This is a genomic window from Pseudoalteromonas marina (assembly GCF_000238335.3).
Classification (GTDB): domain Bacteria; phylum Pseudomonadota; class Gammaproteobacteria; order Enterobacterales; family Alteromonadaceae; genus Pseudoalteromonas; species Pseudoalteromonas marina.
Window position 1 is genome coordinate 1 of record NZ_AHCB03000005.1, and the last position, 115343, is coordinate 115343.

Sequence of the window (115343 nt, forward strand, 5' to 3'; positions counted from 1 at the left end):
CGATGATAGTGTAGCATTTGCTATGTGAAAGTAGGACATTACCAGGCTTCAAATTGTAGAAAGCCCGACTAGCAATAGTCGGGCTTTTTTACGTCTGCAGAAAAGTGATATTCAGCATTTCATTCTCTAAAGCGTAGCGTCTCCTAAGCGAAGCGCCTCTTTGTGAACAGTGTTTTAGTTATTCAATACACTGGCCTATGATAGGCAACATATCACTGTGACTCTCTACCGCTGAGGGCACCATGACATTCTACTGCGTAGCCACCGACTTCAAATACGAGAAAGCTGCTTCAGAAATGAAGCGGCTTTTTTACTGTCTGGGGTTTAGTAAACTCACTATCCCTATACTTGAACAACTATTTTTCATGGCTACCTGATAAACAATATAATTAGATATACAGTATTACTCTAGTTAACCTCATTTTACCCAGTATTCTTAATACACGGAGGGAATAACCTAGATGGTATTCAGAAATACAGCCCCTGTTTTAGATAGCATAATTTAGATTTCAGCAAGTTCCCTATATATCTCATCGACTCTTAGCAGTTATTGATCTAAGCTAATTAAAAAATAATCTTGCGTACTATATTTCAAGAGTATGTTTGATATAAAAATAACAAAGGCTTTTATATGGATAATTATCCTCAGGGTATTTTTTGTTGGTCAGAGCTTTGCACACATAATTGGAAAGAAGGTAAAGCTTTTTATACCTCTCTATTTGATTGGGGTTATGATGATCAGCCAATTGGCGATGGTATTTTTTACACTATGCTCCAGAAAGAGGGTGACGACATTGCCGCTATGTACGAAATGCCAAAAGAGCAAATTCAGGAGAGTGTTCCAAGCAGTTGGTTAACTTACATTGCTGTAGATGATGTAGATCATTGTGCAATTAAAGCGAAAGAGCTTGGGGCTAAAATAATTGCGGGTCCGCACAATGTTATGGATGCAGGTCGTATGCTTATGTTTACTGATCCGGGGGGAGCAACCGTTGCATTATGGCAAGGAAAAGATCATAAAGGATGTAAACGTTTATCAGAGCTATCAACGCCTTATTGGCATGAGTTAGCGACGCGAAATAGCAAAGTAAGTAATGAGTTTTACTGTGCTTTACTAGGTTGGAAGAGCGAAGTGAAACCTATGGACAACATGGAATATACTTTATTTATGGTAGACGGTAAGCCGATTGCTGGAATGCTGGAAATGAGTAGCGAATGGCCTGATGATGTCCCACCTCATTGGATGATTTACTTTGCAGTTGACGACTGTGATTCTGCCCTTAATAAGGCGAAAAAGCTGGGAGCCCAAGTATGTGTACCTTCTACTACAGTACCAGACGTTGGCCGATTTGGTGTTCTTTGTGATCCTCAAGGTGCTGTTTTTTCGGTGATCCAAACGAAGGATTAAAGCGTTTACAATATGCTGATAAGTACATGAGAGAGTTGTCTTGCACTTTGCTACTTTGGTTATTGGCATTAACGTTTAATTTTTTGTTATTTTGTTATAATGCCAGTTATATAAATTATGCATGTTGAGTAGACAATGGAATTTGAACAAGATAGCAATTTAATGCTGCCGTTATTTTTATTAAACGAGTCCTTAAGTGAAAGGGATGTAGAGCAGCCTGATTTTGAAATATCAGTAGCGCTCGATGATGAGTTACTTGCTCAAATTTGCCAAAATCCCTCAGAGGACAGCAGCATAGCTATTACAATAACAAGTTATGAGCTGTTAATAGCCGATCCTTCTTACAAATATATGTTAGAACAATCACACCACGCGCAAATAACTTTAAATCATGGTCCTGTATTGAGTGTTGTACTAAATACTGAGGATCAAGATGTATTTATATCTCCGCAGATGGATATGATGCCGACCTTTGATTTAGGTGATGAAGGCGAATGAATAAACTCATAGGCATCGTTACATTAGTTATTTTAAGTGGTTGTGCATACTTAGGTAATGCTCACTACAATGAGCTATTTGGCACTGAGCAGGCCCAGCAGCGTATCGTATCTCATACTACTGGCGAAGGGGCTAATTTTTTACAGAATGTGAAACCGGTGCTCGATACTCGGTGTGTTGTGTGTCATGGTTGTTACGATGCACCTTGTCAGTTAAAGCTATCATCCCCTGAAGGAATAGATAGAGGGGTAAGCAAAGACCTTGTTTACGACGGAACTCGTTTACTTGCTACAACGCCGAGTAGATTGTTATTTGATGCTACAACCACAGAGCAATGGCGAGAAAAGAACTTTACTCCTGTTTTAAATGAGCGAGTACAAACTGAGGAAGCTAACTTAGCTGGTAGCGTCTTGTTTAATAGTTTAGTACTGAAACAAAGCCATGAATTGCCTGCAAATGAAATATTAAATAATGAATTTGATTTTTCGCTGAGCCGCTCTCAAACCTGTGCCACTATGGGAGAATTTGATCAATTAGCGGGTGAGCAACCTCATGCTGGTATGCCTTATGGATTACCGGGCGTATCCCGTGATGAATTTAATCATTTGCAGAAGTGGCTCAAAGCAGGCGGTAAAATGGCGCATATTGACCCGCCAACAGAGTTTGAACTTGAGCAGGTAAAGCGTTGGGAAGCATTTTTAAACCAAGATGATTTGAAGTATCAGTTATCGGCTCGCTATATATACGAGCATTGGTTTTTAGCTCACATATATTTTGATCAAAAGACCCCTGATAACTTTTTTAAGCTCGTCCGTTCGAGCACACCTCCAGGCGAAAAAATAAAATTAATAAGCACACGTCGACCTTATGACGACCCTAAAGTTAACCGTGTTTACTACCGATTTTTGCATGATCGCAGCACTGTTTTATCTAAAACTCACTTACCTCTTAAGCTAAATGATGAAAAGTTGACGCGCTTGTACCAACAGTTCATTGCACCAGAGTATACGGTTAAAAGTATGCCTAGCTATAAGGCAGAGTCTGCATCTAATCCGTTTAAAACGTTTGAAGTGATCCCAATTGATTCTAAATATCAGTTTATGCTTGATGAAGCTGAGTTGATTATTATGGGCTTTATTAAAGGGCCTGTCTGTCGTGGTCAGATAGCGTTAAATGTGATTAACGACCACTTTTGGGTTGCTTTTGCTGATCCAAATAAAGTGGCCACCCCAGCGGTTGGACAAATGATAATGCAGCATGAAGACGCACTTGAATTACCAGCTGCAGAAGAAAGTAATGCGTTCCCTATTGCTAATTGGGTTAAATACTCAGCTCTGGAGCAAAAGTATTTGAAAGCAAAGGTCAATTTAGCAAATGAGATGTTTAAAGGCGGTGAGCATTTAACAACAGATTTATTGTGGAAAGGAGATGGCCATAATAAAAATGCAGCACTGACTATTTTTCGTCATTTTGACAGTGCCACTGTGGTGAAAGGTTTTATTGGCCAAGAGCCAAAAACAACTTGGATTTTAGATTATGCCTTATTCGAGCGTATACATTATTTACTGGTTGCTGGTTTTGATGTTTACGGCAATATTGGGCACCAGTTAGTCACGCGTTTATATATGGATTTTTTACGCCTAGAAGGAGAACAAAACTTCTTAGCATTATTACCAGAAAACAAACGAGATAAAATCAAAGGCCAGTGGTATCGCAAATCACCACCAAGTCTTGCTGAGTTTTTTAAAAATAACCGTGAGTTTAGTCAGCCAAGCGGAATAACTTATAAAACAAACACCCCTCAAAAAGAATTGTATGCATTAATGAAAGAGGCGCTAAGTCCAGTGCTAAGTGAGCACTACGATTATAAGCAAGTACCTAAATCGTTAAGTGCCATTAATACTATGCCGGCAAAAGCAGTAAATTTATTACCGCAGTTATCGTTTGTATTAGTAAAGCAAGATGACGATAGCCATAACGCTTATACAATTATTCATCACAATGCGCATTACAATATTTCGAGCTTGTTAAATGAAGACGGTCAACGAGCTTTTGAAGAAGACACGGCAACAATCGTCCCTGGTTTTATAGGTGACTACCCAGCCTCTATTTGGTATTTAAATAATGAACAACAGGTTGAGGCTTTTGCTGAACAGTTACCTATGATGCAAGTAGAAGCTGATTACGCAGCCTTAAAAACTAAATTTGGAATTAGACGTTCTCATCCACAGTTTTGGCAATACAGCGATATTTTACACGCAACAGCAAAAAAATACCGTGGTGTTGAATATGGCTTGTTCGATTACAACCGTTTAGAAAACAGATAGTAAGCCCTCTTATATAGCCCAGCTCTGAGTTGGGCTTTTTTATATTTATAGGTTAAGCATAGATATTGATGTAATTGGACTACACTTAAACCAAAAAGTTAGGCTAACTATGTTTGAAGTTGTCGCAAATATTCGCCTACGTAATCGGTGGGCATTAATCGCTATTGCGCTATTAATTAGTGTTTCTGTATCACTAATGCAGTACTTTTTTTCAGTACAGAAAAATGATGCAAACATTATTAACATTGCTGGTAAACAGCGAATGCTGTCGCAAAAAATTGCATGGCATGGTGATAAGTTATTAACCTCGCAAGTTCCTAGTACTAGTCATCAGCAGTCTTTAGATGCATCGCTCAGCCTATTTAAAGCAAACCATCAATATTTATTGTTAAAAAACGATAATGGTCAATATAAATACCTCAGCCCTGAGCTTATAAAGTTATATATACAACCACCTGTTGAGCTAGATTTGCGCGTGCAAAAATTTATCCAACAGGTAGAAGGGCTGCTGTATAAACAGGAAAAAATAAACCCCGATGTGTTTTCTGTTAAGCGCATGGAAGAGTTACTAAAGTATTTAGATCAAGCTGTTGGCTTATTTGAAAAAGCGTCCGTTAAAAAAGTGGCGTGGGTGTCTTCAGCCGAGCTGTTTTTTTGGTTGCTAACTATGTTATTGCTTATTGGTGTATTACGTTTTGTGTTCATACCGATGGAAAAGCAGATCACTAAGGCGTTATCAAAGTATCAACAGCAAAAAGATTTTGCGCAGCAAGTGAGTAAAAATAAAGAACACTTTATAGCTCGAGCAAGTCATGAGTTTAGAACGCCCCTACAAGGTTTTGTTACCTCGATTGATTCGTTAGAGGTCAGTAATAGCCAAAAATCGATTAAAACACAGGCCTCTTATTGCGCATCAAGAATAATAGCAATGCTTGACGAACTTCAAGATTTACAGGCGCTTAGTTTGGGCCGTTGGGCATTAAAACCGTCAAATGAAAACTTACTTCAGTCATTCAATAAAGTGCTTTTAGGGTATGAATTTGGTTACAACCAAAAAGGCATTGCCTTAGTTAGAGCACTTGATTCGACACTTGACCAAGCTATAAAACTAGATCATCAACGCTTTCAGCAAGTGTTAGCTGAGTTAGTTGGCAACGCATTAAAGTTTACAGAAGAGGGGGCTGTTACTGTTAAGGCTTGTGTTAGCAATAAGCAATTAACAGTAACAATAACGGATACAGGTTCAGGGTTAACCAAGCCAGTCAGCAGGTCAACCTTTGATTCATCTAATCAAAATAATCACTTTCAAGGGTTAAGAACAGGCCTTGCAAGGGTGCAGTACATTGTTGATGCTTTTGACGGAAATATTGTGTTTGAAAATACATCGCCAAATGGGGTGTGCGTTACGCTGAAAATGCCCGTTGTGATTGATGAAAGTCCACCTTCGTTAAGTGCACTGTTACCTAAAAATATGCATTGTTTAGTTGTTGAAGATAACCCGTTAAACATGCACATTTTAACCCGTATTCTTTCACAGCTTAACTACAGCTATGAATGTGCAAAAAACGGAAAGGTCGCATGCGAGATGGCAACTAAAAACGAATACCAAGTCATTTTTATGGATTTAAATATGCCAATAATGGATGGCTTTGAGGCTATTAAAAAAATACGCATTTTTGACGCTAATACGCCTATTATTGTGGTTACCGCTAATACATCAGAAAGTGATATTGCAATTACCACTCAATTAGGTGCAAATGGGCATGTTTTTAAACCTATCAGCACGCAAGCGTTAGCTGAAGTGTTAATAGGTAGCTTAAACCCTAAATAATAAATTGATTATATAGCGTTATTTTCAGCGTTAATTTAGTAAAAATTATTTGCAATAGGCAACCTAAAACGCTCAATTGGTCTTTTTCAAAGAGAGGTTCTATTTGAGAAAATTACATGTATTTTTTCTGTATGTGGGATACCACTTAATCACCTTGTGGGGCTAAACGTGTCGCCTTCTGCGCTATAAAACGCCTATTTAGAAAAATTGAACAACGAAAATTCAACTTGTTATCAACAGTGTTTTTTAAATCAAAATCGGTTTCTTAATTAGTATTTGTTGAACTTAGCGCATTGATTTACGTTTTTTAATAGAGCTTAAACTAATAATATTAGCAACCCTTAGGGCAATTAATATCGCCCTAGGTATAACAATGAGGTTAGAGTCGAGTAACACTGAAACCTTTATCTTTTAACTGCTTTATTAAACCATGCTGCTCTGGTAAGTGCAGCGCGCCTACTGCAATAAATAGCTTTTCGTTATTTAAGCGAGGAACAAGTTGCTCTACCCATTTGTTATTACGGTTTATTAGCATGACTTGCTCGCTTATTTCACCATAATTACTCTCGTCAAAACTCATGTTGTAGTACTCGGTAAGCGTATCCATATCGCCATTTTTCCACGCGTTTACTAGCTTAATAAAGTATGTATTAATATCGCTAAGCTGCTCGAAGGTTTCTTCAATCATTTCGTTACTTAATAGCGCCATACCATCAAACATTTGTAACTGCTGCTCTAGGGTTTCTAGTTCACCAATTTTTATGTTGTGCTCTTTAGCGTAAGCAAGTACTTGCTTGTCTATACCTGTTTGATCAGAAAAGCCTGCATTTTGAAACTCAATTTGCATCATAGTCACCATTACAGCCCAAGGTTTGAAGTTGCTAAACATAGCAATATCAATCGATTTTTTTGCAAAGTAATTTTTAAGCTTATTGTAGTTTTGTTTTGATAGTTCTGTTTGTAATGTTTTGCCATTTTTAAGCATCATTAACGGCATGGAGCGCTGTTGCATCTCAAATGGAGTCAGTTTACTAATATCCACTTCTACAATAACGTGTTCGCTCTCATCAATCGCTTTGGTAACGTTTGCTGGTAAGCCTTTCATGCTGGCGTCACCTACATGTACGGTGCCAAACAAATACGAGCTAGTGCCATTTTTTTCTACTTTATATAAAGCCGGTGCCGCAACGTTATTAAAACTAAGTACTGTAAATAGCACCATAATAAAAAAATGACTAATACGAGGTATCGCTTTCATGGTTTGTCCTTCAAATCCTGTTGTTGAGTTACACAAATACTAACCTAAATTTGCCTATACAGCAGTGCTAAATTTAGTATTTATCAATCGTCTTTTGTGAGGTTATTGGTACTAATATGTGCGCTCAGTGGAGTATTTGTTCTATTTACGTTTTTTGATTTAGTACAGTCGCAAACCATGATTATTAAAACTATTCGGAAGGTCTAAACACTATTTGTATAAAAAATTAATTTAATTTTTACTAAAACTCAAAAATTAATCAAACCATAAATGGGGAATATAAGAATAGTGAATTTCTATACTTTAAATTAAAACATAAAAATTCCGTTATGGTTGTATTTAGTGAATTTTAAAACCACTTAATTTGGTTTTTCGTGCTTTTTTTGAATTGAGTTTGGTGTTGACTTAAGCCACTCAGCGCGGTACTAATACATAACAGAGCGAAAGATGAACTTTCGCAACAGATTATTTAAATTTGGTGTTAATTACATGCTTACAACTGCACTTAAACTAGTCCTGATTATTATCGTGGTGATTATTCCCGCGAGGGCTTTGTAGTGCTATAAACTTGAGCATTAAAAAGCCCTCCGCACTTAACAGTTCGGAGGGCTTTTTAGTTTTAAGGGTAAAAATTAATTAGGTTGTCACTGAAGAATGAGGATTTATTAATGACAGGCGCAGAACTCACAATCGACTTATTAGCCAAAAACGGCGTTAAAGAGGTATTTGGCTACCCTGGTGGGGCCATTATGCCAATTTATGATGCGCTGTATGGTGCGCCAGTCAAGCATTACCTCACTCGACACGAACAAGGTGCTGGCTTTGCCGCTGTAGGTTATGCCCGCAGCACAGGTAAATTAGGTGTATGTTTAGCAACATCAGGCCCTGGGGCTACTAACTTAATAACAGCACTTGCCGATGCGATGATGGACTCAGTGCCATTGTTAGCTATTACCGGCCAAGTACCTACTGCAGCCATTGGCTCTGATGCATTTCAAGAAGTAGATGTACTAGGTATGTCGCTTTCGTGTACTAAACACAGTTACATGGTAGAGCGTCCAGAAGATTTAGCCGAAATACTACAAGAGGCCATACACTTAGCCCAAAGTGGTCGCCCAGGTCCTGTACTTGTTGATATTCCAAAAGATATTCAAATGTCGCAAGTGCCTTTTAAACTTTGGTTAGCCGCTGATGAATACTTACCGCAACTTGATTTAAACCAAGTTGCCATTGCCAATCAGTTATTAAGTGAAGCTAAGCAACCTGTGGCGTATGTAGGTGGCGGTGTACAAGCCGCTGATGCGCAAAATGAGTTAATGCAGTTTTTAAATAAAACGCAGATGCCTGCGGTATCAACACTTAAAGCGTTAGGTAGCGTATTACCAGATTACGAACACTACCTAGGCATGCTAGGCATGCACGGTACACAAGCCGCTAATATAGCGGTGCAAGAGTGTGATGTTTTAGTGTGTATAGGCGCTCGCTTTGATGACCGCGTAACTGGGAATTTAGCTAAATTTGCCGCTAAAGCAAAAGTAATTCATTTAGACATAGACGCTGCTGAAGTAGGTAAACGCAAACCAGCTAAAGCCTCATTAATTGCTGATTTAAAAACCTCATTACCGGCACTTGAGTGCTTTGTAACCTCTAAACCATGGTGCGATATAAATAAGCAGTTAAGCGTAAAACATGCGTGGCGATACGACTACCCAGGCGAAAAAGTATTTGCCCCGTATTTATTGAACCAATTAAGCCAACGTATGCCAAAAACAGGCGTAGTGTGCTGTGATGTGGGTCAGCATCAAATGTGGGTAGCGCAACACATGAAGTTTAGCCACCCGAGCAACCATTTAAGTAGTGGTGGCGCAGGCACTATGGGCTTTGGTTTACCAGCGGCTATTGGCGCACAAGTAGCACGCCCAGACGATTTTGTAATAACGGTGTCGGGTGATGGCTCAATCATGATGAACATTCAAGAGCTTGCGACTATTCGCCGTAACAATTTACCAGTAAAAATACTAATATTAGATAACCAACGCTTAGGTATGGTTCGCCAATGGCAGGAGCTATTTTTTGAAGGACGTTACTCTGAAACAAACCTTTCAGATAACCCTGATTTTGTTCAGTTAGCCGCTGTATTTGGTATTCCTGGGCAAACAATTACCCATGCCAATCAAGTTGATGATGCAATAACAGCATTAGTTAACAGCAAAGGGCCGTACATAGTACATGCCTGCATAGACGATAAAGAAAACGTATGGCCACTTGTACCACCAGGGGCTGCAAATGACGAAATGATTACGGAGAAAGCACAATGAAACACAGCCTAACTATTGCATTAAAGAGCCAAAGTATAGCGGTCGAGCGTTTTTTACGTGTAGTGCGTCACCGTGGTTTTGATCTTACGCATTTTCAGCTCAATATGGATGATGGCCACTACAATGTTGCAATGACGGTAGACAGCGATAAACCAATCCATCTTTTAACAAGCCAGTTAAATAAGCTGGTGGACGTTAAAGAAATCACTTTACAAAATTTACAGCAACAAGCTGTGTAATTGCTAACAACACAAATTTACGAGTAATTGAATAACTGTTACTCACCAATTTTTAGAATGAGGAATGCCCGCTTACACAGCGGCAAAACAGAGGTAACTATGGCTAAATTAAGAAGTGCAACAACAACTGAAGGACGTAAACGCGCAGGCGCACGTGCATTATGGCGCGCAACAGGCATGACCGACACCGACTTTGGTAAACCAATTATTGCTGTAGTTAACTCGTTTACGCAATTTGTGCCAGGGCACGTACACCTTAATCAGCTAAGTGAGTTAATGGCTGAAACAATCACGCAAGCGGGTGGTGTACCAAAAGAATTTAATACTATTGCAATTGATGACGGTATCGCAATGGGCCACGGGGGCATGCTTTACTCACTCCCTTCGCGCGATCTCATTGCCGACTCGGTTGAGTACATGGTTAACGGCCACTGCGCCGATGCGATGATCTGTATTTCTAACTGTGACAAAATTACCCCAGGGATGATGCTTGCAGCGCTACGCTTAAACATACCGGTTATTTTTGTATCGGGCGGACCAATGGAAGCGGGTAAAACGAAACTTGCTAACATCGATATTAAATTAGATTTAGTCGATGCCATGGTAAAAGGCGCTGATGAAACAGTAAGTGATGCAGATTCAGAGCAAGTAGAGCGCTCCGCATGTCCTACCTGCGGGTCGTGTTCAGGTATGTTTACTGCAAACTCAATGAACTGTTTATTAGAAGCTATTGGCCTTGCACTACCGGGTAACGGTACAACGCTTGCAACCCATAAAGATCGTAAGCAGCTATATGTAGAAGCGGGTGCTCGCATTGTTGATTTATGCCGTGAGTACTACCAAAAAGATAACCAAGACGTATTGCCACGCGCTATTGCTAACAAAACAGCCTTTATGAACTCTATGGTTGTTGATATTGCCATGGGTGGTTCATCTAACACCGTACTGCATTTACTAGCAGCCGCACAAGAAGCTGGCGTAGATTTTGACATGTCGCACATTGACGAGCTATCTCGTAAAACCCCATTTTTATGTAAAGTAGCTCCAGCAACAGCACAGTACCACATTGAAGATGTTCACCGCGCTGGTGGCATGATGGCAATTGTGCGTGAGCTAGGCAAAGCCGGTTTAGTTGATTTATCGGTAAACCACGTTGCAGGTATGACTATGGGTGAGCTTGTTAAAAAATGGGATGCGACAGATCCTAAAAACGAAGCGGCACAAAAGTTTTACCGCGCGGGACCAGCTGGCATTCGTACTACAAAAGCAATGAGCCAAGAGTGTCGTTGGGATGAAGGCGATAACGACCGCGAACATGGTTGTATTCGAAGTGTTGAACACGCATTTAGACAAGATGGTGGCTTAGCTGTACTTTCAGGTAACTTAGCGGTTGATGGTTGTATAGTTAAAAGCGCAGGCGTAGTTGACGAAATGCTGCATTTTGAAGGCACTGCAGTGGTATACGAATCACAAGATGATTCAGTAGAAGGCATTTTAAACGACGAAGTAAAAGCCGGTGATGTTGTGGTTATTCGTTACGAAGGCCCTAAAGGCGGCCCTGGTATGCAAGAAATGCTTTACCCAACGAGCTACTTAAAATCAAAAGGTTTAGCTGAAAAGTGTGCGCTGATCACAGATGGACGCTTTTCGGGCGGCACGTCTGGTTTATCTATTGGCCACGTATCGCCAGAGGCTGCAAGCGGTGGTGCTATTGCGTACGTTGAAAATGGCGACAAAATTATTATTGATATTGCAACGCGTGAGATCACGCTTGCACTAAGCGAGGAAGAGCTTGAAGCGCGTAAGCAAAAGCAATTAGCACGTGGCAAACAGGCGTATAAGCCCCTTGACCGTGAGCGTTATGTTTCGTCGGCATTAAAAGCCTATGCACTACTTGCAACAAGTGCAGATAAGGGCGCAGTGCGTGACTTAGAGAAACTGGAGGAGCTGAGCTAATTATGGTTTCTCAAGAGCTCGATTATTTTCGTGCAATTATTCAAGCAAATATGGAGCCCTTGGCTAAAGTTACTGAGGTCAGTGAAATGCCTGACCTTAGCGCTAAACTTGGCAACCATGTATGGCTTAAACGTGAAGATCAACAGCCCGTGTATTCGTTTAAATTACGCGGCGCATACAATAAATTAAATAAGTTGCCAAAAGGGTCTGTTGTAATTACTGCATCGGCTGGTAACCATGCTCAGGGTGTTGCATTAAGCGCTTCGCATTTAGGGCATAAGGCAACGATTGTAATGCCTGTTACAACGCCAGAGATAAAAGTTAACGCCGTACGCGCTTTAGGCGGTGAGGTTGTATTGCATGGACATCAGTTTGACGTAGCTAAAGCGCACGCGCTTGAGCTCACAGAGCAGCGTAATGGCATTTTTGTCCCACCATTTGACGATCCTGACGTTATTGTTGGGCAAGGTACTGTAGCGCGAGAACTCATGCAGCAGCTCAATGAGCTTGATGCGGTATTTATTCCCGTTGGAGGCGGTGGCTTACTGGCAGGCATGGCTGTTTATATAAAGTCACTTCGTCCTGATATCAAAGTCATTGGCGTAGAAGCTGATGAGAGCGCCTGTTTACAAGCTGCACTTGAAGCGGGTGAACCGGTAGAGCTTGACCGAGTAGGTAGTTTTGCCGATGGTGTAGCGGTTAAAATTATTGGCAAAGAAACATTTCGCTTGGCACAAAAGTTTTGCGATGAAGTAATCACCGTCACTAGCGATGAAATTTGCGCCGCCATGCAAGATATTTTTGTGTCTACTCGTGCAATTGCAGAGCCTTCTGGCGCTCTTGCAACGGCAGGGCTTAAAAAGTGGAGCCAACAATCGGGCTTAAAAGGGTTGCATTTAGCAGCTGTTCTTTCGGGTGCTAATTTAAACTTTGATCGCTTACGTTATGTCGCTGAGCGCACTGCGCTAGGTGAAAAAAACGAAGCGTTATTAGCCGTTACCATTAAAGAAGAAAAAGGCAGCTTTAAACAGTTTTGTGCATCTTTAGGTGGCCGTGCTATTACTGAGTTTAACTACCGTTACGCAGGGCCTGGTGAAGCGCAAATATTTGTAGGTATTGCGCTGCGCCAAGGAGAGCAGGAGCTCAATGAGCTCAAGCTGGACCTAACTAAAAACGATTACGCATTTTGCGACTTATCAGATAATGAACTTGCTAAATTGCACATACGTTATATGGTTGGCGGTAAAGCACCCGAAAAACTGCATGAACGTTTGTTACGTTTTGAGTTTCCAGAATACCCCGGCGCACTAGCGCGCTTTTTAGATACGCTAGGCAACGATTGGAATATCACGTTATTTCATTATCGGAGTCAAGGCGGCTCAATGGGCTATGTATTAGCCGGTTTTGCCATTGAACCTGAGCAATTTGAGACTTTTAACGAGCATCTAAATGACTTAGGCTATAGCGTGCAAGATGAAACGCATAATCCGTGTTTTACACAGTTTTTAACGACGCAACCTCTTTCAGAAAAAACCGCAAAGCTCGCTTCAGTTTAACAATCATTAAAGAGCAAGTACCTTACAAGGGTGCTTGCTTTATCATTTGTTTTACATATAGTTACTGATACCGTCATTAACTTGAGGAAACTTGGTTGTTACTTAAAGGATTAATACTTGGATTGTGTTGTTTTTGTGGCCAAATTGCGGCGCAAGAATCGGTCACTTTACAATTAAAATGGACGCATCAGTTTCAGTTTGCTGGTTACTACATGGCCAAAGAAAAAGGGTTTTATAAAGATGTGGGTCTTGATGTAACCATAAACCCAGCAGATCTAACAATGCCCGATGCGTTTAGTGCTGTGGCTAATGGCGACGCCGAGTTTGGTGTAGGTCATTCGGGTATTTTACAGGAACGTATAAACGGCCAATCTTTTGTAGCAATGGCGCCTATCCTGCAATATTCACCTTATTGTTGGATGGTCAAAGACACCTCTGATATTTTTCATCCTCGTGATTTTGTAAATAAGCGAATTAGTAAAGTGAGTCACAATGATAGCAATGAGTTAATGGCTATGCTGACACGCAGCGGAGTTAATACGCGTTTGCTTAGTGTATACAACGGTGACAACCCAAGCCAAGCCTGGATTGAAAACAGGCTCGATGCGATGCAAGTTTATTTATCTACAGAGCCCTACAATATGACTCAAAGAGGTATATCACATCGCCTAATATGTCCTCAGCGTTACGGCATAGATGTTTATGCAGATATCTTATATACCACTGGGGAAATGTTAAGCACATCCCCAGAAACCGTTGAAAAATTTTACCAAGCCAGCCTGAAGGGGTGGCGCTACGCAATGATGAATATGGATGAGGCCATTGCGGTTACCCAAATACTTTACGCACCTAACAAAAGTTTCCACGAATTAGCATACGAGGCTGAAGTATTAAAAGAGTACATTATGCCAGCAACAACTAGCCTGGGGCATATGTCTATTCCAAAATGGCGCCTAATTGCAGACTTATACGGTATTCACCAAACTGAGTTTGATAAGGTTAAAGCCAGTTTTATTTATAAATATCAACGACCAGAAAAAATGGAATTATCGTGGATGTTAATTGCAGCGATGATTGTGAGTGTTATCTCTATACCGTTGTATTTGCGCTTAATGTTTAGTAAAAAAATAACCGTTTAATGGCTGTTAATGTTACTGATACAATTGGCTTCCTTTCAATAAATTAAGCTGTTATGACATTAGCCGAGCAATTTACTTCACTTGACTCTATTTTAAAGCGTACTCGCATCTATTGGCAGTGCACCGCTTTTGACTTTGATGCGATCCCTTGGCCCGAACTGCGAGGCATATTAAATAGCTTAACAGATGAGCAAGTAGCAACGCTTGATACCAAGCAGAATGAATTAATAGACTTCTTTAATCCACACATTAATTTACTTGATGAATTACAGCTATTATGTGAATTACCTCAGGCAAATACCCTCCGATATAATTACCCTTTTTGGATTAGTAACGGCATAAAAGGGCGTAAGTTCGAACAACTCCAAGACTTTGTATCTGCCTTGCCAAACACAAAATTACCGGTATTAGAATGGTGTGCGGGTAAAGGGCACTTAGGCCGTATGCTCGCATTTAACGGTGCCACGCAGGTCAGCAGTGTTGAGTTGCAATCAACATTATGCGAACAAGGCCAAAAAGCAGCACTGCAACAAGGCTTGGCAATGCAATTTAGCCAAGTTGATGTATTAAAAGATGATACTACATCACTTTTTAATACACAGATGCATGCTGTGGCGCTTCATGCATGCGGCGCTTTACATCAGGCTATGATGCGCAAAGCAATAGCTGCAAACGTGCAGCAAATTAGCTTTTCACCTTGTTGCTATCATTTATTTACACCTAACGATTACTTACCAATGAGCGAGCTTGCCAAGCAAAGTCAGCTTAGGTTAACTCACCGTGATTTAAAACTAGCCTTGCAAGAAACAGTAACCGCGCCAACTCGTGTTAATAAAATACGAAAAACAGAACTTGAGTGGCGATTGGGCTTTGATGCACTCAGGAGGTCAATTACTAATGAATTACACTATGTTAGTGTTCCCTCTGTTAATAAGGCCGTGTTCTCAGGTTCATTTAAATCATTTTGTGAGTGGGCGGGCGATAAAAAAGCTTTAAAAATACCGCAAGATATTGATTATGAGTATTTTTTATCTGTGGGTGTGGCTCGAAAAAAGGTCACTGACAGAGTTGAACTGGTTCGACATGTGTTCAGAAGAGCAATTGAGGTTTGGCTTGTGCTCGATCGTGCTTTATATTTGCAACAGCATGGCTATCAAGTAAGTATTAAAACCTTTTGTGAAAAGCAGTTAACGCCTCGGAATATTTTAATTCTTGCCAATACTAACCCTTCAATCAACAACTAGTCGTTTTGGCTTAATAAGAGATGCAATGAGAAAATTAAAAAATTTGTTCGATAATAATAAAAACTGGGCTGCGCGAACAAGCGAAGCGAATCCAGAGTTTTTTAAAATTTTATCTATGCAGCAAAACCCTGAGTACTTATGGATTGGTTGTTCAGACTCTCGTGTACCCGCAAACCAAATAGTTGATTTATTACCCGGAGAATTATTTGTACACCGTAATGTAGCAAATGTCGTTGTACATACCGATCATAACTGTTTATCTGTTATGCAGTATGCGGTAGAAGTACTAAAAGTTAAACACATAATGGTTGTTGGCCATTATGGGTGCGGTGGCGTTCAAGCTGTACTAAGTGATGCAAAGTTTGGTTTTATTGATAACTGGCTTCGACATGTTGGCGATGTAAAAGAAAAGCACATAGATCAACTCAACAGCATTGACGAAGAGCAGCGCTTGAGTCGCCTTATTGAGCTTAATGTAATAGAACAAGTACGCAATGTATGCCGTACCAATATTGTGCAAGATGCATGGGAGCGCGGCCAAGATTTAACAATACATGGTTGGGTTTATGGTTTAGAAAACGGCCACTTACATGATTTAGAAGCCGTTGTAACGTGCGCGGAAGAAGAGTCGGACAGTTATAAACGTGCAATACAACATGTTTTTAAAAAAGCAGGTTGTGAGTAAATAAATGACAAAAACGGCGGTTGTTATTGGCGCTACAGGTTTAGTTGGGTCTGAGCTTTTGACGGCATTACTCAGTTGCGCTGAGTATAGTCAGGTTGTAGCCATAACACGCCGAGCGTTACCACTTTCCCATCCTCAGTTAACTAATCACGTTATTGATTTTGAAAAGTTGACTCAATACAGCGATTTATTTAAAGGTGATGTGTTTTTTTCGTGCTTAGGGACAACGCTTAAGCAAGCGGGCTCTGTAGATGCGCAGCGTAAAGTGGATTTTGACTATCAATTCATCGCCGCACAACTTGCAGCATGCAATGGCATAAGCCATTATTGTTTAGTGTCATCAAGTGGTGCTAACGCAAACAGCAATAGCGCGTATTTAAAAATGAAGGGGCAGCTAGAGCAACAGGTTGTGCCATTAGCATTTAATAAAATAAGTATTTTTCAACCGTCGTTGTTAATAGGTGAGCGAGATCACTTTAGATTAGCTGAAAAAATAGGCAGTGTGATTTTACCATTGCTTACAAAAATTGGTTTCCTAAAGCGTTATAAACCTATAACAGGAAAGCAAGTTGCTTTAAAAGTGTTAGCGGTGAGCTTAGAGCAAAAAGAGGCGCAAAAATATTATGTGCTTGATGAGCTATTTATCTAGATTTTTGTTACACATAAAAAGCAGCTCAGGCTGCTTTTTTATGCGTTGAATTAATTATTCTGCGTTTGTATTTTCGTTTAGTTGCTGTTCAAGAATAGCGACTTTAGCTTCTAACTCAGTTAGTTTTTCGCGTGTACGGATAAGTACTTGGCTTTGAATATCAAATTCTTCTCGGCTAACAAAGTCCATCTCAGCAAGTTTGTTTTGTAAAACTTGCTTTGTTTTACCTTCTAGCGTGTCTGCTAAATTTTTTACACCTTGTGGCATATTACTCGTAATTTGCTTAGCAATTTCTTCTAGTTTTGCTGGGTTGATCATAATTGTCCCTTTGGCCTTGCCTAAAATGAATATAACTAATATTACCTTATACCCACTTCATTTAACACATGATCATGTTTAGGTAATTAATTATGGCAATTGCTATGCCTGTAGTAATGGTTACGTTAAAATTGCGCGTCTTTTAAATCTTTCTGGTCGTTATGAAACTTAATCCAAAACAAGATGAAGCAGTAAAATACATTAGTGGTCCATGTCTAGTACTTGCTGGTGCCGGTTCTGGAAAAACCCGCGTTATTACAAACAAAATTGCTTACTTAGTGCAAAAATGTGAATACAAAGCACGTAATATTGCAGCGGTTACTTTTACTAATAAAGCGGCTAAAGAGATGCGTGAGCGTGTATTACAAACGCTTGGCAAGCAAGAAGCAAAAGGGTTATGGGTATCAACGTTTCATACACTGGGTTTAGAAATAATAAAAAAAGAAATAAGTACACTTGGCTTTAAACCTGGTTTTTCGTTGTTTGACGATCAAGATACCAACCAGCTGTTGTCGGAGCTCACTGAAGATGAATTAAAAAAAGACAAAGATTTACTCAAGCTACTTAAAATGGAAATTGGTAGCTGGAAAAACGAATTAGTATTGCCAGAGCAAGCAATACGTGAAGCGCGTGACGCGCAAAAGGCGTTATTCGCGCAGCTATACGCGCGCTATCAAACACAATTACGTGCTTATAATGCATTAGATTTTGACGATCTAATAATGATCCCTACGTTACTACTTACTAGCAATGCAACATCTCGTGAGCGTTGGCAGCAACGCTTTAAGTATTTGCTGGTGGATGAATACCAAGATACCAACACCAGCCAGTATCAGCTTGTAAAGCTACTCGTAGGTGAGAGAGCACGCTTTACTGTAGTGGGCGACGATGACCAATCGATTTACTCATGGCGTGGTGCACGTCCGCAAAACCTTGTTCTTTTGAGTAAAGATTATCCCGGACTTAGGCTTATAAAGCTTGAGCAAAATTATCGAAGCGCGCAGCGCATACTTAAATCTGCCAATATACTCATTGCTAACAACCCGCACGATATAGAAAAAAAACTATTTAGTGAGTTAGGGTACGGTGAGCCGATAAAAGTTATTGGGTGTCGTGATGAAGAGCATGAGTCGGAGCGTGTAGTTGCTGAAATTATTTCGCATAAATTTATGAAGCGCACCAGCTACAAAGACTACGCTATATTGTATCGTGGTAATCACCAAGCACGTGGCTTTGAAAAGTCATTAATGAGCAACCGCATTCCCTATAAAATTAGTGGCGGTATGTCGTTTTTTGCGCGTTCAGAAATTAAAGACATCATGGCGTATTTACGTTTGCTCGTAAACCAAGACGACGATAACGCATTTTTACGTATAGTAAACACGCCTAGACGAGAAATAGGCACGGTAACACTTGAAAAACTGGGCACTTTAGCCAACGAAAAACATCAAAGTTTGTTTGCTACTTGTTTTGATAACGACCTGAGTTACAGGCTAAAAGGGCGTGGTTTTAACGCTTTAGCTGGGTTTGCTCGATGGATTGTCGAATTGTCAGATAACGCGGTACGCAGTGATACGTTAGAGGCAGTGAAAGACTTAGTGCGTAATATTAATTACGAAGCCTACCTATACGAATCATCGCCCAGTGCTAAAGCGGCTGAAATGAGAATGAAAAACGTCTCTGAATTATATCGTTGGATCACAGACATGCTAACCGGAGACGCTGACAATGAACCGATGACGCTTGCCGAGGTGGTTAGTAAACTTACACTGCGCGATATGCTTGAGCGTAACGAGGAAGAAGATGAGTCCGATGCAGTTCAGCTACTTACATTGCATGCTTCTAAAGGCTTAGAATATCCGTATGTGTTTATGGTTGGCATGGAAGAAGGGTTATTACCTCATCAGGTAAGTATTGATGAAGACAATGTAGATGAAGAGCGCCGACTCGCTTACGTTGGTATTACGCGTGCTCAGCAAGAGTTAACACTAACTTATGCAAAAATTCGCCGTCAATTTGGTGAAACTTCTGAAACAGAGTTAAGTCGATTTGTGCAAGAGTTACCGCAAGATGATTTAGCATTTGAAAACAAAAAGGCGCCTAGTTCGCAGGCAGAGCGAATGGAAAAAGGGCAAGCCAGGGTAGCAAATTTACGGGCTATGTTTAAAAAACCTGAGTGAAATCAGGCGTTTTTATAACCAAAGCTGGGCTTAAACTGATTGACTGACGTGTTCTGGCTGTGACTCAGGGCAAGCTAAAGTGTGCTGTTTGCCAACAAAATATGACAAGCCATGTTTCTCCAATAAGGCTCTAAAATTAAGAATAGAGGGTCCTTTTGCAATGACCTTCATTTTTTTGAGCTTAGTGATAGGAAGCACACCTTGTAGTTGCAGGTCGTAACTATCTTGTTGCAATATTCGCTTGCTAAAGGTGGAGCTAAGCAATAGATAGTCAAAATTTACATCGGTTAATAGGTTAAGTTCACATCTGTCTTTAGCAAAATTATTTAAGCCAATTGAGTAGCCTAACAAAGATAATTGCTTAAGATTTTCTAGCTGAGTAGCACATGCATGGCGAATTTCTTGCTCATCAAAAAGTAAACAAAGTTGGCTTGGGCCACGTTGTTTATTTAACACATCAACAAATAAAGTAAATTCGTGTTTTTCAAGTAATAAGCAAGAGCACGGTACTAATGCCATTGCCACATTTGCATTTATGGCCTGCGTGTAAGCACACGCTAGCAGTTGCAACTCTACTTTTAAGTGTTGCTCTTTGTCGGTAGCAAATTTTTTCAAAACCTCAAAACTGGTAAACCCTAAAATAGGATGCTCACCGAACGCTTCAAAAAGCGATTCAGATTGCTGTTGCTCGTTTAGTGTAATAATTTCTGAGCTTCTAAAGCTCATTGGCATAACATCAAGATGATGCAGTGCTTTTTGCCCTACATCAGCTATTGATTGAGTGAGCAACGGATGAAACAGCTCGTAACGATTTTTTCCAGAATTCTTTGCATGATACATCGCGGCATCAGCATCACGAATAATTTCGTCGGTATGCTTATAGCTTTGTTTTGAGTAGTTTATCCCAATGCTAGCACCGCTTTGCAGCAAAGTGCCTTTAATATTAAAAGGCTTTTTCATTAAATCGATAATACGATTAGCCACATCTTCGGCCTGTTGTGGTTCGGTTAAATGCGTTAGTAAAATAACGAATTCATCTCCACCTAAACGGGCTAATAAATCATGTTCACGAATACATTGTGAAAACAGCTCACTCACATTAATTAAGAATTGATCGCCAGCTTGGTGACCTAGTTGGTCGTTAATATCTTTAAACTTATCTAAATCAATAAACAGAACAGCAAATTGACGCTCTGGAAAACGCTGAAAATGTTGAAGTGTTTTTTCTAATTGGGTTAAAAATAAACTGCGGTTTGGCAAGCTTGTTAACGAATCGTGATGGGCGTCATGATAAAGCTGCTGCTCTATTTTTTTTCGTTCTTCAATTTGCATTTGCAAATGCAAATTAGTTTGTTGCAGTTCTTTTGTTTTTTCGTTTACTCTAAATTCAAGCTCTTGGTGACTTTTAGCTATAGCCTGATTTGCAAGCTTAGTTTGTAAAACAGCCGCTATTTGGTGCGATACAAAGGTAATTAATTCGTTATCGTCTTGACTAAAAATATGTTTATTGTTGTATGCTTGGCACACAATAAGGCCAATAACACCCTGCGATGTTTTTAAAGGTGCGCCTAGCCAGCTCGTCGCTTTTTGTTTGTTAGGAACGGGGGCTGAACGTTGTACCACGCCACTATTTAATAATGCTTGTGCTTTTTCTGGGTTAATAAGCTGTGTTTCTTCGGTGCTTATTACTAATTCGCTGTAGCCTTTGGCAAACTGGCGGGGCTGAGTATTTTCCTTATATTCATCAACACAGTAAGGGAATGTTATCCAGCCTGAGTCTTTGTCATAAAGTGCAATATAAAGATTTTCTGCGTAGGTAATTGTTTTTATTATGCCATGTATTTTAACGTAAGCATCATCAAGATTTTTAGCTTGAGTGGCGATTTCAGATACTTTAAATAAAATTTGTTGACGTTGCAGCGCGCGTTTACGATTAGCTACTTCAAGATTAAGTGCATCGTTACTTTGAGTCAGTGCTCGAGTGCGAATTTTTACTTCTGACTCTAAATACTCACGTTTTTTTACACGTTCTATCGCCGTCGCTAAATATAGCGACATCACTTCAAGAAGTTGTATTTGCTGGGAGTTATAACTTTGATTTATGTCATAGCTTTGAGCGGCTAACACACCAATAATATTTTTTTCTTGGTACACAGGTACACCTACCCAATGTTCAGCGGGTGTGCCTAGCGCTTTGAATAAGCCATTAGCGGCTGCCTCTTGCATTTGCTGTTTTGTAAAGTATGTGGTTTTACCTTCTTTAAATACGTAACCGGTAGCACCTTCATCAAAACTATTAGAGTGATTTAGTGGTACTGCAATGCCATCTTTTTCATCTGAAAAATAAGAAAGCTCTAATGTTTGGCACTGCTGGTTTTGTAAAACAACGTAAAAGCTTTTACTGGGGACATACTTTTGTAAAATATCGTGTATAGCGGGATAAAGTAGTGTTAACTCCGCAACCGTACTCGCGCGCTCAGAAAGTTGGATAAGCGCATTTTGCAAATGGTGTGATTGCTTGTACTTTTCGAGTAGGGTTTTGAGGCGTTTATTTTGATACGCTAATCTACGCGATGAAGGGAGTTTATCTTCCAATGATGTAACCGATATTATTATTGTATAGTTATTAGACTTATACTTTCACTTTTAGTGCTTAGCGTCAAGCTGATATTCTAATAAAAATAATGGTTAACGCGGTATTTTGAGCATAAAAAAAGGCTTAACAAGTTAAGCCTTTTTTTATGTATAACTGAGCGTTATTCTGCTGTCATGAAGTCGATTGCTGCGCTTATTTCATCGTCAGAACAATCCATGCATGTGCCTCTAGCTGGCATTGCATTAAAGCCGTTAATTGCATGCTCAAGTAGCGTATCTTTGCCTTTGGCAATACGCGGTGCCCAATCGTCTGCAGATTTAGGTGCACCTAATGCGCCTGTACCATGACATGCAAAGCACGCAGCCTGGTAAACTTGCTCACCAGAGCGAGGCCCTGTTGGCGCGGCAGCTACTGCAGCTTTATCACCTTCAAGGTACACAGCACCAACAGGTGCTAAACGCTTTTTAATTGCATCTTCAGTCATAGAGTTATCATATGGCTGTGCGTATGCTGTAGTTGCTAACACTAATAATGCTAATGCTGTTAATTTTTTCATTTTGCCTTGCTCACTTCGATTTGAACGTGATCAATCACGATATAGATGACGGAAATTACGCCGATTATAACTCTCTGAGGCAATTTATAAAATGCTAAGAGGTATTTTTATTACTAAAAACTGGCTACTTTTTGCGTTAGCTCAACAAAAATAAGTGCCTTGGCGTATTTATTTAGCCAATATACCTGGTCATCTAATAAATAACCTTTGTTACAATCAATTTAATGCTAATACGGATTTAACAAGTTTTTCGATCCCCGCATCTGCTTCAACAATCGATTGCGCTAGCATGTAAGCAGGTGTAGTCACAATTTTATTGTGTTGATCAATTACAACGTCATCAACGTCACAATTTAAGTGTGTTGCGCCAAGCTTAGTGAGTGCGACTGCTGTGTCTTTATCGTTGCCAATAGTGATTTTTGCATCGTCGTAAATAAATGGAGTTAACGCAGGCGCGATACACATAAAGCCGGCTGGTTTATTGGCATTAGCGAATTTTTTACAGGCGTTTAATACGTCGTTGTTAATGGTTGCTTGTGCGCCTTTGACCGCAAAGTCACATAAGTTTTTCGCAGCACCAAAACCACCTGGAACTATTAATGCGTCAAATTGATCGCTATTAAGGTGGTTAAGCGCTTTTATATCACCTCGGGCAATACGTGCAGCTTCTACTAGTACATTACGCTTTTCACTCATTTCCTCACCCGTTAGATGATTAATAGTGTGAAGTTGCTCTATGTCTGGTGCAAAACACTGGTAGGTTGCACCATTTTTAGCTATGTGTAAAAGAGTCAAAATGGCTTCATTAATTTCGGCACCATCGTATACACCATTTCCAGCTAATAACACGGCTACTTTTTTCATGCTTTTGTGCTCCTTGATTTAATTTATTCAGTCTATAGTTTGAAGTTTAACACGGACGAAATTGCCTATTTAAATTAATTTTTGTGTGAAAATTATCCGCTAAGTAAGTTGCAATGCGGCATATGCCATTTCACAATTAGCACCAATAAAAAAAAGTATAAAGGATCGCTATGATCTTCGATCCATTATGCTAGAATACTCCTCCGGTTATTTAATTGGACACGAATAACCAAAGTAGATGATGGCACTAGTAGCCATACAAAACCTTTTTCCACATTGGTTTAAAAATAATAAAAAAAGAACTTCGTATTATCTTTTTTAAGTTAAAACATATAGTTAATCATTTTTCTAGGCTTTTAAATAGGCCTTGGAAGAATTATTTGTGCCTGTTATCTACATACTTATCCACAGCTTGCTCTTATTTTAATAAAATACCGAATATCAATTGATAGTCGTTTTATTTTAACCCTTATGGCATGCTTACAATTATCATAATTTTTAGCATTTAGGATCCAAATTCACCATGGCTCAGATCCCCGAAAATCCACTTATTTTAGTTGATGGTTCGTCGTATTTATTTCGTGCTTATCATTCTCCTCCACATCTAACTAATTCTAAGGGTGAGGCTACGGGCGCTATTTATGGCGTTATTAATATGCTGAAAAGCTTGATCAGACAGTATGATCCCTCGCATATGGTGGTTGTATTTGACGCCAAAGGTAAAACATTCCGTAACGACATGTACAGCGAATACAAAGCTAATCGCCCACCTATGCCTGACGACTTACGCACCCAAATAGCACCTATCCACAGTATTATTAAAGCAATGGGGTTTCCGCTTATTAGTATTGAAGGGGTTGAAGCAGACGATGTCATTGGAACCTTTGCGCGAATTGCCTCTGAGCAAAAACGCCATGTATTGGTTTCGACCGGCGATAAAGATATGGCCCAGCTTGTGAATGAGCATGTGACACTCATTAATACGATGACCGACACTATTTCAGATCCTGACACTGTTGTTGAAAAGTTTGGTGTGGGCCCAGATCTTATAATTGATTACCTAGCACTGATGGGCGATAAGGTTGATAACATTCCTGGCGTAGAAGGCTGTGGCCCTAAAACAGCTGTAAAATGGTTACAAAAATATGGATCTCTGCAAGGTGTAATGGATAACGCAGGCGAAATTAAAGGTAAAATTGGTGAAAAATTAGCAAATGCATTAGATCATTTACCTTTAAGCTATGAGTTGGCGACCATTAAGTGTGACGTTGAGGTTGAGTCAGATCTTGATACGTTTAAATTGCAGGAGCCAAATAAAGACGAGCTAATTGCTTTATATGGTGAATGCGAATTTCGTCGTTGGTTAGCTGAGCTACTAGATAACCCAAGTGATGCACAAACTCACTTAGCAGTTCCATCGCAAGAAACAGAATTACCAAAAGTTGAAGAGGCTCATTACGAGACTATTTTAACCGAGGCGCAGTTTGATACGTTAATAGAGCAACTTAATGGCGCTGATCTTTTTGCTTTTGATACAGAAACAACTAGCCTCGATTATATGCAAGCGCAATTAGTAGGCATGAGTTTTAGCGTTAAAGCAGGAGAAGCTGCATATTTACCTGTTGCGCACGATTACCCCGATGCACCAGATCAACTAAGCCTTGAATTTGTGATGCAAAAGCTTGGGCCAATTTTAGCTGACGCTAATAAAGCGAAAGTAGGGCAGAATCTTAAATACGACAAAAGCGTATTAGCTAATGCTGGCTATGAACTCAATGGTATTAAATTTGACACTATGCTTGAGTCTTACGTATTTAACAGCGTAGGTACGCGCCACGATATGGATTCGTTGGCATTAAAGTATTTAGGTCATAAAAATATTAGTTTTGAAGATATTGCAGGCAAGGGTAAAAAGCAGCTGACGTTTAATCAAATTGAACTCGACAAAGCAGCGCCTTATGCAGCAGAAGACGCGGACATAACACTTCGCTTACACGAAGTACTGTGGCCTAAAATTGAGGCAGATGAAAAGCTTAAATCAGTATTTGAAGAGATTGAAATGCCATTGGTAAGCGTCATTTCAGATATTGAGCGCACAGGGGTTGCGATTGATAGCAACATGCTTGGCGCGCATAGCCAACGTTTAGGTGAGCGCTTAATTGAACTTGAAAAAGAGGCGTTTGAAATTGCAGGTGAACCTTTTAATTTAAGTTCACCAAAACAGTTACAAGTATTATTGTTTGAAAAGCTAGAGCTGCCAATAATTAAAAAAACGCCTAAAGGTGCACCTTCAACCGCAGAAGAGGTACTTCAAGAGCTTGCTCATGATTACCCGTTACCTAAGGTTATTATTGAACACCGTGGTTTATCAAAACTTAAATCAACATATACCGATAAACTACCGCTTATGGTTAATGAAAAAACACAGCGTGTACATACGTCATATCATCAAGCTGTAACAGCGACAGGGCGTTTAAGTTCTACCGATCCTAACCTGCAAAATATTCCTATTCGCTCAGAAGAGGGTCGTCGTATTCGAGAGGCCTTCATTGCTGCCGATGGTTATAAAATAGTGGCAGCCGATTACAGCCAAATTGAATTACGCATAATGGCGCATCTTTCACAAGATAAAGGTTTGCTTAATGCTTTTGCAAACGGTTTAGATGTTCATAGTGCGACCGCGGCTGAGGTGTTTGGTGTTGATTTAGATGACGTAACAACAGACATGCGCCGAAAAGCAAAAGCCGTAAACTTTGGTCTTATTTATGGTATGTCGGCTTTTGGTTTAGCCCGCCAGTTAGATGTACCACGCCATGAAGCTCAACATTATATTGATAAATATTTTGAACGTTTTCCAGGCGTATTAGAGTACATGGAAACAACACGCGAAAAAGCAGCAGAAAATGGTTATGTTGAAACAATATTTGGACGCAGATTGCATTTACCTGAAATAAATGCCCGTAACGGAGCTCGTCGTAAGGGCGCGGAGCGTGCTGCTATAAATGCGCCCATGCAAGGCACTGCTGCTGATATAATTAAAAAGGCTATGTTAAGTGTTAATCAGTGGGTGTACGAACAAGCTCCAAATACCGTGAAGCTGCTTATGCAAGTGCACGATGAATTAGTATTTGAGATTAAAACTGATTGTGCAGAGGCTTACACAAAACAAATTTGCGAGTTAATGTCACAAGCTGCTTCGCTCGATGTACCGCTAATAGTAGAGGCTGACGAAGGTGAAAACTGGGAACAAGCCCACTAAACTTTATAAATAATAAAAGCGCCAATAGGCGCTTTTTTTATGTGTATTAAAAATAGTAGTACCTTAACGGTCAATTTTATATAAACAGAATTTAGTTAATAATTGGTTAAAATAGGTAATTATTTATGCCAAATGGTTACATGTTCGTCAATTCTAACTATTAATGCAGAATATGATTGTATTTTTATGCGCGCTTTTGTTAAAGTCCCGCCCGTCCTACTCTGTAGGACATCCTGTTGATGATGCGTCTGTAAAGATGCAACAAATTGTTAGCGACTCCCCAGTTTGCTATATCGGCCTAATAACCTTTTATTAGGCCGTTTTTTATTCCGCACTTTTCAGTATTCTCGACCTAATTATTACTGCTATTGTGATCACCTTTACGTTTAAATCCCGTAATTATAGCGAGTATTAGTTACGATATTACAATCTCATATTTTAGTATGGTTTAAGCTATTTCTAAATGATAGTATTCAATGAGGTTTTACCTTGATCTATGTATTTAAAGGAGTGCGTTATGTTTAAAGCGTTAGTGATTACAGGCCTTTCGTTATCAAGTTTATTTATGTCTAATTTTGCCTTTGCTAATTGGCTGCTAGACAACGATAAAAGCCAAGTAAGTTTTGTTTCTATAAAGAAAGACACGATTGCTGAAGCCCATCATTTCACTGCAATCGAAGGTAAGCTTAACGATAAAGGTGAGTTTAATGTTTATATAGATTTAGCATCAGTAGAAACGTATATACCTATTCGTAATCAAAGGCTTACAAGCCTGTTATTTGAAGTAAATACATTCCCAAAAGCCGTGCTAACCGCTAATTTGAAGCCGTCGTTAGCAATAATTAAAAAACCGGGTAGTTACGTATTAAAAGGTATTAGCGCAGAGCTTGATTTTCATGGTAACAAAAAATCACTTTCAATTGATGTGCTGGTAAATAGCAATAAAAGTGGTGATTTGACGCTTGCTTCATTCACGCCAGTCATCATAAATAGTGGCGACTTTGGTGTGACAGAGGGAGTTAAACAGTTACAAGAGCTTGCTAGTTTGCCTTCGATTGCAACGGCTATCCCAGTTTCATTTGCATTAACGCTTAATAAACAGTGATTTCGCTTAATGAGCTCAGTAAACAGTTAAGTGAGCCGAGTAAGCCCTTTGATAGTTGGCAACCCTCTCATTGTGGTGAGTTGCCAATCGTTATTAACGACCAAGGGGAATGGTTTTATGAGGGTAGTAAAATAACAAGACAACCTATGGTCAAATTGTTTGCTTCTGTATTGTGCAAAGAGGGGGCACATTTTTATTTAAAAACACCTATCGAAAAAGTAACGATTACAGTAGAAGATGCGCCGTTTATTATTGTTGATTGGTTTTTAAAGCAAACTAATGAAGGCGAGGCTTTGTGTTGTATTGATAATTTAGCCAGGCAGTGGATTGTTTGCCAGCAGCAGCCCTTACGGGTAAAAAATTATAAGGGCGCTAAAGTACCTTATTTAATATTACCTTTTGGTTGTAGTGCACGTATATCAAGAAGTGTGTTTTATCAGTGGGCAGAAAAAGCCGAGTCTGATGAACTCGGCTATTTTATTCAATCTGCAGGTGAGGTGTTTTACTTAAGTTAGCTTGCAGTGTTTGTGTCTGAACTGCTTTCGTCAGATACTTTTTCTGCAGGTGGTACCGCGATAACGGGGCCTAAATACCACTCGTCTAGTTTTTTAGCTACTTCTGGTAATCCAGTGCCTTTTAAAGATGAAAATGCATGGACAGTAATATCACCGTCCAGCTCGCTTAGTTCGCGGCGAACTTGTAGTACTTGTGCTTTTCTTGCTCCTTGCTTTAATTTATCAGCTTTTGTTAGCAGGGCCAATACTGGAATTTCGCTTCCAATCGCCCAATTAATTAAGTCGCGGTCTAAATCTTTTAATGGGTGACGAATATCCATTAAAACAACTATTCCTTTTAAGCTTTGGCGTTTTTGAAGATATTCACCTAATGACTTTTGCCATTTCTTCTTCATTTCAATTGGTACTTTGGCAAAACCGTAGCCTGGTAAATCTATGAGGCGCATGTTATCAACATCAGCTAACTCAAAGGTATTAATTAACTGAGTTCGCCCAGGGGTTTTACTCGTACGTGCTAATTTTTGATCGGTTAATGCATTAAGCGCACTTGATTTACCTGCATTAGAACGACCCGCAAACGCAACTTCAATTCCCGTATCAGCAGGTAATTTAGTAATGTCTGGAGCGCTTGTAACGAAAGACGCGGTATTATATTTGATACGAGATTTGAGCACAGGCTCTCCTAAAACTTTAAAAATAACGTTAAGTAAACCAAATTTACTTAGGGCACGTATTTTATACTATAAAAGATGTATTAAAAAGCGTATTTAAATACCTTAAATCAGTGTCTGTGGTACATTTAAAGCATATTAAAGCTTCACCTTAGTCAAAACCCTGTAAATTATAAGCTTAATATGTGTAGAAAACGTGCCAGAGAATTTATTATCGTGTAGAATATATGTATTGCAACATCATGATTGTAGATGATACAGGGTCGGGAACAGAGAATTCACCATGAAAAAAATAGCACTATCTTTAACAATATTGCTTGGTGCGTTGTCAGCAAGCAACGCAACAGCATTTGATGGCGATGTAAACGCAGGTAAACAAAAATCAGCAACGTGTGCGGCATGTCACGGCCCAGACGGTAATGCACCGATTACTATTTACCCTAAAATTGCAGGCCAACACCCAGATTATATCCTAAAGCAACTTCAGGATTTGAAACTAGGTATGACATCAGGCGGGAAAGAAGGCCGTATGGATCCTGTAATGAGCGCAATGGCAATGCCACTAAGCGAACAAGACATGAAAGATCTGGCAGCTTACTTTTCGTCACTAAACATGTCAGAGGGTTCAACACCTAAAGACGTCGTTGAAGTTGGCGCTATGCTCTATAAAGCGGGTGATGCAGAGCGAGGAATTCCTTCATGTGCTTCGTGTCATGGTCCTCGTGGTAACGGCTCATCGTTAGCTAAGTTTCCAAAAGTGTCTTTTCAGCACCCAGAGTACATAAAGTCTCAGCTTGAAAAGTTTCGTAATGGTACACGCCATAATGACCTAAACGGTATGATGGGTGACATCGCTAAAAAGCTAACAGACAAAGACATTGAAGTGCTTTCTAAGTACTTAGGCGGTTTACACTAAAGTCGTATTTATCTAAATTTAGATACCAACTACAGTGTAATATGAAAAAAAGCAGCCTCGGTTGCTTTTTTTGTGTCTGAAATTCGCGATATCGTCTTTCACTTTGTGAGACATTGACCATGCGGATGTATGGTAAAAGTCTTATTTTAAATGTCTTTTATTTGTTAAGTTGTTGTTATTTAAATAGGCTTTTATTTATGTATGGCTGTAATGTAAGAAAAAAGATATAAACCAGTTGTAACAAAATTATTAACGAGTAAATTAACAGCTGTCGCAAAAAACAATAAAAAAATGGAAACAGCTATAAGGAAAGTAGCGCGGCACGACTACATAGCACAAAGATTGTGCTACTAAAGGAAATACTACAAAAGAGTCAGGATGACCGAAAATAATAAAATAACTCATGGAAGTTTAATAATAAAAACAAAATGGAATGAAACAAGGAACGTAAAAATAATAACAATACGGACTGATAATAATAAAAATAACAAAGACTAAAAAGTCGAAGGGAGAAGTGTCCATTTTATGGCGCTCAGATTAGTAGGCGGTAGAGATGTTTTCTCTACCGCCTTTTTATTTGTCCTGTTACAATACCCACCGTTTAGCAATATGCTAGTGCGTCATGTTAAAGAGAAGCCCAACCTCTAAAGCGCAAACTGAATTCTTCTGGCTATGCCAGCATTGCGATGCCTATTAATATACGCCTCGCTCAAAACCTCTTAAGTGAGATGATCAAGATATGAGTAGAAAGAAAAAGTCACGCAAAATCCCATCAAATGGACCTGTTCGCTTAAGCCAAGATAAGCTTAAAGAAATGCGTGCGTTAAAAGAACAGCGTGTTAAAAAAACCAAAGGTGCTAAGCCTGGTTCTCGTAATGCGCCAGATTTGGTTGAAGAACAAAACCAAACATCGCATTCAGGTTCGAGAGATAAACGTATTGGTAGTAAAAAGCCGGTGTCTTTAGTGCCTGTTGCTGCTGAACCAAAAGTAGAAATGAAACGTAACTTAAAACCAGTGGTTGAACTTAAAAAAGTAGTTCAGCCAGAGCTTACACCAGAGCAAGAGCTTGAAGAGCTTGAAAATGATGTACGCTTACTTAAGTTGGTTGAGCGTCATGAAGGCGGTGAGATGCTGACTGGTAAAGATGCTAAGTACTTTAATAGTCGAATTGCTCGCCATCAGGTTCTATGCAAATTATTAGGCCTTGAGGATGAAGACGAGTTTGATGATGAAGATGACTTTGGCGAAGAGAGTAATTCAGACTTCGACCAGTATTTATCAAACGATCTTGCCAGTGAATGGCTAGACGATGATGAAGACGAAGATAAGTAATTAAGGGTAATCAATGAGTACTGCTGTGATCGTTGCCTTGTGTTTAGGCGCTATTATTATAGCTGGTTTGGCATTTTATGCGGGTCAGTTGTTGTACAAGTTAAGTGCACAAAAAAAGTTAATAGCTAAAAAGCAAGCAGAGCAAAAGCAAAAGCTTGCAGCATCTCGTTTAAAGCGAAATGCTAAGCTTGCCGACAGTATTCATCTAATTGCGCGTGCAATGAAAGAAGAACAATGTGAGTTTTCAGAGGGATGTTTGCGCGTGTGGGTGCTTATGTCGCAATATGGCTTTGAAGACGAGCGAGATTTAACCATACAGTACTCTGGCATTTATAAGATGTACCAAGTGGTAAAAGAAATGCCGACACACGATGCCCGCAAAAAATATTCTAAAAAAGAAATATTTAAGCAAGACACGGCGCGTTGGCGCGCAGAAGAAAGCTACAGTGATGAGATTAAGGCTGATTGCGTTAAAATTATCTCTGAGTTCAAAGCTGCTCCAGGCAGTGAAAACGTAGTTTTTAACTAAATCTCGTAAATAACATTTAAAAAGCATACCTCGGTATGCTTTTTTTGTGCCCAAATAATATTTAATTAGGGGATTAAATGACTCGAGAAAAACGCGTTGCGTTGATTTTATTTTGTAAGTGGGCATCAAAACACATACAAATTATACGAATGAATAAGTTACCCCGTGGTGTAACACTGACGTGATTGTTTTCAATAATCAAAATGTTATCTTCTATAAGTGGTTTAAGAGAAACCAATGCCTCCGCAAAGTAGGTATCAAATTCAATATGATACTTTTTAGCAAACTCGTCTATATTTAGTTCAAACTGACAAATAAGCTGCTTAATAGCATCCGCTCGAATAACATCATCATGGGTTAAATGCATACCTTTACTAAGTGCGCAGCCGCTTTGCGTTTCAATGCTGTGGTAGTAATGCTTTAGCTCTTTTTTATTTTGTAAAATAGCGGTGCCAATTTGTGAAATAGACGATGTACCTAGCCCTAATAAATCACAATTACCATGCGTTGTATAACCTTGAAAGTTTCGATGCAATTGGCCTTCATTTTGTGCGATAGCCAGCTCGTTGTCTGCTTTCGCGAAGTGATCCATACCAATAAACTTATAACCTGCTTGTGTCATTTGCTCTAAGGTATTTTTAAACATGGTTAACTTGTCGTGAGCGTTTGGTAAGTCGTGCTCTTTTATTTTGCGTTGTGCGGCAAATCGCTCTGGTAAGTGAGCGTAGTTAAATACCGAAACACGATCGGGGCTAAGCTCAATGAGTTGCTCTATTGTTTGTTTAAAGCTTTCGGGGGTTTGCAGTGGAAGCCCGTAAATCATATCGGCGTTAATTGATTTGAAGCCCAATTCACGTGCCTGAATAATTAACTGCTTAACGGTATCGGCATGTTGAGGGCGATTAACTGCAAGTTGCACGTCGTCATTAAAGTCTTGAATCCCAAACGACACTCGGTTAAAACCAAGCATTCTTAAATCAACCAACATATTTTCAGCAAGCGATCGTGGGTCAACTTCAATACCGCGCTCTGTTGTGCTGGTAAAATTAAAGTGCTGTTCGAGCAGGGTAATTAAGCGTTTCATTTGTTGAGGGGTTAAAAAGGTAGGAGTGCCTCCACCTAAATGCAGTTGCTCAACGCTGTAGTGCTTAAACAAAGGTGCTTGTGCGGCAATTTCTTTTGCTAAAAAGTCTATATATGTATCGGCTTTAGATTGGTGGCGAGTGATTATTTTATTACAACCACAGTAGTAGCAAAGCTGACTGCAAAATGGAATGTGAACATATAGAGAAAGCGAACGAGATTGAGATGATTCTACAGCGCTGATTAAATCGTGTTTATCGTATCCCTCATTCAAAGATAATGCGGTAGGGTAGGATGTATACCGCGGACCAGACACATTGTATTTATTAATGAGAGCTTGGTCCCATTGAGGAAGTTTTATCATCACGCACACCTAAGTTTTAACTAGAGCCGTGATTATAAAAAAGTAACTAAGGAGAAATGTTGATCTATAACAAAAAAGATGCCGAAGCACCTTTTTATCACAACGTATTACGCGTTAATACGTGACGGTATGCGCATCTTTTAAATACTGAAAAAGCTCTTTATAGCCTTTACCTGGCTTTTCGGCTTTGACTTCTTTTGCTGCATTACGTACTAATTGACGCATTTTTTGACGATCAAGCGATGGGAACTGCTCAATAGTCTCGTTTATAAGGCTATCACCTTGTTCTATTAGGTCTGAGCGCAGTTGCTCTATTTTTTTAACCAATACTTCAGCTTGGTTATTTTTATTAAGCATTACATCGATAATAGCTTTAATATCTTCAATGTTTTCTACTGTGCGAAGCGTTTTTGCAATGTAATTTAAATGACGACGATATGCATCACTTTTGTTACTAATTTTATCAGCAACAACCATCGCTTCTTTTAAATCGTCATTTAATGGTAGGCGCTCACGCTGCTTTTTACCCATTTTGGCAATTTCAGAACCTAACTGATGAAATTCTTGTGCTTCGCGCTTAAGCTCTGTTCTTGATACGTATTCAATTTCTTCTTCAATTTCAGCAGGCTTGCCTTTTTTCTTCGCCATGGGGTGCTCTTAAATAAAAATAACTGGCGACATTATACGCCATTCTTTTAGTGATTAATATTAGCTGATGTGGTGCAGTGAGTGTGTTAGCATTTAACTATAAGAAATGCATGCATTATGCCGCTAAGGCTCAGGACTTAATTTATGAAAAGCCAACAAAACGATCCAATTTATTCTCAAATATCGCAGATTAAAGATGCGGTAGCAGAAGTACTCGAACATGCTAAAAAATTAGGTGCTACAGCAGCTGAAGCTGCAATGTCTAGCACGTCGGGTTTATCGGTGAGTACACGAATGGGTGAAGTAGAAACCATTGAGTTTAACCAAGATGGTGGCCTGGGTATTAGTGTTTATGTTGGCAATAATAAAGGCTCTGCCTCAACGGCTGATTTAAATCCTAAAACATTGCGCACAGTAGTAGAAAAAGCCATTGATATTGCAAAGTTCACATCAGACGATCCTTTCAATGGGGTCGCCGATAAAGAGCTACTTGAGTTTAATCCACAAGATCTCGATTTATACCACCCTTGGGATGTAAGCCCAGAACAAGGTATTGAGCTTTGCCATACTGCCGAGCAAGCGGCATTAAATGCTGATGAACGTATTGTAAATTCTGATGGTGCGAGTTTTTCATCGCATCAAGGGCTTCGTGTTTATGGGAACAGCCATGGTTTAATTGCTGGTTTTCCTCGCACTCGTCATAGCATCAGCACCATGGTAATTGGTAAAGATGGTGAACAAATGCAACGCGACTCAGCATACACGGTTGCCCGCGATCAAGCCGGTCTAACTGATGCAGCAGCGGTTGGGCTTGAAGCCGCATCAGAAACATTGGCTAAATTAAACAGCCAAAAATTAGGAACAATGAAAGTCCCGGTTATATTTAGGGCTGATATTGCAAACTCATTATTTGGTCATTTAGTGTCAGCGATTGGCGGTGGCGCACTTTATCGTAAGTCGAGCTTTTTACTCGATAGTTTAGGTACGCAAGTATTTAGTCATTGTGTAAATATTGCTGAACGTCCGCATATTTTAAAAGGATTAGCTTCATCACCGTTTGATAGCGAAGGTGTTAAAACGGTTGATCGTGAAATAATTCAAGGTGGTGAGTTACAAACTTACTTATTAGCAAGTTACGCCGCGCGTAAAATGAATATGACCCCGACAGGTCATGCCGGCGGTATTCACAACTGGTTAGTAGAACAAACGCATAATGATTTACAAGCATTGTTAAAAACAATGGGTACCGGCTTGTTAGTTACCGAGCTTATGGGGCAAGGCGTAAATACAGTAACAGGTGATTACTCTCGAGGTGCTGGTGGTTTTTGGGTTGAAAATGGAGAGATTCAATATCCGGTAAGTGAAATTACGATTGCCGGTAATTTAAAAGATATGTTTAAAGGTATTTCTGCTATCGGTGGTGATATTGAGCGCAGAGGCGGCATTCAAACAGGCTCTGTTCTAATCGAGCAAATGCAAATAGCGGGTGCTTAATACCTGATTTATGCTTAATTATGGACACACTTTAGTTTACTCTGATGGTGCTAAATTAAGTGTGTAAATAAGTACGAGTTGAGATATTTAATGGCTAAAGATAGATACGCACCAAAACCACTCACCGATATTATGGCGGGCCTAAACAACCGTCTGTCGGCTTACGCTGGTAAAAGCCAAGCTCTTGATACTCAGCAAACTTTACTTAAAGGTTTTTTAGGCCCTAAATTAGGGGATAAGTGCCGCGTAAGTAATTATCGCGATGGCACTTTAATGATTGAAGCGGTATCGGCCCCGATAGCGCTTCGGCTTAATTATTTAAAAATGGATATGCTTTCGCACTTTAGAGCGGCAGGGATGGCCGAACTAGGGCAAATTAAAATCACAGCTAATCCACAGGCAACTCAGCGATTAAGTTCGGCCAACAAACCCGCATCAGCCGCCGTCACAAATTCACGTAAAATGAGTGAGCAAACAGCCGATTATTTAAATGCGATTGCCGACTCAGCACCACCTTCATTAAAAGAGAAGTTACAACGTTTGGCCTTACACGGTAAAAATAAGGGTTAATTGCCGGCTACTTTATTAAGTTATTGATAGGGCAATTTAGAACGTTTATCTCATTCAAAATACTTTGTTACATAATCTATTTCAATGTTCTCAAAATCAGGTTTATTATAGCGTTATTGCACTCAATAATTAGTGTAAGTTGATGCCCATTCCATTAAGTAAAAGCTGACTGCTATCTTGTGAAAGAGCTTAATGGAGTTGGTATGAGCAATTTATAAAATTGACTAACAAATGGATTAATTATGAATAAAGTAACAATGGCCGCTGCAAGTATTGCACTTGCGCTTGGCTTAGTAGGTTGTGGCGAAAAACAACAAGAAACCCAAGTAGCCGACACTCAAGCAGCAACAGCACCGGCAGAAAAACCGTTAGAGCTAGGTATTGAATTGGCTAATATGGACAGCTCAGTTCGCCCGCAGGATGACTTTTACTACCATGTAAATGGCACTTGGTTAGCAACAACCGAAATTCCAGGTGACAAGTCTAACTATGGTTCTTTTTCGCAATTATATGATGAGTCGCAAAAAGCGATGAAAACGGCGCTTGAAAACGCAGCGGCCAATAAGTCGGCTGAAAAAGGCAGCGACGAGTACAAAATTGGCGCGTTTTATAAAAGCTATATGAATAAAAACGCCCGTAATGAGCTTGGTGTTACACCGCTGCAACCGTCGCTAGATAGTATTGATAGTGTAAAATCTAAGTCTGATTTAATTAGCCTTATGGCGTCTATTCAACAGCAAGGCGGCACTTTACCGTTTGGTTGGTTTATCAATAACGATGCTAAAAATTCAAGCGAATATGCTTTGTATTTATCTCAATCTGGTTTGGGTTTACCTGATCGCGATTACTACTTAAAAGACGATGAGAAATTTACTAAAATTCGCGCCTCTTACGAGCAATACATAACTGATGTATTAGCTAAAGCGGGTGTCAAAGAGGCCGCACAAGCAGCAGCAAGCGTACTTGCCTTTGAAAAAACCATTGCTGATGCGCAGTGGAGCCGTGTACAAAGCCGTGATGCAACTAAGTCATACAATAAAATGACCCTAGCAGAGGCAGATAAGCTTGCTGGAGAGCTTGATTTATCGACATTTTTTAAAGAGGCAGGTGTAAACACCGCTGATATTATTGTGCGCCAACCAAGCTTTTTAGAAGCGCTGGGTGGTATTTATCAAAACACCGACTTAGCAACCTGGAAAAACTACCTTAAGTTTCATTTTGTGAGTGGCTATGCGCAGCTATTAAATGATGATTTGGTTGACCTTAAATTTAACTTTTACAGTACGACATTACGTGGTGTAGAAGAGCAAGCACCACTTTGGAAAAAAGCCGTAGATGCGTCTAACAGTGTGTTAGGTGAAATTTTAGGTAAAGTGTACGTTAAAGACAATTTTCCGCCTGAAGCTAAAGCACGTATGGAAGAGCTAGTTGATAACGTAATTAAAGGTTACAGCGTTGCAATTGAAGGTCTTGATTGGATGGGACCTGAAACAAAAATTGCAGCACAGGAAAAACTAGACAAATTTATTCCTAAAATTGGCTACCCAGATAAGTGGAAGGATTACTCTGAGCTTGAAATTAATTCAGACGAGCTAGTAGGTAACTACATTCGTTACAGCCAATGGGCGTATAAAGACATGATTGCCAAATTAGGCAAACCTGTTGACCGTTCAGAATGGTACATGACACCGCAAACAGTGAATGCCTACTACAACCCGGTAAACAACGAAATTGTATTCCCTGCTGCTATTTTACAACCGCCATTCTTTAACTTAGAAGCGGATGATGCGGTAAACTATGGTGCTATTGGTGCGGTAATTGGACACGAACTTGGTCACGGTTTTGACGACCAAGGTTCTAAATACGACGGCGATGGTAATTTACGTAACTGGTGGACTGAAAGCGACCTTAAACAGTTTGAGGAGCGTTCAGGTGCGTTAGTTGAGCAATTTAACAAGTACAAACCGTTTGACGATGCGAATGTAAATGGTGAGCTTACGCTTGGCGAAAATATTGGTGACCTAGGTGGGTTAACAGTCGCATATAAGGCATATCAGCTATCATTAGGTGATAATAAAGCACCAGTTATTGATGGTTACACAGGCGATCAACGCTTCTTTATGGGGTGGTCGCAAATTTGGCGTCGTAACTACCGCGATGAAGAATTACGTAACCGTTTAATGACCGATTCGCATTCACCAAGCCATTATCGTGTCATTGGTATTTTGTCTAATATGCCAGAGTTTTACGAAGCGTTTGATGTAAAAGAAGGCGACAAAATGTATATCAAACCAGAAGATCGCGTAAAAATTTGGTAATCAGATAATGTTATACCAATTCGCAATAATACTTGATTATTTTTAGGGGCTAAAAGTGTCGTTATCTGCGTTAAAAAATTCTCATTTAGAATAACTAAATAACGAATTTTTTGCCTAGCTATCAACACGTTTATCTATCCTCAAAATAGATCACTTAATTAAGCAGATTGGTATTAGTTAACTAAAAACCAGTGAATAAAAAAGCCAGTAAGTTTAACTTACTGGCTTTTTTGATACGAAATTTTAAACGCTTACTTTATTGTTTCATTAGGGTTTTGTACATCCATGCTTCGTTAACTAAAATGTTTTTATATAAAGCGAGTTGGTTTTGAGTGCGTACTAAATTGTGTTCAGGGTGTGCGGTTTTAAAGTACACGTCGTTATTTAAGTAATCTGTTAAAAAGCGCACACTGAGCATCAGGGGCATTATTTTAGCGCCTAAAAGTAAACTGAGCTGTTCTTGTTTACTCAATATTGGTTTGAGTGGTGCTAAGTAACCTTTAACGAGTGCTTCAAAAACCTCTTTTCTAATAACAACCTTATCAAGACTTGTCGAATCCTCTGCTTCTGCACAGCAAAATGTACGTACCATATCGCCAAAATCGTGTAATAAAAAACCAGGCATGCAGGTGTCTAAATCAATAACAGCTTTCGCTTTATGAGTTTTACTGCAGTAGAGCATATTATTGATTTTAGTGTCGTTGTGGCAAACTCGAATAGGTAAATGCTGAGTTATAGCTTTAAGTTCATCAACTAAGTGTTGTTGCGATAAGCAAAACTCAATGTCTTTTTTACTGCGGTTAAGCCTGCTTTCATCACTATGCGTCATTGCTGTTTTTAGCTGCTCAAAGCGCATAGCCAAATTATGAAAATCATCAATCACAGTATGCAGTGTGGCTGTGTCAAAATCGTGTAAGGCACTTGCAAAAGTACCAAAGGCCAAAGCGGCTTGATGCGCTTGCTCTGGGTTTTTAACAACATCCTCGCTGTAACTGTGCTCAATATAGTTAAGTACGCGATATGGCTCTTCATTAAGCATGGTTAAATACGCGTTGTTGCCTGTGCTAATGTGTTTAACAATATCGAGCGGATAGTTGTTTTGCTTCTGCTTAGTATTTAGGTGTTGCTCTATAAGTTGTGCGTTACTGACAATTTGAGCTGGGTACTTAAATACATGAGTGTTAAGTTTTTGCACAATAAATCGCTGTTCAAAATGTGTTAGTAGCCATGTGCTATTGATATGACCGCTACTGATGGTACTCAACTGAGTTGTTTCAGGGTTGAGTTTTAGCAGTTTACTCAACGTATTTTGTACAGTGTTATTCATTGTAACTCACTTAATCAAGCGTATCGAGATTGCAGTTTTTCAATTATTTCAGCATTAGCGGCAGGGAAGTCATAGTGAGTTAACTCACTAATATTTACCCATTCACTAGGTTGCCCTTCAGCGCCATGCGCTTCACCGCTAAAGTTACTGACAACGTGAATATCGAGTTTTACGCATTTGTCGCCATAATCATGTTCGATCACCATGAGCTGGCTAGAGCTGTGAATAGTAATACCTACTTCTTCAGTCAACTCACGTTTAAGCGCTGCAAATACACTTTCATTCGCTTCAACTTTACCACCAGGAAACTCCCATAAGCCACCTTGATGTTGGTCATCGGCACGTTTGCAGATAAATATTGCATTATTTTTTTTAATTACACCAACGGCTACATTTACTATTTTTATTGTCATATTTTTATCCCATAAAAAAAGCGACGCAAGCGCCGCTTTTTAATTACTTACAATGCGTGGTTATTTTAATTTACCACAACATTGCTTGAATTTTTGACCTGAACCACAAGGACACGGATCGTTACGACCAACTTTTGGCTCTGTTCTGGCCATTACCGTAGCACTTGGAGGTGCTTCGCCGCCTACGTGCTCAGCTTCTTCATGTTGGTACTCGCGAGGGGCATTTTCACTCTTACGGTGTTGCTCTTCTACTTTTTCAACATCTTCTTCTGCACGTACTTGTACTTTACTTAAAATGCTAACTACATCAACTTTTAAGTTTTCAAGCATTTCAGAGAACAGTTCAAACGACTCGCGTTTGTACTCTTGCTTTGGATTCTTTTGCGCGTAGCCACGTAAGTGAATACCTTGGCGTAAATGATCCATCGCCGCAAGATGATCTTTCCAATGTTGGTCAAGACTTTGAAGCATAATTGCTTTTTCGAATTGACGTAGAACTGAATCACCAACTTGTTGCTCTTTTTGCTTGTAAGCTTGATCAACAGCTTCTTCAATACGCTCACGAAGTTTTTCTTCGTATAGTTTATTGTCGTCTGCTAACCATTGAGTAATTGGTAGCTCAATTAAGAAGTCTTGTTTTAAGCGCTCTTCAAGACCTGGTACATCCCACATTTCAGCAAGGCTTTGTGGAGCAATGTATTGATCTATTGTATTGCTTAGTACGTCACCACGAATTGCTGTGATAGTTTCTGAAATATCACCTTCTTCAAGTAATTCATTACGCTGAGAGTAAACAACACGACGTTGATCGTTTGCTACGTCATCGTATTCAAGTAGCTGTTTACGAACATCAAAGTTACGTGCTTCTACTTTACGCTGTGCATTTTCAATTGCGCGGTTAACCCATGGGTGTTCAATTGCTTCACCGCGTTGCATACCTAGTTTACGCATCATGTTAGTCATGCGCTCGCCGGCAAATATACGCATAAGCGCATCGTCCATCGAAAGGTAAAAACGGCTAGAACCAGCATCACCTTGACGGCCAGAACGACCACGTAATTGGTTATCTATACGGCGCGATTCATGGCGCTCAGTACCAATAATGTGCAAACCGCCAGCATCAATGACTGCATCGTGGCGAAGTTTCCATGCAGCTTTAATTTCTGCAATTTGTTCATCAGTTGGATTTTCTAGTTTTTCAACTTCGCTATTCCAGTTACCACCTAGCACAATATCGGTACCACGACCGGCCATGTTAGTTGCAATGGTAACAGTACCAGGTAAACCTGCATCTGAGACGATATCAGCTTCTTGCGCGTGGAATTTAGCATTAAGTACATTGTGCTTAATTTTTTCTTTGCGTAAAAACTGTGATAAGTACTCAGAGCTTTCAATCGAGATTGTACCTACTAGTACAGGCTGTCCGCGTTCTTGACAGTCTTTAATATCAACTAAAATAGCTTCGTATTTTTCTTCTTGCGTTAGGTAAACTAAATCAGCGCGATCATCACGGATCATTGGCTTATTCGTTGGCATAACAACGGTATCTAGGCCATAAATTGACTGAAACTCAAATGCTTCTGTGTCGGCAGTACCTGTCATACCCGCTAATGTTTCGTACAAACGGAAGTAGTTTTGGAACGTAATAGATGCCAAAGTTTGGTTTTCGTTTTGAATTTTAACACCTTCTTTAGCTTCTACAGCTTGGTGTAAACCTTCAGACCAACGACGACCTTCCATTGAGCGACCAGTATGCTCGTCAATGATGATAACTTCGTTTTCTTTAACAACGTAATCAACATCTTTTTGATATAATTTGTGCGCGCGAAGTGCAGCATATACATGGCTTAACAAGGTAATACTTGCGGCAGAGTATAGCGAATCGCCTTCTTCAATTAAGCCACGCTCGCTAAGTAATTCTTCTACTTTAACTTGGCCACGCTCAGTTAAATGAACTTGCTTAGACTTTTCATCGATAGTGTAATCGCCGTCGCCTTCAACACCTTCCTCGTCTTCTTTTTCTTGTAGTTCAAGTAAAGGAACGATGGTATTTATTTCAGTGTATAGCTGTGAGCTGTCCTCGGCTGGGCCTGAGATGATAAGCGGTGTACGCGCTTCATCAATTAGGATTGAATCAACTTCATCGACTACAGCGTAAAATAATGGACGCTGAACGCGCTCATCAATACTAAATGCCATGTTGTCACGAAGGTAATCAAAACCAAACTCGTTGTTTGTACCGTAGGTAATGTCAGCAGCATACGCTTGCTTTTTTTGTTGTGGCATCATGCCAGGAACATTGCAGCCAACCGTTAGGCCTAAAAATTCAAATAACGGACGGTTAGTTTCAGCATCGCGTTTTGCAAGATAGTCATTCACGGTAATAACGTGAACCCCTTTACCTGTTAAGCCATTTAAGTAAGCAGGTAAGGTTGCAGTAAGTGTTTTACCTTCACCGGTACGCATTTCTGCAATACGGCCTTCGTGTAAAACCATGCCGCCTAGTAACTGTACGTCAAAGTGGCGCATGCCATTAACGCGCTTAGATGCTTCACGAACTACTGCAAATGCTTCAGGTAGAATATCGTCAAGGCTTTGTCCGTTATCGTAACGTTCTCTGAATTCTGCTGTTTTAGCGCGTAAATCTTCATCAGAAAGGGCTTCTAACTGCGTTTCTAGCGCATTGATTAGCGCGACCGTCTTTCTAAAGTTTTTAATAGTGCGGTCGTTGCGACTACCAAAAATCTTGGTAAATAAATTAGATATCATGATAAAACCGTTACAATCAATTCGTTGTTAGCCGCGTATCGGCTAACCCATTTTTAACAATTGGTAATTAATATGTGCTTTTAAGTAACACTTAGTACATATTAATTAGCAATTTTGTATTAAACCATTCAAAAAGCACTGTTTATTACGTGCGCTACTATACCAGACTCTGCCAAACAACAAACTATCTCAGCCAAAAGATCTGTATATAAAATAGAAAAATTTGATCTGCATTCTAAAAAAGCCGTGGTATTAACTCATTACTATAAAAATAGTAATGAACTGTGAATATATGGTGCTTAAAAAATTAAAAACAAGGGGGGCGTTACATTTGTGAACTTTAGAAAATTATGCTCAGATAACAGCATTAAACAATGGTGCGCTTAACGCGAAGGTGTGTGTCAACATGCAAAATAAGGTGAATAGATTAGTTGTATTGGGTGCTGGCTGGTTAGGTCATGCGCTATGTGTTAATGCACAACAGGCAGGTTGGAAGGTGCAGGGTACTCGTCGGTCAAATACACGAGAATTTGATTTTGAACGCCAGTTTAAATTAGAAGGTAATCAGCTAATACATCAGGTTGATTTAGACAATGCGTTTTGGGTCTGTGCTATTCCACCACGAAGTCGTCATAGCGAGAGTAATTACCCAGAAACACTTACTGCAGCCTTGGCGTTGTCTAAAAAGTTAAATGCAAAAGGGTTTTTATTATGTTCATCCACAGGGGTTTACGACCAAGAACCCGGTGTATACAGTGAAAGTAGCGATATTGCTTGCACCAATCCAAGGCAAACAAAATTATATCAGGCCGAAGAGCAAGTCCTTGAGCAAAACGGTAAGGTACTGCGTTTAGCAGGATTACTTGGCCCAAACAGAGAACCGGGTAAGTTTGTTGCGGGTAAAGAGCTTAATACCTCAAGTCAGCAAGTGGTGAATATGGTGCATCAGCAAGATGTAATAAATGCTATTTTTGCGGTAATAGCGCATTGGCAAGTAGGGCAAAATATTTACAATATCGTTAACCCTGAGCACCCAACAAAATCCGATTACTATGCATTAAAGTGTAAGCAGCATGGTGGCGAAATGCCAAAATTTACGAGCGATGAAAAAGCTGAGCGCAAGGTTATTGGCTCAGCGATAGAGGCGTTAGACTTTACTTACCAGTACGGTATTTAACACTTATTTTAATAAGAAGGGAGTGGGTTGTGGTCAATAAAGTCGCACAATTTACCTTCGCTCAATAGGGCGTTAGTTTGTTCTATATCGGGTGCAAAATAGCGATCTTTATCGTAGTAGGTCACATATTCGCGTAGTAAATTTTTTGCCTTTAATACTTTTTCACACGGGCTTAGCGGTTTTCTAAATTCTAAGCCCTGTACTGATGCAAGCCACTCTATAGCCAAAACACCTTGTGTATTATTTGCCATGTCTTGTAAACGCCTCGCGGCAAACGTAGCCATTGAAACGTGATCTTCTTGGTTGGCAGATGTCGGTAAGCTATCTACAGACGCGGGATGCGCAAGCGATTTATTTTCAGATGCTAATGCTGCTGCTGTCACTTGAGCAATCATAAAGCCAGAGTTTACGCCACCGTTTTCAACTAAAAAGGGCGGTAATTTTGATAAGTTAGAATCAATAAGTAGGGCAATTCTGCGCTCTGCTAAGGCACCAATTTCAGCAATTGCAACTGCGAGGTTGTCGGCGGCCATAGCGACAGGTTCAGCGTGAAAGTTTCCGCCAGAAATAATATCGCCCACATCGGCAAATACGAGTGGATTGTCGGTTACACCATTTGATTCGCACAGCAATACGTCAGCTGCTTGGCGTATTTGTGTTAAACACGCACCCAATACTTGAGGTTGGCAACGTAAACAATAAGGGTCTTGTACTTTTTCACAGTTTACATGGGAGTCGCTAATTTGTGATTGAGTATCAAGCAAATCTCTAAACACTTGTGCGGTATCTATTTGACCACGTTGCCCACGAATTTCGTGAATACGTGAGTCAAAGGGAGCGCGGCTACCCATTGCTGCCTCAATACTTATAGAGCCTATTACACAGCTTTGTGCATATAAATCTTCTGCTCTAAATAACCCCTGTAATGCAAAAGCGGTAGACGCTTGTGTACCGTTAAGCAGCGCTAAACCCTCTTTTGCTGCAAGCGTAAGCGGTTCAAGCCCTGCTATTTTTAAACCTTCAGCCGCACTGATTATTTTACCCTGATGGCGCATTTGGCCTTCGCTTAGTAAGGGTAAGCACATATGTGCAAGTGGAGCTAAGTCACCTGAAGCGCCAACAGAGCCTTTTTTAGGAACGCATGGGTAAACTTCACTATTAAGCAGTTGTATAAAAAACTCGATGACTTGTAAGCGAATGCCTGAAAAGCCACGAGAAAGCGAGTTGATTTTTAGTGTAATCATCAATCTTACTGTGCTGTCGTCCATGTACTCGCCAATGCCAGCGGCATGAGAAAGCACAATTGAACGCTGAAGTAGCTCAAGCTCGTCATCAGCAATTTTGGTATTAGCAAGCAGGCCAAACCCGGTGTTAATTCCATACACTGTGCGTTGCTCATTAATGACATTTTGAACGGTTTGTGCGCTGGCAGCGATTTGAGATTCGGCATTTTTTTCAAGGTTTATTTGTACACTTGATGCATTAATCTTTCTTAGACTATTTAAATCAAGTGAGCCAGGTGTGAGAGTTAGTTCGACCATGATTATTCCTCGTTCAGCATTGGTAAGTCTAAGTTTTGCTCTTTGGCACAGTTTTTTGCGATGTCGTAACCGGCATCTGCATGGCGCATTACACCGGTAGCGGGGTCATTCCAAAGCACGCGACCAACACGTGCTTTCGCTTCGTCTGTACCATCGGCAACAATAACAACACCTGAGTGTTGGCTAAAGCCCATTCCTACACCACCGCCATGGTGAAGTGATACCCACGTAGCACCGCTTGCAGTGTTAAGCAACGCATTAAGCAATGGCCAATCAGAGACGGCATCTGAACCATCTTTCATGCTTTCTGTTTCACGATTAGGGCTTGCTACTGAGCCAGAATCAAGATGATCACGGCCAATAACAATAGGTGCTTTAAGCTCACCATTTTTTACCATTTCATTAAATGCCAGTGCTAGGCGTGCTCTGTCTTTTAAACCCACCCAGCATATACGAGCCGGTAGGCCTTGGAATTGAATGCGTTCGCGCGCCATATCAAGCCAATTGTGCAAATGCGCATCATCAGGGATTAGTTCTTTTACTTTAGCATCTGTTTTATAAATATCTTCTGGATCACCCGATAAAGCGACCCATCGAAACGGGCCAATACCTTGGCAAAATAATGGGCGGATATAAGCTGGAACAAAGCCAGGGAAATCAAATGCGTTTGTAACACCTTCTTCAAATGCCATTTGGCGGATATTATTACCGTAGTCAGTGGTTGCTGCGCCTGCTTTTTGTAGGGCTAACATGGCATTAACTTGTACAGCCATTGATTGTTTTGCTGCTTTTACAACCGCTTTTGGATTTTGTTCACGCATTTTTGCGGCGTGCTCCATAGTCCAACCTTGTGGTAAGTAACCATTAAGTGGGTCGTGTGCTGATGTTTGGTCAGTCACTATATCGGGTGTAATGCCACTGCTTACAAGTGTGCTAAATATATCTGCAGCGTTGCCCAGCAAGCCAACCGAAATTGCTTTGTCGTTAACGCATGCGTCAGTAATTAACTGCAGTGCATGTTCAAGATTTGTGGCTTTTACATCAACGTAGCCAGTTTTAATGCGAAAATCGATGCGGCTTTCGTCACACTCAACAACTAAGGCGCAAAAGCCCGCCATAGTTGCCGCCAGTGGCTGCGCGCCGCCCATGCCACCAAGGCCACCTGTTAACACCCATTTACCTTTAGCTTGACCATTAAAGTGTTGTTTAGCCATAGCTACAAATGTTTCGTATGTGCCTTGTACAATGCCCTGAGAGCCAATATAAATCCAAGATCCAGCCGTCATTTGGCCGTACATCATTAAACCTTTTTTATCTAGCTCGTTGAAGTGCTCCCAGTTAGCCCAGTGGGGTACCAAGTTTGAATTTGCAATTAAAACGCGAGGAGCATTGCTGTGTGTTTTAAATACGCCAACAGGTTTACCTGACTGAACAAGCAATGTTTCGTCATCATTTAATCGGTCTAAGGTTGCTATTATTTTATCAAAACTTGGCCAATCACGTGCCGCTCTACCAATACCACCATAAACAACTAATGCGTGAGGATGCTCTGCAACCTCAGGGTCTAAATTGTTCATGAGCATGCGTTTTGCCGCTTCAGTTTGCCAGCTTTTTGCGCTTATCATATCGCCATGCGGTGCACGTATTACGCGACTTGTGTCGAGTCGGTTAGTCATGTGTTGCTCCTGTTGTATATACAAGGTGATTTGTCACAAAAAAAGCGCATGATGCGCAATTTTGTTTATCTTATTTTTTAAACGTTAAGTGTCCGCCCAAGCGGTATTTGCTACCAGGCGATACAAGTCGTGCAAAACTTACAATACCGTTAACTGACCATGTTCTGCGAATAACTTGCAGGCAAGGCTCTTCGTTATATAGGTTTAACCATTGGCACATTTCGTTGTTGGGCATAATGGCTTCTACTGTGTGTCTAGCTTGGGTGAGAGGTGCAACACTTGAAAGATACTCATGAGGAGTCGTTGCACTAAAATCTTGTTGTAAATAGCCGCCAGCAAGCGCAGGGTTTACAAAGCGTTCTTCAAGCTGTATTGGGCTATCGTTTTCGTTATGAACCAGTACGCTTCGGTACACGACGCTATCTACTTCTACTCCTAGTGCGATAGCAATAGGGGCCACCGCGTTTATTGATTCAAGTATAAGCACGCTACAGGTGTAGTTGCCGTTACGTTCTTTAACTTCATCGGCAATATTTTTAATTTCAAGTAATGAAGACTGCGACTTAAACGAAGCAACAAATGTTCCAAGGCCTTGGCTACGCGTAAGTATTCCAGATTCTGTTAATTCGCTAAGTGCGCGGCGAGCAGTCATTCTGCTAACGCTAAATTGTGTGCTTAGCTCGTTTTCAGAGGGAACGCGTTGGTTTTCTTGCCACAAACCGCTGCGAATTTTATCAACAATAAATTGTTTTATTTGCGCAAATTTAGGTGTTGTCATTAACTGGGTAGCTGCATTAGGAGTAATTTATATTAAATAAGATGACACAATCCTCTTGTATATACAAGGTGTGTTGTTAGACTATATTTCAATCATGTCAGGGTATGTATGGACTGCAATATGCAAAACACTCAGCAAAATAATAACTTAGAAAATATCGATTTACTTTTAATCGATGCAAATATTGCCACAATGGATCCCACTAGAGATACACCTTATGGGATCATCAAAAATGCAGCGTTAGCCATTAAAAACGGAATAATTGTATGGTTAGGTGAGCAAGCATCGCTGCCGTCATTTGACGTTTTCGCAACGCCAACTTTGAGCATAAAAGGGCAATGGCTAACACCTGGTTTAATAGATTGCCATACACATTTGGTATTTGCTGGTTCTCGTGCGCAAGAATTTGAGCAGCGATTACAAGGCGTAAGCTATGAACAAATTGCAGCGCAAGGCGGAGGCATTGCAAGTACAGTAAAAGCAACCAGAGCTGCAGATAGAGAGCAACTATTTGTTGATGCCAAAGACAGGCTCAATACACTGTTAAAAGAAGGCGTAACAACAGTTGAAATTAAGTCGGGTTATGGGCTTGATACCGAAAACGAAATTAAATTATTAGAAGTGGCAAGACTATTGGGTGAGCATCACCCTATTGATATAAAAACAACATTTTTAGGCGCTCATGCATTACCCAAGGAATATAAAGGCCGTGCAGATGAATATATTGATTTGGTGTGCAACGAGATGCTTGAGCAAGTCGTTGCAGGTGGCCTTGCCGACGCCGTTGATGTGTTTTGCGAAAATGTAGGGTTTAGTTATGAGCAAACTAAGCGCGTATTTGCGGCGGCGGCTAAACATAATTTGCCAGTAAAATGCCATGCAGAGCAGTTATCTAATCAGCATGGTGCTGCGCTGGTGGCCGAATTTAATGGATTATCGGCAGATCATATAGAGTACCTTGATGAGCAAGGTGTAGAAGCCATGGCAAAGGCTGGCACTGTAGCTGTGCTGTTACCGGGGGCATTTTATTTTTTAAGAGAAACTAAACAGCCCCCCATAGAGCTACTTAATCAATATAAGGTGCCAATTGCGATTGCGAGCGACTTTAATCCAGGTACTTCACCGCTGTGTTCGGTGCAATTAATGATGAATATGGCATGTACACTCTTTAGATTAACACCAGAGCAAGCACTGGCAGGTGTTACCAGTAACGCAGCTAAGGCACTGGGTTTAAATGATAGAGGAGTGTTAAAAGTGGGAGCCAGAGCCGACATTGCACATTGGCAAATAAGCCACCCATCGCAATTAAGTTACCAATTCGGCGTAAATAAACTGTCAAATTTATGGATTTTGGGTAAACTTAATTAGTTTGTATTATTTTTGTTCATATTTAACATGTTGTTGTTAAAGTTTTTTTACGAATACGAGTGCCGTTAACTTGAATATATTAACCGACAGTAATTTTCCGATTTTTTTTAGTGGAGCGCTTTTAATGGCGATGATCACCACTTTATTTTCGGTTAAAAATACCAACATTAAATTTAGTTATTTATGCACAGGTGTTGTAGGTTTAGCTATTTTAAGTACCGGTGAAGCATGGTTATCTATTTTATTGGCCTTTGGTTTTTGTTTTCATTTATGGCAATCATTCGAACGTAATAACTGGAGTATGATTATTACCAGCTCTGCCGCTGGACTGTTATTTGTGGTGTTGTTTTCAGCACATTTGTTATTGGATGTGCCGTTATTTTGGGTTGTACTAGCTATATTACTGTGTGCTGTAGTTGGTTTGCTAAATGATGAAAGTGACGAGCCCAAGGTTAGCATGGCCCCAAAGCAGGTCGACGACGCCTTTGTAGAAGAGTCACCCCTTTCAGTATTTGCTAGCAAAAAAGAGTTACGCCAAGGTTACTACGTGTGGTGTGATGATACTCAAGTTGAAGCCGTGCTTATTATTATTCGACTTGAAGGCTTTGAGCAAGTTAATCAGCATATAGGACGTGGCTTTGGCGATATTTTATTAGCGCAATCAGCAAATAGAATACAAGAACAATTAGAAAGCGAAGAAGTGATTACTTTAGTTGGTAATGAAAAACTTGCTCATTTAGGTGGATTAAATTTTGCGTTTATTTGCAGCTTAGCTAATCATAAGCATTTACACGAACAGATTATTGACACCATACTCGGTGCAACACTTAAGCCTTTTAATGTCGCCAATTGTACGGTTGAAGTGAAAGCGCGAGCAAGCTACGTTGCCTGTAATGAGCAAGATACTAACTTTGACGATTTAATTTCTTATGCCTACTTAGCCCTTGATAGCCAGCCTACTCAAAAAGTGGTGCCTTATCACCAGCAAATGATGATTGAGCAATTAGAACAGCAAGCGCGCTTAAAAGAGCTTGCTAACATTGACTTCGCAAGCGAGCTTGAGTTGTATTTTCAACCGGTTATTTGTAATAAAAATGGTCAAATTGAATTTTTAGAATTGTTATTGCGTTGGCAGCATCCTAAACAAGGGATTTTATCTGCTAATCGTTTTATTGATGATATTAGAATTGCAGGGCTTGGTTACCCACTTGCTAAGTTTGTTATAGAACGGGCTGCAGAACTTGCTATGGCACTTAGAATAGAAGGCATAGCAATACCGCTAAGCATTAACGTATTTGGCCCAGAAATGCTTAATGAAGAGTTTGTTGAGTTTGTTGATAATGTAATAACAGAGCACAACTTACAAATGGGGGATTTAATTGTTGAGTGCCCATTACATATATTTACGGGGCTCGATGATAAAGGCAGAGCGATGATCGCAAGGCTGAACAATATTGGCTTAAAGCTTTGTGTTGATGGCTTAGGTGATAACCCTGTACTGCTTTCTAAGTTACCTAGCTTAGCAGTGGAATATATAAAAGTAGCGCCGTCATTAACGGCTGATTTTAGCAACCAAAATAATATCCGCAGTTTAGTTGGCGGTATGGTTGAAATGCATAATCAGCAAAAAACAAAAGTCATTTTTGAAGGGGTGGAAACCCTTGAGCAACTTAAATTTGTTAAAAGTTTAAATGCCTATGCTGCCCAAGGTTATTACTTTGGGCATCCGCTTAGTAGCATAGGCTTAATGAGCTGGTTAAAAGAGTGGCAACAAGCACAAGGTTAATTAGAGTGAGCGCAAAGGGCTTCTTTTTGCGCTACTTCACTGACGTTTCAAGGTTGTAATAAAGGAGAGTAATGCAGCTAAGGTTACATTATCTATTAATTTATAGCCCCACATCACGATCAAATTTATTTGAATGAGCACTCGCTTTCTTTTGCCAGTAAGTAGCTATTTACCAATGCACTGATCACTTGTCCTACATGTGTGGCACCTATTTCAGGTCCGTTTGGGTGTTGGCTTGGTGATGCCTCACATAAGTGTAAGTATTTAGCGTTTCGGTTACTTGCTGCTTTATATATAAAATGTTCAGTGTCGCTGACACTAAACCCACAGCATGTATAGGCACTTACAGGCATAAATGTAATACTGTCTAGATCTACTTCAATACCAAGGGGTAATGAATCAAAACCGTTAATAGCCTTATCAATAGACTGAGTAAGCGTTATGTCGCGTTTTACTTTGAGTGACTGGTAGCTATCAAACGTGAAGTTTGCCTGCGTCATGGCATCAATAATTGCTTGGTTATTTTTCTGCTCGTGTAGGCCAATAACATGGTAATTATTGAGTAGCTTCTCGTTATAAGCATATCGAAACCCATTACCACTGTGGCGTCCTTCGCATTCTCTAAAGTCAGCATGAGGGTCAAAGTTTATTGCATTAACTGGTGTATGCTGTGAACCACTAAATGCACGAATAATCCCTAAGCAGTTATTATGCCCGCCACCAATCACAATTGGTTCAAGACCCGCTTTAAATATTAGATTTAATACACTTTCTACGCGCTCATCTAACTGTTGGCATAGCAAACGTAATTGCTGAAGTTGTTCAGGGCTTTTGTTGTTTAATTGGTTACTTTGCGCCATTAGGTCATCAACGTGGACTTCGCCAAGTAACAACACTTTTTGAGTGGCAATAAATTGATTATGGGGTTGGTTTAAAAATTTAGATAAAAAAGCAGGCCAAGCTTCACTTGCCCCGCTATTGCCTAAATTGGCTTTAGGGCCAATGTCTTCACATATGCCTAAAAGCACATAGCGCATACCAAACTCAGCGGCATCAACAAGGGCTTGTTGAACATCTACGTGAGTGTCGAGTAAAGACATGGCTTGCCATGCTTTTTTTTCGTTTGCGCGGGTAGAGCATAAGGCTTTAACCGCGCTTTCATCATATACTTTTAACTGAGTGGTCACGTTATACTTCTACAACTTCCAACTCAAGTTCCTCAGCAGATAACACAATACCCGTGCTATCGGCATAGATGAAGTCGTCGTCGAAAAACGACACACCAGCAAAGTTAACACCAATGCCATTTTCGCCAGCGCCTTCGCTGTCGGCAGCCACAGGGATTGATGCTATGGCTTGAATACCTACATCAAGCTCTTCTAGCTCATCCACATGGCGGACAGCTCCGTACACAACAATGCCATTCCAATTGTTTTCAAAAGCTAGTTCAGCAAGTTCAATATCAATAAGTGCACGGCGAGTAGAGCCACCACCGTCAATTAATAGCACTTGTTCTGTACCGTCTTGAGATAGTATTTCGCGGATCAGTTCATTATTTTCAAAACATTTAACCGTTTTAATGCGGCCACCAAAACTGTGTCGACCACCAAAGTTGATGAACATTGGTTCTAGCACGTCAACCACGTCAGCAAAGTGGTCACATAAATCAGAAGTGCTGTAATCCATTATTTTATCCTCAAAAGGTACATTAATTTATAACTCAGTATACCTGCCTTATAACCAATAACAACGACTTAATCGTAGTAAATTTAAGCAAAACAAGGAGTAAATCAAGAATGGCAACAATAGTGTCTTAAAAGCGTCACTCAATTGTTATTTACAACACCTAAGCTAAATCAGTGTTCATATATTATGCGATGAGGAATAAGCAATGGGTAATAATAATATACTTAAAAAAGTAGCTCAGTTTGACGAGCGATTATTTTTAACTTTGTTTAATTGTAACTCACCTAAGTGGCTAAAAAAAATGGCGTTTGGATTATCTAAAAGTGGTGACGGCGGATTGTATTTAGTTATATGTGCAGGTGTGTGGTGGCTTAGTAAAAACGAGCTGCACCAGCTATTACCAATCGCAATAATGCTTGGCTTTATTATTGAGCGGCCAATTTACTTTTTAGCTAAAAAGTATTTTGCACGAATAAGACCATGCGATTGTTTAGTAACCAATGCCTATATAGTACCGAGTGACAAGTTTAGCTTACCGTCAGGTCACAGTGCTGCCGCTTTTTTAGTTGCTATTATTTTGTGTCACTTTTTCCCTCAGTATGTATGGCTATTTTTAGGCTGGGCTGGTGGTGTGGCAATATCGAGAGTGGTATTGGGGGTCCATTATCCTGCTGATATTATTATTGGTGCACTGATAGGTAGTTCATGTGGGTTATTTGCATTGGCACTAGTGGTGCCAGCATGAAAATATTATACGGTATTCAAGGTACTGGGAATGGCCATATAACACGGGCCCGTGTTATGGCTAGCTGCTTTAAAAAACTAAATATTGACGTTGATTATGTTTTTTCAGGACGTGCAAATAAAGATTACTTTGATATGCACGACTTTGCGAACTATAAAAGCTTTAGAGGGCTGTCGTTTAATACTAAAAACGGGCAAGTAAAAAGCCTTCAAACCGTTAAAAATGCGCGTATTTGTAAGTTAGTGAAAGACATTAAATCGTTCGATGTAAAGCAGTATGACTTTGTGCTTAATGACTTCGAGCCAATTACTGCATGGGCAGCTAAACGAGCAGGTGTTCCTGTGGTTGGTATCAGTCACCAGGCGGCGTTTTTATCTAACAGTGTTCCTATGTTTAGCCGAGGTATTTTACGTAAGTCGTTAATAAAATATTATGCACCTGCTGATACGTATTTGGGGGTTCATTGGCAGCCATTTGCTGAAAACATTATTCCACCATTTATTGCACATCATGAACATAGTAATCCTGTTGCGATTATTAACAAAGTGTTGGTGTACTTACCCTTTGAAAACCTTGCTAGCATTATTGACTACCTAAAGGACTTTCCCGAAAAAGAGTTTTATTGTTATCACCCCGATGCGCAAAATAGATCGCTGGGTAATATACATTTACGTTCGCCTTCAAGATCTGACTTTTTAAATGATTTAGCCAATACAAGCGGCGTGATTGGTAATGCCGGGTTTGAACTTGCCAGTGAGGCATTAAAGTTGGGTAAAAAATTATTACTAAAGCCGTTAGATGGCCAGTTTGAACAAAGTGAAAATGCACAAACATTACTCACTATGGGAATGGCTCATGTAATGAATTACTTAAATCCACAGGCATTAGATGACTGGAATAATGCACCTCAAAACAGGCAAATTAATTACCCTAGCGACCCTGAACCACTTGTAGATTGGTTATTACAAAAACAGTGGCATAAAACTCAATTACTACACAGAGGTTTATGGGGCAGTGTTAATTTGTAATGCCATATATTCTTCAGGTATGACCAGTTTGCAAAAAGCTAAAAAAAATAAAAGCAGATTAGTACATTAGTCTATAATAAGGTTGCATATTAACCAAAGGTGTTTGAAATGAGTTTTTTAGAAAATTTAACGATTAAGAGGCGATTGCAACTTAATGCTTTGGTAGTTGGTTTAGCAATGGTTATTCTATTATGTGTAACTATTTTTGAGGGAAAGGAAAATCTTAAATTAAATCAGACTATACAACTAGCGAAAGAGCTGAATATTCAGCAATTAGAGTTAAGAAAGCATGAAAAAAACTTTTTGTTTTACAAAACAGAGAGCTCTTTAGAGTCGTTCGAAAAAGAGTATGCAGTCCTGGATACAAAGTTAGCTGAATTACAGGCTTTAATGGCTAGTTTAAATATAGATACTCAGAAAGCAATTCAGCTAAAAAGCTTAGTTGCTAAATATAATAGCGATTTTAATAACGTAGTCTCTCTTCAAAGAAAAATAGGCTTAAATCCAAAAGACGCTCTTTATGGTGACCTAAGAAGTGCTGTGCATAAAGTAGAAACATTACTTAACGAGCAGCAAAGCGATGAGTTGCTCGTGCTTATGTTGCAATTAAGACGTGCTGAAAAAGATTTTATGCTGCGTTTAGATACCAAGTATCTTCCCCGTTTTGACGACACAATTACTAAGCTTGAACAAAGCCTTTCTCGTTCAACGATAGACTCAAACACCAAATCACAACTCAATAGCTTAATTGCTACTTATCAAAGCTCTTTTCAGGCGTTGGTAAAAGCCCAAGTTGAATTAGGGGTAAACTTAGAGTCAGGAGCTCTTGGTAAAATGCGAGAAAGCGTGTCAAAAAGTGACACTGTTGTTAGCCAAATTGTTGAGGAAACAGTAACTCATGTCAAAAACAGCGTAAGTGAGGCACAGTTTTTGGCAATTACTATTTTCGTTATTGCAGGCGTTATTGTTTTAGTATTGGTTTATTTTACTAGCCATTCTATTATTGTGCCTATTGAACGCGTTTATCACAGTATAAATGACATTAGGCGCAATAACGACTTAAGCGTAATGATAGAGCAAACAGGTAAAGATGAAATCACTATCATGACGACTGACTTTAACAGTTTAATAGGTGACTTTAAAAACCTGATTCATGAGGTAAATGGCGCACTAAATACTCTCAATGTAGCAACAGATCATTTATCTGAGAGCACAGCAGCCACAAGCTCAGGTATGCAAGAGCAATTACACGAAGCTGACATGGTTGCTACCGCAGCAACAGAAATGCAAGCGACTATTCAGGATATTTCACACAATACTGAAGCGGCGGCTAAAAAAGCGGAGTCTACAAACTTGAGTGCTCAACAAGGCCGTAGCGAAGTTGAATCAACCGTTAACCATATCAGAGAATTGTCTGGATCTTTAGGCAGTGCATCTGATGTAGTGTCTCAATTAGAAAAAGACGGTGAAACGATTGGCTCGGTGCTTGATGTTATTCGTGGTATTGCTGAACAAACTAACTTACTTGCGCTTAATGCTGCAATTGAAGCTGCTCGTGCTGGCGAGCAAGGTCGCGGCTTTGCGGTGGTTGCTGATGAAGTGCGCTCATTAGCCCAGCGTACGCAAGAGTCTACTAGTGAAATAGAAGGGATTATTAATACCCTGCAGCAACGTACTCAGGAAGTTGTAAGCATTATGCACCAATGTCGCTCACAAGGTGATGAAAGTGCATCCCAGGCAATTAAAGCGGGCGAGTTGTTGGGTGCTATTACTGAAGATGTACAAACCATTATGGAGATGAGTACACAAATTGCCGTTGCTATTGATGAGCAAAGCCAAGTTGCATCAGAGGTTAATAAAAACGTGGTACGTATTAGAGATATAGCACAAGATGCATCAGAGCATGCATCGCGTAACGCGCAAACTAGTGAAGAGGTATCTGAGCAAGGTCGCGTACTATATGCTGCGATAGATAAATTTAAAGTCTAAATTTATTAAAGAGCCAATAAAGTTTAAGGAATAAACTTTATTGGCACACTGTCTTTGTTTTTTGTGTTTTCGCTCACACGTTCTAAATATTCATTCCACAACGTAGTCTGCTGTTCTTGCAGCTTAGCAAAATAGTTCCAGCTAAATAATCCGCTATTATGGCCATCGTCAAAATCTAGGCGCAATGCGTAATGCCCAACCGGGACTATTTTTTTTATCCCGACTGATTGCTTGTTTAAAACCAGCTTCATAGGGCCAGAGCCATGGCCTTGTACTTCTGCTGATGGAGAGTGAACACGTAAAAATTCACAACTAAATACGGCTTTACTATCATCGTCAAAGTAAACATCTAAATTTTTGCTCACGCTATGATAATGCACTTTTGTTACGTGTTTCATGTTTTGTATCCCATTAAAAAGCCCCCAATATGGAGGCTTTTAGTATAACTACTTATAGTACCAATTAAAGAATAAAGCGGCTTAAATCTTCATCTTCAACTAGTGCACCTAAATGTTTTTCAACGTAAGCCGCATCAATAACTACTGACGACCCAGCTTGCTCAGACGCATCGTATGAAATTTCTTCCATTAGCTTTTCCATCACGGTATGAAGACGACGAGCACCAATATTTTCGGTTTTCTCGTTAACTTGCCATGCAGCTTTTGCAATACGCTCAATAGCGTCATCACTGTACTGAACATCAACTTGCTCTGTTTTAAGTAGCTCGCGCTGTTGCTCTGTGAGTGAAGCATGAGGCTCTGTAAGTATACGTTTGAAGTCGTTTGCAGTAAGAGCTTCAAGCTCAACGCGAATAGGTAAGCGACCTTGTAGTTCAGGGATCATGTCTGATGGTTTAGCCATTTGGAATGCACCAGAGGCAATAAATAGCATGTGGTCAGTTTTAACCATACCGTGCTTAGTATTTACTGTTGAACCTTCAATAAGCGGAAGTAAATCGCGTTGTACACCTTCTCGACTAACATCTGGACCCGATGAATCTCCGCGCTTACAAATTTTGTCTATTTCATCGATAAACACAATACCATTTTGCTCTACAGCAAATATAGCCTGCTCTTTTAGCTCTTCTGGGTTTACTAATTTGCCCGCTTCTTCTTCGGTTAGTAACTTAAAGGCTTCCTTAATTTTGAGCTTGCGCTTAGTGCGCTTATCGCCACCCATGTTTTGAAACATGCCCTGTAGCTGGTTGGTCATTTCTTCCATACCAGGAGGCGCCATAATTTCTACGTTTGGTTGTACTTGTGCTAAATCGATTTCAATTTCTTTATCGTCTAGTTGACCTTCGCGAAGCTTTTTACGGAATGTTTGGCGTGTTGATGAGTTTTCATCACGCTGAGTTTCACCGTATTGATCTTTAACAGGTGGTAAAAGTGCATCTAAAATACGATCTTCGGCCGCTTCTTCTGCGCGGTGTTTAAACTTTTTAGTTTGTTGTTCACGTGTCATTTTAATAGACACTTCAACTAAGTCGCGAATGATGGTTTCAACTTCCTTACCAACATAACCCACTTCGGTGAACTTGGTTGCTTCTACTTTAATAAAAGGGGCATTAGCAAGTTTGGCTAAGCGGCGCGCAATTTCCGTTTTACCAACACCTGTAGGACCAATCATTAAAATATTTTTTGGCGTTACTTCTGCACGTAAATCATCGTTTAATTGCATACGGCGCCAGCGATTACGAAGTGCAATAGCAACGGCTTTTTTTGCGTTAGCTTGGCCAATAATATGTTGATCTAACTCGTGAACAATTTCTCTTGGGGTCATAGCAGACATAGCGGTTCCTATTATAATTCTTCAATAGTTTGGAAGTTGTTAGTAAATACGCAGATATCACCTGCAATAGTTAGGCTTTTTTCTACTATTTCACGAGCGCTTAAATCGGTGTTTTCTAATAACGCGGTTGCGGCCGATTGGGCAAAGTTACCACCACTACCAATGGCAATTAAGTCATTTTCTGGCTGAACGACGTCGCCGTTACCGGTGATAATTAAAGAGGCAGTTTCATCGGCTACAGCTAAAAGGGCTTCTAACTTTCTGAGTGCACGGTCACTACGCCAATCTTTCGCCATTTCAACAGCAGCTTTGGTGAGATTACCTTGATGCATTTCTAGTTTGCTTTCAAAACGTTCGAACAGGGTGAAGGCATCAGCAGTACCGCCGGCAAAACCTGCGATTACTTTGCCATTATAAAGGCGTCGAACTTTACGGGCGTTACCCTTCATTACGGTATTACCCAATGAAACTTGGCCGTCGCCACCAATTACAACTTTGTTGTCGCGGCGTACACTTACAATAGTGGTCATGTTATTCCTCATCATCGAGTTGCAGGGGCAACTCGTTAAAAACGATTATGATGAGGTTATATGGGTGAATGGTTTATTTTCAAGTCCAGCCCCAAATTCCGCAGCCGACGACTTTGACACGCTTGAGTTTATTTTTATCACTTTCTGCTTGGCGCTTCGTTTTATAAGGCCCTAAACGTACTTTATACCAAATACCCGTTTCGCCTTTGGTTTCTCTTATTTCAGATATAAGACCAGCAAAGGCTATTTTAGCTTTTAACGATTCAGCCTGTTCATGAGTCCTGAACGAGCCGCATTGCATAACATAAGGACCTTTTTGTTCAATTTCTTTTACTTCTACTTGCACTTCATGGTTTCTGATCTCTTTTATAAATTCAGGCGCACGAGGAACGACCACTTCTATTTTTTCTTTTTCGGCTGGGTTAGTTTGTTTTTCAACAAGCTCGGGGTCGGCATTATTTTTAATAAACCATAATCCATAGGCAAAACCGCCCACAAGCAAAGCTGCAACAATTACCAAAAGATAAGGGAATGGCTTTTTAGCAGGTTCTTTTTTGGTGTTTTTTCTATTTTTTGGTTTTTTATTAATGTAATCGTGCTGTGCCATAGCGTTATTTTGGCCTTAACCTAAATCATATCTATAGGGTCTACATCTAAACTCCAGCGAACTTTTTGTGCAAGTTTACTGGTGCTTAAATAATCAACCATTTGCGCAAGATACTGATGTAATATGCGGCGATCTTGCGCTTGAATGTGCAATTGAAACCGATACATACCCGCAATTCTTTCTAATGGGGCAGGGATCGGACCGAGCAATTGTATACCAGATACCCCGTTAACTGGAACCAAATCTGTCAAAAAGTCGACGACTAGTTTAATACTTAGCCCTTGTGCTCTAACTATGGCCATATTAGTAATAGGCGGTAAGTCGGCGTCATCACGCTCGCTTAACGCAAAGCGTGCAAAATCTTGGTAACCATTATTGACCAAATCTTGTAAAAGAGGATGTTCGGGAAAATGTGTTTGTAATAACACCTGGCCAGGCTCTCCTGAGCGACCAGCACGTCCTGCTACTTGAGTCACTAACTGCGCTAAATGTTCCGTTGCTCTGAAGTCGCAGGAATATAGGCCGCTGTCTACGTCTAAAATTATGACAAGGCTTACATCAGCAAAGTGATGGCCTTTTGCAAGCATTTGCGTACCTACTAATATGCGCGCTCCACCTAAATTAATTTCGTCTAGGGCTTTTTCTAAACTGCCTTTACGACGAGTTGAATCGCGATCAATACGGGTTACCGGCGTATCAGGAAACTCGTTTGTTAAAAATTCTTCTATTTGTTCAGTCCCTTTACCATTAGGGAATATTTGCGTGCTCCCGCAATCAGGGCATTGATGAGGTACTTGATGTTGGTCGCCACAATGGTGGCAAATCATTTGACCAATCGCTTTATGGAACGTGGCACTAGTACTGCAACGGTTACATTCACTTAACCAACCACATTCATGGCAAATAAGTGTAGGTGAAAAACCACGACGATTTAAAAACACCATAACCTGTTTACCTCGATTCAAATGTTGGCGCATAGTAGCAAGGCTTGCGTGAGCAATACCCGCCTGATCGGGCTGGCCTTTCATGTCGAGTAATTTAAATTGGTTATCGGTTGAGGTTTGAGCGCGCTCAGTCAGGCTTAATAGTTGGTACTTATTATTAATGGCTTTATGCAAGGTTTCGAGCGCTGGAGTTGCACTGCCGAGTATAAGTGGAATTTTATGCTGGAATGCCCGATAAGCTGCTAAATCTCGAGCATGGTAACGAAGAGTATCTTGTTGTTTAAATGATGAGTCATGTTCCTCGTCAACTACAATCATACCGAGCTTTAAAAAGGGTAAAAAAATACTTGATCGCGTACCTATTACAATAGCGCAACTCCCTTTTTCGCAAAAGCGCCATGTTTGTAGGCGTTCGTTATCGGTAAGTGCAGAATGCCATAACATGATGGGTGTATCTGGAAAGCGGCGACGAAAACGGTTAACCGTTTGAGGGGTAAGTCCTATCTCGGGTACAAGTACTAAGGCTTGTTCACCTCGCTTTAATACTTCTTCAAGACATTGAAGATAGACTTCGGTTTTACCACTACCAGTAACCCCTTCTAATAAAAACGTGTTAAAGCCTTTACTTTGATTAATTGCAGTGCAAGCTACGGCTTGCTCTTTATTCAGTGTAGGCTTACTACCCACTGTTGGTGCAGTACTTTGCCACTGATTATCATGTTCTATGGTTTGTGTAACAAGCGCTTTTGCAATAAGGCTATCGATAGTTTTTTTACTAAAGCCGAGTGCTTTAAGCTCGGTTAATGATGATTTACCTGACTGTGCAAGTTGCTTTAATAAGTTAAGTTGAGTTTTTGCTTTGAGTGACGGAAGTTTTGATCCTTTTTCTGTCAGCATAACCATATTGATACTGGTTTTATCCGGTGACTCACCTTGGCGCAGCGCACTTGGTAGCGCTATGTGAATTGTTTCGCCGAGTGGGTAGCAGTAATAGCGAGATGTAAAACTCAAAAGTGCAATGTGCTCAGATGATAAAATAGGCGCGTCATCAATGACTTCGATGATGGATTTTATTTTGTTTTCGGGGACGTCGGTCTTGCTTTTAATAGCTAAAACAACGGCGACTTTTTTTTGGTTACCAAAAGGCACCAACACACGCATACCCGGTTTAAGTGGTGATGCCATGCCATCGAGTTGCTTATCTACTTTATAATCAAAGGTGCGCGGTAAGGGGACTTTTATAGCGACTTCAGCAAAACACATAGCAACTCAACTCATAAAATTAATGATGTAATGTACTAAAAATAACGTTAAAAACCTACTAGCAAATATTGCTTGCTTAAGTGTCTGCCTACTTTTTTAGCAAAACAGTTAATAATAGCTTGTGTGTTTGATGGTAGTTGGATAAAATCCGCGACCAACAAATTTGTTTTAACGACGTATGGTGCCAGACTTCGGGTTTGGAGAGCGATGCGGCCTTAACTAGAGGTTTCTATGAAAGAAGGTATTCACCCTAAGTACGAAGTAATTTCTGCAACTTGTTCATGCGGCAATAAATTCGAAACAAGCTCTACTCTATGTAAAGACATTCACCTTGACGTATGTTCAGCGTGTCACCCTTTTTACACTGGTAAGCAAAAAGTTTTAGACACTGGCGGACGTGTTGATCGTTTCAACAAGCGTTTCGGTGCACTTGGTAGCAAGAAGTAATTTTTGCTGTCTCGTTAAATTAAGCACCTTAGGGTGCTTTTTTTATGCTTTTAATTTAGTTATACCAATTTAATAGTAATAACGTTTCGATTTAAAAAATTAAGTGTTACACGAACGGCGTCAATATTTTTTAATATAGGACAACTAAATAACAAATTATTTAGCTTATTGCTCGATTTTCATATTTCCCTGCTATGCATAACTATTTCCTGTTCTTATTCTGAATATGCATAAACCTTTACAGACAAACCGCAAATTATTCTCTATATTTTTAATTAGTTCATTTTTTAACTAAGTGGTTAAATGCAGCTAACGTGAAGTTATATGTTTTTAAAGTATGTGAATAAGCCTATTTTTGCTTATTTTTATAGGACTTTATTAAGATATTTTATAAAAAATAATGAAAGAACAATTGTGCCTTTAGAATCCGTTATTGGATGAATTTTTATTTATAAAGTGTCGATATAATTTACAAAAGTTATTGAAAAACCTCTTAAAATTAATCGAACTAGCATATAACAGGATAGACCTGATATTGCTTGGAATTTAAAAATAATAAGGGTATCGTAGCCTAAACTTCACCTCTCACTTTTACTTTAATTGCAGGATACAATCGCGTTATGTCAGACTTTCGTGAACAAGCACTACACTATCATTCGCACCCCGTTCCAGGAAAAATTAGCATTGAACTAACAAAGCCTGCTGAAACGGTAAAAGATCTCGCATTAGCATATAGCCCAGGAGTTGCAGAACCCGTACGTGAAATCGCTGCAGACCCTGCAAACGCTTATAAATACACAGGCAAAGGGAATATGGTTGCGGTTATCACTAATGGTACTGCAATTTTAGGCTTAGGTAATTTAGGCCCACTTGCTTCAAAACCTGTAATGGAAGGTAAGGCGTTACTGTTTAAGCGATTTGCTGGCCTTGATTCTATTGATATCGAAGTGAAACACCGCACTACTGAAGACTTTATTAATACAGTTGCTAATATTGCCGACACGTTTGGCGGAATTAACCTTGAAGATATTAAGGCGCCAGAGTGTTTTGAAATAGAAAAAGCATTGATTGAGCGTTGCAGTATTCCGATATTTCATGATGATCAGCACGGTACAGCCATTGTAACTGCTGCGGGTATGTTGAACGCGCTTGAGGTGCAAGGCAAGTCTATCGAAAATGCGACTATTGTGTGTTTGGGTGCTGGTGCTGCTGCGGTTGCTTGTATGGAGCTGTTAATTAAGTGTGGTGCTTTGCGCGAGCACATTTATATGCTTGACCGTAAAGGTGTTATTCATACTCGTCGTGATGACTTAAATGAATACAAAAAACTTTTTGCTAACAATACAGACAAGCGCACGTTGCAAGATGTTATTGAAGATGCAGATGTATTTGTTGGTGTATCGGGGCCTAATCTATTAGCTGCCGATGATTTAAAATTAATGGCAGAAAAACCAGTTGTGTTTGCTTGTTCAAACCCAGATCCAGAAATTGATCCTGCACTGGCTCATTCTGCTCGAAACGATCTAATTATGGCAACGGGTCGATCAGATTACCCTAACCAAGTTAATAATGTACTGTGTTTTCCGTTTATATTCCGCGGTGCTCTTGATGTACGCGCCAGTGCAATAAATGATGAAATGAAAATTGCAGCTGTAGAAGCGATTAGAAGTATTGCCAAAGAGCCTGTACCTGCTGAAGTACTGACAGCTGCGGGTGTTGATAAGCTGGAGTTTGGTAATAAGTATATTATTCCAAAACCAATGGATCCTCGTTTATTACCGCGTATTGCAAAAGCGGTTGCAATAGCTGCTGTAGAGTCAGGTGTTGCACAAATTGATTTACCAGAAAACTATATGGAATAACGACTAAGTTGTAATTTAGACACAAAAAAAACCTCAATTAATTGAGGTTTTTTTGTGTCTAAATTACGTTTAGTCTTCGTTTAAAACAGGCACTTCTAGCCCCATTTCTTGCATTATTTTTTTCACTTCTTCAGGCACTTTTTCGGCGTTGTCTTTGCGTAAGTCGTCGTCGTTAGGCAAAGGTTGACCGGTAAATGCATGTAAAAATGCTTCACAAAGTAATTCACTATTTGTTGCATGACGTAAGTTATTAATTTGACGACGCGTGCGTTCGTCCGTTAATACCTTTAATACATTTAGTGGGATTGAAACGGTAATTTTTTTTACTTGTTCTGATTTTTTCCCGTGTTCTGCGTATGGGTGAATATACTCACCATTCCATTTAGCCATAAGATGTATCGTCGCCTCAGATTAATAATTGCTCATATGCACTACAATGCATATGAATATGCGTGAAATTCTATCGATTTAAAAAAGATAGTCAAATACTAGTTGTTTAGCCATCTGGAGCTTTAAATGTTTTGACATCTTTAATAAGATAAATTACTCTTTTAGACGTCTAAACATCCAAATTAAATAGGTGACGAATATGAGCGAAAAAAATAAAGCAACCATTGCAGTAAGAAGTGGTGTTGAAGCAGACAAGCATCATGGCGCAGTTGTCGCACCTATTTACTTATCAACCACCTATTCGTTTGCCGACTTTGATACAAAGCGTCAATACGATTACGGGCGAAGTGGTAACCCCAATCGTGATATTTTAGCCGAAACCTTGGCTGAGCTTGAAGGTGGCGCACGCGGTATTATTACTGCCACGGGTATGTCTGCCGTTCATTTGGCTACGCAAATCCTGAATCATGACGATACGTTAGTGATCCCACATGATTGTTACGGCGGAAGCTATCGTTTATTTACTTCACTGCAAAAGCGCGGTTTGCTCAAGCTAGAAGTTTTAGATTTAACACAAGCACAAAGTTTAGATAAAATTTTAGCAATTAAGCCTAAGCTAATTTGGATAGAAACACCAAGTAACCCATTACTACGCTTAACTGATATTAAAGCAATAACCGATGTTGCTAAGCAGTGCGGTGCTTTAGTCGCTGCCGACAACACATTTTTATCACCAGCATTACAAAACCCTATTAAATTTGGTGTTGATATAGTTGTACATTCCACCACCAAGTACATCAATGGTCATTCAGATGTAGTGGGCGGTGCGGTGATTGCTGCTTCACAAGAGCTGGGCGATGAACTGGCATGGTGGGCAAACAATATAGGTATTACAGGTGCGCCATTTGATAGTTATTTAACATTGCGCGGGTTGCGAACACTAAATGTGCGTTTAAAGCAGCATCAAGAAAACGCATTAGCGATTGCTAAATATTTAGAAAAATCGGAATTTGTTCGCCAAGTTTATTACCCTGGTCTTGAATCACACCCTCAGCATGAATTAGTCAAAGCGCAGCAACTAGGCTTTGGTGGCATGGTGAGTTTTGATATTAAAGGCGACATAAACGATGCTGCGGCGTTTTTAACCAGCTTACGTGACTTTAGCTTGGCAGAGTCTTTGGGCGGAGTAGAGAGCTTAATATGCCATCCTGCAACTATGACCCATGCTGGCATGGAGCCTAAAGCACGTCTTGAGGCGGGAGTGGGCGATACACTTATTCGAGTTTCAGTAGGTATAGAAGATATAAACGACTTATTAGCTGATTTAGAGCGCGTGTTTCAGCTTGTAAAGCCAGGCAGTAAAGCAAATTTAAACAAAGGAGCTGGCGGTGACATTAAATTAAGTGCCGCTCATCCAGCGCTTTGGTGAACAATATGACACAAACAGTACATAAATTTGGTGGTTCAAGCCTTAGTTCGGCTCAACGGTATGAGCGGGTTGCGAGTATTATTTTAGATCATACTCAGCCGGGCGATTGTGTTGTTGTATCTGCGGCGGGAAAAACAACCGATACTTTGGTGAAGTTATGGCAAAGCTATCAGCAACAAGATACGCATGTCGTTGCTGATATATTGCTGCAATTAAATAATCATCAAACTGATTTAATCACACAGTTACTTCATGCAGATCTTAAACGAACTGCTTTAAGGCTTTTGCATAGTGAACTAACAGCGATTAGTGAATTGATAAAAAACCAAGGCTTGAAAGAGGCTCCCTTGCTTGCTCATGGTGAGGTCTGGTCTGCACGCTTATTGGCGCTTTACCTTACGAAATTAAATATTAATGCTTGTGACCTTGATGCTCGAACACTTTTTACATTAAATAATGGGCAATTGTTACATACCCAAAATGCGCAGCAATGTGCGAAGTTTATAACCCCAGGCTGCATCAATGTTGTTACAGGCTTTATTGCATCAAATACGTTGGGTGATACGGTTACACTTGGCCGCAATGGGAGTGACTATAGTGCAACCTTACTCGCTAATTACTGCCATGCTAAGCAGGTGTGTATTTGGACCGATACACAAGGTGTATACAGCACAGACCCTCGCAAAGTTAGTAAAGCGGTTAAATACAATAAAGTGTGTAGAGGTCAAGCTAACCTATTAGCGCGATTAGGCAATCCTGTTTTACACGCTAAAACGCTTTCTCCTTTAAGAAACAGCGATATAAAACTATCTGTTCGTAGTAGTTTTGATGTGCAAGCAACGCCTACAGATATAGTTAAAGAAGGAAATGTAAAACAAAAGCGTTTTATTACCACGTTAAACAACATCGATTTATTAACAGTTGAAAAGCTGGCCGAAGGCGAAGTCGCAGATGTTAGCCAGCTTATTCAACACAGCATTCATCACTTTAGTCAAAATGGTGAAACTTATTTAGTTGTACCCTCTGCTTCAACATATAAAGTTGTTAGTTTTTTCGAGGGTAGAGCAAGCATTAGCGAATCGAGCTTAAATGGCTGTGCGGTTGTTGCGCCTGTTAATGATATTTCAAAATTGAATGTATTGGCTATTGATACGTTAAATGCTCATGCCATCGAGCCGCGCTTTATTCACCAAGACAGTGGATACATTTTACTATTAACGGATCAGGTTATAGATAGCGATATACTGAGCGTTTTACACGATAAGCTTATTAATAAAGGCCAAGAAGTCGCTTTAATAATCGCGGGCCTTGGAAATGTGGGAGAGGTATTTATAGAGCAGCTGTCAGCTCAATTCGAGCGTTTCTCTGATGACTTTACAATTAAATTGGTTGGGTTAATACGCTCTGAAACGTTACTTTTTAATCCCAGTGGTATAAACATTGCTGATTGGAAAACGCATTTTCTCTCAGAAAGCAAAGCTTATAATAACCAAACATTACTAAACATAATTAGTGAACTTGATTATGAGCATAAAGTGGTCGTTGATATTACCGCAAGCGAGGCATTTAGCCAGTTATACCCGGAGTTTGTTGCATTAGATTGCCACTTGATCAGTGCTAATAAATACGCTGGAACTGCAGACACAGCATGGTATAAAGCTTTGCGTACGAGTATTAGTGAGCGAAATTTGCATTGGCGCTACAACACAAGCGTAGGTGCAGGCTTACCTGTTAACTTTGCATTGGCAGATTTGCAAAACAGTGGTGACAAAATCACTCGTATTGAAGGTGTTTTTTCAGGCACGTTATCGTGGTTATGCAGTAAGTTTGACGGAACAATACCATTTTCTGATCTGGTGCTTGAAGCACAAAAGATGGGGTTCACAGAGCCCGATCCGCGTGAAGATTTATCAGGACGTGATATGCAGCGTAAACTGCTTATACTTGCCAGAGAGCTTGGTTTAGAACTCGACCTTGATGATATAAGCTTATCAGCACTCATGCCCGAAACGCTTGCTATAGGAAGTTGGGACGACTTTTTAGCTAATGAATCCACCCTCAATGACTTTATTGACGCTCATGCTGCAAATGCCAAAGCACAAAGTTCCGTACTTCGTTACACGGGTTTACTTGAAATTACGGAAAACAAAGTAACCGCTCAAGTAGGTATTACTTATACTCCTATTGGTGATGCGTTAGCTAATTTAACACCTGGCGATAATATTTTTGTCATTAATAGTAAGTGGTATAGCGCTAACGCTCTTGTGATTCAAGGGCCAGGTGCGGGTAAGGAAGTAACAGCGGCGGGTATTCATTCTGACTTATATTGGCTGGTACAAAATATAAAATAAAGGTTACAAGGGCCTTGTATCAATCCGCAATAATACCTAATCATTTTGCGGGGCTAAACGTGTCGCTACATGCGTTAAAAAATTCTTATTTAGAACAGCTAAATTTGGTATTAACTAAAAACGGCAGCCAATGGCTACCGTTCTTTATTTAAAACAGTTCTTCTTCTGTTTTAGTGTCTTCTTCAAATATATCTGTTGGTTGAGACATTACGTATTTTGTGGGGGCGGTGCCTTTGTCAAAATACTCAAAGCGACTGGTGTAATCATTTTTATGACTTAATAAACCGGTTTCTAAATCAATCCGAATAGACACTAAACCTTCTGGCGGCTCTATGGGGGCTTCAGGTTTACCTTCAAGCGCAACTTTCATAAACTCAACCCAAGCTGGCTGTGCTGTTTTAGCGCCAGATTCAGCCCCTGATATTTGCCCGCTATCAAGATTATTATTATATGAAGTTCTGCCTAGCGGGTTGCCAGGGTTATCAAAACCAACCCATACCGAGGTCATCACATTTCGATTAAAGCCACTAAACCAAGTATCTACAGAGTCATTAGTTGTGCCTGTTTTTCCTGACAGATCACGACGGCCTAATGCTTGAGCACGCCAACCTGTTCCTGACCAACCCGTTTTATGTGACCAGTTTCCACCTCCCCAAACAGCGCTATGCATTGCTTGAGCAATTAAAAATGCATTTTGTTTTGATATGACCTGAGGGGCACATTTTAATTGTGGCGTATCAGTATTTTGTTGTGGGAATAATCCAGTAGCATTATCTGGGGTTAATGGCTGAGCTGAAGTGTCGTCACACACTACTGAAGGATTAGCTTTAAACAAACTGTTACCGTAAGCATCTTGGATTTCTGAGATAAAGTACGGCTCAATCAAATGCCCACCATTCGCAAATGCACTCATACCGCGAGCTAGTTCAATTGGAGTAATTGAAGCACTGCCCAGTGCTAAGGATTCACTGCGGTTGATGTCTGAATTTTTAAAGCCAAATTTTAGTAAGTGATCTGCTGTTCGTTGCAAACCAACACCTCGGAGCAAACGAACTGATATTACGTTTTTAGATTGTGCTAACGCGCGACGAATTCTAATTGGGCCATTGTAAACAGCCGGACTATTCTTAGGTCGCCATGCCACACCTTGGCTTTTATCCCACTGATTAATTGGCGCATCGTTTAAAATTGAGGCGAGCGTATAGCCGTTTTCAAGCGCAGCAGAATAAATAAATGGTTTTATGTTTGACCCCACTTGGCGCTTTGCTTGAATAGCTCGGTTGTATTGGCTTTGTTCAAAGCTATAGCCGCCAACAATGGCTTTAATGCGGCCATCTTGTGGGTCAAGTGAAACAATTGCGCTTGATGCTTCAGGTAGTTGGCTTAGTTCATACTCGTTATTGCTGTTTTTACGCACCCAGATTTGCATTCCTGGCGTTAATATTTCAGTTGCCGTAGTTGGAGCAAAACCTTGGCGATAACGAGTTATATATTTGCGTGCCCATTTTAAGTTGTCCCAATTCAGGTTTATTTGCTCTGCATTTTTAAGCAATACCGTGGCATTTTTTTCATCCACGTTAATAACAGCAGCTGCTTTTAACGTTCCTATCTCTTTGGCTTCATTGAGTTTAGCTAGTATTTTCTCTTCACTTAGCGCTGATTGTTTTTCAGGAACCCATAAAATAGCGGTTGGGCCTCTAAAGCCATGACGCATATCGTAGCTATGAAGATTATTAACTAACGCGGTTTGCGCCGCTTTTTGTACTTTAGACTCAACAGAGGTAAATATTTTAAAGCCTGAATTATATGCCTTGTCTATTCCGTAACGTGAAACCATTTCTGCACGCACCATTTCAGAAATGTACGGTGCGTATAAATCTATTTCAGCACCATGAAAGTAAGCGGTGATAGGTTGGCTTGTCGCATCATCATATACGTCTTTTGTTATGTAGTTTTCAGTTAATAAACGACCAAGTACAACATTACGGCGTGCTTTTGCACGGGCAGGGTTGCGAATTGGGTTTAACGCCGAAGGCGCTTTTGGTAAGCCAGCAATCATCGCCATTTGAGCAAGCGTTAAATCTTTTAACTCTTTACCGTAATAAACTTGAGCGGCAGCTCCAATACCAAAGGCGCGGTTACCTAGCTCGATTTTGTTTAGGTAAAGCTCTAAAATTTCATCTTTAGTAAGTACATTTTCTATGTGTAGTGCGATGAATATTTCTTTTATTTTACGGATATAGGCTTTTTCTCGGGTTAAGAAAAAATTACGTGCAAGCTGCATGGTAATAGTACTAGCACCTTGTTTTTTCTCGCCTGTAGAAATAAGAACAATAGCAGAGCGAACTATGCCAATAGGGTCTATACCTATATGGTCATAAAAGCGATTATCTTCAGTTGCTAAAAATGCATCAATTAGAGGTTGTGGGATTTCATCAATAGTGACCGGAATTCGACGTTTTTCACCAAATTGATTGATCAAAAGGCCATCTTTAGTGAATACTTGCATAGGAGTTTGTAATTGCACGTCTTTTAAAACTTGCACACTGGGGATATCAGGTTTAACGTAGTAATAAAGACTGACCAAAGTTATCAGACCGATTAACGTACAAATGATAAAAAATTGTAAAGTTCGTTTTAATAAAATCACTTATATTTCCCTAAATGGACTCCCAATTGCGAGTTTGGACTGATAGTATATATTGATTAAAAAATGAATAATATTTTTTCAGAAAAAAATTATAACTTGTTTATTATTAAAACAAAGGCCAAGTTGCAAACATGCTAAGTCAACTATTTCAAAAGCCGTCGCCAATGATGGTAGGAATTGATATCGGATCGCACTCGATTAAAGCGGTGCTTCTGAGAGAAATTGAAAGTGGATTTCGATTAGAGGCCCTAGCAATTGAGCCCATGCCTAAAGGCGCCATGAGTGAACGAACGATTCAAGATATTGAAGCGATTGGTAATGTAATAACAAAATTAAAAAGAAAATTACCTAAGTCACTTAAAAATGCAGCAGTGGCGGTGTCAGGGCAAACGGTTATTACAAAAGTAATTTTTATGGATGTGTCGTTAAGTGATGCAGAACTTGAATCTCAAATTGAAATTGAAGCAGATAGTTTAATACCTTACCCCCTTGATGAAGTTAGCTTAGACTTTGAAAAGCTTTCTACTAACGAAGCTGATCCGAGTAAAATGAATGTATTACTTTCAGCAGCCCGAACAGAAAGTGTTGAAGCACGTGTTGGCGCATTAGAAGAGGCTAATCTCGATACTAAGATTGTTGATGTAGAAAGCTACGCTTTAAGCCGTGCGATGGACGTTTATTATCAACAACTACCAAGCGATGCTTTCAATAAGTGTGTTGCTGTTGTAGATATTGGTGCCGTACTCATGCTTGTAAGTGTTGTACAAGCTGGTGAAACTATTTATACACGTGACCAGGTTTTTGGTGGTGATCAATACACAAATAGTATTGTTAACTACTACAACAAAGGGTTTGATGAAGCTGAAATAGGTAAAACATCAGGCGACTTACCACCTAACTATACCTTTGAGGTATTAGCACCATTTCAAACAGCGTTGCTTCAGCAAGTACGTAGAGCGGTGCAAATGTTTTTAACAACGAGTGGTAAAGAACAAATAGACTACATTGTGCTTACCGGTGGAACTTCTATGATCAAAGGGCTTGATCGCTTATTAATTGAAGAATTAGGTATACACAGTGTTGTTGCAGAACCGTTTGCAAATATGGAAATTTCGCCAAAAGTAGATCGTAATGTTATGCAACGTCACCGAACACAGTTTGCAATTGCAACAGGTTTGGCATTAAGGAGCTTTTCATCATGCCACATATAAATCTATTGCCTTGGCGAGAACTGCAGCGCGAAGAATCTAAAAAGAAATTTGTAACCATACTAGTTGGAATTGTTTTAGCTTGTTTTTTAAGTATGTACTTATTAAGTATGTTTTACAGTGCATTAAAAGACGGGCAAAACTTAAAAAATAATTACTTAAGTTCTGAAATAAGCATGCTTGATCGAAAGATCAGTGATATTAGAGAATTAGACAAACGAAAAGAAAACCTACAGCAGCGAATGCGATTAATCGAAGAGCTGCAAAGTAGCCGTAACCTTGGCACACAAATTATGGATGAAGTAACAAAAATAGTACCTCAAGGTATTTACTTAACAAAGCTGGAGCGCAGAGGGAACCAGATTTATGTACTTGGCCGAAGTGAATCAAATAACCGTTTATCTACTATGATCCGCCAGGTACAAAGTTCATATTTGTTAGAGCGTCTGACTATGCAGGATATTGTTGCAGGTGATCAGTCTTCGCGTTTACTTAGTGACTTTAGTATGGAGTTTTACGTAAAACCATTTGATGAGATTGGTGAGGTACGTAATGAACCTTGATTTTAAAGCACTTGGCGAAATAGATTGGAATGAAATTGAGTTAGACAATATTGGTGATTGGCCTGCTGCTGTAAAAGTAATTTGCTGTGCATTTGTTGCTGGGCTCATATTATTTTTTAGCTATAGCCTGTTAGTTTCTGACGAGATTGATAGCTACCATAATGCGGTATCAAAAGAGGTCGACTTAAGAAGTACCTACAGAACAAAATACGCTGTAGCGAGTAAGCTAGATATTTATCGCCAACAAATGATAGAAATGGAAGATAAGTTTTCTCAATTACTTAAGCGGTTACCGACATCAAACGAAATACCTGGCTTACTTGACGATTTGTCTTATGTTGGCACAACGAGCGGTTTAACATTTTTAAAAATTGGTTGGTTACCTGAAGTTGAGAAAGAGTTTTATACCGAGCTACCTATCAAAATAGAAGTAGTAGGTACTTATCATGAATTTGGTGAATTTGTTGGCAAAGTTGCTCAGTTACCACGAATAGTTAGTTTGCATGACTTTTCTATTACGTCTTCTGGCGAAAAACAACTAACATTTAGTGTTGTAGCAAAAACTTACCGCTATGAAGAAGGAGTTAAAAAATGAGGCTCCTTCATTTAATGCCGATATTGGCTGTTGTTGCGTTAGTGGGGTGTAACGACGATACCTCGGAACAAAAAGAATTTATTGATCAGGTAAAAGCAAGCACAACGCCTAAAGTTGAGTCGATTCCTGAGCTTACTCAATTTGAGATTTTTGAATATAGTGCTGGAAATTTACGAAGTCCATTTGTGGCACCTCAACCTGAAATAATTCAGAACAAACTGACGCAAATAAAAAACTGTTTACACCCAGATCCAGACAGACGCAGAGAGCCATTAGAAAAATATCCGTTAGATAATTTAGCAATGAAAGGTACAATTGGTTCAAGTGGTCAAGTTTGGGCGCTTATAACTGCTGCAGATGAAACATTACATCGTGTAACTATTGGTAATCATTTGGGTAGTTACGATGGCAAGGTAAAAGCTGTGAGTAACGATTTTATAGAATTAGTTGAATTAATCCCTGATGGGTCTGGTTGTTGGAAAGAGCGCCTGACTAAACTGGAAATGTTAGAGGCGGCAACTGATGGCGCAAATTAATAATAAAAAAGGTAAAAATAACATGCATAAGGATGTTCTTTGGTTTAATCGCATTGCGAGAGCTTTATTTGCAACAGCCGCTTTGGTTTGTGCTAACAATGCTTTGGCAGGACCATTGCTTTACGATGTACGTTATAACCCATTACTTAAAGGTGAAACCGAATTACAGCTTGTTTTCGACGAAGAGATAACTTTAGAACCGCAAATTCAAGTATTTAACAGCCCAGCGCGTATTGAAATGTTTTTTGATACCGCAGAGTTAGAGTTAGGATTAAATGACGTTGAAGTTAATCAAGCAGGTATTAGTAGTGTCACCAATGTGTTATCTGAGCAAGGTTTAAAGGTAACAGTTAATCTAGACAGATTAAAAATGTATGAAACAGAAGTTAATAACAACTTAGTTTCAATACGTGTATCGGATAACCCATTAACCGGTTCAGTAACTGAAGATGAAGCCGTTCTGACAGGTGATGTGAGTGGAAACTACATTAACCGTATCCAATCTATTGATTTTAGACGTGGTGAGAAAGGTGAGGCAAAGGTACTTGTATTTTTACAAGACACTCAAGCTGCTATAGAGGTTCACGAAAGTGGCGGCAAAATTTACGCAGATTTTCACCATACAGATATTCTGGACGATCTACTTTATGAGTTAGATGTTTTAGACTTTGGTACCATTGTTAGTACTATCGAAACGTTTAAAGAAGAAGGGCGAAGCCGCGTTGTTATAGAACCTAATGCCGAGTTTACATTCACGTATCAGCAAATAGACAATATTCTTACCCTCACAGTTGAAAAAGATGAAACTCAAAATGCTTACTTAGATGGTGGTAAAGAGTATCAAGGTCGACCAATGACCTTAAACTTTCAAGATATTTCAGTCCGTGCAGCGTTACAAATTATCGCGGGCTATAACGACTTTAACTTAGTAACAAGTGATTCCGTTACCGGTAACATTACCTTGCGCTTAGATGGCGTGCCGTGGGACCAAGCACTTGATGTCGTATTACGTATAAAAGGGTTGGACAAGCGTATGGATGGCTCTATCTTAATGGTAGCGCCAGCAGAAGAGCTTGCAGCCCGTGAAGCAAAAGATCTAAAAGCAAAGCAGCAAGTTGAAGATTTAGAGCCGCTTTACAGCGAATATATGCGTTTAAATTATGCCAAAGCTGAAGACTTTGCTGATTTATTGAAAACTGATATTAATAGCATCATTACTCCACGCGGAAGCGTGTCGGTTGATCAGCGTACTAATACGCTACTCGTTAAAGATACTGTTAAGAGTATAGAAAATATTAGACGCATGATTGAAACTCTAGACATACCGGTTCAACAGGTTGTTATTGAATCTCGTATGGTAACAGTTCGTGATAACGTAACTGAGGACTTAGGTGTGCGTTGGGGGTTTAGTGATCAGCAAGGTAGTGATGGCATATCAGGTTCTTTGGAAGGTGCTGAAACAATTTCAAATGGGGTAATCCCTGACTTAACAGATAGATTAAATGTAAATCTACCTATTACAAACCCAGCGGCTAGTATTGGCCTGCACATAGCAAAACTCGCCAACGGTACATTAATTGATTTAGAGTTAAGTGCGCTTGAAGAAGAGAATAAAGGCGAGATTATTGCAAGCCCGCGTATTATTGCTGCCAACCAGCAAAAAGCGCGCATTGAACAAGGTACTGAAATACCCTATACAGAATCAGCTTCTAGTGGTGCAACAACGGTAAGCTTTAAAAAAGCAGTACTTAGTTTAGAGGTGACGCCACATATAACGCCTGATAATAAAGTGATTTTAGACTTAATTATCACGCAAGATACACGGGGTGATGTTGTACAAACAGGTACCGGTGAGGCCGTATCGATAGATACTCAAGAAATTCAAACACAAGTATTAGTAGAAAACGGGCAAACCATTGTACTCGGTGGTATTTTCCAACAACAAATAATCAACACCACAAATAAAGTGCCAGTATTAGGCGATATTCCTTATGTTGGTAGGTTATTTAAAAGCACTAGCGAATTTAATGAAAAACGCGAATTGCTTATTTTTGTGACACCGAAAATACAAATAGATTAAAATAAGGTACTTTTTTGTTAATCGACGGGTGATTATCTAGTTTAATTGCTCGTTATGTGGCTTTTTATTCTAATTGACTTGAAATACCCCTGCAATTACTGAGATAATCCCCTCCTTAATTTTGGGGCCAGGTCGTTAGGCGGGGTTTTATTTCAAATTTTAGAGTTCGTTTGTACTAAAAGATATGGCTGAGAAACGTAATATATTTCTAATTGGCCCCATGGGGGCTGGAAAAAGCACAATTGGTCGTCACATTGCCGATCAATTACACCTTGAATTTGTTGATTCTGATCAAGAAATCGAACGCCGCACGGGTGCAGATATTGCCTGGGTATTCGATCTTGAAGGTGAAGAAGGCTTTAGACTTCGTGAAGAATCTGTTATTGGCGACTTAACTGAAATGCAAGGTATTGTACTTGCTACAGGTGGTGGTTCAGTAATGAGTAAAGAAGTTCGAAACAAGCTTTCGGCTCGTGGTATCGTTGTATACCTAGAGACACCTATTGAAAAGCAAGTTGCACGCACACAACGCGACAAGCGTCGCCCGTTACTGCAAACAGAAGAAGCACCTCGTGATGTACTAGAGCGCTTAGCAGAAGAACGCGAACCGTTATATAAAGAAGTGGCTGATTTTGTTGTACGCACTGATGAGCAAAGCGCTAAAGTTGTTGCAAATCAAATCATTGAGAAACTAGATTTTTAAAACCAATACATAATAAAGGATTAGCTGAGCATGCTTAAATTAACTGTTAATTTGGACGAGCGAAGTTATCCTATTTATATTGGGAAATCTGCACTTCAAGATAATGGCCGTCTAATTCATCATATTGGTGATTGTCGGCCTATCATCATTACTAATGACACAATTGAACCTTTATATCTACAAGGCTTACTTGATTCATTAGCTGAATTAAATCCTCTTTCCTTTATCATACCTGATGGTGAGCAGTACAAGTCACTAGAGTGGTTTGAAAAAATATCCGCTTTTTTACTGCAAAATAATTGTGGTCGCGATACTTGTTTAATTGCATTAGGTGGTGGCGTAGTTGGTGATTTAACTGGTTTTGTAGCTGCATGTTATCAACGTGGCGTGCCGTTTATTCAAATACCGACAACACTTTTATCGCAAGTAGATTCATCTGTTGGTGGAAAAACAGCGGTGAACCATCCGTTAGGAAAAAACATGATTGGGGCTTTTTATCAGCCACAAGCTGTTTTTATTGATACTCAGTCTCTTCATACACTCCCAAAAAGAGAGTTTGCGGCAGGAATGGCTGAAGTTATTAAGTATGGTTTAATATACGATACCGAGCTTTTTAATTATTTAGAGCAAAATGTTGAAAACTTACAGCAGCTAAATGAAACATGCCTGCAGCATATCATTTACAGGTGCTGTGAAATTAAAGCGTTAATAGTTGCTGAGGATGAAAAAGAGCAAGGTCTTAGAGCACTACTAAACTTGGGGCATACCTTCGGTCACGCAATTGAGGCCCAAATGGGTTATGGTAAGTGGCTTCATGGTGAAGCTGTTGCTACGGGTATGGTGTTAGCTTCTCAGTTGGCTCACACTCGAGGTGACTTAACGCTGCAGGATGTAGCGCGTATTGTGGATATTATTAAACAATATAACTTGCCAACTGAAGTACCTGTAGATATGACGAGTGAGCAATTTTTATTGCATATGCGTAAAGATAAAAAAAATAAAAAAGGAACTATCCGTTTTATTTTACCCACTCAATTTGGTCAATGTGCACTGGTAGACAATGTATCTGACGATCAAGTCCGAGCATTAATCGAGCACTAAATGCAGTCACAAATTTTACCAAGCCGTGCGGCTTTGGTGGATAGAATCGCACTGCAATTTGAATATGGTCAAAACCTCATTGTTTTACTGGGCACATCAGGCCTAGGTAAAAGCTATCTACTTGAAACCTTTATTACCGATAAATACAACGACTTTAATAAAGCATTTGTACAATCGAGTGCAAAATTGACGGACGCTCAGTTAATGAGCGATCTATTAGAGCAAAGCTTTAACAACCCGTTGGTTGATCATAATTTAAGTTTGTCTGAAAATTTTTATCAGTTACTTAATCAACAGCAACCGGGCTCCTGTTTATGGGTTATTGACGGTGGTAGGCACTTATCAGAAGAGTTTTTAATTGAGCTGGAGCTGCTAGCTAAAAATAGCCCAATCACTCTTTATATTATGATTGCCTCAGCTGCAAAGTTACCGGTTGAACATGCAGTTGAAATTCATCTTGAACGGCTTCCTCTTCATGAAAGTAAGCAGTTAATGGGGTGGTACTTTGAAAAGCTTCCTCACGATGAAGATCCTGTTTTCCAAGCTTTTTTAGCTGAAGCTAATGGTAATCCTAATTTATTGCTTGCATGGCAACAGGATGAGTACGTCGCAGATATCAAAGTTAAAGATAAAGTATCATGGCGTGTACATTTACTGGTACTTATGTTGCTCATTATGTTCTTAATTATAGGCTTGTTATATAAGTCAGATATGAGTGATTGGTGGCAAAAGCATTATGAGCAAGGCACCATTGAGGTTGATAGCACTGCTATTCCAGTGAGTCAGATCACAGCACCTTCTACTTTTGAGGACAATACAGCAAGTATTACTGATATATCAGCCGAAACAAGCGCCAAGCAGAGTGAGCAACCAAACGTTGAGCTGCAAAGTACAAACGATATACCTGCAATAATGCAAAGCTTAAGTGCTGGAAGTCAGGAAAATAATTCAACTAGCTCAAATAGCCTTCTAGAAGATGAGCCGGTTGAAGAGTTTGTAGAGGCGAGGCAAACAAGCACTGGAGCAGATGAATCACCAGTGCAGCTGCCCATTAACGAAGCTAGTGCGTGGTACTCTCAGCAAAATGATTCAAATACAGTTATTCAGTTGCTTGCAGTCACACAAAAACAAGTTGTAGATGATTTTATAGAGCAGTATGCACTTCAATTAACTGCGTACACCTATCAAACACAAAGAAACGGTAAAACATGGTGGGTTGTTACAACCGGCAGTTTTACAAGCATGAATGATGCACAGCAAGGTATGAAAAAACTACCTGCAAGTATCTTAAAAAATAAGCCGTTTTATAAAAAAATTAGTAAAATAAAACAAGAAATTGCACGAGTTGATCAGTAATATAAATCGCTTTAGTGTAAAATCGCGCAACACCAGATTGAAGTAAAGAACCAATGCAGCAAAAGAGTAGAGCCTTCCTTAAATGGGCTGGCGGAAAATACAGTCTCGTTGATGATATTAACGCGCGATTAAACCAAGCAAGTTCGCATGCTGATACCTTGGTTGAACCTTTTGTTGGTGCCGGTTCCGTTTTTCTCAATAGCGATTTTAAGCATTATATTCTTAACGATATTAATGCTGATTTAATCAACTTATATAAAGAACTAAGAAATTCACCCGATGAATTTATTAGTGATGCAAAAAAGCTATTCGTTGATTTAAATAACCACCCCGATGCGTACTACGAATACCGAGTTCAGTTTAATCAAAGCCGTGATGTATACGAGCGGTCAATGCTATTTTTATACATGAATCGGTTTGGTTACAACGGCTTATGCCGTTATAACTTAAAAGGTATTTTTAATGTACCATTTGGTAAATATAAAAAGCCTTATTTTCCTGAAAAGGAAATGTACTTTTTTGCTGAAAAAGCACAGCAAGCGACGTTTACATGCTTAGGCTACGATAACGTATTTAAACTGGTTCCTAATAACGCGGTTATTTATTGCGATCCACCCTATGTCCCTTTGAGTAAAACGGCTTCGTTTACTTCTTATGCTAAGGGCGGGTTTAATTTAGATGATCAGGCTAATTTAGCTAATTTGGCAGAAAAAGCGGCGTTTGAAAATAACACCCCAGTGCTTATTTCAAATCACGATACAGTATGGACACGGAAAATATACAGCCAAGCATCACTTGATCAAATTCAAGTAAAAAGGACGATAAGCCCTAAGGGCGGAACTCGTAATAAAGTAGGCGAGTTAATGGCTATGTACTTACCACTAAAACAACCACAGCGTAAATTGAAAGCGCAAAAGCGATAAATAGTATTATCGCAATAGCAATGATTGAGGAAATAGAGTGTTCTTGAAAATCTGCGCGGCGCTTTTGTTCTGATTGAACACCAAAAAATGCGGCTAGCACACTTTGCAACGCGCTAATAAAGTGCCGCATTGTCTAGAATAAAGGCTTTAAAGAAGGTGCTTTCTTGCTGTCGTCTGAGCTTGTTAATAACTCTAGTAAATCTAGGTAGTGAAACTGAGCACTGCGGCTATCGCCAGTGATCCAAGAAAACCAAGAAGAGTCTTCTTCAAGTACGTGTAAACAGGGTTTATTTGTGTTTATTTCGTGTGTTAATTGCGGAGCACAATTACTGACCGAGCTTAACTCTTGCCCTGAACTTGGCGTAAAACTTACTACCCCAACAACTAATAATGCAGATGCAATTAATATCCCAATTTTAAAAGCGCGCATGGTTTAAACCTAATGTTTTGTTACTTTTTTAAGCATAACAAAAACTGTTCAAATAACAAACTTTTTTCTAATAAAGACGATTAATTAAATGTAAAAATAATCACGTAACCACTTTAAAAACAGCAGGTTTACGCCTTAGTTGCTTGGGTAACGTCATCAATTGAGTTACATTAACGTAATATTTTACTCATTGGTGAATCTGCTATGTTTAGCCCAGAACAAAAATACTTAATTGCCCCATCAATTCTTTCAGCTGATTTTGCAAAGCTTGGTGAAGATGTTGATAGCGTTTTAGCCGCAGGTGCAGATGTAGTGCATTTTGATGTAATGGATAATCACTATGTACCTAATTTAACGATTGGACCTATGGTGTGTAAAGCACTAAGGGACTACGGTATCACCGCGCCAATTGATGTGCATTTAATGGTTAAGCCTGTTGATAGCATCATTCCACAATTTGCAGAGGCGGGGGCTTCAATAATTACTTTTCACCCAGAGGCGAGTGAGCATATTGATCGCACGATTCAATTAATCAAAGATCATGGCTGTAAAGCTGGCTTAGTATTTAACCCAGCGACCAGTTTAAGCTATTTAGATCATGTAATTGATAAGCTAGATACCATTTTACTCATGTCTGTTAACCCCGGATTTGGTGGGCAGAGCTTTATTCCTCATACACTTAAAAAGTTAGCGCAGGCAAAGCAACGAATTGTTGAGTCAGGTCGAGATATTCGACTTGAAGTGGACGGTGGTATTAAGGTTGATAATATCGCTGCAGCAGCTCAAGCCGGTGCAGATATGTTTGTAGCAGGCTCTGCTATTTTTAATCAGCCAGACTACAAAGTGGTTATTGATCAGATGCGTAAGCAACTTGAGAGCGTAAAATAATGCAGTACGATGCGGCATTTTTTGATTTGGATGGCACACTAGTCGATAGTGTATACGACCTCTATATTTCGATTAACTTAACATTAAGCGACTTGGCATTTCCTATTGTAAGCCAGCGTTTGGTCGAAAGCTGGGTTGGTAATGGTATAGATATGTTGGTAAAGCGGGCACTGAGTGGTGATATGCAGGTTAGTGAGCATTTAGATGAATCGCTAACTAATAAAGCTATTGCACAGTTTCATAAGCATTATGAACAACAGGTAGGCCAATACAGCGTGTTATACCAACATGTTGAAACAGGGCTTGCTGCTTTACGTGGTATGAAAAAAGCATTGATAACTAATAAGTCTCGAATTTTTACTGAAAAACTTCTTGATAAGTTAGCACTTACCAATCATTTTGAGCTTATTATTTGTGGCGATGATATGGCAAAAAAACCGTCACCTGAGCCATTATTGTTTGCGTGTAAAAGGCTAAATATTGAGGCCTCTAAAGCAATAATGATTGGCGATTCTAAAAGCGATATACTTGCTGCAAAAGCGGCGGGTATTGATGTAATTGCAGTAGGCTATGGCTATAATCAAGGTGAAAACCTTGCTGATTATAATCCACAGTACCTATGCGATAACTTCTTAGATATAATACCTGTCCTAACACAGCGTTAAATATTAATAATTAAGTAAATAAAGGAAAATCATGAGTAAACCAGTAGTTTTAAGCGGCATTCAGCCAACCGGTGGTATGACAATAGGCAACTATGTTGGCGCTATTAACCAGTGGCTAAAGTTACAGGAAGATCACGAAAGTTTCTTTATGTTGGTTGACTTGCATGCTATCACCGTTCGTCAAGAGCCAGAATTATTACGCTCTCGTGTACTAGATGGCGTTGCATTGTATGCTGCATGTGGTATCGACCCTGAAAAGTCAGCGTTATTTGTTCAGTCTCAAGTGCCTGAGCACGCACAGTTAGCGTGGGTACTTAATTGTTACGCACAAATGGGTGAACTTAACCGCATGACCCAGTTTAAAGATAAGTCGTCAAAGCATGCTAACAATGTAAACGTGGGCTTATTTTCGTACCCAGTTTTACAAGCGGCCGATATTTTACTTTATCAAGCCGATCAGGTACCAGTAGGCGAAGATCAAAAACAACACTTAGAGCTAACGCGTGACATAGCGACACGCTTTAATAACTTATACGGTGACGTTTTTAAACTGCCAGAGCCTTACATTCCAGAGTTTGGTGCGCGTGTAATGAGTCTACAAGACCCACTCAAGAAAATGTCAAAGTCTGACGAAAATCCAAACGGCTACATTATGCTATTAGATGAGCCTAAAAAGATTGAGAAAAAGCTTAAAAAAGCAGTGACCGATTCAGACGAGCAAGCGCGTATTTACTTTGACCGAACTGAAAAGCCAGGTGTATCTAACTTACTTACTTTATTAAGCGTAGCGACTAAGCGCTCAATAGAAGACTTAGTGCCAGAGTTTGAAGGGAAAATGTACGGTCACCTTAAAAAAGATACAGCCGATGCAGTAGTAAGCATGATTGAACCAATTCAAGCTCGCTTTAAAGAAATTAGAGAAGATCAAAATTTACTTGATAATATAATGAAATCTGGAGCTGAAAAAGCCAGTGTACGTGCCGAGAAAACGCTTAAATCGGTATATGATGCATTAGGGTTTATTCCACGCGGGTAGGTTTATTGAAATAAAAATGCCGCTTATTAGCGGCATTTTTTATATTGCACATATCAACATGATAGACCCAAATAAAAACAGCAGGGATACTGCTAATTTGTCTGTTTTATCCATTATTCGGCTCCTTTTGCAGTAATTTCTTGTGCGTTATTAATGCTCACTAATGAAACGCTGTAGCCTTTATTTTCAAGTAATGTAAGCAAGCTATCTTCGCCTACAAGGTGTCCAGCTCCAACAAGTACAAACTCATTACTATCGTTATTAAACATTGCCTCTACTTTTGGTAACCAATTATTATTTCTATCTTTGAATAGCTGCTTGTAGCTGTTTGGGTCATTTTTCTGCATTTTTTCAACCGCTACCTTATTTAGTGTGTCGGTATCACCTTCTCGCCATGCAGTTAATAATCCTTTAAACATATCATTATAGTTATTAAGATCGGCTAGATTACGTTTAATAAAGTCATTTTCGTTACCTTGACCCATTGTTTTAAATAACGCTAACTGAAACTCCATTGTTTCTAAGTAGTTTTTTGTTTTGTTGTCTTTAGTCGCTTTTTTCTCATAGTAAGCATCAACACCTTCACCTATTAAGTTTTGTTTTTGCAGTTCCATCGACATTAAAACGATACTCACCATGGCTGGGCGAAAACCATCTAACTTTTCTAGGTTAGCGCCAAACTCGCTAAGCTTATTTTCGAGTGAAGCCTTAACCTCAGGCTCTAACTTTTCGCTTAACGTTTCATTATTTGTATATGAAAGCGCGCCAAGCATTTGCATTTGAGCATGAGTATCAGCTGGGTCTGGTACTGGCGCTTCAAAAACAATTGTATCGGCTTGTTCATAAGCATGATTAAACTCAACAGGTAATGGCATTTCAGCTTTAGGCAAAATATGTACAGTACCGCCAATAAATAACGAGTCATTCCCTTTGCTTACTTGCCATACTGAACTTTGTGCATCTGCTGTATTTGCTACCAAGCTACAACCAAGTAAAATGCTGGCAGACACTAATTTTTTTGTAAAATTTTTCATGATGATTCCTTAATGTAATTTCTAAATTTATTGTTTTTAGTTAGATAAAATATTGCTGAAATAAGCAGTGATTGACGATGTGACCTTTGAAAGGTTTTTATCTATTTGTGAGTTTATTTTGTCCATTGAAGAATCAAGTTCAGCTGCTATTTTTTCATCTATTGAAGAGAGTAGTGTTTGCGTATCGACATGAGTTTTTAAAGACTCAGTTGCATTTACTGTGTTAGTTTTTTGCTGCTTTTTGTTAGTTGGTTTGTTTGTTTCTGTATGTTCACCAATTACACACTGCTCAACGCTCTTTTTAAATATGTGTTCTTTCGTATCAACTGCGAAGGCTGATGTAGTATTAAAAGCAGTTACTAGTAGTAAAGTAGATAGACCTTTTTTCATTGTGCTGTTCATAATTAAACCTTTTATATTTTTAATTGCAGCTAATTTAGAATCGCAAATGATTTTTAGTAAGCTGCTTGTTGATGACGGTTTAAAGAATATCGCTGAATTTACTGAGAGTCGCTTATCTAGTTATGAGCAATTAATAGATAAGGTTTTAATCGTATTTAATTGTTTTAATTTAGTGGGTTAGCGTAAAACCTTATATTGTTGATATAAGGTTTTAAATGCTTTTTATACACAATAATGAGTTGATGTGGTACGGTTTATAAAAATAAAAATACCTAAAGACTATGAATTATCAAATCGGACCTTGGCAATTTATAAGTAATCGCTGTGTGATTACTTCAAATAACTTAGAAAGGGAATTAGATCCACTTTTAGTAAAGTTATTACTGCACTTTGTAAATAAGCCTCAACAAATAGTTTCCCGCCAAGCGCTAATCGAAAGTGTGTGGCAGCAAAGCTTTGTTGACGATAACGCGATTAACCGAGCTATCTCAGAGCTAAGAAAACAGCTTGCTCATCCAACTGAAAAAGCACCGCTTTTAAAAACGCATTACCGTAAAGGATATAGCCTTACGGTAATACCTGAACAGTTAACACGAGAAAGCGTTACTGAAAAGCCTGTAAACTCAATATCTGATTCGGCTACTGAAACAACAAATAGTGATGATTTTACTGCTGCAACTATTTCAAAACCGGTTCCAGAAAAGAACATCAAAACGCTTTTGGCTTATACGTTATTAGTCATCACCTGTATTTGCTCTATTGTGTGGTTGGTACTGTTTTATACAAGTGAAGGCGCTGGTGATGTAGTTAAACAAGTTACGGTAAATAAGGTTGCGAGTACGTGGAATATAGGTAGTGAGGTTCATCCCGAGCTATCTTCAGATAAACACTATTTAGCTTATACCAATGTTGAACCTGAACAGGATTTTAATCGTGCATTTGTTAAGCGACTTTCTGATCAGCGAGAAGTAGAAATTACATACCCTGGTTTTCAGGTATCTATTTTATCGTGGCAGCTAAATCAACATGCTGTGCTATTACAAGCGACAAACTTAAAACAGCAGCAATGCGAAATGGTATTAGTTGATTTAAGCCAGTTTCCTATTATTGGAGACGCTAAACTTATAAAAAAATGTGACCTCAGATACACAGGTTATGCGCAATTAGATCAAAATGGTGAGTATGTTTATTATACCGAATACAAAAATGAGCAAGATGGCTCAGGGTTATACAAATTTGATTTAGAATTACAAAAGGAGTCGATTGTTATTCCTCCGCCAGGTGTAATGTATGGTGTAATAATGCCGCGTTTATCTCATTCGGGTAATAAAATAGCGTACATACTAAGCCAAAAAGGCCAGCCATTTTCTGTATTTAGTTACGACTTTAACACACGTGAGACTAAGCGATTATTTAAGGCAAAGAGAAGAGCCATCAGTTTCGCGTTCGATTGGCTTTCAAATGATCAAGGCGTTATTGTGTTTGAAGACTCTGATCTTTCAAGCATTACGTTTAATGAAAATAATATAATTAAACATACTCTGAATGTTACCCCCGCAATTTCACCTTATTATATTGCAGTTCAGTCTGCTAATAGTCTGTTTTATTCAGCAAATAAAACACAAGCATTTTCATTAATTAAAGCAACAGATACCTTTGGCGACAATCCAGCTTATGAACCTTTGTATAAAAGTGATAATGACGACTACAGTATTGTTGAAGTAATAAATAAAGCAGGGCCAGCGCATGTTTTTGTATCAGAGCGCTCTGGTAGCAGCCAATTATGGATTGCTCAAAATGGGCTAACTAAGCAACTTAGTTTTTTTAATTACGACGATGACTCCTCTACCTATAAATTAAGAGGGTTAAAAGTATCTCCTAATAAGAGGCGTATATTATTAATAAAAAATAAGCGCTTTTCACTTTATGACCTAAGTACGCAAAAATTCTACCCGTTAGAGATGTTAAGTGGGCGTAAAATAGAGAGTTATATTTGGTCAAAAAATAACGAAAGTATTATTTATATTGAGCAGCTTGATTCAAAAAATAGAGTCGTTGAGTTGAACTTGCTAACCCGAGATACTCGCGTAATTGAAGACATTAAAGCCAATAAGCTCATTTCAGATAGTGAAGGGAATGCTTACGCAATAACACTTGATCAGTTAATTCGTCTCGCAGATAAGCAAAGCTGGGCATTACCTAAAAATGCCAGAAAGGCGAATGTATATGGAGTAAGCAAAGACTATTTTTATTACTCAGATTCTATTTCAAGAATTGCTAGGCTCAATTTAAAAGAGGGTACCATGCAAGATACACACGTGGACTTTCGGCCTATAACCTTTGAGGTGAGTTCAGATAACGAAATTTTATTTACGGGTGCTAAATACAAAGATATGCAAATTATACAAATTAGTTGGGATGAATAAAAATTTATCAAGGACTAGCAGTTGGGAGCTAAATATAAAAAACACCAAGTAGTTAAATTACTTGGTGTTTTTTTATTGGTATTAAAGCAATGGCTTTAGGTAATGACCTGTGTGCGAGCGTTCACATTCGGCTACTTCTTCAGGCGTACCTGCAATAAGTATCTCACCGCCGCCAGCGCCACCTTCAGGGCCTAAATCAACCACCCAGTCTGCAGTTTTAACCACATCTAAGTTATGCTCAATAACTACGATGGTGTTACCGTGATCGCGCAGGCGATGTAATACAACAAGCAGTTGTTCAATGTCGGCAAAATGTAAGCCGGTTGTGGGCTCATCAAGTATGTACAGTGTTTTACCTGTATCGCGTTTAGAAAGCTCACGGGCAAGCTTTACACGCTGAGCTTCACCGCCAGAGAGCGTAGTAGCTGCTTGTCCTAAGCGAACATACGATAAACCAACGTCCATTAGCGTTTTAAGCTTACGGGCTATTGCAGGTATTTTATCAAAGTAGTCATGCGCGTCTTCAACGGTCATTTCGAGTACTTGGTGAATGTTTTTACCCTTGTATTGTACTTCTAGAGTTTCGCGGTTGTAGCGTGCCCCTTTACATACATCACAGGGGACATATACATCAGGTAAAAAGTGCATTTCTACCTTAATTACGCCATCACCTTGGCAGGCTTCACAGCGTCCACCTTTAACGTTAAAACTAAAGCGACCCACTTTATATCCACGAGAGCGTGACTCTTGTGTACCCGCAAATAACTCACGAATACCCGTAAAAATACCGGTATAGGTAGCAGGGTTTGAGCGTGGTGTACGGCCAATAGGGCTTTGGTCAATATCAATTACTTTATCAAAATGATCAAGACCACTAATTGATTTATACGGTGCAGCTTCTGCTGTGGTTGCGCCGTTTAATTCAGTATGCGCTAGTTTGAATAGCGTATCGTTTATAAGTGTTGATTTACCAGAGCCCGACACCCCTGTTATACAGGTCATTAACCCAAATGGAATTTTTAAATCGACATTTTTAAGGTTGTTACCTGTTGCGCCAAATAGCTCAAGCCATTTATCGCCGGTTGGGTTACGCTCTTTTGGTACTTCTATTTTTCGCACGCCTGATAAAAACTGGCCAGTTACTGAGTCTTTGGTTGCTAAAATATCGTCGCGTGTACCTTGTGCGATAATATGTCCGCCGTGCACACCCGCACCTGGGCCAATATCAATAATATGATCGGCGGCGCGAATGGCATCTTCATCATGTTCAACAACGATAACGGTGTTACCTAAGTCGCGTAAATGCACCAATGTTTGTAATAGACGGTCGTTATCTCGCTGGTGTAAACCAATTGATGGTTCGTCTAATACATACATAACACCAACAAGACCCGCACCAATTTGGCTGGCTAAACGAATTCGCTGCGCTTCACCACCAGAGAGGGTATCGGCACTGCGCTCAAGCGATAAGTAATTAAGGCCAACATTGATTAAAAACGATAAACGGTCGCGAATTTCTTTAAGAATTTTTTCTGCTATTTGTGCTCTTTGGCCACTTAACGATAAGCTCTCGAAAAAATCCATCGCTTCGCCAATACTCATGGTAGTAATAGCAGGTAAGTTAGTTTGGCCAATAAATACGTGGCGTGCTTCTTGGCGTAAACGTGAACCCTTACAGCTAGGGCAGGCTTGGCTGGTTTGATATTTAGCGAGCTCTTCACGTACCGAGTTTGACTCAGTTTCGCGATAGCGACGGTTCATGTTATTTAACACGCCTTCAAACTCGTGGTTGCGTGTGATTAAATCGCCTCTGTCGTTACGGTAGTTGAAGGCTATTTTTGTACTGCCTGAACCTTCTAAAATAATTTTTTGAGAATCTTTAGCCAGCTTTTCAAACGGTACGTCTAAATCAAATTTATAATGTTCTGCTACGGCTTGAAGCATTTGGAAGTAGTAAAAGCTGCGTTTATCCCACCCTTTTATAGCACCTCCGGCTAAGCTTAACTCTGGGTTATGCACTACGCGGTTAGGATCAAAGTACTGGCGTACGCCTAAACCATCACAACTTTGACACGCACCGGCAGGGTTATTAAACGAAAATAAACGCGGTTCTAATTCGGTCATTGCATAGCCACAGGTAGGGCAGGCAAAGTTGGCTGAAAACAGCATTTCTTCAATACTGCTGTCGTCCATGTAAGCTACATTTGCTACGCCGCCCGACATTTCAAGTGCTGTTTCAAACGACTCAGCTAAACGCTGCTGTTGACCGTCTTTTACCTTAAAGCGGTCAACAACCACTTCAATAGTATGTTTTTTATGAAGTTCAAGAGTTGGCGGATCTGATAAGTCGCACACTTCGCCATCTATTCGGGCACGGATATAACCTTGGCTTGCAAGCTGCTCAAGTAATTTAACGTGCTCACCTTTACGGTCTTTAACCACTGGAGCTAAAAGCATCAGTTTAGTGCCCTCTGGCAGCGCTAAAACGGTATCAACCATTTGGCTAATTGTTTGTGCGGCTAAAGGTAAATCATGTGTAGGGCAACGAGGTTCGCCCACACGAGCAAACATTAAACGTAAGTAATCGTATATTTCGGTAATGGTACCTACGGTAGAGCGCGGATTATGCGAAGTTGATTTTTGTTCTATTGAAATTGCAGGAGACAGTCCCTCAATATGATCAACATCGGGTTTTTCCATCAAGGATAAAAACTGTCTTGCATAAGCAGAAAGTGATTCAACATACCGGCGTTGCCCTTCAGCGTATAAAGTATCAAATGCAAGTGATGACTTTCCCGAACCAGATAGGCCTGTGATAACAATTAATTTATCACGTGGGATGGTTAGGCTGATGTCTTTTAAGTTGTGCGTACGGGCGCCTCGGACTTCAATGTTTTCCATGCTATCTCGTTAATTACCAAAATTATTTACTGAGTATCTCATAATACGCTGCAATATTAATCCTTGATCATGAAAAATCCTTAGCTTTAAGCGATTAATTATTGCCAAGCTTGTGGTAGAATCCTTGCCTAATTTTTTCACATCGTAAGATTTAGCTGATAATGACTGCATCTTCACTTAATTCACGAGAAAAGCGCGCCGCTGTATCGCTAGCGAGTGTGTTTGCATTTAGAATGCTCGGCTTATTTATGCTGATGCCGGTATTAGCGATTTATGGCCAGTCGCTTGACGGTTTTTCACCTATTTGGATTGGCTTTGCTATTGGTGCGTATGGCCTAACGCAGGCTGTGTTGCAAATACCTATGGGCCGTTTGTCAGACAAAATAGGCCGTAAAAAAGTTATTATTGGTGGCTTAGTTGTGTTTGCTATTGGCTCAGTCATAGCCGCATTAGCTGAATCTATCCAAATGGTAACTGTGGGGCGTGCCTTACAAGGCATGGGCGCTATTGCTAGTGCTTTGCTTGCATTTGCCAGCGACTTAAGCCGAGACGAACAGCGACCCAAAGTAATGGCGGTTATAGGTATGAGCATAGGCATGAGCTTTGCTTTTGCTATGTTATTAGGGCCTATTGTTGCCGCGTCGTGGGGTGTTGCTGGCGTTTTTTGGCTAACAGCAATACTTGCGGTATGTGGTATTTTTATTATTACGTTTTTAGTGCCCAAAGCGGTTAATAAAGCCCCCAAAGGCGACACGCTTGCAAGCTTTAGCGATATTAAAAAACTGATTAAACACCCGCAGTTAGCACGCTTAAATGCCGGTGTATTACTGTTGCATTTAACATTAACAACCATTTTTGTTGTGTTACCCAGCCAGCTAATAAAAGAAGGCCTAGCGGCAGAACAACATTGGTATTTGTATATTCCAGTCTTGCTTTTAGCATTTCTATTAATGGTGCCCATTATGATTGTGGCCATAAAAAAAGAAAAAGAAAAGCAAGCATTTATAAGTTCTGTAGCGCTGTTAACAGTCAGCATGCTTGCCATGTCAGTATGGATTAATAGTGTGGTAGGAATTGCAATATGTATGTTGCTTTATTTTGTTGCGTTTAACTTTTTAGAAGCAACAATGCCCGCGCTTGTATCGCGCTTAGCGCCTGCTAGCCAAAAAGGGTCAGCCATGGGCGGGTACTCGTCTAGCCAGTTTTTAGGGGCTTTTTTAGGTGGTATTTTAGGTGGTTACGTAGCACAAACAATAAGTACGCAAGCTGTGTTTGCGGCAGCGGCACTTGTTGGGTTAATATGGCTTGTTGTTGCGTGGAAAATGGAAGTACCACCCAAAAGTAAAGTTATTAGTTTAATGACCAAATTAAGTACTGAGGAGCATGCCCAAACACTGGCTTCTCAGTTAGTTGCTTTACCCGGTGTAATAGAAGCAACAGTAGTACGCGACGAAAGCCGTAGCTACTTAAAGATTAATGATAAAGAATTTGACCTAGACCAAGCGCGAAAAGTCGCTGGTTTAATCTAACGTTTATAGGAGATGGTTTCATGGCACGCGGTGTGAACAAAGTAATTTTGGTTGGTAATTTAGGGCAAGATCCTGAAGTTCGTTACATGCCTAACGGTAACGGTGTAGCAAATATTACCTTAGCAACTTCAGACAGCTATAAAGATAAAAACACTGGCCAAATGGTTGATAAAACTGAATGGCACCGTGTTGTATTTTTTGGGAAACTGGCTGAAATTGTGGGCGAATATTGTCGTAAAGGTTCACAAATATACGTAGAAGGTAAACTTCAAACACGTAAATGGACTGATCAACAAGGCCAAGAAAAATATACCACAGAAATCGTTGTTGATGGCTTTACAGGTCAAATGCAAATGCTAGGTGCTCGCGGTGGAGACCAGCAAAGTGGTGGCGGTTACCAAGGCAATCAAGGTGGCCAGCAAAACAGTGGTTATCAAGGTAATCAAGGTAATCAACAAGGCGGTTATTCACAAAATAATCAAAACCAGCAAGGTAGTTATGCACCACAGCAGCAAGCTGCACCTGCTGCACAGCCTCAATCGGCGCCTGCACCACAGCAAAATAACCAGTATCAGCCACAAGGCGGTGGTTTTGCTCCACAGCAAAATAGTGCACCACAGCAGCAAGGTGGTTTTGCACCTAAGCCTCAAAATGCACCACAAGGCGGCGCATCAAATCCAATGGAACCAACAATAGATTTTGACGACGACATTCCGTTTTGACTTTTACTTAAGACATGTTTTTGTAAAGTATCACTCTATAGCCCTTTAATAGCGTAATACTTAAAAGAGAGTTTACATTAAAGTAGTATTTTTTTGTAAACTTTTTTTATACTCTATTTAAAGGTTTACGCTTACTTAGAATTGTGTAAGGTATGGAGCGTTATGAAAACAAAATTATTTGTTGGTAAAACAGGTGAAAGATATTCAATTCTTTTGAATGATGAGGGTATGCCACTTGAACATCCGAATCTATTTGTCACCACGATTTATAGAAACGATGGACAAGCAGCTTCTTCATGTCAAAAAGCGTTAGAGCATATTTCTTTTTTTTTAGAGATGTGTAACGGTTTAGAAATTGATGTTGAAACAAGAACCGCTAAAGCGGAGTTTCTCACTCATGAAGAAATACAGAGGATTGTCTATTTCGCAGGGATCACTCGTGAAGCAACGAAAGCAAAACTTAAAGCAACAAACAAAAATGTTGTAAAGCTTAAAGTGGCGAAGCCTAGGATGTTGGAAACAGCTAGGTATTCAATCGTTGCAGAAAAAAAAGAAGACAAGGTCCATTGGCAAACCAAGTACAACCGAATCAGTGTTTTCTCACGTTACGTTAGTTGGCTTGAAAAATATCATCACCCCTATACAGAGACGAGGACTGAATTTTACTTCACTGAACTACGACCTCAAAAAAATGAGGGACCAACCTATGGAGAGATGCTTGAAGCCGCTACCTACAAGTCATTAACCGCTGATGAAATCGCAATTTTCCTTGACCGTATTCGCCCGGAGTATTCTGATAACCCTTGGAATGACGAAAGTATTAAGGTTCGCAACTATGCAATGTGTATGTTTATGTGGGCACTGGGTGTGCGACTAGGCGAATGTCTCAACGTGAAGATTCAAGACCTGATCTTTAAAAAAGAAAAACGATACGTTGTGATCAGGCGCAATGCTGATGACATTAATGACTCGCGTGCCAACCAACCAAGGGTTAAAACCAATGGAAGGAGCCTAGCATTGTCACCAAAGCTCCAAAAGATCCTTGATTATTACATCAACGAACATAGAGCAAACTTACAGAATGTTGCTACCAATGAATTTTTGTTTGTTTCTCATCGTGTACGGAAAGGTAAATTAAACCCCTTATCGATAAGTGCAGCCGAAAAAATATTCGCACAACTAAGCGAGACATTGGGCTTTCATGTACATCCACACCGCCTCCGCCATACTTGGAACGACCGTTTCAGTGAAGCAATGGATAAAGCGATCGCCGCAGGGACAACAAATGAAGATAAATCAGAGGCTGACCGCTGCCAACTCATGGGCTGGCGACAAGGTTCGTCAATGTCACTTGTGTACGCCTCGCGACACAACGCAAAGCGAGCTATGACGCTTGCGCTGAATATGCAAGATGCTGACTTCGCAATGAAGGAAAGTATTGAGTATGACGAAGATCTGCCTTTTTAGAGCAGTATGGAGAGCACTATGAATAAACAACATGAAAGTTACGCTAATGCTGACACTAGCCAGTATTTCAAAAGTGATTCAGACAATAGAATTCAAATTTCGTCTGCTGGTTTCGAGTTTGATACTAGTGATCGCAAGTGGGTGCTGGATTCAGAGACTAATGCATATGTTGGCTTCGTTGGATCATACCCTCAAGAATATCAAGAAAGCATCATTAAAACGCTGGCACACTTTGCAATAACTTGTTCCGCTAAGTATGTCACCCAGCATATAAGTGAATTGAAGCGTTTTTTGAAGCATGAAAAGGGCTTTACGTTAGCAGGTTTAATGGCATACAAGATGTTGACTCCTAAAGGCTCCAGAGAGCAAAGCATCTCCGTTTTACGTACTTTTTTGCGAAAAATGGTTTATTTGGATTTTTATGTGCCCGATGAATTTATGAAAGAATTCAACACTTGGATATTGAAAGGGCGTGAGAAAGGGGTGCCAGTATCAAGTCAAGACCCAGTAGAGGGACCATATAGCGAATTAGAGTTTAGAGCAATCCAAGCAGCGTTGGACTTTAAATATGCTGACCACACAATTACTGATAGAGAGTATTCGATTGTAAAGTTGTTTTTAGCAACATTTAGAAGACCGGCAAACTTAAAGCAACTAAAAGTGAAGGATCTCATAGCCAACTCAAATATCCTGGTCACAAAGCAGACAATCTTTAAACTTAACATACCTCGCTCAAAGGGCGGGGGAAGTAAATTTCGCCAGCAGTCAAAAGCATTTGTGCTAGTTGAAAGTATTGGTTTAGTACTAACTAGACATATCCAAAGTTCGATTAAAGAGGCTGAAGCCAAGTTAGGTCGAAAATTCAGTGAGGAAGAGGCGAAAGAGTTGCCGATGTTTTCTAACCACAGGTTGATAAATGACCTGCGCAATCAAAATGCTAATAACGTAATCGATTATCTAAAAACTGAAATCCCGCACTTGACGACATATGAATTAACAAGAGAATTGCAAGCGATAGTTGATAAACTTGAGGTCATATCTGAGCGTACCGGCAAGCCTTTGAAAACTACCGCATATCGCTTCCGATACACTGGTGGCACAAGAGCGGCGGAGGCGAAGGCCGGTGCTGTAACTATTGCGGAACTCTTAGATCACTCAGATACCGAGCATGTTGGAGTATACGTTGCTAATTCACCTGAGTTAGGCCAGCAAATATCAAGCATTATGAATAATCCGTTGGCTCGCTATGCAAGTGCATTCAGAGGCGAGATTGTTAAAGATGAGGAAGATGCCTTTAAGGTTAATCCTGATGCTACTCGTATTCCCTGTGCCGATAAAGGGTGTGATGTCGGTAGTTGTGGTTCAAGAAGCGTTTGTACCGACTATGCCCCTATAGCTTGTTATCTCTGCCCTAAATTTCTACCTTGGAAAGATGCGCCACATAATGAAGTGCTTCAATGGTTGCTTGAAGAACGCAATAGGTTATCCGAAACACTTAATGACGCAAAAGTAGTGCAAATTAATGACAGCGCCATCTTGGCTGTTGCGCAAGTAATGAAAGCTTGTGAAGAGGAGAAAAAGAAAGATGTCTGATATCAACATATTACTATTCACCCCTAAGCATGAGATTGAGCTTGAGAAGAATGTTGAAGACTTCATCAGCGAAGTTGAAGACACACCAAACCCAAATGCTAAAATGGATTACAGTTCTCATTACTGGGAAGGTCTCGGTAACTTCACTAAAATGGGTGTCAATAGTCGCAAAAAAGATAAATCTACTCGGCTTGATGACTCAATCATCAGGTTTGCAAAGGCTTACATAAAATATCAAGCGATAAAACGTGGAACATCGATTTATGCGCATTTCTATGCAATAAGAGCATTGGAAGCAGCAGTCTTAAAGCGTGGTGAACAAGTCGTAATTTCTAAATTACTTCCCCTAGATTTCGATCAGGCAGCACAAGAAGCAAAAGCAAACATGAAGGAGGGCGCTGCATATCAAGCGGGAATGAAGTTAAACTTCATGCGCAAATTTTTAATTGATCACAAAATGATAAAGCCTTTTGAGTGGAAAAATCCCTTTTCTAAACCAAAAGACAAAAAAGACCTTACGGGCGACGTTGGCCAAGAGTACCGAGAGAGCAAAATGCCTGACGAAAACTCGATAATGGCGATGGCATCAATCTTCGCTAAAAAAGACTCAGAGCTTACCTCAAGGGATATATTCACATCATCTACATTTAGCTTGATGATGTGCGCTCCAGAAAGAGGTTCAGAGCCCCTTTATCTTAAGTCTGATTGTCTTGATGTCCATATTATTAAAAATCCGCAGAGTGACGCTGAGCGCGATTCTGAAAAGGCATTAAAGCAAGGTGATGGATCAGAGCTTTTGTTGGCCGAAAATGACGAAGAGCAACCTGTTGAAGAGCAAATAGGCATACGATGGTTTTCAGGAAAAGGCTATGGCTACGAAAACAAATGGGTGCCAGATGTTATGAACCCTGTTATTAAAGCGGCCATAAAGAGGTTGAAGAAGCAGTCAAAACAAGCAAGAGAGTTCGCAAAAATGCTTGAAGAGTCGGATGACTTTCCTCGTCATCCTCTTTGTCCAAGAGTCGATGAAGACAAGTTACTTACTAAAGCACAAGCAGTCGCTGCACTTGGCCTGGACACATCTCTACTAACTCAGAAACAAGCGAGAACATCTGGCAATCAGCTCCTTACTAAAGTTGGTATAGAAAGAGCTGACTATGTAGTTTCATTAAGAGACCTAAATAAAATTGTGAGGGCAAGGCTACCAGTAGGATGGCCGTACATACCATTTAAGAAAGGAAAGGTTAAACTCAAATGGTCAGACGCACTCTATGCGGGTTTTGCTAACCAATTCAGTGTATCTAAAGGCACTATATACACGGAGCTTTGGATACCCAATATTACGACTTTAAATGAGGATCTAAAGCCATCCATAAAAAAAAACCGATCAACGGATAAAATCGCTGATGGTAATCTTTCAGTATTCGCTCGCCATGGATACAATGGATTGGAGTTAAGAAGTCATCAACCTCGACATCTGCTTGATACCTTGGCATCTGTTAACGGTATGAGCGATACCTTAAGGTCTAAATGGGCGGGTAGAGCTGACCCAAAACATAATCGCTATTACGACCATACGGATGAACAAGAGTACAATCATGATTGGCTAGAGCACGAGTCTAAAGATGAATTGGTAAATAATGACGTTAGAAGCCTGTTTAAAATCCAAATAGCGAAAGGCAATATGCGTTCTCTGCAAGAGCATAATACTCGTGCAAGCCTTGCTGTTCACATCACTGAATACGGTGAATGCAAACATTCATATATCGATGAACCGTGCATGAAGCATCGAGATTGCTTAAATTGTAATGAGCTAGTTTGTACTAAAGGGAATGAGGATAGGCTTAAGCGGATTCAAGAAAAGCTAAAGAAGGAAAGATTATTGCTGCGTGGTGACGAAAAAGCAGTTAATGATGGAGTGAAAGGTGCAGAGCAGTGGTATCAACGTAGGTTAACCACTATAAAGCGTTGCGAGAGCCTCATAGCATGGTTAACAAGCGATGATGTTAAAGATGGCGACATGATCAAGCTAGCTGACGCTGAGAACGTGACACATTTAGACAGAGCATTAGAGGCTAACGGCCGCAAAAGACTACCTAAGATTGAGAATCACCTCCGTAAAGACAAAATTGCTGATAATCCAGCCCCAGTAGAATTTGTTTCTATAAATCAGCTACTAGCACCAACCGGCATCGTTGTGCCAAATGACGATGATGACTTAAACTATAACGACTTTGTCTTGGAGGATTTTTAATTATGGCAAAGCATTTAACTGACAGTGATATAGAGGCGATTGTTGAATACCTTGACGAGTGGGATCTCAGTAAGAAAGTGACTTGGGAAAGGCTTTGCATTGCTCTGGATGATGATTTAGGTATCAGCCACACTCGGCAGACATTGCAAAGTCATGATCGTATAAAAGGCGCATTTGACGATTTAAAACTCCACCTCAGAGGTAAAAAGAAACGAGGAGGCAAAGTGTTACCCAGTTCTTTAGCCGCCGCAGCAAAAGAGATTGAAACACTAAATCGAAAGAATGCTCGGTTAGAACGGGAAAATAAAAACTTGCTGGAACAGTTTCTCGTTTGGCAATACAACGCTCATATTCACGGAATGAAGCAAGATCAACTTAATCGGCCGCTCCCAGAAAAATAGACTGGCAGCGGTTTTTTCTTTTTATTCCATCTCTAATTAGTTTCATGACGATATCTAGTTCTCCTCGTTTAATTAAAGACAAAGTGGTATGCCCTTTCGCAAAATATTTTCATAGCAACTAATAAAGAAAATAAAACGGTCGTTTTCTTTACGATTCTATTGCATCATATATACGTTATAAATCACCTTGCTTTTGTGTAAAACAACTCGTAAAGTAATCTATGTAAATTAAACGTACGTTTATAACGAGGTTGTTGTGAAATTTGGATATGCAAGAGTTAGCACAGATGAACAGTCTGATAATGCTCAATTAGATGCACTAAACGATGCTGGGTGTGAGCGCATATTTAGCGAGAAGTTTAGTGGTAAGTCAAAACAACGGCCTGAACTAGAGCGTATGATCGATTCACTGAGAAGTGGCGATATTGTTGTGGTGCAGCGTCTCGACCGACTCGGGCGTAGTCTAAAAGATCTGATTGAGTTGTTAGATGGCTTTAAATCGCAGCAGGTTAGCTTTATTAGCCTCAATGAGAATATCGACACCACAACTGCGGTTGGTGAGTTAGCGTTCCATATGATTGGTTCTATCGCACAATTTGAACGTCGCTTAATTTCGGAAAGAACCAAAGCTGGTTTAGATGCAGCGCGAGCCAGAGGGCGAAAAGGTGGGCGACGCGTTAAGTTAAAACCTTCGGATATAAAAAAAGCACAAGCAATGCTGCTTGACCCTACCGTCACAAAAAGCGAAGTGGCAGAGCATTTCGGTGTAAGCCGGCCAACACTAAATAAATCATTGAGCACAGCACCTCCGCCACAAGAACGATCACTATTTGAAAAGTGAGCTGAACAACTCTTAAGCAGTGAAGTTTTAGGGTAAAGTCGCTTAGCTTCATAAATTAATAGCAATTGCTTGGATTAATGACATAGATTAAGGTTCTATTCAAAAAACAGGACTAGGTTTAACTTTCCCCAACGTCCTCTTCATGCCCTGAAGCATTCGCCTAAACACGATTTGGGGCAGAAATGAGTTACTACTGATAGCACTAAGCCGAACTTCGGCAAAGAGCTGTGAGTTCAACTGGTGAATGCAACGCTATCCTTATTATTAGTTAAAGGAGCGTTTACATGAAACAGAGAAAGCGTATTTATTATAATGCAGAACAAAGAAGGTTAATTTGGGATCGATATCAGCGCGGTGATAGTGCGCATGATATAGCAAGGCTATTTGATCGATACCATTCATCTATATTAGGTATTATCCATAAAACAGGTGGTGTTCGGCCGCTTGAGCCCAAACGCTCACCAACAACACTAACTCTTGCAGAGCGAGAAGACATTTCACGAGGGTTAGCAGCAAGTAAGTCACTTCGAGAAATAGCGAGATACCTTAATCGCTCACCTTCCACTATTTGCCGTGAAGTAAACCGCCACGGCGGGATTAAAAAATATCGAGCGAGTAAAGCTGACAAAGTTGCCTGGGAAAATGCCAAACGCCCTAAGCCTTGTAAGCTGTATGGCAACAAAGAATTATGTTTAATCATTGCTCAAAAGATGGAATCTGCATGGTCACCTCAGCAAATCTCTGGTTGGCTTAGGCGGAGATACCCCAATAATGAGGATTTGAATGTGTCGCACGAAACAATATATAAAACCCTATATATACAAACCCGCGGCGCCTTAAAAAAAGAGCTACAAAAACACTTAAGGACGCAGCGGGTAGTCAGGAAATCAAAACACGCCACTCTTAAAGGTAAAGGGTTAGGAAAGATAGTTGACGCTGTACCAATTAGTGAAAGGCCATCAAATGTTGAAGACAGAGCTGTTCCAGGCCACTGGGAGGGAGACTTGATCCAAGGCTCAGGAAACAGTTTTATCGCGACTCTAGTTGAGCGGCACTCTAGGTATGTAATGTTAGTGAAAGTACCTAGTAATAAAACAAAGCCAGTAATCGAAGCGTTGATTAAACAAGCTAATAAGTTGCCAGCAGAGCTTTATAAATCATTAACTTGGGACAGAGGATGTGAGCTTACAAATCATAAAGACTTTACTCTAGCTACAGATATTCAAGTATATTTCTGCGATCCACAATCACCTTGGCAACGCGGCTCCAATGAAAATACAAATAGGTTATTAAGACAATATTTTCCAAAAGGAACTAACTTAAATGAGCATTCTCAGATAAGATTAAACCAAGTTGCCAGACAACTTAATGAGAGACCGCGGAAAACACTAGAATACGAAACACCTGCGGAGCGATTTAATCAGTGTGTTGCATCGAGTGGTTGAACTCACAGCGAAAACCAGTCATTGCGATTGACTAAATATAATAGCTAACAGATTGGTCAATGTTGTTTGCTCATTAATTGGAGGAAATGAGCGGCGCGCGTATATTGTTTCATTTAACTTTACATAAAAACTTTAGAAAACTTAGTAATATCTTAGGTAATTTGTTAAAACTATGTAGAGATGAGCTAGCAATAGCAAATAAATACGCTATTTGCACACTATTAAATTGTTAGCTGCTTTGAGGTAAATCATTAAGAAGGTGCTGTAAATGAGAATATTGGTAACAGGCTCTGCGGGTAGAGTAGGGCGTGCGATCTATATTAAATTAATGCGAACACATAACGTAGTCGGTATTGATAAAACACCTTGTTCAACAGCCGATTACATTGGTGATATTCGTGATAGTGCTCTGATTGATGGGGTTCTTGAAAATATTGATGTCATCATTCATACAGCGGCTCTTCATGCTCCTCATGTTGGTTTAGTGCCTGATTCTGAGTTTAAATCTATCAACGTAGACGCGACTGAGAAACTGGCTTTGTCTGGCTTAAAAGCAGGTATTAAGCACTTTGTTTTTACCAGTACAACTGCGTTGTACGGTTATGCTTCGACTCCGAAAGGTATTTCAGGTTGGATTAATGAGGAGGTTACTCCGCAACCTAAGTCGATTTACCATAAAAGTAAAATTGATGCTGAAACTAAGCTAAAAGAAATTTCAAACCTGTTTCAGCTTCCAGTGACTGTGCTGCAAATGTCGAGATGTTTTCCTGAGGCTGCGGATTTAATGGCGGTATTTCGTCTGACTCGTGGTATTGATGCTCGAGATGTAGCAAGTGCTCATTTATGTGCTGTGGAAAAACGTTTAAACGGTTTTAATCGTTTTATAATTTCAGGTACAACACCTTTTCATCTTTCTGATTGCGAAGCTTTATATACTGAAGCTGGATCTGTCATCAAGCGTAAGTGCCCAGAAATCGCGCTAGCATTTAAACAAAGAAATTGGGAATTACCTCAATGCTTAGATCGCGTATATGATTCATCGTCCGCACGTGAGAAATTAGGTTGGTCACCTATACATGATTTTGAAAGCGTTTTGGAAATGTTAGATTCTGAAACAGCAGAAGTATTGCCAATTTTAAAACGAAGCTAAACGCGGTAAGTCGGGCTGTTTCTAGTAAACTCATCATTTTTGTCGGATGGCGTGGCTTCGCCACTTATCCGACCTACCCCGTACAGTAACGTCAAAAGGTAGGTTGGTTAAGCCGAAGGCGTCACCCAACAGAGTTACAGATTCACACCTTGAAGGTCCGCAACTGGCACAGAGCTGTCCCTTCGTCTTTAACGAGTTTTTGTCCATAGGTGAGTTATTAACATAACTCGCCTTTGCCCCAAAATGCGTTAACGTAAATGCTCTAAAACCAACAGCAGAAATAAACCTTTGGGTTGCTCTGTAGAATTCATATCTCATTTACGATAGATTGAAACGCCATTATTTCAGATTAAGGACGATGTTGTGGAGATACCTGTCGAATATTTACTGATTTGCATTTTATGTTTATCTGTTTCAACTTTAGTTTGTTTAGTAGTCCTTAGGGGACGTAAGCGAAGAATAAAAAATCTACAGGACGAACAAAAAGATTCGCAAGACAATTATATTAAAGCCAACGAAAAGTATATCGAATACAAAGGACTGTATGATCAGCTCAATAGTGAACATAGAATCCTTAATAATGAGCATCAAAACCTCCGCCAGCAATACTTACCTATTCTTGACATTAATAATGCAGTTTCAGAGGCGCAGTCAGAACTAGAATCATTAAATCAGCAAACTCGAGAGCAAAGAGAAAAATTTGAGTTCGATCGCAAAACTTTAACAAGGCAGCAAAACGAAAAAACGGCTGAACTAAGTCGTGAGTACGCAAGTAAAAAAGTTTATTTAGATAAATTGTTGCAACAAGTTGCGATATATGACGAAGCCATAGAACTAGCGGAGCTGGGATTCTATAAACCCCATTTTTCGTTTGACACGTCAGAACGATATAAAAAAGAGATTGAAAAAATAAGAGCTATGCAGAAACAAATGCTAGCCGATAAACGGGCTGTTGCATGTCACACTGAATGGGTAGTTGAAGGTAGCAAGACCAAAGGTAAAACCATGACTAACCGAAACATAAAGCTAACAACAAAAGCGTTCAATAACGAATGTGATGCGGCGTTGGCTAATGTTAGTTGGAATAATGTAACTCGGATGGAGTCCCGCATAACTAAGGCATTTATGTCTATTAACAAGCTTAATGAAACCAACAATACCCTTATCAGCAACGAGTATTTAGAACTTAAACTCAATGAATTGAGACTAACTCACGAATATAAAGACAAAAGACAGCAAGAGAAAGAAGAACAGGCAGAGATTAAACGCCAAATGCGTGAAGAGGCAAGGCTCAAGCAAGAAGCGGAGAAAGCTCAGAAGGAAGAAGAAAATTACCAGAAATTACTCAACAAAGCACTAAGGAGTGCGGAAAAAGCAACGGGAGACAAGCTTGATAGCCTCAATAACGAAATTGCTCGCCTTAAAAATGATCTTGAAAATGCACATAATTTGTCTGAACGCGCAAAGTCAATGGCAGAGCAAACTAAACAAGGTCACGTTTACGTTATTTCAAACATAGGCTCATTTGGTAAAGGTGTATACAAGATCGGAATGACAAGGCGTTTGGAACCCCTTGATAGGGTAAGAGAATTAGGTGATGCCAGCGTACCATTCTTATTTGATGTTCACGCGATGATCTTTTCCAAAGATGCACCAGGTCTTGAAAAAGAACTACACAGGTTGTTTGATGATAAACGAGTAAACCTTGTTAATTATCGCAAAGAATTTTTTGAAGTAACTTTACCAGAGATCCAGAGTGCAGTTAGTAGAATATGCGATGACGCAGAATTTATTGAAACCGCCGAAGCCCGAGAGTATAGAGAGTCGGAAGCAATACGCGCTCAACGTAAAGATGATAAAGAGTCCGTTACAGTGATAAATGAGCTACCAGAAACTATATAATTTTTGAAGGTTCAAACACGCGTCTGCCCAAACTTTAGCTGCCAAAACTAGCTGACTATTCTTATAGTGACTTTTTAGAAGGAGGTCACTATGAAACCACATTTAAATTATAATGTGACTGGCGTGAAACGTCCTTTCAAACTTGAAGAAATCTGGCGTATTCGCACTCGAATTGAAATTGAAGATGCAATTAAGATATCCAGAGAAACGGATTGTTAATTTAATATAGGCAGCAACCCCAAGCTGCCTTTGCCCCAAAAAATTATTTAACGTGAATGTTTTAGAGGTCGGCTTTGAGCGATCAGCTAGAATATTATTCATCTAATGATATTGGCTCTACTCCATAAATCTGATATTCCACTAACTTTTAAGTCATCACTAATATAAAAACTGTATAAATACACAGTTTAATTGATGTACTCCTATATTCAAGAAAATGAGCGACGAGCACACTTTCTTTTTTCTAGATCTCTTTAGCGTCAATAAAAATATTAAAGTTGGCAATGCATTACGTTATTTGTTAAAAATAGATCTATTAATACATAAGCGTGACATTGGCAGAAAGATGAGTGGCGCGCTCACTATGAAATTGTCATGTGCCAAGGAGTCTAGGTTGAAACGATACAAAGTCATTCGTTTTCAGTTTGATGGAAGAGCAGCTGTTCTCAATCAAAAAATATCGGACGATTGGGAAACGAGCGTCAAGGACAATTGGCTCGATAATAAGCGAAAAATTAAAGAGGAAATCATTGCTGAATTTGGTGCAATAAATTGCTTTCGAAAGATTCAGGACTTTTCAGATATAGACTCAGATCAACCATCTTTAATAGCGTTTCATAACCAGTTTATGAAACAGATTGCTAATGCCTACTCTTTCGGGGCTTATTATCCTGCACTCACTGGTGCGTCTTCTTTAGGAGAAAGGATACTAAATCACTTGGTTCTGAAACTAAGAGAATATTTCAAAGCTACTCCTGAATACCAAAAAGTGTACAGAAAGAATTCTTTTGATAACTGGGATTTAGCTATCAATACTTTGGAATCATGGGATGTCTTACTACCTGAAGCAGTCGCGACCTTTAGAGAGTTAAAAACTGTTAGAAATCACTCTATTCATTTTAATCCTGAAACGGATGAAAATTACAAAGAGACCGCTTTAAATAGTATTTTGTTGTTAAAAAAAATCATAAGACAGCAGTTTTCGGGTTTTGGAGCCCAGCCGTGGTACATTGCCGGCACTATGGGGGCTTGTTACGTAAGAGAGTCATTTGAAGACGTACCATTTGTCAAAGAAGTAGTATTACCTAATTGCGTAAAGGTTGGTCATCTTCATTCTGTTGAAAGGGTCGGACATCAATTTCAAATAATAGATGAGGAAAATTATGCAGATATCAGTGTTACAGATGAGCGTTTTAAAGAGTTGGTTAACAATGCCAGCAAATATGATAAAAACAATTTATTAATAGGTGGAGACGGCACATAACAAAACGCTGTCGAATAAATACTCTAACGTGCTTTTGTCCAAAAACGAGTTTACTCGACCGTCTGCTTCTCGCTCATAGCTGCATGTCAGATAAAGTCCAAACATATTCATCGAAACTTCTAGATCAGATATGAGCTACTACAATTTATTTGAACTTGCTATCTAAGCTATGACTTCACTTTAATATTCCAAACCAATCAAGGCTTCACTCTGATCACGAACAAGGCTTCATCTCAGTATTCAACCGTATTAAGGCTTCATACTGATCGCAAACAAGGCTTTATTTCAGTATTCAACGGATTAAGGCTTCATCCTGATCGCAAACAAGGCTTTATTTCAGTATTCAACCGGATTAAGGCTTCATCCTGATCGCAAACAAGGCTTTATTTCAGTATTCAACCGGATTAAGGCTTCATCCTGATCGCAAACAAGGCTTTATTTCAGTATTCAACCGGATTAAGGCTTCATCCTGATCGCAAACAAGGCTTTATTTCAGTATTCAACCGGATTAAGGCTTCATCCTGATCGCAAGCAAGGCTTCATTACAGTATTTAACCGGATTAAGGCTTTATCCTGATCGCAAACAAGGCTTCATTACAGTATTTGACTACATTAATCCCAAGATACTCTGTGTGTTTTGTTATTTATGTATTGCTTGTACCTTTGATTAACTTTTACTAACGGACCGTGGTGATGGTGATAAAACAAGTATTAAGCGCCCCCTAATGAAGATGAACTTTTCTGAAAAGGTAATTTCAATAATAAGTGCTTACTTAAGGTGGTATATATCACTGTTTAGATGTCATAAAAATTACAAAAAACATTACACTTATCTTTATTTTTAGGTTGATATTTAATCTATCGCCATATATAATATGGTCAATGTAAATTCTTTACAAAAATAAATTTACTCTCAAGTAAAAGAAACCGTTTTAACCAAAGAAAGAATGTTGAAATAAATTATAGAAAGCCGCTATTAAGCGGCTTTTTTATGTCTTTCACTCCATCAATGTTAGCCAATTTTCTCGTGTTGCTAATAATGGTAATTAGCTTAAGTACTGTTTTATATTTAAAGTTAATTGGCTACCTTGTGCTTATGGCTTTTTTGAACAACACTTTAGTGACTAATATTACGTGTGGGTGAGTTATGTCTAAGGGGCAGTATTGGTTATTAAGATATTTTAAGCCGATTTGTTTGGTCATGCTTGTTGTATCGCTTATTGGCTTTAACCTCATTTTAAGCAATGCGTTACATTTAAAAGTACATAGCGCTGGCCAGCAGCTCACAAAGCAAGTTTATGAGTTACAATTAAATGCCCCTTTGAATCAAAAAACACTGTCTGTTTTAGCACAAAGCAATGGCTTTATGCTTGCACCTGAGTCGTCTTCCCTCCACTTTAAAAACATTATAAAGCCGCAGCTTGAGGTGTTTTCATATAAAACATTAAACTTAGGCCTTTACCATTCACCTGTGTGGATAATGGAAAGCTACTTATTTATTTTACTTAACCTGGTGATAGTGGGTGCCGCTATTTCATTATACCGTTGGGGAAGCGCTGCTAACTTTAGACAATTAAAACACCGAAGTCTTCATCACAAGACGACAAAATTGACTAGTAGTATTTCCAATTTAAATGTGGTTAAAAATGTTGAAAGTGAGGAGTTAGCCTCACTATATGCTGCCGCTGAACAGTATCATAGTTTGTTTGTTTTGGTCAGTTGGGAGTGTAAGTTTGACAAAAATACCGACTTAGAAACTAGTTTTAAAGTTTTTATTCTAAAAGGTATTCCAGAGATAAAAAAAGTAGCTGTGAAACTTATTAATCCAGACAAGCTAACCATTATGCTTTACAACGTCCCTATTGCAGAGCTTGATCGGTACACGGAGCGTTTGCATAAAATAATTTTTAATGTGTGCCAAAGCCATCAAAAAAATACGACTCGTAAGCATGTTAAATTGGGTGCGTGTAATTTTCGTCTAGGAGCTGATCAATCAAAGGTTTTGCAAATAGCGCAGTCGGCCCTAACGCTTTCAAAAAATAGTATGTTATTACACCGTCACCGGTTGGCGCTGAGCAAAAGCCAAGAAGTGTTATTTTGTAATGAGCAGGTTATAAACAATATTAAGAAAAATAAATTTATGCTGTCTTTTCAGCCTGTTTTCGATCTGATTAGTGGTGATATTATCCAGCATGAGGCGTTAATTAGAGTAAGACACGACATGCATGGATTACTAGCTGCTCAGTATTTTATTAACCAAGTTGAGAGTAAAGATGACGCGTTAATTCTAGATAAGGCGGTATTGTCGCAAATACTAACACTTGTAATGGCAGAGAAGTCGCCTTTGAGCGTAAGTATTAATATGCATCCTAAAAACTGGCTTAACGATAAGTTTTGGAGCTGGTTAACCATGCAAATGGATAAGCTTAATCTAAGCTGTCAATTACAGTTTGAAATGAGTGAATTTTTCTTTTGCAACAACAAAAATGCGTTAGCAAATACGTTAAATATAATAAAAAAACACAGATCTAATATTATTATTGATAATGTGAAAACGAGTGAAAACATTCCTTTGCTTATTCACTGTGAAGAGGTAATAGGCCTAAAGCTAAGCTATGAACTCGTTCACTTAGTTAATGAGAAATCGCATAATCAAAAATGTATTAAAGAGATTGTTAATGCAGGTAAAATGTTAAACCTTCCTGTTTATGCCGTAGGCGTTGAGACTCAAAAAGAGCTCATTATGTTAACTAAATTGGGCGTTGCTGGCGCACAAGGTTTTTATTTTTCGGAGCCTTTACAAGAGCTAACTCAGGCTGTTTTTCATTAAAATATTTCAGCTTTGTAAATTAATGCCTTATCGCAGTGGGGCTTAACCGAAAAGAAGTATGTCTAAATAAGTTGTCTGTATTTAAGACCCTCCAGCCCCTGCAAACCACCGGTATGAATCGCAATTATTTTACTGCCAGAAGGAAAATAATCCTGCTCTATTAGGTTCCATATTGCGTACATCATTTTACCACTATAAATAGGCTCTAATGGTAAATTGTGTGTAATGTCCATATGTTGGCAAAACGCCCATAACTCAGGGGTAAATTTACCGTAACCACCTCCATGAAAGTCGCAAAGTAATTGCCAGTTAGTTTGTGACTTTGCTTTGCAGCTTAGCTCCCGGACTTCATCTATTAAATATTGCGCTTGCTTTAAAACTGCAATTCCTATTATTTGTGTTGCTGTATTACTCCCCTCAATTAACCCTGCTAATGTCCCTCCGCTTCCTGTGGGGCAAATTAGGTAATCGTGTTCTGGTAAACTTTGTGCAAGCTCTGCACAACCAGGTACTGCGTAGGTATTTGTCCCGCCTTCGGCAAGAATATACGCATCTGGAAACTTCTCTTGAAGCTCAGCAAGGTATTGTGAATCGTTTCGTAACTTATATTCAATGCGTTTAACAACATGAAGCTGCATGCCACACTGCTGTGCAAATTGAATTGTTGGGTTGCTTAGATCTAAGTTAGGCCCACGAATAATCCCATGTGTTTTTAAACCAAAGATTTTTCCAGCTGCGGCGCATGCATGTATGTGGTTTGAAAACGCCCCACCAAAAGTAAGTAGCTCAGTTTTATTCTGCGACTGCATTTTTAATAAATTATATTTTAGTTTGCGCCACTTATTCCCATTTATTAGAGGGTGAAGCAAATCATCTCGTTTTACTAGTAACTCAATACCTTTACTTTTTAACCACGGATCATCAATTGTTTGCGTAATAGTGGTTTCATTTATTTTGAAAGATGCAGGCATTTTTTCTCAATTAAAAGGATTAATAAAATACATGACCAATTTTATAGCTTATAAACAAAAGGGGCTATCCAAAATTACGACGGATTGTTGCGTGTAACAGTGCGTTGATTAAATTTTGAGTAGCTAGATTGGTAAACATGTTTTAAAGTTAACCAATTGTAAAGGGAGTTTAGTTATGAAGAAGCAATTTCAAGAAACAATACTTATAAAAAAACAGGTTGGCTTTTCGTTACTGCAGCTAATAATTGTTATTGTCACTTTTGGTGCGTTAGCTGTTTATTTTGCCCCGCGCTTTTTAAACCTTCAAGGTGAGGCACACGCATCCATTCTTGAAACACTGCAAGTATCAATTCAAGCTGAAATAAGCGTTGTACATGGAAAAGCTATTGTAAAAAGTATGCATAATAAAGCTAATGCTAGTATCGAGCTTGATTCAGGAAAAATGGTTGATATTGTTTACGGCTACCCTGCTGCAACCGAGGCCGCTTTTAAGGCATTTTTAGATACTAAGTTTGCGAGTGATAATACTGGGGAATTTAATATTACTAGCAACCCACAAGTTGCAAAAGCTATTATTTATCCCAACAGTTATTCTGCAGTGGATAATTGCCGTATTGAATATGTTGAAGCCAAAAAAAACACTAAACAAAATATAATTACTGCGCCCGCTTTAAGCGTATTTACGTCTGAGTGTTAGTACAAAAAATAAGTGTTTATAAGTTTGCTAGTTTATTTGATAACGTTATTTTTAATGGTTAACGGTTAAATAACGCAAATACGCTAGCTTTAATACAAAGTGACACTTAACGGTGATCAATAACCTAAAATAAAATAGTTTCACTGTTAAGTGTAAGTTTATGAATTTAATGAGAATCTAAGCATTGTTTCACAATTTATCGGGTTTAGAGTAAATGATCAGGTTATTTACTAGCGTGAAACGGGCGAATAGTTGTAAACTAAGATAATAATTGAACAAAGCTTGTGTTTTGCGCTGCAAGTACATAGCATAAGACTTTAATTATAAAAAAATAATAACGACCAAATAATTGCCGCTTTTTGGGACTGGAATATATGCGAATTACTCCTTTATCTCTGTTAATTACAGCTAGTTTGTTAGCAAGTAGTGCATTTGCACAAGACACAGCTACCGTAACTGGAATTGAGTCAGAGATTAGTGTTAAACAGACAGAATACGATAACTCGACAAGAATACTTGATAAACATTTAAAAGAAGAAAGTCAGTTACAAAATCAATTAGAGCTACTTCGTTCTCGTTCAACTGAGCTAGATAAAGAAAAAAACCAAGCGCTCGACGCGATGAACGAAATGTATCGCCGTTTAATTGATGATCCATCAATAAATATTACAAGTGCTCAATCTCGCTATCAACAGGCGGTAGTTGATCACAAGCAAAATAAAGATGATATCTCTATGCAGTTGGCGGCAATTGCATCTCACCGAAAAGATATTGAGCAAATACGAGTTGCTAAGCACACTTTACTAAATACCTTAGAAAGTTTAAAAGAGCAGTTAACAACGGCTCGTGTTGAGCGCTTGCGTAACGAGTTTACGCGTGAAGGTACGCTTGAGGTTAACCATACAATAAATTGTAAGCGCACCGAAACACTTGCAGCCTGTGAGCAACGTGGTCAGCAAATGGGTTTACAAAAAGCAACCAAACGCTTTGTAGATCAAATTTTTGCAAACTTAACCGAAGAGCGCATAGTTGAACCAAAACGCAATTTAGCAGGGGCGCAAGTACAAATTTTGAGTAGCCATGTGGTTAACAGTGCGTTTAGCGGCCAAGGTAATTACAACGTTAACTTAAGCGTTTCAATGCGCGGCGAAGTCAATAGCAGCCGTTTATGTAACCTATTAAGTATAGATAACCGTTATTGTTCAGAATACGGTTCACCGCTAAATACAGCTTACCAGCCAACTTATGGCACTACCTATTCAGATAGTCAGTTAACATTCAGCAATAGCGCGGATAATAACAATACAGTTTCGGTATCGCGTTTAAACAACAAGCCTGTACGCGATTATTCTGTTAAGCAGCCAGTTCAGTCTAAGCCTGATTACACGGTTGTTGAACAAAAAAAAGATCAGTCGGTAGAGTTAACACTTCGCTCTAATGTATACGATGATGAAGTATTCATTAACGGTGTAAGCTTTGGTTCTACTCGTTTAATTACGCGTTTACCAAAAGGTGTGCATGAAATTGAAATTCGTAAATTAGGTTACAAGCCTTACCAAGCACGTGTAAACCTAAATAAAGCGCAAACAATTAATGCTAACTTAGTAAAAAAGCCTAAGTCGATTGCTGCACCGACCTATACTCGCGAGCAACCAGAAGCACAAACACGCAGAGTAAGCGAAAATGTTAACGTTTTAAACGCAAATGTAGAAACACCTGTTGTGGTTATTCCTGCTGGCAAATTTAAAATGGGTGATATCAATGGTAACGGATTAGCTAATGAGCGCCCCGTTATTGAAAAAGCCATTGCTAACTCTTTTGCTATGCAAAGCAAGGAAGTGACTGTAGGCGACTATGAAAAATTTGTTGCTAATACGGCGTATAAAACAGAAGCAGAAATAAATAAAGGCTGCGCATATTATTTAAATGGCGAGCCAGTATGGGAAGCGGCTTTAAACTGGCGCAATCCTGGCTTTGAACAAGGCAGTGACTTTCCGGCTGTATGTTTAACTTATAACGATGCAAAAGCATATGCTGACTGGTTATCTGGCCAGACAGGGCAGCAGTTTCGTTTACCTAGCGAGGTTGAGTGGGAATATGCAGCTCGTGCAGGCACAGAAACTGAGTACCCTTGGGGTAACGAAATTGGTAAAAACTTAGCTAACTGTGGTTGGTGTGGTAGTGAATGGTCAAACAAGCGCGCAGCACCGGTTGGGTCTTTTTCTCCAAATGCGTTTGGACTTTACGATACGGTAGGTAACGTATGGGAATGGACCGGTAAAAAATCAGGTGAATCGGATGTGGCAGTAAGAGGCGGGGCATGGAACTTTGCACCAAGCCTTGCACGCGTATCAACACGATTAATTTTAGCGTCTGATTTTAGATCAAACTACATTGGTTTTCGCTTAGTTCGCGAGAGATAAAATTATAAGGAAGCATTGCTTCCTTTTTTAACAAATTCACAAAGGCGCTGCACTTTATATTGCTCATCAAAATGAGCATGTTAAAGTGAGGTAGCTAATATAAGAACGTATTTCAAAGGTCATCCAGCCTCATGTTTAAAAAACTCCGTGGTATTTTTTCTAACGATCTGTCGATCGACTTGGGTACAGCCAATACCCTAATTTATGTAAAAGAAGAAGGTATTGTTCTAAACGAGCCTTCAGTTGTTGCTATCCGTCAAGAGCGTGCTGGTGGCCCTAAAAGTGTTGCATCGGTAGGTACCGAAGCAAAACAGATGCTAGGTCGTACGCCGGGTAATATTAAAGCAATCCGCCCAATGAAAGACGGTGTAATTGCTGACTTTTATGTAACAGAAAAAATGTTACAACACTTCATCAAGCAAGTGCATAACAATAACTTTATGCGCCCAAGTCCGCGCGTACTTATTTGTGTACCATGTGGTGCAACGCAAGTAGAAAAACGCGCAATCCGCGAATCGGCAATGGGCGCTGGCGCCCGAGAGGTTTACCTAATTGAAGAGCCAATGGCTGCGGCAATTGGTGCAGGTTTACCGGTATCAGAAGCAACAGGCTCTATGGTTGTTGATATTGGTGGTGGTACAACTGAAGTTGCTATTATTTCACTAAATGGTGTGGTTTACTCATCATCAGTACGTATTGGTGGCGATAAGTTTGACGAAGCTATTATTAACTATGTGCGTCGTAACTTTGGTAGCTTAATTGGTGAAGCAACCGCCGAAAACATTAAGCACCAAATTGGTTCTGCGTTTAAAACAGATGAGCCAATTGAGATCGAAGTACGTGGCCGTAACCTAGCTGAAGGTGTTCCACGTTCATTTACACTTAACTCACATGAAATCTTAGAAGCGCTTCAAGAGCCTCTAATGGGGATTGTTAGTGCAGTAATGGTTGCCCTAGAGCAATCGCCACCAGAGCTTGCATCAGATATTTCTGCGCACGGTATGGTACTGACTGGCGGTGGTGCACTATTAAAAGATTTAGATCGCTTATTAATGGAAGAAACAGGCATTCCTGTTGTTGTTGCTGACGATCCACTAACGTGTGTAGCACGTGGCGGCGGTAAGGCATTAGAAATGATTGATGTTCACGGTGGTGACGTTTTTAGTTACGACTAATGAAATTAATGTTTGGGCGCACTGTCTCTTTGCAACTGCGACTTTTTGTCGCAGTGCTTTTGAGTATCGTACTCATAGCTGGAGATAGGTACACAGAAGGTGGAACCGTTGTGCGCACCAGTTTAAATACACTGGTTAGCCCGCTTATTTATGTTGCAAACTTACCTTATGAGTTATTTAGCATTGGCGCTAAAAGCTTACACACGCGAGACCAACTCCTTACTGAAAACGAAGCACTGAAAAAAAAGCAAATGCTACAAAGTGAGCAGCTGCAACAGTACCAATTTTTAGCCAGAGAAAACCAGAAGTTGCGTGCGTTACTTGGCTCATCGGCAAAACAATCTAATCGTAAAATTATTGCACAAGTATTATCGGTTCACTCAAACCCATATAGCCATCAAGTCGTTATTAACCGTGGTACTACAGACGGCATAAGCGAAGGGCAAGCTGTAATAGACGAAATGGGGGTGGTAGGGCAGCTTACTAAAGTAGGTTCCACTACGTCGCGCGTATTATTGATGACCGATACAACTCATGCAACACCTGTTCGCATACTTAGGAATGATGTACGAACCGTCGTTGAAGGCATTGGTAAAATTAATATAGTTAAGCTTTCGCATGTGCCTCATAGTTTAGATGTGCGAATAGGTGATGTATTAGTGACTTCTGGGTTAGGTGGTACATTTCCTGAAGGGTATCCTGTGGCGATAGTCACAGAAATTAACCGCGACGAAGGCCGTCCATTTGCACAAGTATTTGCAGAGCCAATCGCGTTGCTCGACCGAATTCGCTTACTTGTAATTCTATGGCGCAGCCAGCAGGAGCAAATAAACGATGATTAACCGTTATTCATTGTTAATTGCGCTAAGCATATTTTTTGCTTTAATTATGGCGCTAATGCCGCTGCCATTTTCGTTTGAACCATTTAGGCCGGATTGGGTCTTATTAGTACTTATGTATTGGTCATTGGCCGTGCCACATCGGTTAAATATTGGTACTGCTTGGGTCGTAGGTTTACTCATTGATTTAGCGTCAGGCTCACCTTTAGGTGTTAACTCGCTGACATTTTCGGTATGTATATTTATTACCGCAAGTAACTTTCAAAAAATTCGTAACTTCTCGCTTTGGCAGCAAAGTTTGTTAATTGGCTTGTTTTTAACGCTTTATCATTTAATGCAGTTTTGGCTAAATCATTTTTTGCTTGGTGTTTACTTTAACCCACAATATTTATGGCCGGTATTTACTGGCATGGTAAGTTGGTTTTGGGTGTTTTTATTACTTCGTAAGTACCGCAGACATTTTAGGATCAGATAATGAATACTGCCGTATATCTGGCATCAGCTTCTCCTCGTCGTAAAGAGTTATTGGCTCAACTTGGTATCGAATTTTCGCAATTTAGTGTTGATGCGGACGAGAGCCAATTTCCTAATGAACTTCCTCATGCCTATGTAGAGCGCTTAGCGAGGCTAAAAGCTTGCTCAGGTGTCAAGCTTGGTTACACAGACCGGCCAGTACTAGGTAGTGACACAGTAGTTGTTATTGATAATGAATCCTTGTGTAAACCACGCGATGAAGCCGATTTTACGCATACACTTAAACGCTTGTCCGGAAACACTCACCAGGTACTAACCGCTATTGCTTTTGCGACTGAAGATAAAGTGCTTAGCCAAGTTATCAGTACTGATGTGACATTTAAAAAACTGAGCGATGAAGAGATTAAAGCCTACTGGCAAAGTGGTGAGCCACAAGATAAAGCGGGTGGATATGGTATTCAGGGGCTAGGTGGTCGCTTTGTTACACATATTTCGGGTAGCTATTTTAGTGTTGTCGGCTTACCTTTATATGAGACTGAACAATTATTACACGCATTTTTAAGAGGGTAGCATGAGTACAGAATTACTGATCAACGTAACACCGAGTGAAAGTCGTGTTGCCCTAATCGAAAACGGTGTGCTTCAAGAGATTCAGTTAGAACGAATTGGTAACCTAGGTATTGTTGGCAATATTTATCTAGGAAAAATAAGCCGTGTTTTACCTGGAATGCAGGCCGCTTTTGTTGATATTGGCTTAGAGAAAGCCGCATTCTTACATGCATCTGACATAGTAAATAGTGCCTCCATTGTTGAAGGTGTTGACGATGTACCAATAAAGAAAGTGCAAGATATACGAGAGTTAGTGCGCCAAGGTCAATTTATTATGGTGCAAGTGGTTAAAGATCCATTAGGCACGAAAGGCGCGAGACTCACTACCGACATCACTATTCCGTCTCGCTACTTAGTATTTATGCCAGACGCAACGCATGTTGGTGTAAGCCAACGGATAGAAACTGAAGAAGAGCGATCTCGCCTTAAAAAAATTGTTGCTGAATATGGCGATGAAAATGGCAGTTTTATAGTACGTACCGCGGCTGAAGGTGCAAGCGAAGCAGAGTTAAGACATGATGCTGGTTTTTTAAGAAAATTATGGGAAAAAATAACCGCACGTCGTAAAAAAACTAACAAAGCAACCATATTGCATGAAGACCTAACACTTGCCTTTAGAACACTGCGTGATTACGTAGGTGAAGACATGGAGCGTATTCGTGTTGACTCAAAGCTTACCTACCAAGAGCTAAAAATATTTACCGAAGAATTTGTACC

General features: G+C 39.7%; 94 protein-coding genes (1 of these 94 running past the window's edge). 65 read left to right on the plus strand and 29 right to left on the minus strand.

What is annotated here, in order from left to right; genetic code table 11:
* Positions 1 to 631: 631 nt before the first annotated feature.
* The 4 genes from PMAN_RS00105 (at position 632) to PMAN_RS00120 (ending at position 6064) form a co-directional block, all read left to right on the plus strand.
* On the plus strand, positions 632 to 1408 hold the full coding sequence (locus PMAN_RS00105) for a VOC family protein (protein WP_010558006.1): 777 nt from the start codon (positions 632 to 634) through the stop codon (positions 1406 to 1408).
* Between the two features lie 135 nt (positions 1409 to 1543).
* Positions 1544 to 1906: a hypothetical protein gene (locus PMAN_RS00110; protein WP_010558005.1), complete on the plus strand. Its 363-nt coding sequence runs from the start codon at positions 1544 to 1546 to the stop codon at positions 1904 to 1906.
* A complete protein-coding gene (locus PMAN_RS00115; RefSeq protein WP_010558004.1) occupies positions 1903 to 4233 on the plus strand; it encodes a fatty acid cis/trans isomerase in 2331 nt (776 codons plus the stop codon). Before PMAN_RS00110 ends, PMAN_RS00115 begins: the two co-directional genes overlap by 4 nt.
* Positions 4234 to 4342: 109 nt before the next feature.
* Positions 4343 to 6064: a response regulator gene (locus tag PMAN_RS00120; protein ID WP_010558003.1), complete on the plus strand. Its 1722-nt coding sequence runs from the start codon at positions 4343 to 4345 to the stop codon at positions 6062 to 6064.
* A 379-nt stretch (positions 6065 to 6443) separates the two neighbouring features.
* On the opposite strand, the gene PMAN_RS00125 is transcribed toward PMAN_RS00120, so the two are convergent.
* The gene (locus PMAN_RS00125; RefSeq protein WP_010558002.1) at positions 6444 to 7322 is read right to left on the minus strand and encodes a TraB/GumN family protein; all 879 of its coding nucleotides are present in this window, start codon (positions 7320 to 7322) and stop codon (positions 6444 to 6446) included.
* Between the two features lie 668 nt (positions 7323 to 7990).
* Between PMAN_RS00125 and ilvG the strand changes: the two genes are divergently transcribed.
* The 8 genes from ilvG (at position 7991) to PMAN_RS00165 (ending at position 17108) form a co-directional block, all read left to right on the plus strand.
* Positions 7991 to 9640, plus strand: coding sequence for an acetolactate synthase 2 catalytic subunit (gene ilvG, locus PMAN_RS00130; RefSeq protein ID WP_010558001.1), 1650 nt, complete (start codon positions 7991 to 7993; stop codon positions 9638 to 9640).
* Complete coding sequence (ilvM, locus tag PMAN_RS00135; protein WP_006793049.1) at positions 9637 to 9879, plus strand: acetolactate synthase 2 small subunit; 243 nt, start codon at positions 9637 to 9639, stop codon at positions 9877 to 9879. The genes ilvG and ilvM overlap by 4 nt, the downstream gene beginning before the upstream one ends.
* Positions 9880 to 9978: 99 nt before the next feature.
* Positions 9979 to 11835 (plus strand): dihydroxy-acid dehydratase, encoded by a 1857-nt coding sequence (ilvD, locus tag PMAN_RS00140; protein ID WP_008133264.1) that lies wholly within the window; start codon positions 9979 to 9981, stop codon positions 11833 to 11835.
* A 2-nt stretch (positions 11836 to 11837) separates the two neighbouring features.
* The gene (ilvA, locus tag PMAN_RS00145) at positions 11838 to 13391 is read left to right on the plus strand and encodes a threonine ammonia-lyase, biosynthetic (protein WP_010558000.1); all 1554 of its coding nucleotides are present in this window, start codon (positions 11838 to 11840) and stop codon (positions 13389 to 13391) included.
* Between the two features lie 95 nt (positions 13392 to 13486).
* Positions 13487 to 14530, plus strand: a complete 1044-nt coding sequence (locus PMAN_RS00150; RefSeq protein ID WP_010557999.1) for an ABC transporter substrate-binding protein — start codon at positions 13487 to 13489, stop codon at positions 14528 to 14530.
* 53 nt (positions 14531 to 14583) lie between these two features.
* Positions 14584 to 15774, plus strand: a complete 1191-nt coding sequence (locus tag PMAN_RS00155) for a methyltransferase (RefSeq protein ID WP_010557998.1) — start codon at positions 14584 to 14586, stop codon at positions 15772 to 15774.
* 25 nt (positions 15775 to 15799) lie between these two features.
* Entirely contained in the window at positions 15800 to 16459 is a 660-nt protein-coding gene (can, locus tag PMAN_RS00160) for a carbonate dehydratase (protein WP_006793054.1), read from the plus strand.
* Positions 16460 to 16463: 4 nt separating this feature from the next.
* Entirely contained in the window at positions 16464 to 17108 is a 645-nt protein-coding gene (locus PMAN_RS00165; RefSeq protein ID WP_010557997.1) for a Rossmann-fold NAD(P)-binding domain-containing protein, read from the plus strand.
* Between the two features lie 54 nt (positions 17109 to 17162).
* On the opposite strand, the gene ubiK is transcribed toward PMAN_RS00165, so the two are convergent.
* Entirely contained in the window at positions 17163 to 17426 is a 264-nt protein-coding gene (gene ubiK / locus PMAN_RS00170) for a ubiquinone biosynthesis accessory factor UbiK (protein WP_006793056.1), read from the minus strand.
* A gap of 161 nt (positions 17427 to 17587) precedes the next feature.
* Here ubiK and rep point away from each other — a divergent pair, with 161 nt between their 5' ends.
* Positions 17588 to 19606, plus strand: a complete 2019-nt coding sequence (gene rep, locus PMAN_RS00175; protein WP_010557996.1) for a DNA helicase Rep — start codon at positions 17588 to 17590, stop codon at positions 19604 to 19606.
* Between the two features lie 30 nt (positions 19607 to 19636).
* On the opposite strand, the gene PMAN_RS00180 is transcribed toward rep, so the two are convergent.
* From PMAN_RS00180 to elbB, 3 genes are all read right to left on the minus strand, one after another.
* Positions 19637 to 22201: a bifunctional diguanylate cyclase/phosphodiesterase gene (locus tag PMAN_RS00180; protein WP_010557995.1), complete on the minus strand. Its 2565-nt coding sequence runs from the start codon at positions 22199 to 22201 to the stop codon at positions 19637 to 19639.
* 161 nt (positions 22202 to 22362) lie between these two features.
* Complete coding sequence (locus PMAN_RS00185) at positions 22363 to 22758, minus strand: c-type cytochrome (protein ID WP_006793059.1); 396 nt, start codon at positions 22756 to 22758, stop codon at positions 22363 to 22365.
* Positions 22759 to 22974: 216 nt separating this feature from the next.
* Complete coding sequence (gene elbB / locus PMAN_RS00190) at positions 22975 to 23622, minus strand: isoprenoid biosynthesis glyoxalase ElbB (protein ID WP_010557994.1); 648 nt, start codon at positions 23620 to 23622, stop codon at positions 22975 to 22977.
* A 523-nt stretch (positions 23623 to 24145) separates the two neighbouring features.
* Between elbB and polA the strand changes: the two genes are divergently transcribed.
* The 3 genes from polA to PMAN_RS00205 all read left to right on the plus strand — a co-directional run bounded on the left by polA (position 24146) and on the right by PMAN_RS00205 (position 28501).
* Positions 24146 to 26881, plus strand: a complete 2736-nt coding sequence (gene polA / locus PMAN_RS00195; RefSeq protein WP_010557993.1) for a DNA polymerase I — start codon at positions 24146 to 24148, stop codon at positions 26879 to 26881.
* A gap of 517 nt (positions 26882 to 27398) precedes the next feature.
* Positions 27399 to 27986 carry a YceI family protein gene (locus PMAN_RS00200; protein WP_010557992.1) on the plus strand — a complete coding sequence of 196 codons (588 nt, stop codon included), beginning with the start codon at positions 27399 to 27401 and terminating at the stop codon, positions 27984 to 27986.
* Positions 27983 to 28501 carry a DUF1285 domain-containing protein gene (locus tag PMAN_RS00205; RefSeq protein WP_010557991.1) on the plus strand — a complete coding sequence of 173 codons (519 nt, stop codon included), beginning with the start codon at positions 27983 to 27985 and terminating at the stop codon, positions 28499 to 28501. The genes PMAN_RS00200 and PMAN_RS00205 overlap by 4 nt, the downstream gene beginning before the upstream one ends.
* Here PMAN_RS00205 and yihA read toward each other — a convergent pair.
* Positions 28498 to 29175, minus strand: coding sequence for a ribosome biogenesis GTP-binding protein YihA/YsxC (gene yihA / locus PMAN_RS00210; RefSeq protein ID WP_010557990.1), 678 nt, complete (start codon positions 29173 to 29175; stop codon positions 28498 to 28500). The two genes, PMAN_RS00205 and yihA, sit on opposite strands and share 4 nt — an antisense overlap.
* Positions 29176 to 29455: 280 nt before the next feature.
* Here yihA and PMAN_RS00215 point away from each other — a divergent pair, with 280 nt between their 5' ends.
* From PMAN_RS00215 to PMAN_RS00225, 3 genes are all read left to right on the plus strand, one after another.
* Positions 29456 to 30088 (plus strand): c-type cytochrome, encoded by a 633-nt coding sequence (locus PMAN_RS00215; protein WP_006793065.1) that lies wholly within the window; start codon positions 29456 to 29458, stop codon positions 30086 to 30088.
* 739 nt (positions 30089 to 30827) lie between these two features.
* Positions 30828 to 31421, plus strand: coding sequence for a Der GTPase-activating protein YihI (yihI, locus tag PMAN_RS00220; protein WP_008133239.1), 594 nt, complete (start codon positions 30828 to 30830; stop codon positions 31419 to 31421).
* Between the two features lie 13 nt (positions 31422 to 31434).
* Complete coding sequence (locus PMAN_RS00225; protein WP_010557989.1) at positions 31435 to 31950, plus strand: DUF2489 domain-containing protein; 516 nt, start codon at positions 31435 to 31437, stop codon at positions 31948 to 31950.
* 73 nt (positions 31951 to 32023) lie between these two features.
* Here the strand turns inward: PMAN_RS00225 and hemN are convergent, their stop codons facing one another.
* Positions 32024 to 33397: an oxygen-independent coproporphyrinogen III oxidase gene (hemN, locus tag PMAN_RS00230; RefSeq protein ID WP_010557988.1), complete on the minus strand. Its 1374-nt coding sequence runs from the start codon at positions 33395 to 33397 to the stop codon at positions 32024 to 32026.
* A gap of 114 nt (positions 33398 to 33511) precedes the next feature.
* Positions 33512 to 34045: a ribosome biogenesis factor YjgA gene (gene yjgA / locus PMAN_RS00235; RefSeq protein WP_006793069.1), complete on the minus strand. Its 534-nt coding sequence runs from the start codon at positions 34043 to 34045 to the stop codon at positions 33512 to 33514.
* 144 nt (positions 34046 to 34189) lie between these two features.
* Between yjgA and pmbA the strand changes: the two genes are divergently transcribed.
* From pmbA to PMAN_RS00250, 3 genes are all read left to right on the plus strand, one after another.
* Positions 34190 to 35539 carry a metalloprotease PmbA gene (pmbA, locus tag PMAN_RS00240; protein ID WP_010557987.1) on the plus strand — a complete coding sequence of 450 codons (1350 nt, stop codon included), beginning with the start codon at positions 34190 to 34192 and terminating at the stop codon, positions 35537 to 35539.
* A gap of 90 nt (positions 35540 to 35629) precedes the next feature.
* A complete protein-coding gene (locus tag PMAN_RS00245) occupies positions 35630 to 36109 on the plus strand; it encodes a DUF721 domain-containing protein (RefSeq protein WP_010557986.1) in 480 nt (159 codons plus the stop codon).
* Between the two features lie 242 nt (positions 36110 to 36351).
* On the plus strand, positions 36352 to 38427 hold the full coding sequence (locus PMAN_RS00250) for a M13 family metallopeptidase (RefSeq protein ID WP_008133226.1): 2076 nt from the start codon (positions 36352 to 36354) through the stop codon (positions 38425 to 38427).
* Positions 38428 to 38683: 256 nt separating this feature from the next.
* On the opposite strand, the gene PMAN_RS00255 is transcribed toward PMAN_RS00250, so the two are convergent.
* The 3 genes from PMAN_RS00255 to secA are packed head-to-tail and all read right to left on the minus strand — an operon-like array spanning position 38684 to position 42936.
* Complete coding sequence (locus tag PMAN_RS00255; RefSeq protein ID WP_010557985.1) at positions 38684 to 39754, minus strand: phosphotransferase enzyme family protein; 1071 nt, start codon at positions 39752 to 39754, stop codon at positions 38684 to 38686.
* 14 nt (positions 39755 to 39768) lie between these two features.
* On the minus strand, positions 39769 to 40167 hold the full coding sequence (gene mutT / locus PMAN_RS00260; RefSeq protein WP_010557984.1) for an 8-oxo-dGTP diphosphatase MutT: 399 nt from the start codon (positions 40165 to 40167) through the stop codon (positions 39769 to 39771).
* Positions 40168 to 40227: 60 nt separating this feature from the next.
* On the minus strand, positions 40228 to 42936 hold the full coding sequence (secA, locus tag PMAN_RS00265; RefSeq protein WP_006793075.1) for a preprotein translocase subunit SecA: 2709 nt from the start codon (positions 42934 to 42936) through the stop codon (positions 40228 to 40230).
* A 406-nt stretch (positions 42937 to 43342) separates the two neighbouring features.
* Between secA and PMAN_RS00270 the strand changes: the two genes are divergently transcribed.
* Entirely contained in the window at positions 43343 to 44113 is a 771-nt protein-coding gene (locus PMAN_RS00270; RefSeq protein WP_010557983.1) for a Rossmann-fold NAD(P)-binding domain-containing protein, read from the plus strand.
* An 8-nt stretch (positions 44114 to 44121) separates the two neighbouring features.
* Here the strand turns inward: PMAN_RS00270 and hutH are convergent, their stop codons facing one another.
* The 3 genes from hutH to hutC form a co-directional block, all read right to left on the minus strand.
* A complete protein-coding gene (gene hutH / locus PMAN_RS00275; RefSeq protein ID WP_010557982.1) occupies positions 44122 to 45654 on the minus strand; it encodes a histidine ammonia-lyase in 1533 nt (510 codons plus the stop codon).
* 2 nt (positions 45655 to 45656) lie between these two features.
* Positions 45657 to 47330: a urocanate hydratase gene (hutU, locus tag PMAN_RS00280; protein WP_006793078.1), complete on the minus strand. Its 1674-nt coding sequence runs from the start codon at positions 47328 to 47330 to the stop codon at positions 45657 to 45659.
* Between the two features lie 70 nt (positions 47331 to 47400).
* Positions 47401 to 48108, minus strand: a complete 708-nt coding sequence (gene hutC, locus PMAN_RS00285) for a histidine utilization repressor (RefSeq protein WP_010557981.1) — start codon at positions 48106 to 48108, stop codon at positions 47401 to 47403.
* 120 nt (positions 48109 to 48228) lie between these two features.
* Between hutC and hutI the strand changes: the two genes are divergently transcribed.
* Complete coding sequence (gene hutI / locus PMAN_RS00290; RefSeq protein ID WP_010557980.1) at positions 48229 to 49476, plus strand: imidazolonepropionase; 1248 nt, start codon at positions 48229 to 48231, stop codon at positions 49474 to 49476.
* A 124-nt stretch (positions 49477 to 49600) separates the two neighbouring features.
* Positions 49601 to 51262, plus strand: coding sequence for an EAL domain-containing protein (locus PMAN_RS00295; RefSeq protein ID WP_010557979.1), 1662 nt, complete (start codon positions 49601 to 49603; stop codon positions 51260 to 51262).
* Positions 51263 to 51387: 125 nt separating this feature from the next.
* On the opposite strand, the gene PMAN_RS00300 is transcribed toward PMAN_RS00295, so the two are convergent.
* Positions 51388 to 52449: a formimidoylglutamase gene (locus PMAN_RS00300; protein WP_010557978.1), complete on the minus strand. Its 1062-nt coding sequence runs from the start codon at positions 52447 to 52449 to the stop codon at positions 51388 to 51390.
* Between the two features lies 1 nt (position 52450).
* Positions 52451 to 52948, minus strand: coding sequence for a ribonuclease E activity regulator RraA (rraA, locus tag PMAN_RS00305; protein WP_006793083.1), 498 nt, complete (start codon positions 52946 to 52948; stop codon positions 52451 to 52453).
* Between the two features lie 205 nt (positions 52949 to 53153).
* On the opposite strand from rraA, the gene PMAN_RS00310 reads away from it, so the two are divergent.
* From PMAN_RS00310 to PMAN_RS00320, 3 genes are all read left to right on the plus strand, one after another.
* On the plus strand, positions 53154 to 53693 hold the full coding sequence (locus PMAN_RS00310) for a phosphatase PAP2 family protein (RefSeq protein WP_006793084.1): 540 nt from the start codon (positions 53154 to 53156) through the stop codon (positions 53691 to 53693).
* Entirely contained in the window at positions 53690 to 54721 is a 1032-nt protein-coding gene (locus tag PMAN_RS00315) for an MJ1255/VC2487 family glycosyltransferase (RefSeq protein ID WP_006793085.1), read from the plus strand. The genes PMAN_RS00310 and PMAN_RS00315 overlap by 4 nt, the downstream gene beginning before the upstream one ends.
* A gap of 108 nt (positions 54722 to 54829) precedes the next feature.
* A complete protein-coding gene (locus PMAN_RS00320) occupies positions 54830 to 56710 on the plus strand; it encodes a methyl-accepting chemotaxis protein (RefSeq protein WP_010557977.1) in 1881 nt (626 codons plus the stop codon).
* A 23-nt stretch (positions 56711 to 56733) separates the two neighbouring features.
* Here PMAN_RS00320 and PMAN_RS00325 read toward each other — a convergent pair whose 3' ends face one another.
* The 5 genes from PMAN_RS00325 to priA form a co-directional block, all read right to left on the minus strand.
* Positions 56734 to 57108: a gamma-butyrobetaine hydroxylase family protein gene (locus PMAN_RS00325; RefSeq protein WP_010557976.1), complete on the minus strand. Its 375-nt coding sequence runs from the start codon at positions 57106 to 57108 to the stop codon at positions 56734 to 56736.
* A gap of 64 nt (positions 57109 to 57172) precedes the next feature.
* Entirely contained in the window at positions 57173 to 58501 is a 1329-nt protein-coding gene (hslU, locus tag PMAN_RS00330) for an HslU--HslV peptidase ATPase subunit (RefSeq protein ID WP_006793088.1), read from the minus strand.
* Between the two features lie 11 nt (positions 58502 to 58512).
* Positions 58513 to 59031, minus strand: coding sequence for an ATP-dependent protease subunit HslV (gene hslV / locus PMAN_RS00335; RefSeq protein WP_006793089.1), 519 nt, complete (start codon positions 59029 to 59031; stop codon positions 58513 to 58515).
* Between the two features lie 79 nt (positions 59032 to 59110).
* Positions 59111 to 59638, minus strand: coding sequence for an SPOR domain-containing protein (locus PMAN_RS00340; RefSeq protein ID WP_006793090.1), 528 nt, complete (start codon positions 59636 to 59638; stop codon positions 59111 to 59113).
* A 20-nt stretch (positions 59639 to 59658) separates the two neighbouring features.
* Positions 59659 to 61845, minus strand: coding sequence for a primosomal protein N' (gene priA, locus PMAN_RS00345; protein ID WP_010557975.1), 2187 nt, complete (start codon positions 61843 to 61845; stop codon positions 59659 to 59661).
* Positions 61846 to 62076: 231 nt separating this feature from the next.
* Here priA and rpmE point away from each other — a divergent pair, with 231 nt between their 5' ends.
* Positions 62077 to 62292: a 50S ribosomal protein L31 gene (gene rpmE / locus PMAN_RS00350; RefSeq protein ID WP_006793092.1), complete on the plus strand. Its 216-nt coding sequence runs from the start codon at positions 62077 to 62079 to the stop codon at positions 62290 to 62292.
* A gap of 620 nt (positions 62293 to 62912) precedes the next feature.
* Positions 62913 to 64154 (plus strand): malic enzyme-like NAD(P)-binding protein, encoded by a 1242-nt coding sequence (locus PMAN_RS00355; protein WP_010557974.1) that lies wholly within the window; start codon positions 62913 to 62915, stop codon positions 64152 to 64154.
* A 69-nt stretch (positions 64155 to 64223) separates the two neighbouring features.
* Here PMAN_RS00355 and metJ read toward each other — a convergent pair whose 3' ends face one another.
* Positions 64224 to 64544 carry a met regulon transcriptional regulator MetJ gene (gene metJ / locus PMAN_RS00360; protein WP_006793094.1) on the minus strand — a complete coding sequence of 107 codons (321 nt, stop codon included), beginning with the start codon at positions 64542 to 64544 and terminating at the stop codon, positions 64224 to 64226.
* Positions 64545 to 64743: 199 nt separating this feature from the next.
* Between metJ and metB the strand changes: the two genes are divergently transcribed.
* Both metB and metL read left to right on the plus strand, forming a co-directional pair.
* Complete coding sequence (metB, locus tag PMAN_RS00365; protein ID WP_010557973.1) at positions 64744 to 65973, plus strand: cystathionine gamma-synthase; 1230 nt, start codon at positions 64744 to 64746, stop codon at positions 65971 to 65973.
* 5 nt (positions 65974 to 65978) lie between these two features.
* Positions 65979 to 68324, plus strand: a complete 2346-nt coding sequence (gene metL, locus PMAN_RS00370) for a bifunctional aspartate kinase/homoserine dehydrogenase II (protein ID WP_010557972.1) — start codon at positions 65979 to 65981, stop codon at positions 68322 to 68324.
* Positions 68325 to 68472: 148 nt separating this feature from the next.
* Here the strand turns inward: metL and PMAN_RS00375 are convergent, their stop codons facing one another.
* Entirely contained in the window at positions 68473 to 70974 is a 2502-nt protein-coding gene (locus PMAN_RS00375; protein WP_010557971.1) for a penicillin-binding protein 1A, read from the minus strand.
* A gap of 131 nt (positions 70975 to 71105) precedes the next feature.
* On the opposite strand from PMAN_RS00375, the gene PMAN_RS00380 reads away from it, so the two are divergent.
* The 9 genes from PMAN_RS00380 (at position 71106) to PMAN_RS00420 (ending at position 80039) form a co-directional block, all read left to right on the plus strand.
* Positions 71106 to 72185 (plus strand): pilus assembly protein PilM, encoded by a 1080-nt coding sequence (locus PMAN_RS00380; RefSeq protein ID WP_006793098.1) that lies wholly within the window; start codon positions 71106 to 71108, stop codon positions 72183 to 72185.
* Positions 72173 to 72745: a PilN domain-containing protein gene (locus PMAN_RS00385; protein WP_006793099.1), complete on the plus strand. Its 573-nt coding sequence runs from the start codon at positions 72173 to 72175 to the stop codon at positions 72743 to 72745. The genes PMAN_RS00380 and PMAN_RS00385 overlap by 13 nt, the downstream gene beginning before the upstream one ends.
* Entirely contained in the window at positions 72735 to 73340 is a 606-nt protein-coding gene (locus tag PMAN_RS00390; protein ID WP_006793100.1) for a type IV pilus inner membrane component PilO, read from the plus strand. The genes PMAN_RS00385 and PMAN_RS00390 overlap by 11 nt, the downstream gene beginning before the upstream one ends.
* Positions 73337 to 73876 carry a pilus assembly protein PilP gene (locus PMAN_RS00395; RefSeq protein WP_010557970.1) on the plus strand — a complete coding sequence of 180 codons (540 nt, stop codon included), beginning with the start codon at positions 73337 to 73339 and terminating at the stop codon, positions 73874 to 73876. The genes PMAN_RS00390 and PMAN_RS00395 overlap by 4 nt, the downstream gene beginning before the upstream one ends.
* Entirely contained in the window at positions 73863 to 75956 is a 2094-nt protein-coding gene (locus PMAN_RS00400; protein ID WP_006793102.1) for a type IV pilus secretin PilQ, read from the plus strand. Before PMAN_RS00395 ends, PMAN_RS00400 begins: the two co-directional genes overlap by 14 nt.
* A 184-nt stretch (positions 75957 to 76140) precedes the next feature.
* A complete protein-coding gene (gene aroK / locus PMAN_RS00405) occupies positions 76141 to 76659 on the plus strand; it encodes a shikimate kinase AroK (protein ID WP_006793103.1) in 519 nt (172 codons plus the stop codon).
* Between the two features lie 30 nt (positions 76660 to 76689).
* Entirely contained in the window at positions 76690 to 77760 is a 1071-nt protein-coding gene (aroB, locus tag PMAN_RS00410) for a 3-dehydroquinate synthase (RefSeq protein ID WP_010557969.1), read from the plus strand.
* Complete coding sequence (locus PMAN_RS00415) at positions 77761 to 79116, plus strand: SPOR domain-containing protein (RefSeq protein WP_010557968.1); 1356 nt, start codon at positions 77761 to 77763, stop codon at positions 79114 to 79116.
* A gap of 53 nt (positions 79117 to 79169) precedes the next feature.
* Positions 79170 to 80039 (plus strand): Dam family site-specific DNA-(adenine-N6)-methyltransferase, encoded by an 870-nt coding sequence (locus PMAN_RS00420; RefSeq protein WP_010557967.1) that lies wholly within the window; start codon positions 79170 to 79172, stop codon positions 80037 to 80039.
* Here the strand turns inward: PMAN_RS00420 and PMAN_RS00425 are convergent.
* A complete protein-coding gene (locus PMAN_RS00425; RefSeq protein ID WP_074210163.1) occupies positions 79984 to 80169 on the minus strand; it encodes a DUF2970 domain-containing protein in 186 nt (61 codons plus the stop codon). The genes PMAN_RS00420 and PMAN_RS00425 overlap by 56 nt on opposite strands.
* A 3-nt stretch (positions 80170 to 80172) precedes the next feature.
* Positions 80173 to 80469, minus strand: a complete 297-nt coding sequence (locus PMAN_RS00430; RefSeq protein ID WP_010557965.1) for a hypothetical protein — start codon at positions 80467 to 80469, stop codon at positions 80173 to 80175.
* Positions 80470 to 80673: 204 nt separating this feature from the next.
* On the opposite strand from PMAN_RS00430, the gene rpe reads away from it, so the two are divergent.
* From rpe to trpS, 3 genes are read left to right on the plus strand one after another with little or no spacing between them, the layout of a single operon-like run.
* Positions 80674 to 81357: a ribulose-phosphate 3-epimerase gene (gene rpe, locus PMAN_RS00435; protein WP_010557964.1), complete on the plus strand. Its 684-nt coding sequence runs from the start codon at positions 80674 to 80676 to the stop codon at positions 81355 to 81357.
* On the plus strand, positions 81357 to 82022 hold the full coding sequence (locus PMAN_RS00440; RefSeq protein WP_010557963.1) for a phosphoglycolate phosphatase: 666 nt from the start codon (positions 81357 to 81359) through the stop codon (positions 82020 to 82022). The genes rpe and PMAN_RS00440 overlap by 1 nt, the downstream gene beginning before the upstream one ends.
* Positions 82023 to 82053: 31 nt before the next feature.
* Complete coding sequence (gene trpS / locus PMAN_RS00445; protein WP_006793110.1) at positions 82054 to 83058, plus strand: tryptophan--tRNA ligase; 1005 nt, start codon at positions 82054 to 82056, stop codon at positions 83056 to 83058.
* Between the two features lie 113 nt (positions 83059 to 83171).
* Here the strand turns inward: trpS and PMAN_RS00450 are convergent, their stop codons facing one another.
* Positions 83172 to 84092 (minus strand): TraB/GumN family protein, encoded by a 921-nt coding sequence (locus PMAN_RS00450; RefSeq protein ID WP_010557962.1) that lies wholly within the window; start codon positions 84090 to 84092, stop codon positions 83172 to 83174.
* A 36-nt stretch (positions 84093 to 84128) separates the two neighbouring features.
* Entirely contained in the window at positions 84129 to 84494 is a 366-nt protein-coding gene (locus PMAN_RS00455) for a hypothetical protein (RefSeq protein ID WP_010557961.1), read from the minus strand.
* Positions 84495 to 84775: 281 nt separating this feature from the next.
* Here PMAN_RS00455 and PMAN_RS00460 point away from each other — a divergent pair, with 281 nt between their 5' ends.
* Entirely contained in the window at positions 84776 to 86920 is a 2145-nt protein-coding gene (locus tag PMAN_RS00460) for a winged helix-turn-helix domain-containing protein (protein WP_033035611.1), read from the plus strand.
* A gap of 81 nt (positions 86921 to 87001) precedes the next feature.
* On the opposite strand, the gene uvrA is transcribed toward PMAN_RS00460, so the two are convergent.
* Positions 87002 to 89821 (minus strand): excinuclease ABC subunit UvrA, encoded by a 2820-nt coding sequence (gene uvrA / locus PMAN_RS00465; RefSeq protein ID WP_010557958.1) that lies wholly within the window; start codon positions 89819 to 89821, stop codon positions 87002 to 87004.
* Positions 89822 to 89982: 161 nt separating this feature from the next.
* Between uvrA and PMAN_RS00470 the strand changes: the two genes are divergently transcribed.
* The 13 genes from PMAN_RS00470 to PMAN_RS00530 all read left to right on the plus strand — a co-directional run bounded on the left by PMAN_RS00470 (position 89983) and on the right by PMAN_RS00530 (position 107438).
* Entirely contained in the window at positions 89983 to 91350 is a 1368-nt protein-coding gene (locus PMAN_RS00470) for an MFS transporter (RefSeq protein WP_010557957.1), read from the plus strand.
* A 20-nt stretch (positions 91351 to 91370) separates the two neighbouring features.
* Entirely contained in the window at positions 91371 to 92072 is a 702-nt protein-coding gene (gene ssb / locus PMAN_RS00475; protein ID WP_010557956.1) for a single-stranded DNA-binding protein, read from the plus strand.
* A 162-nt stretch (positions 92073 to 92234) separates the two neighbouring features.
* Entirely contained in the window at positions 92235 to 93539 is a 1305-nt protein-coding gene (locus PMAN_RS00480) for a tyrosine-type recombinase/integrase (protein ID WP_010557955.1), read from the plus strand.
* Between the two features lie 18 nt (positions 93540 to 93557).
* Positions 93558 to 95132, plus strand: a complete 1575-nt coding sequence (locus tag PMAN_RS00485; RefSeq protein WP_010557954.1) for a site-specific integrase — start codon at positions 93558 to 93560, stop codon at positions 95130 to 95132.
* Positions 95125 to 97386, plus strand: a complete 2262-nt coding sequence (locus PMAN_RS00490) for an integrase (protein ID WP_010557953.1) — start codon at positions 95125 to 95127, stop codon at positions 97384 to 97386. Before PMAN_RS00485 ends, PMAN_RS00490 begins: the two co-directional genes overlap by 8 nt.
* A 2-nt stretch (positions 97387 to 97388) precedes the next feature.
* A complete protein-coding gene (locus tag PMAN_RS00495; RefSeq protein WP_010557952.1) occupies positions 97389 to 97787 on the plus strand; it encodes a hypothetical protein in 399 nt (132 codons plus the stop codon).
* Positions 97788 to 98043: 256 nt separating this feature from the next.
* Positions 98044 to 98628: a recombinase family protein gene (locus PMAN_RS00500; RefSeq protein WP_010557951.1), complete on the plus strand. Its 585-nt coding sequence runs from the start codon at positions 98044 to 98046 to the stop codon at positions 98626 to 98628.
* A gap of 284 nt (positions 98629 to 98912) precedes the next feature.
* Positions 98913 to 100073, plus strand: a complete 1161-nt coding sequence (locus PMAN_RS00505) for an IS30 family transposase (RefSeq protein ID WP_138529284.1) — start codon at positions 98913 to 98915, stop codon at positions 100071 to 100073.
* 268 nt (positions 100074 to 100341) lie between these two features.
* Positions 100342 to 101223 (plus strand): NAD-dependent epimerase/dehydratase family protein, encoded by an 882-nt coding sequence (locus PMAN_RS00510; protein ID WP_010555545.1) that lies wholly within the window; start codon positions 100342 to 100344, stop codon positions 101221 to 101223.
* Positions 101224 to 101586: 363 nt separating this feature from the next.
* Complete coding sequence (locus PMAN_RS00515; RefSeq protein ID WP_010555546.1) at positions 101587 to 103125, plus strand: SNIPE associated domain-containing protein; 1539 nt, start codon at positions 101587 to 101589, stop codon at positions 103123 to 103125.
* Positions 103126 to 103215: 90 nt separating this feature from the next.
* The gene (locus PMAN_RS00520; RefSeq protein ID WP_010555547.1) at positions 103216 to 103344 is read left to right on the plus strand and encodes a hypothetical protein; all 129 of its coding nucleotides are present in this window, start codon (positions 103216 to 103218) and stop codon (positions 103342 to 103344) included.
* Between the two features lie 394 nt (positions 103345 to 103738).
* On the plus strand, positions 103739 to 104608 hold the full coding sequence (locus tag PMAN_RS00525) for a hypothetical protein (protein ID WP_168371050.1): 870 nt from the start codon (positions 103739 to 103741) through the stop codon (positions 104606 to 104608).
* 1147 nt (positions 104609 to 105755) lie between these two features.
* Positions 105756 to 107438 (plus strand): EAL domain-containing protein, encoded by a 1683-nt coding sequence (locus tag PMAN_RS00530; protein WP_242032447.1) that lies wholly within the window; start codon positions 105756 to 105758, stop codon positions 107436 to 107438.
* Between the two features lie 62 nt (positions 107439 to 107500).
* On the opposite strand, the gene PMAN_RS00535 is transcribed toward PMAN_RS00530, so the two are convergent.
* Positions 107501 to 108409 (minus strand): 1-aminocyclopropane-1-carboxylate deaminase/D-cysteine desulfhydrase, encoded by a 909-nt coding sequence (locus PMAN_RS00535; RefSeq protein ID WP_010555550.1) that lies wholly within the window; start codon positions 108407 to 108409, stop codon positions 107501 to 107503.
* Positions 108410 to 108584: 175 nt separating this feature from the next.
* On the opposite strand from PMAN_RS00535, the gene PMAN_RS00540 reads away from it, so the two are divergent.
* From PMAN_RS00540 to rng, 7 genes are all read left to right on the plus strand, one after another.
* A complete protein-coding gene (locus PMAN_RS00540) occupies positions 108585 to 109106 on the plus strand; it encodes a type II secretion system protein (protein WP_010555551.1) in 522 nt (173 codons plus the stop codon).
* A 374-nt stretch (positions 109107 to 109480) separates the two neighbouring features.
* The gene (locus PMAN_RS00545) at positions 109481 to 111529 is read left to right on the plus strand and encodes a formylglycine-generating enzyme family protein (RefSeq protein ID WP_010555552.1); all 2049 of its coding nucleotides are present in this window, start codon (positions 109481 to 109483) and stop codon (positions 111527 to 111529) included.
* A gap of 131 nt (positions 111530 to 111660) precedes the next feature.
* Complete coding sequence (locus tag PMAN_RS00550) at positions 111661 to 112704, plus strand: rod shape-determining protein (RefSeq protein ID WP_002958401.1); 1044 nt, start codon at positions 111661 to 111663, stop codon at positions 112702 to 112704.
* Positions 112704 to 113546 carry a rod shape-determining protein MreC gene (gene mreC, locus PMAN_RS00555; RefSeq protein ID WP_010555553.1) on the plus strand — a complete coding sequence of 281 codons (843 nt, stop codon included), beginning with the start codon at positions 112704 to 112706 and terminating at the stop codon, positions 113544 to 113546. Before PMAN_RS00550 ends, mreC begins: the two co-directional genes overlap by 1 nt.
* Positions 113539 to 114018 (plus strand): rod shape-determining protein MreD, encoded by a 480-nt coding sequence (gene mreD / locus PMAN_RS00560; protein WP_010555554.1) that lies wholly within the window; start codon positions 113539 to 113541, stop codon positions 114016 to 114018. The genes mreC and mreD overlap by 8 nt, the downstream gene beginning before the upstream one ends.
* On the plus strand, positions 114018 to 114587 hold the full coding sequence (locus PMAN_RS00565; protein ID WP_010555555.1) for a Maf family protein: 570 nt from the start codon (positions 114018 to 114020) through the stop codon (positions 114585 to 114587). The genes mreD and PMAN_RS00565 overlap by 1 nt, the downstream gene beginning before the upstream one ends.
* Before the next feature lies 1 nt (position 114588).
* Positions 114589 to 115343 carry the 5' portion of a ribonuclease G gene (gene rng / locus PMAN_RS00570; protein WP_010555556.1) on the plus strand. Its footprint extends 718 nt past the window's final position, so only the first 755 of its 1473 coding nucleotides appear in the window; its start codon is at positions 114589 to 114591; its stop codon lies beyond the right edge, outside the window.

Bases quoted from the DNA above. Each gene is read 5' to 3' on its own strand.
- PMAN_RS00105 (WP_010558006.1), top strand. From the start codon at position 632: ATGGATAATTATCCTCAGGGTATTTTTTGTTGGTCAGAGCTTTGCACA.
- PMAN_RS00110 (WP_010558005.1), top strand. From the start codon at position 1,544: ATGGAATTTGAACAAGATAGCAATTTAATGCTGCCGTTATTTTTATTA.
- PMAN_RS00115 (WP_010558004.1), top strand. From the start codon at position 1,903: ATGAATAAACTCATAGGCATCGTTACATTAGTTATTTTAAGTGGTTGT.
- PMAN_RS00120 (WP_010558003.1), top strand. From the start codon at position 4,343: ATGTTTGAAGTTGTCGCAAATATTCGCCTACGTAATCGGTGGGCATTA.
- PMAN_RS00125 (WP_010558002.1), bottom strand. From the start codon at position 7,322: ATGAAAGCGATACCTCGTATTAGTCATTTTTTTATTATGGTGCTATTT.
- ilvG (WP_010558001.1), top strand. From the start codon at position 7,991: ATGACAGGCGCAGAACTCACAATCGACTTATTAGCCAAAAACGGCGTT.
- ilvM (WP_006793049.1), top strand. From the start codon at position 9,637: ATGAAACACAGCCTAACTATTGCATTAAAGAGCCAAAGTATAGCGGTC.
- ilvD (WP_008133264.1), top strand. From the start codon at position 9,979: ATGGCTAAATTAAGAAGTGCAACAACAACTGAAGGACGTAAACGCGCA.
- ilvA (WP_010558000.1), top strand. From the start codon at position 11,838: ATGGTTTCTCAAGAGCTCGATTATTTTCGTGCAATTATTCAAGCAAAT.
- PMAN_RS00155 (WP_010557998.1), top strand. From the start codon at position 14,584: ATGACATTAGCCGAGCAATTTACTTCACTTGACTCTATTTTAAAGCGT.
- can (WP_006793054.1), top strand. From the start codon at position 15,800: ATGAGAAAATTAAAAAATTTGTTCGATAATAATAAAAACTGGGCTGCG.
- PMAN_RS00165 (WP_010557997.1), top strand. From the start codon at position 16,464: ATGACAAAAACGGCGGTTGTTATTGGCGCTACAGGTTTAGTTGGGTCT.
- ubiK (WP_006793056.1), bottom strand. From the start codon at position 17,426: ATGATCAACCCAGCAAAACTAGAAGAAATTGCTAAGCAAATTACGAGT.
- rep (WP_010557996.1), top strand. From the start codon at position 17,588: ATGAAACTTAATCCAAAACAAGATGAAGCAGTAAAATACATTAGTGGT.
- PMAN_RS00185 (WP_006793059.1), bottom strand. From the start codon at position 22,758: ATGAAAAAATTAACAGCATTAGCATTATTAGTGTTAGCAACTACAGCA.
- elbB (WP_010557994.1), bottom strand. From the start codon at position 23,622: ATGAAAAAAGTAGCCGTGTTATTAGCTGGAAATGGTGTATACGATGGT.
- polA (WP_010557993.1), top strand. From the start codon at position 24,146: ATGGCTCAGATCCCCGAAAATCCACTTATTTTAGTTGATGGTTCGTCG.
- PMAN_RS00200 (WP_010557992.1), top strand. From the start codon at position 27,399: ATGTTTAAAGCGTTAGTGATTACAGGCCTTTCGTTATCAAGTTTATTT.
- PMAN_RS00215 (WP_006793065.1), top strand. From the start codon at position 29,456: ATGAAAAAAATAGCACTATCTTTAACAATATTGCTTGGTGCGTTGTCA.
- yihI (WP_008133239.1), top strand. From the start codon at position 30,828: ATGAGTAGAAAGAAAAAGTCACGCAAAATCCCATCAAATGGACCTGTT.
- PMAN_RS00225 (WP_010557989.1), top strand. From the start codon at position 31,435: ATGAGTACTGCTGTGATCGTTGCCTTGTGTTTAGGCGCTATTATTATA.
- hemN (WP_010557988.1), bottom strand. From the start codon at position 33,397: ATGATAAAACTTCCTCAATGGGACCAAGCTCTCATTAATAAATACAAT.
- yjgA (WP_006793069.1), bottom strand. From the start codon at position 34,045: ATGGCGAAGAAAAAAGGCAAGCCTGCTGAAATTGAAGAAGAAATTGAA.
- pmbA (WP_010557987.1), top strand. From the start codon at position 34,190: ATGAAAAGCCAACAAAACGATCCAATTTATTCTCAAATATCGCAGATT.
- PMAN_RS00245 (WP_010557986.1), top strand. From the start codon at position 35,630: ATGGCTAAAGATAGATACGCACCAAAACCACTCACCGATATTATGGCG.
- PMAN_RS00250 (WP_008133226.1), top strand. From the start codon at position 36,352: ATGAATAAAGTAACAATGGCCGCTGCAAGTATTGCACTTGCGCTTGGC.
- PMAN_RS00255 (WP_010557985.1), bottom strand. From the start codon at position 39,754: ATGAATAACACTGTACAAAATACGTTGAGTAAACTGCTAAAACTCAAC.
- mutT (WP_010557984.1), bottom strand. From the start codon at position 40,167: ATGACAATAAAAATAGTAAATGTAGCCGTTGGTGTAATTAAAAAAAAT.
- secA (WP_006793075.1), bottom strand. From the start codon at position 42,936: ATGATATCTAATTTATTTACCAAGATTTTTGGTAGTCGCAACGACCGC.
- PMAN_RS00270 (WP_010557983.1), top strand. From the start codon at position 43,343: ATGCAAAATAAGGTGAATAGATTAGTTGTATTGGGTGCTGGCTGGTTA.
- hutH (WP_010557982.1), bottom strand. From the start codon at position 45,654: ATGGTCGAACTAACTCTCACACCTGGCTCACTTGATTTAAATAGTCTA.
- hutU (WP_006793078.1), bottom strand. From the start codon at position 47,330: ATGACTAACCGACTCGACACAAGTCGCGTAATACGTGCACCGCATGGC.
- hutC (WP_010557981.1), bottom strand. From the start codon at position 48,108: ATGACAACACCTAAATTTGCGCAAATAAAACAATTTATTGTTGATAAA.
- hutI (WP_010557980.1), top strand. From the start codon at position 48,229: ATGCAAAACACTCAGCAAAATAATAACTTAGAAAATATCGATTTACTT.
- PMAN_RS00295 (WP_010557979.1), top strand. From the start codon at position 49,601: ATGGCGATGATCACCACTTTATTTTCGGTTAAAAATACCAACATTAAA.
- rraA (WP_006793083.1), bottom strand. From the start codon at position 52,948: ATGGATTACAGCACTTCTGATTTATGTGACCACTTTGCTGACGTGGTT.
- PMAN_RS00310 (WP_006793084.1), top strand. From the start codon at position 53,154: ATGGGTAATAATAATATACTTAAAAAAGTAGCTCAGTTTGACGAGCGA.
- PMAN_RS00315 (WP_006793085.1), top strand. From the start codon at position 53,690: ATGAAAATATTATACGGTATTCAAGGTACTGGGAATGGCCATATAACA.
- PMAN_RS00320 (WP_010557977.1), top strand. From the start codon at position 54,830: ATGAGTTTTTTAGAAAATTTAACGATTAAGAGGCGATTGCAACTTAAT.
- PMAN_RS00325 (WP_010557976.1), bottom strand. From the start codon at position 57,108: ATGAAACACGTAACAAAAGTGCATTATCATAGCGTGAGCAAAAATTTA.
- hslU (WP_006793088.1), bottom strand. From the start codon at position 58,501: ATGTCTGCTATGACCCCAAGAGAAATTGTTCACGAGTTAGATCAACAT.
- hslV (WP_006793089.1), bottom strand. From the start codon at position 59,031: ATGACCACTATTGTAAGTGTACGCCGCGACAACAAAGTTGTAATTGGT.
- PMAN_RS00340 (WP_006793090.1), bottom strand. From the start codon at position 59,638: ATGGCACAGCACGATTACATTAATAAAAAACCAAAAAATAGAAAAAAC.
- priA (WP_010557975.1), bottom strand. From the start codon at position 61,845: ATGTGTTTTGCTGAAGTCGCTATAAAAGTCCCCTTACCGCGCACCTTT.
- rpmE (WP_006793092.1), top strand. From the start codon at position 62,077: ATGAAAGAAGGTATTCACCCTAAGTACGAAGTAATTTCTGCAACTTGT.
- PMAN_RS00355 (WP_010557974.1), top strand. From the start codon at position 62,913: ATGTCAGACTTTCGTGAACAAGCACTACACTATCATTCGCACCCCGTT.
- metJ (WP_006793094.1), bottom strand. From the start codon at position 64,544: ATGGCTAAATGGAATGGTGAGTATATTCACCCATACGCAGAACACGGG.
- metB (WP_010557973.1), top strand. From the start codon at position 64,744: ATGAGCGAAAAAAATAAAGCAACCATTGCAGTAAGAAGTGGTGTTGAA.
- metL (WP_010557972.1), top strand. From the start codon at position 65,979: ATGACACAAACAGTACATAAATTTGGTGGTTCAAGCCTTAGTTCGGCT.
- PMAN_RS00380 (WP_006793098.1), top strand. From the start codon at position 71,106: ATGCTAAGTCAACTATTTCAAAAGCCGTCGCCAATGATGGTAGGAATT.
- PMAN_RS00385 (WP_006793099.1), top strand. From the start codon at position 72,173: ATGCCACATATAAATCTATTGCCTTGGCGAGAACTGCAGCGCGAAGAA.
- PMAN_RS00390 (WP_006793100.1), top strand. From the start codon at position 72,735: ATGAACCTTGATTTTAAAGCACTTGGCGAAATAGATTGGAATGAAATT.
- PMAN_RS00395 (WP_010557970.1), top strand. From the start codon at position 73,337: ATGAGGCTCCTTCATTTAATGCCGATATTGGCTGTTGTTGCGTTAGTG.
- PMAN_RS00400 (WP_006793102.1), top strand. From the start codon at position 73,863: ATGGCGCAAATTAATAATAAAAAAGGTAAAAATAACATGCATAAGGAT.
- aroK (WP_006793103.1), top strand. From the start codon at position 76,141: ATGGCTGAGAAACGTAATATATTTCTAATTGGCCCCATGGGGGCTGGA.
- aroB (WP_010557969.1), top strand. From the start codon at position 76,690: ATGCTTAAATTAACTGTTAATTTGGACGAGCGAAGTTATCCTATTTAT.
- PMAN_RS00415 (WP_010557968.1), top strand. From the start codon at position 77,761: ATGCAGTCACAAATTTTACCAAGCCGTGCGGCTTTGGTGGATAGAATC.
- PMAN_RS00420 (WP_010557967.1), top strand. From the start codon at position 79,170: ATGCAGCAAAAGAGTAGAGCCTTCCTTAAATGGGCTGGCGGAAAATAC.
- PMAN_RS00425 (WP_074210163.1), bottom strand. From the start codon at position 80,169: ATGCGGCACTTTATTAGCGCGTTGCAAAGTGTGCTAGCCGCATTTTTT.
- PMAN_RS00430 (WP_010557965.1), bottom strand. From the start codon at position 80,469: ATGCGCGCTTTTAAAATTGGGATATTAATTGCATCTGCATTATTAGTT.
- rpe (WP_010557964.1), top strand. From the start codon at position 80,674: ATGTTTAGCCCAGAACAAAAATACTTAATTGCCCCATCAATTCTTTCA.
- PMAN_RS00440 (WP_010557963.1), top strand. From the start codon at position 81,357: ATGCAGTACGATGCGGCATTTTTTGATTTGGATGGCACACTAGTCGAT.
- trpS (WP_006793110.1), top strand. From the start codon at position 82,054: ATGAGTAAACCAGTAGTTTTAAGCGGCATTCAGCCAACCGGTGGTATG.
- PMAN_RS00450 (WP_010557962.1), bottom strand. From the start codon at position 84,092: ATGAAAAATTTTACAAAAAAATTAGTGTCTGCCAGCATTTTACTTGGT.
- PMAN_RS00455 (WP_010557961.1), bottom strand. From the start codon at position 84,494: ATGAACAGCACAATGAAAAAAGGTCTATCTACTTTACTACTAGTAACT.
- PMAN_RS00460 (WP_033035611.1), top strand. From the start codon at position 84,776: ATGAATTATCAAATCGGACCTTGGCAATTTATAAGTAATCGCTGTGTG.
- uvrA (WP_010557958.1), bottom strand. From the start codon at position 89,821: ATGGAAAACATTGAAGTCCGAGGCGCCCGTACGCACAACTTAAAAGAC.
- PMAN_RS00470 (WP_010557957.1), top strand. From the start codon at position 89,983: ATGACTGCATCTTCACTTAATTCACGAGAAAAGCGCGCCGCTGTATCG.
- ssb (WP_010557956.1), top strand. From the start codon at position 91,371: ATGGCACGCGGTGTGAACAAAGTAATTTTGGTTGGTAATTTAGGGCAA.
- PMAN_RS00480 (WP_010557955.1), top strand. From the start codon at position 92,235: ATGAAAACAAAATTATTTGTTGGTAAAACAGGTGAAAGATATTCAATT.
- PMAN_RS00485 (WP_010557954.1), top strand. From the start codon at position 93,558: ATGAATAAACAACATGAAAGTTACGCTAATGCTGACACTAGCCAGTAT.
- PMAN_RS00490 (WP_010557953.1), top strand. From the start codon at position 95,125: ATGTCTGATATCAACATATTACTATTCACCCCTAAGCATGAGATTGAG.
- PMAN_RS00495 (WP_010557952.1), top strand. From the start codon at position 97,389: ATGGCAAAGCATTTAACTGACAGTGATATAGAGGCGATTGTTGAATAC.
- PMAN_RS00505 (WP_138529284.1), top strand. From the start codon at position 98,913: ATGAAACAGAGAAAGCGTATTTATTATAATGCAGAACAAAGAAGGTTA.
- PMAN_RS00510 (WP_010555545.1), top strand. From the start codon at position 100,342: ATGAGAATATTGGTAACAGGCTCTGCGGGTAGAGTAGGGCGTGCGATC.
- PMAN_RS00520 (WP_010555547.1), top strand. From the start codon at position 103,216: ATGAAACCACATTTAAATTATAATGTGACTGGCGTGAAACGTCCTTTC.
- PMAN_RS00530 (WP_242032447.1), top strand. From the start codon at position 105,756: ATGTCTAAGGGGCAGTATTGGTTATTAAGATATTTTAAGCCGATTTGT.
- PMAN_RS00535 (WP_010555550.1), bottom strand. From the start codon at position 108,409: ATGCCTGCATCTTTCAAAATAAATGAAACCACTATTACGCAAACAATT.
- PMAN_RS00540 (WP_010555551.1), top strand. From the start codon at position 108,585: ATGAAGAAGCAATTTCAAGAAACAATACTTATAAAAAAACAGGTTGGC.
- PMAN_RS00545 (WP_010555552.1), top strand. From the start codon at position 109,481: ATGCGAATTACTCCTTTATCTCTGTTAATTACAGCTAGTTTGTTAGCA.
- PMAN_RS00550 (WP_002958401.1), top strand. From the start codon at position 111,661: ATGTTTAAAAAACTCCGTGGTATTTTTTCTAACGATCTGTCGATCGAC.
- mreC (WP_010555553.1), top strand. From the start codon at position 112,704: ATGAAATTAATGTTTGGGCGCACTGTCTCTTTGCAACTGCGACTTTTT.
- mreD (WP_010555554.1), top strand. From the start codon at position 113,539: ATGATTAACCGTTATTCATTGTTAATTGCGCTAAGCATATTTTTTGCT.
- PMAN_RS00565 (WP_010555555.1), top strand. From the start codon at position 114,018: ATGAATACTGCCGTATATCTGGCATCAGCTTCTCCTCGTCGTAAAGAG.